Genomic DNA, 110991 nt, shown 5'->3' on the forward strand with positions numbered 1-110991 from the left:
GCTGGGTGACGTCGCTGAAGAACTCGTTCTCGACAACCGGCGGCGCCTGGAACGAGAACACCTCCACCTCAGGGGGAAGATCCGGTTCCTGCTGACTTTCCAGTTCATCAAGATTGACCGGTTCTTCCATCCTCGCCCTCCTCAGCGCGCAGGCAGATACCCGGTCGGATCGACCGCCTTGCCCTGCTTGCGGATCTCGAAATGAAGCTTGGGCCGATCGGCTTCCGAACTGCCGAGCTCGGCGATCTTCTGGCCCTGTGCGACCTGGTCGTCTTCCTTGACCAGGAGCTTGTCGTTATGAGCATACACGGAGTTGTACTCCTGATTATGCTTGATCACGATCAATTTGCCATAACCCCGCAGGCCGCTGCCTGCGTAGACCACCTTGCCGGCCGCTGCCGCATACACCGGCTCGCCGACCGCGCCACCGATGTCGAGCCCCTTGTTGGAAGCCTCGTTGAAGCCGGCGATCACGCTGCCGGAGGCCGGCCAGCGCCATTGGCCGCTCATCGTCGAAGGCGGCGCCTCCGCCGCGGCGGGCGGCGGACTCTCGACCGCAGCGGGCTCGGTCACCGGCGCACGGCCGCCGACCGGCTCCCGCACGGTCGGGACCGTAGCGGAGCCGGTCGAAGGGATCGGCGTCGCGATGGCCCCCCCAGCCCCCGCGATCGCGCCCGTCGAGGCCGACGGCGACACGCGCAGGCTCTGGCCGACGTGGATCTGGTCGGGGTCGGTGATCCGGTTCCACGACACCAGATCGGGCAGGGTGACGCCATATTGGCGTGCGATGCCGAGCAGGGTGTCGCCCGGACGGACGGTGTGATAACCCGAGGCCGGCGCGACCGCAGCGGCCGGTGCGGGCGAAACCCCGCTACCGTCGCGCACCGGCGCCGTCCCCTGCGAGGCGCAGCCGGCAAGCAGCGCGGCGGCGACGAGGGCGATAAGATGAGAAGTGTTCTTGTGCATCCGAAAATACCGTGATTCAGTCAGTACCCGCGATCAGGGGAACGAAGCGCACCGCCTCGCACCAGGTCTCGCGGAAGGTATTGCCCTGGCGCTCGATCAGCAACAGGCGCTGCTCCGCTCCACCGACCGGAATGATCAGCCGCCCGCCCGAGGCGAGCTGCTCCTTCAATGCCGGCGGCAGCCCGACCGCCGCCGCGGCGACGACGATGCTGTCGAAGGGAGCGGCCTCGGGGAGACCAAGACTACCGTCGGCAAGTTTCAGCCGCACGTTGGGCAGGCGCAAGGGGCGCAGGTTCGCGCGCGCGCGATCGAGCAGGCCGCGGATGCGCTCTACGGCATAGACCTCGGTGGCGAGCAGCGACAGCACCGCAGCCTGATAACCGCAGCCCGCGCCGACCTCGAGCGTGCGCCCGAGCTCGCGCCCGTTGCGCAGCAGTTCGAGCATGCGCGCCACCACGAAGGGCTGCGAGATGGTCTGCTGGAAGCCGATCGGCAGCGGCGTGTCGTCGTAGGCGCTGAATGCCAGCCCCTCGTCCACGAAGGCGTGGCGAGGCACCGCCTGCATCGCCGCGAGCACGCGCTCGTCGCGGATGCCTTGGGCGCGCAGCCGCTCGACCATGCGCGCGCGTGCGCGCGAGGCCTGCCCCGGGTCGGATGCGCGCACGCTCACCGCTGCAACCAGTCGAAGACCGGAGCGATCAGGCCGGTATGGGTGAGGTCGATCTGCAGCGGCGTGACCGACACGAAGCCGTTGGCCACCGCATGGAAGTCGGTGCCTTCTCCCGCGTCGGCGGCACCGCCCGCGGCACCGACCCAATAGACCGTCTCGCCGCGCGGCGTCTCGCTGCGCACCACCGGCTCGGCCTTGTGGCGCTTGCCCAGGCGGGTGACGCGGATGCCTTGCAGGCGCTCGTAGGCGACATCGGGCACGTTGACGTTGAGCAGCACCGGACGCGGAAAGGGGTTGCGCATGAAGCGCTCGGCGAGGTCGCGAGCGACGCGTGCGGCGGCGGTGAAATCGGTGGCCGACTTGCTCACCAGTGAGACCGCGATCGAGGGCACGCCAAGCAGAAAGCCCTCGGTGGCGGCCGCGACCGTGCCCGAATACACCGTGTCGTCCCCCATGTTGGCGCCGTGATTGACACCGGAGACAACCATGTCGGGAAGGTGGTCGAGCATCCCGGTGACCGCGAGATGGACGCAGTCGGTGGGGGTGCCATTGACGTGATAGAAGCCGTTGGAGGTCTGGCGAAGCGAGAGCGGACGGTCGAGCGTCAGCGAGTTGCTCGCGCCGCTGCGGTCGCGCTCGGGAGCGACCACGGTCACCTGGCCGATCGTACCGAGCGCCTCGGCGAGCGCCGCGATGCCGGGGGCGAAGTAACCGTCGTCGTTGCTGACCAGGATGCGCATCTTGATTCCGTGCGGGTGGCTGCGAGGGATTGCAAGGGGCGCCGCGAACCGGCGGGAGCGGAGATATTAGCATGGCGTACCAGGCGGCACGCCTGGCGAACGGCACAAACAAAAAAACCGGCCTGGGCCGGTTAGTTTGATTGGTCGGGGCGGCGGGATTCGAACTCGCGACCCCTTGCACCCCATGCAAGTGCGCTACCAGGCTGCGCTACGCCCCGACACAAGCCGCCATTATAGCAGCGGTTTTCAGAAATACCAGTACTTTTGCTGCGCGATGATCAGCCTGCGAATCGTGCCGCGGATCAGGCGCGCAGTTCCTGCAGCGTGGCCGCAATCTCGGCGCGCAGTTGCCGCAGCGTGGACCTGCATTGCTCGAGTTCCACGCCGTTCTCCTGCTCCTGGATCGCCGACTCCCCAAGGCGGTTGCGCGCACCGGAGATGGTGAACCCCTCCTGATACAGCAGCTGGCGGATGCGCCGGATCAGCATGACCTCGTGGTGCTGGTAATAGCGCCGGTTGCCACCGCGCTTGACCGGTTTCAGCTGGGTGAACTCCTGCTCCCAGTAGCGCAGCACGTGCGGCTTCACGCAGCACAGCTCGCTCACCTCGCCGATCGTGAAATAGCGCTTCGCAGGAATCGGCGGCAGTTGCTCGCCACCGGTTTCAGGGCTGCTTGCTTGCATCGCTGAGTTGCTCCACCGCGGCCTTCAGTTTCTGGCTGGCATGGAAGGTGACCACGCGCCGGGCGGTGATCGGGATTTCCTCGCCGGTCTTGGGGTTGCGACCCGGACGCTGCGGCTTGTCGCGCAACTGGAAGTTGCCGAAGCCGGAGAGCTTGACGCTGTCGCCGCGCTCCAGCGCCGTCCGGATCTCCTCGAAGAAGCCCTCCACCATGTCCTTGGCTTCACGCTTGTTGAGCCCGACCTGCTCGAACAGCAGGTCGGCGAGCTCGGCCTTGGTGAGGGTCATGTCAGGCTCCCGCGCCTCGCAGGCGCGCACCCAGCACGGTTTCGGCATGCGTCACGAGCAGCGCGATGGCCGCATCCACTTCGGCGTCTTCGAGGGTGCGTCGAGTATCTTGCATCGATACCTTGAAGGCAAGGCTCTTCTTGTCATGATCGATGCCCTTGCCCTGGTAAAGGTCGAACAGCGCGATCTCGCGTACGAGCGCGGGTGCGGCCTCGCGCAGCACCTCGAGCACGCGCTCGACCGGAACCTCGTTGCCCACCACCAGCGCAAGATCGCGGCGCACCGCCTGCATGCGCGAGATCTCGGCATAGGCCGGCACGCGGGCGGCGAGCGCAGCATCGAGCGCAACCTCGAACACCACCGGCGCGGTGCCGAGCTCGTAGCGCTGCACCCACACCGGATGCAGTTCACCGAGCACGCCGATCATGTGCCCGTCCAGGCGCACGGCGGCCGCGCGCCCCGGATGCAGGGCGGGATGCGAGAGCGGGGCGAACTGCAGCTCGCGCGGCGCGAACAGCGCCTCGAGATCGCCCTTCACGTCGTAAAAGTCGACGCTGCGCGCGCGCTCGCCCCACTGCTCGGGCACCACCTGGCCGGCCGCCAGCGCGGCGATGTTCATCACCTGATGGAAGCCGCGCACCGGATCGCCATCGGCCTTGCGCTCGAACACGCGTGCCACCTCGAAAACGCGCACGCGGTCGATCTGGCGCTTGCGATTGGCGGCGAGCGTGCCGACCAGGCCCGGAATCAGGCTGGAGCGCATCACGCTGAGGTGGCTGGCGATCGGGTTGGCCAGGCGGATCGGGTTCTCGTTGGCGCAGAAGTCGCGCTCCCAGGCCTCCTCGACGAAGGCGAAGTTGACCACCTCCTGGTAGCCGCGCGCGGCGAGCAGGTGACGCAGCGCCCACACCGGGCGTCCGTTCTCGCTGCTCGGCAGCATCATCAGGCTGCCCTGCGGGGCGATCGCCGGGATGTTGTCGTAGCCGTGCAGGCGGGCGATCTCCTCGATCAGGTCTTCCTCGATCTCGATGTCGAAGCGCCACGACGGCGGCGTGACGAGGATGTCGTCACCTGTGCGCTCGACCTGCAGGTGGACGCGACGCAGCAGCGCGAGCATGTCCGCGTCGGCAAGCACGATGCCGAGCACGCGGCGCGCACGCGCCGGACGCAAACGCACCGGCGCGCGCGCGGGCAGCGCGTCGGTGGCGACGGCCTCGACCACCGGACCGGCCTCGCCGCCGCACAGCTCGATCACCAGACGGGTGGCACGCTCGAGGGCGCCGCGCGCAAGCTCCGGATCGACACCACGCTCGAAGCGGTGCGAGGCATCCGAGCCGAAACCGTAGGCGCGCGCGCGGCCCGCGATCGCATCGGGCGCGAAAAAGGCGCTCTCGAGGAAGACTTCGGTGGTGTCGAGGGTGATCCCGCTGTCCTCGCCGCCCATGATGCCCGCGAGCGCGAGCGCGCGCGCCTCGTCGGCGATCAGCAAGGTGTCCGCAGCCGGGGTCACCGTCTGCTCGTTGAGCAGCAGCACCTGCTCGCCCGCACGCGGCAGGCGCACATGGATGGCGCCCTGCAGCTTGGCGTTGTCGAAGGCATGCAGGGGCTGGCCGAGCTCGAGCATGACGTAGTTGGTGATGTCGACCAGCGCGCTGATCGAGCGGATGCCGCTGCGCACCAGGCGGCGCACCATCCAGTCGGGCGTCGCGGCGCGCGCGTCCACGCCGCGCAGGATGCGGCCGCAGTAACGCGGACAGGCTTGCGGCGCATCGAGCACGATGTCGCGGCGGGCCTCGATCGCGGGCGCGACCGGGTCGATCGCGAGCGGACGGAACTCGCCGCCGGTGATCGCCGCGACCTCGCGCGCCACGCCGGTCAGGCTCAGGCAGTCGGCGCGGTTGGGGGTCAGCTTGATGGTGAACAAGGTGTCGTCCAGGCCGAGGTAGGCGCGGATGTCGGTGCCCACCGGGGCATCCTCGGGCAGCGCGTAGAGGCCGGAGTGATCCTCGGAGAACCCGAGCTCGCGCGCAGAGCACAGCATGCCGAAGGACTCGACGCCGCGCAGCTTGGCCTTCTTGATCTCGAACTCGCCGGGCAGGACCGCGCCGACCACCGCGCATGGCACCTTCATGCCGGCGGCAGCGTTGGGCGCGCCGCAGACGATCTGCAGCAATTCGCCGGTGCCGGCGTCGACCTTGCACAGCTTGAGCTTGTCGGCGTTGGGGTGCTTCTCGGCCTCGACGATCTTCGCCACCACGACACCGCGGAAGGCGGGCGCGGCGGGTTCGGCCTCCTCGACCTCGAGGCCGGCCATGGTCAGCAGATGGCCGAGTCCGGCGCTGTCCAGTTGCGGATCGACGAAGGTCCGCAGCCACTGTTCTGAGAATTGCATGATTCGATTACCCGGATTGCGTGGTAGGGCGCAGCTTGTGCGAAGCCGCTCAGCGGAACTGGCCGAGGAAGCGCAGGTCGCCCTCGAAGAACAGGCGCAGGTCGTTCACGCCGTAGCGCAGCATGGTGAGGCGGTCCGGCCCCATGCCGAAGGCGAAGCCGGTGTAGCGCTCGGGGTCGATGCCGCCGAAGCGCAGCACGTTGGGGTGCACCACGCCGCAGCCGGCAATCTCCAGCCAGCGCCCCTCGAGCGCGCCGCTCATGAAGGCGACGTCGATCTCGGCCGAAGGCTCGGTAAAGGGGAAGAAGGACGGGCGGAAGCGCACCTGCAGGTCGTCGGTCTCGAAGAAGCGGCGCAGGAAGTCGGCGATCACGCCCTTGAGGTCGGCGAAGCTCACCGTCTCGCCCACCCACAGGCCCTCGACCTGGTGGAACATCGGCGAGTGGGTGGCATCGGAGTCCACGCGGAAGACACGGCCGGGCGCGATGATGCGCAGGTCGGGCATGGCATCGGCGTCACGGTGGCGCGCGACGTGGGCCTGCATGGCGCGGATCTGCACCGGGCTGGTGTGGGTGCGCAGCAGCACGTCGTCGTGGCCTTCGAGATAGAAGGTGTCGTGCATCGAGCGCGCCGGGTGGTTCTCGGGCGTGTTGAGCGCGGTGAAGTTGTGCCAGTCGGTCTCGATCTCGGGACCGTCGGCGACCACGAAGCCGATCGAGCCGAACAGGCGCTCGACGCGCTCGAGGGTGCGGCTCACCGGATGCAGTCCGCCCTGCACGCCACCGCGCCCGGGCAGGGTGACGTCGAGCGCCTCGGCGGCGAGCTGGGCGAGCAGCGCGGCTTCGCGCAGCGCGTTGCGGCGGCCTTCGAGCGCGGCCTCGATCGCGGTCTTGGCGGCGTTGATCGCGGCGCCCGCCTCGCGGCGCGCCTCGGGCTCGAGCTTGCCGAGCGCCTTCAGGCGCTCGGTGAGCGCGCCGGACTTGCCGAGGTAGCGCGCCTTGGCCTGTTCGAGCTGCGCGCCGTCGACCGCGGCGGCGAATTCGGCGGCGGCCTGTTGTACCAGTTGATCGAGCTGTTCCATGTCCCTGCCCTGGCGGAATGCGGTGTTGCGGGATGAGCGCCGCGGGGCGCGCCGCTCATCGGGAATTCGGGGGTCCGGTCACGGCGCCCGCCGGGCGCCGGCAATCCAGAAAAAAAAAGGAGGCCAGGCCTCCTTTTTTTTGGCTGCGCGCGATTACGCAGCGAGTTTGGCCCGGGCCTGCTCGGCAATCGCGGCGAACGCCGGTTTGTCGAACACGGCCAGGTCGGCCAGCACCTTGCGGTCGATCTCGATCGCGGCCTTCTTGAGGCCGTTCATGAACACGCTGTAGGTCAGACCCAGCTCGCGTGCAGCGGCGTTTATACGCGCGATCCACAGGGTGCGGAACTGGCGCTTGCGCTGACGACGGTCGCGGTAGGCGTACTGACCCGCCTTCATCACCGCCTGCTTGGCGATGCGATAGACGTTCTTGCGGCGGCCACGGTAACCCTTGGCCTGGGAGAGGACTTTCTTGTGACGGGCGCGGGCGGTTACACCACGTTTGACTCGGGGCATTGCGGTCTCCTATCAGGCGTACGGAAGCATGGCGCGGATCAGCTTTTCATCTGCCGCATGCACTTCGGTCATGCCGCGCAGGTGACGCTTCACCTTCGTCGTCTTCTTGGTCAGGATGTGGCGCTTGAACGCCTGGGACCGCTTGATCCCGCCGCTGGAGCGGACCTTGAAGCGCTTCTTCGCTCCGCTCTTGGTCTTCATCTTGGGCATTGCTGAGACTCCATGTTTTTGGATGACGCCAGGTAGCGCCGAAAAGCCCGGCGCGTTTTGTTACCCGGCACCACTTGTTTTCCGCCGGAGGGAAATTCCTTCCCGCGGTCTCGCCCCTCGCGAGGCGATTTCTTCGGGAAGAAGCTCAGTGCTTCTTCTTCGGCGCGATGATCATGATCATCTGGCGCCCTTCCATCTTGGGCATCTGCTCGACCTGGCCGAGTTCCTCGAGGTCCGCCTTCACGCGCTCGAGCTGGCGCAGGCCGAACTCCTGGTGAGCCATCTCGCGACCGCGGAAGCGCAGGGTGACCTTGCACTTGTCGCCTTCTTCCAGGAAGCGCTTGAGGTTGCGCAGCTTGATCTGGTAGTCGTTCTCGTCGGTGCCGGGGCGGAGCTTGACCTCCTTGACCTGCACCTGCTTCTGCTTGAGTCGGGCTTCGTGGGCCTTCTTCTGTTCCTGATACTTGAACTTGCCGAAATCCATCAGCTTGCACACGGGCGGCACGGCCATCGGTGCGATTTCGACCAGATCCAGCCCGGCCTCCTCGGCCATGTTGAGGGATGCATTCAAGGACACGATGCCGAGCTGCTCGCCCTCCTCGCCGACCAGCCGGACCTCAGGCGCAGTGATCTCCCGATTTACGCGCTGCTTCTTATCTTGAGCGATGGTTCAACTCTCCACGAAAACCAAAAATCAGACCGTGCCGGCTTTCGCTTCGACTTCGCGACGCCAGCGTTCGATCAGCGAATCGAGGGACATTTGGCCAAGATCCTGGCCACCCCGGGCACGTACGGCCACCAGGCCTGCCGCCTTCTCCTTCTCGCCGATGACGATCTGGTACGGCAGCTTCTGCACGCTATGTTCGCGAATTTTATAGTTAATCTTCTCGTTGCGCAAATCCGCCTCGACGCGGAAGCCGGCCTTCTTCAGCCTCGCCACCGCCTCTTCGGCATATTCGGCCTGGCCCTCGGAGATGTTCATCACCACCGCCTGCACCGGGGCGAGCCACAGCGGCATGGCGCCGGCGTGATGCTCGATCAGGATGCCGATGAAGCGCTCCAGCGAGCCGAGGATGGCACGATGCAGCATCACCGGGACCTTCTTGGTGTTGTCCTCGTCGACATATTCGGCACCAAGGCGCACCGGCAGGTTGAAATCGAGTTGCAGCGTGCCGCACTGCCACACGCGACCCAGGCAATCCTTGAGCGAGAACTCGATCTTCGGGCCGTAGAAGGCGCCCTCGCCCGGCTGCAGCTCGTACTGCAGGCCCTGCGCATCGAGCGCGGCGGCGAGCGCGGCCTCGGCGGCATCCCACTGCTCGTCGGTGCCGACGCGCTTTTCGGGGCGGGTCGACAGCTTGACCTGCACGTCGGTGAAGCCGAAGTCCTGGTACACCTGCTGCAACAGGCGGATGAACTCGGCCGACTCGGCCTGCACCTGGCTCTCGGCGCAGAAGATGTGCGCGTCGTCCTGCACGAAGTTGCGAACCCGCATGATGCCGTGCAGCGAACCCGAGGGCTCGTTGCGATGGCAGGAGCCGAACTCGGCCATGCGCAGCGGCAGGTCACGGTAGCTCTTGAGGCCCTGGTTGAAGATCTGGATGTGGCAGGGGCAGTTCATCGGCTTGACCGCGTAGTCGCGCTTCTCGGACTGCGTGGTGAACATCAGGTCGGAGTACATGCCCCAGTGACCGGACTTCTCCCACAGCGAGCGGTCGACGATCTGCGGCGTCTTCACTTCCTGGTAGCCATGCTCGCCGATCGTGCGGCGCAGGTACTGCTCGACCTGCTGCCACAGCGTCCAGCCCTTGGCGTGCCAGAACACCATGCCGGGCGCCTCGTCCTGGATGTGGAAGAGGTCGAGCTGGCGGCCGAGCTTGCGGTGGTCGCGCTTCTCGGCCTCCTCGATCATGTGCAGGTAGGCGTCGAGCTCGTCCTTCTTCGTCCACGCCGTGCCATACACGCGCTGCAGCATCTCGTTCTTCGAGTCGCCGCGCCAGTACGCACCGGCCAGCTTCATCAGCTTGAAGACCTTGAGCTTGCCGGTCGAGGGCACGTGCGGGCCGCGGCACAGGTCGATGAAGTCTCCCTGACGGTACAGCGACACGTCCTCGCCCGCCGGGATCGAGGCGATGATCTCGGCCTTGTAGTGCTCGCCGATGCCCTTGAAGAAGTCCACCGCCTTGTCGCGCGGCCACACCTCGCGATGCACGGGGATCTCGCGCTTGGCGATCTCGGCCATGCGCTGCTCGATGGCCTGCAGGTCCTCGGGGGTGAAGGGACGCTTGTACGAGAAGTCGTAGTAGAAGCCGTTGTCGATCACCGGCCCGATCGTCACCTGGGCGTCGGGGAAGAGTTCCTTCACCGCGTGCGCGAGCAGGTGGGCCGTGGAGTGGCGGATGATCTCGAGGCCTTCGGCGTTCTTGTCGGTCACGATGGCCAGATCGGCGTCGGCCTCGAAGCGGTGCGAGAGATCGACCAGCTTCCCGTCGGTGCGACCGGCGATCGCCGCCTTGGCGAGACCGGCACCGATCGAAGCCGCAACCTCGGCGACGGTCACCGGGTGATCGAAGCTGCGCACGGAACCGTCGGGAAGCGTGATGTTGGGCATGGCTGTAGCCTCGGGCTGTTGTCGCCCCGCGAGGCGCAGGACGTACAGGGGAAATCGGGAAAAACGTGGACGAAAAAAAAGCGCGGTTTGGGCGCGCTTTTTTCTCTTAGCAGACAAGCGGAGCCGACCTGTTCAGTTTCCGGCCTGAGTGGTAGTTCGGAACATGACTTTTCGACTCCAGAATCCTGGTAGGCGCGATTGGACTCGAACCAACGACCCCCACCATGTCAAGGTGGTGCTCTAACCAACTGAGCTACGCGCCTGCTGAAGTCCCGCATTATAGACACTGCGAAGAACTTGTCAAAGTTTTTTTGCAGTGTCGCGGAACGGGATCATTTCTTGAGGCGGGTCACCACGAAAAGGATCACCACCGCGCCGATGACCGCACCGAGGAAACCCGCGCCCTCGCCGGCGTGATAGATGCCGAGCGCCTGGCCGCCGTAGGTGGCGACCAGCGAGCCGGCGATGCCGAGCAGCGAGGTCATGATGACCCCGAGGCCGTCCTTGCCGGGGTGCAGCAGGCGCGCGACGAAGCCGACGATCAGGCCGATGAGGATGGTTCCGATGATGCCCATGATGCTCTCCGTAAGAGGATGGGGGATGGAGCCGGCGCCGCGCCGCTCAGCCTTGCGGCCAGGCGGCGAGGAACTGCTTCCAGTGCGGTGCGTCGATGCGGCCGAGCGCCTCGCGCACCGTCTCCACCTCCGCCGCCCACGCGGCGGCGTCGAGATGCCCGCGCATGCGCTCGAAGCGCAGGTAGACGAGGTAGGTGTTGACGACGTCGGTCTCGCAGTAGTCGCGGATCTCGGCGATCCGGCCCTCCTGCCAGGCCTGCCAGACCGCCGAACCGTCCATGCCGAGCTTGCCGGGATAGCCCATGAGCTTGGCGAGGTCGTCGAGCGGCGCGCTCGCGCGCGGCTGGTAGAGCGCCAGCAAGTCCATCAGATCCAGATGACGACTATGGTAGCGGCTGATGTAGTTGTTCCACTTGAAGTCGCGCGAGTCGTGGTAGTCGCCCTCGCCCTGGTCCCAGTAGCGCGGTGCTGCAACGCCGTGCAGCATGCCGCGGTAGTGCAGCACCGGCAGGTCGAAGCCGCCGCCGTTCCACGACACGATCTGCGGCGAGTAGCGCTCGATGCCGTCGAAGAAGCGCTGGATGATCTCGCCCTCGCCGCTCTCGGGCTCGGAGAGCGAGAACACCCGGAAATGCTGCGCGTCGCGCAGCACGCAGGAGATCGCCACCACGCGCTGCAGATGGTGCGGCAGGAAGTCGTTGCCGTGGCTGGCGCGGCGCTGCTGGAACGCCCACTCCGCGACCTCGTAGTCGGACAGGCCCGCGGGCAGGTTCTCGATCGCGCGGATGCCGGCGACGTCGGGAATGGTTTCGATGTCGAAGACGAGGACCGGCATCATTTCCTCGACCACGCAGCGCCCTGCTGCACCCACCAGCCCGGCTGCGCGCGCTCGAGCCAACGCTGCGCGAAGGTGCGGCGCACCTCGGCCTCCCACTCGGGGTGACCGTTGGCGCGCGCGATCTCGCGGTAGAGCGCGGCACGGTCGGCATTTTCGGCGGCAACCGCGGCGTTGGCCTGGGCGCGCTGCGCGAGCGGCACCGCCGCGGCGTCGCGCAGGCTCACGGTACCGTCTGCGGCGATGCCCACCGCACCCGACGCATACAGCGGCGCGAGCTGCGCGTGGCGCTGCTGCATCGTCTTGCGCAGCGCGGAGATCGCCGGGGTGTCGATCTCGAGGTTGCCCTGCGCATGCACCGGGAAGGCGAGCGCGAGGCCGACGAACAGGGCCGCCAGGCGGCCCGCCCAGGAGCCGGACGGCATCGAAGCGGATTTCATTTCGCGTCTCCCGCAGCCGGCGGCGTGGCAGGCGCGCTGCCCGCACCCTCGCGCAGCTGCCAGACCTCGTCGATGATCCGGTCGGCGGCCTTCTCGGCCGCCGCGGCCGGGAAATAGATGTTGATCGTGACGCAGGCCGCGGTGCTCGCAACCAGCGCAGCCGCGAACAGCCAGCGCGCAACAGGGTTCATGCCGTCCTCGCGGGATATGCAGATTCAATCGATCGTGGGAGAGACGCCCTCGGCCACCACGCGCTGCAGGCGGGCCACCAGTTCGTTCCAATCGACGCGCCGATTGTAGCCGATGACGTCGAGTGCCGGGACGCCTCCGCCACGCACGATGGTGAAGCCGCCATCGGCGCGCGCGGCGCCGTCCGGCGCCGCATCCAGCCCGTCCATCTCGCATACGCCCTTGGCAAGCCGGCAGCGCAGGCCGAGCTCGCGATAGCCGAAAGTCTCGAACAGGCGCAGCACGCTGCGCTGCACCGCCGCGAGCGCGCCCCCGCCGCCGAGCGCGCCGAGGTTCTGCACCGCGCGCTGGCTGATGCGGCGGCGCTCGTCGCCGGCGATGCTGGCGATGCGGGCGTCGAAGGCCGTGGGCCGCCAGCTCGACAGCTCCAGGCCGCGCACATCGGCGTCGATATGACCGGTGATGCTGCCGAAGCTGAAGGCCTCGGTAAGCTGGGCGAGATCGATGTGGCGCGCCTCGATCTCGCCCGTCAGGTGCGAAGCGACGCCGAAGGGTTCGTGCACGCGCAGTCCGCTCGCCTGCACCCACCCGCCAAAGACGGACACCGCGAGCGTGCCGTCGAGCACGAGCTCGCCCGGACGCAGGTGCAAGCCCGGCAACGCGGCCGACATCACCCCCGCCATGCGCGGCAGACCGAGCGCCTCGGTGAGCAAGGGCATCGACACCGGCTCGAGGACCGCGCCAGCGCTCCCCTCCCAGCCTGCGACGGACCAGCCGAGGGCGAGATCCCGGAGCACCAGCGCACCGTCGAGCAAGGGGATGCGCGCGCCCGGCAGGCGCAGCCCGGCGGGCCCGAGCACCGCGTCGAGCGCGAAGGCCCCGAGCGCGAGCTTCTCCCAGCGCCCTCCGCCAACCTGCAGGGCGGCCTCGCCCCGGCCGCGCGAGGACCAGCGCACGCGCCCATCCACGGGGCCGAAGGCGAGCACCTCGGCGCGCGCCTCCTCCGCTACGCCGCCTGCGGCGATTCCCTCGCCCTGCGGCGACGCGAGACCGAAGCCCGCCCCATGCAGTTCCACGTCGACCGTCTCCAGCCGATCCCGGCGCAATTCGGCACGCAGGTCCGCCCGCCCCTCGAGGCGCAACCGCTGCGCACTCGCCGGCGCCAGCAGCGGCGCCAGCCAGCGCGGGCCGATGCGGACGAGATCGACATCGGTCAGCTCGACCGCAAGGGTGTCCAGCGTGCCGCCGAAGGTGTCGAACACGCCGCGCGCGGAGGCGGCAGCAACCCCATCGAGCGCCAGCTCGCCGCGCTCGAGCACGATCCGGCGGCCGTCGAAGCGCCCGTGCGCGCGCAGCCGCGGGCCGGCCTCGAAGAGCAGCGGATGCACATAGGCCGCGCCCGCGTCCCAGTCGAGCTGCGCCGCCCAGGACCACGCCGCGCCCGTCCCACGTGCATCGAGCGTGAAACCGGCCTCCACGCCCTCGGCTGCACGCAGACCGTCGCCACTCCCGAAGCCGCCGCCCGCGATCCGGCCGCGCAGGGTTGCGGATGCGTCGCCCACACCCGCGGGCCGGTAATCGAGCTCGGCATCGAGCACGCCGACGGCCTCGAGCTCGCGCAGGCGCGCGGCGAGCTCGGCGAGCCAGGGCTCCAGCAGGGCCGCGGTCGCCGCAGGGCGGATCCGGTGCAGACGGGCGCGCAAGCTGCCATCCGCTTGAATGGCAGCCTCGATGCGGCCGCCTTCGGCCAGGCGCAGCACGATCCGCGCCGGCCCGGGGCCGAGCGTCGCCTCGATGTCGGCCTCGAAGGGCAATCTCCGCCCGCGCAGCTCCAACCGTGCCGCGCTGCACCCGAGCACGCCGTCGTCGAGATGCAGGCGACCGCAACGCAGCGAGAGCGCGCGCCACTCGCGCGCACCGACCCGCAGGCGGCCGACCGCGATCTCCCCGCTTTGCGCATGCGCGTCGAAGCGCACGCTCAGCTCCTCCGCAGCAAGGCCGGGACGGGTGATCTCGGCGATCTGGAGGGCGAGCACCCGAAACACCGTTGCGCCCGCAAGCGGAACGGCGGTCGCCAGCATCAGCAGCAAGAGGGCGCAGGACGCCACGCGCAAGCCGCGACCGCGGCGGGACGACTCCCGTTCGGCACCTGCAGCCTCCACGCGACGCGATCGCCGCGTCACCCGCGGCCCGGCCAGCCGAAGGCGCTCAGGCCGGGAACACACCCGTCGACAGGTAACGGTCGCCGCGGTCGCAGACGATGGAGACAATCACCGCGTTCTCGACCTGAGCGGCGATGCGCAGCGCGACATGCATCGCGCCACCCGAGGAGATGCCCGCGAAGATGCCCTCCTCGCGCGCGAGCCGGCGGGTCATCTCCTCGGCGTCAGCCTGGCTGACGCGCTCGAAGCGATCGACCCGCGGGCGCTCGAAAATCTTCGGCAAGTACGCTTCGGGCCACTTGCGGATGCCGGGGATGGACGAGCCCTCCTCCGGCTCGCAGCCGACGATGCAGATGTCGGGATTGCGCTCCTTGAGGAAGCGCGAGGTGCCCATGATGGTGCCGGTGGTGCCCATCGAGCTGACAAAGTGGGTGATGCGGCCGCCAGTCTGCTCCCACAGCTCGGGGCCGGTACCCTCGTAGTGCGCCACCGGGTTGTCCGGGTTGGCGAACTGGTCGAGGATGATGCCGCGGCCCTCGTCGCGCATCTTCTCGGCGATGTCGCGCGCCATCTCCATGCCGCCCGAACTCGGCACCAACACGAGCTCGGCGCCGAACGCGCGCATGGTCTGACGGCGCTCGACGCTCTGGTTCTCCGGCATCACCAGGATCATGCGGTAGCCGCGGATCGCCGCGGCCATCGCGAGCGCGATCCCGGTGTTGCCGCTGGTGGCCTCGATCAGGGTGTCGCCCGGCTTGATCTGGCCGCGCGCCTCGGCGCGCATCACCATCGACAGCGCCGGGCGATCCTTGACCGAGCCGGCCGGGTTGTTGCCCTCGAGCTTGGCGAGGATCACGTTGTTGCGGCCGGCGTCGATGCGCTTGAGGCGCACCAGCGGCGTGCGGCCGACGTAGTCTTCCAGCGTCCTGAATTCCATTTCTACCCTGTGGAGTGGGGTTCTTCGGGAGGGTTCGTCGGGAGGTGGACTCCCGACCGGCCCGCCGGGTTCGCCGCGCTTCAGGGCGTCAGGTCGAACTCTTCGGTGCGCCGCGGTGGATAGGTCTCCCAGCCGCCGCAGGCCGGGCAGCGCCAGTGGAACTGGCGCGCCTTGAAGCCGCAGGTGTTGCAGCGATAGCGTGCGACGCGTCGGGTGTGACCGTGGATGAGCTGCTTGATGAGGTCGATGTCGGCGCGCTGCTCGGCCGGCGCGTTGAGCGCCGCCGCCTCGAGCAGCTTGTCGAGCCCGAGCAGCGTGGGGTTGCGGCGCAGCTCCTCGCGCACCATCTCGTAGGCCGCCTTGGGCCCCTCGCGCTCGAGCTCCCAGTGGAAGAGCTCGTCGAGCAGGTCGAGCGAGGCGTGCCCGGCGAGCCAGGCGCGCAACAGCTGGTGCCCCTGAGCCACGCGACCGAGGCGCCCGCAGGCGTCCATGACGCGCTCGGCGACGAGGGCGAGGTAATTGGGGTCCTGGTTTTCGATGCGCTGCCAGGCTTCCAGCGCTTCCTCGTCACGGCCCTGGGCGGCATGCAGGTCGCCGAGCAGCAGGCTCGCGCGCACGCAGCGGCGATTGACCTCGAAGGCACGATCGAGATGGCCCCGCGCCTCGTCGTGGCGCGAGTTCGCGAGCGCCGTGGCAGCGAGCTCGCAATGGAAGTTGGCGACCTCGGTGTGCCACATCACGCCTTCATGGCCAGGCAGCGCCTCGGCGACCTCGATCGCCTTGGCCCAGTCCTTCTCCTGCTGGTAGATCTCGAGCAGATAGCGCAGCGCGACATCGTTGGCGCGCGTGCCGCGCAGGCGCAGAAAGGCAGCCTCCGCGCGGTCCAGCAGGCCGGCCTTGAGAAAATCCTGGCCAAGCTCGCCGAGCGCCTGCAGGCGATGCTCGTCACTGATGTCCTCGCGGTCGACGAGCAGCTGGTGGATGCGGATCGCGCGGTCGGTCTCGCCGCGACGGCGAAAAAGGCTGCCGAGCGCGAAGTGCAGCTCGACGGTCTGCGGGTCGATGCGCACCGCCTCGACGAAGGCGTCGATCGCCTTGTCGGGCTGCTCGTTGAGCAGGAAATTGAGCCCGCTCAGGTAGGAGCGCGGAAGCGCGCGCGACTCCTGCACCACCTGGCGGATGTCGATGCGCGCGGCCAGCCAGCCGAGCGCAAAGAACAGCGGCAGCGCGAGCAGCCACCAGTATTCGATTTCCATCGGGGATCAGGGCATCGGCAAGCGGGACTCTGCCGCGGCGAGCGCGGTCTCGGTCGAGGCCTTCTCGCGCTCGACGAGCTCGACCTGGCGGCGCAGGCGCGAGATCTCGCGGCGCTGGCGCATCATCGAGGCAAGCGTCGCGGTGACGCCGATCAGGGCACCGGCGGCGAAGGTGACCAGGATCACGAACACCAGCGGAAGTTGCCACTGGATGCCGAAAAAGAAGTTCAGCGTGACCAGATGGTCGTTCTTGATCGCGAAGCCGAACAAGAGGAAGAACAGCAGCAGGCGGATGATCCAGATGATTGCACGCATGACCGGCATGATTCCCGAACGATGAACAAAAAGAAGGCGACCGCAGTCGCCCTCCATTATTGCCTGTAAACCGATCGCCGCGCGGTCAACTTCCGCCGAGATCCACCCTTTCGCGCAATTCCTTGCCCGCCTTGAAATGCGGGACGTATTTTTCCGGCACCAGCACCTTCTCGCCGGACTTGGGATTGCGCCCGGTACGGGGCGGACGGTAGTTCAGCGCAAAGCTGCCAAACCCGCGGATCTCGATGCGATCACCGCGCGCGAGCGCGTCGGTCATCGCATCGAGAATCATCTTGACCGCGTAATCGGCGTCCTTTGCGACCAGCTGGGGAAAACGCTCCGCCAGCTGGGCGATCAGCTCCGATTTGGTCATGATCGGACAGATTACTGCTTCTGCTCGTTCAGCTTGGCCTTGAGCAGGGCACCCAGGTTGGTGGTACCGGCGGAAGCGGAGCTCTCGGAAGCCAGCTTGCTCATGGCTTCGGACTGCTCGACCTGGTCCTTGGCACGAATCGACAGGCTGATCGAGCGGGTCTTGCGATCCACGTTGATCACCAGCGCCTCGACCTCGTCCCCTTCCTTGAACATGGTGGTGAGGTCGTCGACACGGTGCGGAGCGGCCTCGGACGCGCGCAGGTAGCCTTCGACGTCGTCACCCAGCGAGATCACCGCGCCACGGGCCTCGACCGACTTCACGGTGCCGCGCACGAGGCTGTTCTTCTCGTGGGTGGCGATGAAGTTGGTGTAGGGGTCGCCCTCGAGCTGCTTGATGCCGAGCGAGATGCGCTCGCGCTCGACGTCGATCGCCAGCACCACGGCCTCGACCTCGTCGCCCTTCTTGAAGCGGCGCACGGCATCCTCGCCCGACTCGCTCCACGACAGGTCGGACAGGTGCACCAGGCCGTCGATGCCGCCTTCCAGGCCGATGAACACGCCGAAGTCGGTGATCGACTTGATCTGGCCACGGACCTTGTCGCCCTTCTTGTGGTTGATGGCAAAATCGTCCCACGGGTTGGACATGCACTGCTTCATGCCCAGCGAGATGCGGCGACGGTCTTCGTCGATCTCGAGGATCATGACCTCGACCTCGTCGCCCAGCTGCACGACCTTGGTCGGGTGGATGTTCTTGTTGGTCCAGTCCATCTCGGACACGTGGACCAGGCCCTCGATGCCCTGCTCGACCTCGACGAAGGCGCCGTAGTCGGTGATGTTGGTGACCTTGCCGAACAGACGGGTGCCCTGCGGGTAGCGGCGCGAGATGCCGACCCACGGGTCTTCGCCGAGCTGCTTGAGGCCGAGCGAGACGCGGTTCTTTTCCTGGTCGAACTTGAGCACCTTGGCTTCGATCTCGTCGCCGACCGACAGCACTTCGGACGGGTGACGGACGCGGCGCCAGGCCAGGTCGGTGATGTGCAGCAGGCCGTCGATGCCGCCGAGGTCCACGAACGCACCGTAGTCGGTGATGTTCTTGACCACGCCCTTGATGACGGTGCCTTCCTTGAGGTTGGCGAGCAGCTTTTCGCGCTCTTCGCCCATCGACTCTTCCAGCACGGCGCGACGCGAGACCACGACGTTGTTGCGCTTGCGGTCGAGCTTGATGACCTTGAACTCGTATTCCTTGCCTTCGTACGGCGTGGTGTCCTTGACCGGACGCATGTCGACCAGCGAACCCGGCAGGAAGGCGCGGATGCTGTTGGTCATGACGGTCAGGCCACCCTTGACGCGGCCGGTGATGACGCCCTTGACCAGGGTGCCTTCGTTGAGCGCCTTCTCGAGGTCGTTCCAGGCGGCGATGCGCTTGGCCTTGTCGCGCGACAGGCGGGTCTCGCCGTAGCCGTCTTCGAGGGCGTCGATGGCGACGTGGACGAAGTCGCCGATGTTGGCTTCGAGTTCGCCGCGGTCGTTGCGGAACTCCTCGATGGGCACGTAGCTTTCGGACTTCAGGCCGGCGTTGACGACGACGAAGTTCTGGTCGATGCGCACGACTTCGGCGGTGATGACTTCACCGGCGCGCATTTCCTGGAGGGCGAGGCTTTCCTCGAAGAGGGCGGCAAAGCTTTCTTCGAAGGCAGGGGTGGCGTTGGACATAAAAGGTGGATTCCGGCACCGCCGTGGGACGGCAAACATGGCTGGTTCAAGAAAAAACGCGCCGGAGCCCACGCTCCCGCGCGATTGCGTTCAACCGGACGACTTGCCCCCCCGCCCGACGAGATCGAGAACGAAGGCGACGGCCTCGTCGACGTCCCGTTGAGTGGTGTCGAGCAGGGCCGCATCCGGCAGCTTCACGAGTGGCGCCACAGGCCGGGCGGCATCGCGCGCATCCCGTTCCTGAAGGTCTTTCAGAAGATTTTCCATGTTAGCAGCCAAACCCTTTTCGATCAACTGCTTATGGCGGCGTTCGGCGCGCGCCTCGGCCGAGGCGGTGAGGAAGACCTTGAGCCCTGCATCGGGGAAGATCACCGAGCCCATGTCGCGGCCTTCGGCCACCAGGCCGGGGGCCGCGCGGTAGTCGCGCTGGCGGTCGAGCAGGGCCGCACGCACCGCCGGCAGCACGGCGACCTTCGAGGCGCCGACCGAGCAGGCCTCGGAGCGGATCTCGTCGGTGACGTCGCGGTCCGCGCCCTCTCCCAACAGCACCCGCCCGCCCTCGAAGCGCGCCGGCAGACCCGCGGCGAGCGCGGCCACGCCGGCCTCGTCGTCGAAGGCCACTCCCGCGCGCATCGCGGCCAGCGCCACCAGGCGGTAGAGCGAGCCGCTGTCGAGGTAGTGCCAGCCCAGCGTCTCGGCGACGCGCGCCGCCACCGTGCCCTTGCCCGAGGCCGAGGGACCATCGATGGCCAGCACCGGCACCGGCCGCGCCACCTGCGCAAAGGCCTCGAAATAGCCGGGGAAGGTCTTGTTCACGCACTTCGGGTCGTTGATGCGCACGCGGCAGCCCCCCAGGCTCGCCAGCGAGAAGCACATCGCCATGCGGTGGTCGTCGTAGGTGTCGATCGCCGCCGGCTGCAGGCGCGGCGGGCGCTGCACCACCAGGTAGTCGGCGCCCTCCTCCACCTCGGCGCCGAGCTTGCGCAGCTCGGTCGCCATCGCGGCGATGCGGTCGGTCTCCTTGACCCGCCAGCTCGCGATGTTGCGCAGCCGGCACGGCCCGTCGGCGAACAGCGCCGCCACCGCCAGCGTCATCGCCGCGTCGGGGATGTGGTTGAGGTCGAGGTCGAAGGCCTTCAGCACGCCGCCGGCGGGCGCCGCGGCCTCGATCCAGTTGTCGCCCAGGGTGATGCGCGCGCCGAGTTGCTCCAGCGCCTCGGCGAAGCGCACGTCGCCCTGGATGCTGGTCCGCCCCACGCCTTCCACCCGCACCGGCCCACCACCGATCGCCCCGGCGGCGAGGAAATAGGATGCCGAAGAGGCGTCGCCCTCGACGAACACCGTGCCCGGGCTGCGGTAGCGCGCGCCGCCCGGCACCACGAAGCGCTCCCAGCCCTGCTGCCCGACCTGCACGCCGAAGCGCGCCATCAGCTCGAGGGTGATGCGGATGTAGGGCTTGGAGATGAGCTCGCCCACCACCTCGATCGTGGTCTCCACTCCGGTCAGCGGCAGCGCCATCAGCAGCGCGGTGAGGAACTGGCTGGAGACATCGCCACGCACGCGCACCACGCCACCGGGACGGATCGTGGCGGGCTTGAGATGCAGCGGAGGGTAGCCCTCGTTGGCGGTGCAGGTGATGTCGGCGCCGAGCTGGCGCAGCGCGTCGACGAGGTCGCCGATCGGGCGCTCGTGCATGCGCGGTACGCCCGACAGGCGGTACTCGCCGCCCGACAGCGCGAGCGCCGCGGTGAGCGGCCGGAAGGCGGTGCCGGCGTTGCCGAGGAAGAGATCGCCGGTCTTGACCGGGAAGGGGCCGCCGACGCCGCATACACGGTAGTTCAGGCTGTCGCCCTCGCGCCGCCAGTCCACGCCGAGTGCGCGCAGGGCCTCGAGCATGCGTTCGACGTCGTCCGACAGCAGCAGGTCGCGAATGTCGGTCTCGCCCTCGGCGAGCGCGGCCAGCAGCAGCACGCGGTTGGAGATGCTCTTCGAGCCGGGCAGGCGGACGCTGCCGGCGGCGCCCAGCATCGGGGGCAGATCGAGAAATTCCATCATGACCTCAGAAAACGGGGCCGTCCCCGCGAAACAGGAAAAAGCGCAGGCTCACTCGGCGGTACGGATCGGCAGCCCCTCGGCCCAGGCGTTGCGCGCGTGCCGGGCGCGCTCGAACACCGCCTCCAGGCCGTCGCCATCGCCCTCGACCAGCATCATGCGCAAGCGCGCGAGCTCGCCGAGGTAGGCATCGAGTTCCTCGAGCAGCGCGACCCGGTTGGCGACGCAGATGTCGCGCCACATCTCGGGATGACTGCCGGCGATGCGGGTGAAGTCGCGGAAACCGCTCGCCGCATGCGAGAACAGCAGCGGCGCGTTGCTGCGCCCGGCGAGGTCGTCGACCAGGCCGAAGGCGAGCAGGTGCGGCAGGTGGCTCACCGCGGCGAACACGCGGTCGTGCTCCTGCGGTGTCATGCCGACCACGTTGGCGCCGCAGGCCTCCCACGCGTCGCGCACCTTCTGGACGGCCTCGGGGCGACTCTCGGGCAGCGGCGTCAGCACCACCTTGCGGCCCATGTAGAGCTCGGCGAAGGCGGCCTCGACCCCGCTCTTCTCGGCGCCGGCGATCGGGTGCGCCGGCACCACGTCGGCGAGCGCGCCACCCAGGTGGGTGCGCAACGCGGCGACCACGTCGCGTTTGGTGCTGCCGGCGTCGGTGACGATGGTGCCGGGGCGCAGGTGCGGCGCCATCGCGGCGAGGATCGCGTCGGTCTGCCCCACCGGCGCGGCGAGCAGCACCAGGTCGGCGCCGTCGAGCGCATCCGCCCAGCCCTCGGCGATCTCGTCGATCACGCCGAGCGCGCACGCGCGCTCGAGCACTTCGCGCCGGCGGCCGATGCCGACGATGCGCTCGACCGCGCCCGCGCGCCGCAGCGCGAGCGCGAAGGAGCCGCCGATCAGCCCGACCCCGCAGACGACCAGCTTGCCGATGTGCGCCATCGTCCGCCCCCTGCTCAGGCGAGCGCCTGGCGCAGCGCCTCGATGAAGCGCGCGTTTTCCTCGGGCAGACCGATCGACACGCGCAGCCAGTGCGGCATGCCGTAGGCGGCGATCGGACGCACGATCACGCCCTGGCGCAGCAGCGCCTGGTTCACCCCGATCGCGTCGCCCACCTTGAAGGTGACGAAGTTGCCGGCCGAGGGGATCCATTCGAGGCCGAGTTCGCGGAAAGCGGCGACGAGCTGCGTCATGCCGCGGCGGTTGAGCTCGGCGCTGCGGGCGAGGAATTCGTCGTCGCCGAGCGCCGCCTCGGCCGCGGCGAGCGCCACCGAGGACACGTTGAAGGGCTGGCGCACCCGGTTCATCAGGTCGGCCACCTCGGGGTGGGCGATGCCGTAGCCCACGCGCAGGCCGGCCAGGCCGTAGGCCTTGGAGAAGGTGCGCGACACCAGCAGGTTGGGGAAGCGCGCCAGCCAGGCGATCGAGTCGTAGCGCTGCTCGGGGGCGAGGTATTCGGTGTAGGCCTCGTCGAGCACCACCAGCACGTGGCGCGGGACCTTGGCGAGGAAGGCCTCGAGCTCGGCGCCCGGGACGAAGGTGCCGGTGGGGTTGTTCGGGTTGGCGATGAAGACGACACGGGTCTGCGGCTCGATCGCCGCCGCCATGGCGTCGAGGTCGTGGCCGAAGTTCTTCGCCGCCACCTCGATGCCGCGCGCGCCGCGCGCGTTGGTGGCGAGCGGATAGACCGCGAAGGCGTGACGCGAATACACCGCCGACAGCCCCGGCGCGAGGAAGGCCTGCGAGGCCAGCTCGAGGATGTCGTTCGAGCCGTTGCCGATCACGAGCTGCTCGGGCTTGACGCCGAAGCGTTCGCACAAGGCCTTCTTGAGCGCGAACGCGCCGCCGTCCGGATAGCGCGAGACCTCGCCGATCGCGGCGATCGCGGCATCGCGCGCGCGCGCGCTCATGCCGAGCGGGTTCTCGTTGGAGGCGAGCTTGACGATGCTCTCCTCGGGGATTCCCATCTCGCGGGCGAGCTCCGAGATCGGCTTGCCCGGCTGGTAGGCCATGATCGCGCGGATGTAGTCGGGGGCAAGACTGGCAATGCTCATGGGTCGTCTCCTGCTGCGGCCCGCACTCCCCGCGCGGGCCTGGTGTGCAATCGGGGCCGCGCTCAGATCGCCGCGACCGGATAGGAACCGATGATCTTCACGAAGGCGGCGCGCTCGTCGAGCTCGCGCAGCGCGGCCGCCACCTCGGGGTCTTCGCGGTGGCCGTTGATGTCGGCGTAGAACACGTACTCCCACAGCCCGGAGCGCGCCGGGCGCGACTGCAGCTTGGTCATGTCCACGCCGTGGCGGGCCATCGGCTCGAGCAGGCTGTGGATCGCCCCCGGCCGGTTGGGTGCGGAGAACACCAGCGAGGTGCGGTCCTTGCCCGAGGGCCCGGCGTCGTGGTCGGCGATGACCAGGAAGCGCGTCGTGTTGTTGGGATCGTCCTCGATGTTGGGCGCGAGGATGTTGAGCCCGTAGAGCTGCGCCGCGGCGTCGCCGGCGATGGCGCAGGACTCTGGATCCTCGGAGGCCATGCGCGCGGCCTCGGCGTTGCTCGCCACCGGGATGCGCGGCAGGTGCGGGAGGTTGCGGTTGAGCCACTCGTGGCACTGCGCCAGCGACTGCGCGTGCGAGTAGATGCGGCGGGCGGCGCCGATGCCCTCGGCGCGCGACATCAGCTGCTGGTGGATGCGCAGGCGCACCTCGCCGCAGACCTTGAGCGGGTTGGCCAGCAGCAGATCGAGCGTGCCGCCGACCGCGCCCTCGGTGGAGTTCTCCACCGGCACCACGCCGTAGTCGGCATTGCCGGCTTCCACCGCGCGGAAGACGTCGTCGATCGCCGCCATCGCCAGGAAGTTGGGCGCGGAACCGAAGTGCTTGCGGCTGGCGCTCTCGGAGAAGGTGCCGGCGGGGCCGAGGTAGGCCACGCGCAGCGGCTGCTCCAGCCCGAGGCAGGCCGACATCACCTCGCGGAAGATGGTCTTCACCGCATCGGAAGACAGCGGGCCGGGGTTGAGCTCGGCCAGCCGGCGCAGCACCTGCGCCTCGCGCTCGGGGCGGTAATACATCACCCCGCGCTTGATCTCGCCCACGCGCTGCGCGCAGCGCGCGCGCTCGGCGAGGCGGGCGAGGATTTCCTCGTCGATGCGGTCGATCTCGTTGCGCAGTTTCAGCAGTTCGTCGCTCATGCTCGGCCCGTGGCCCCTCCGGCTTGCGTCCTGATGTTGTCCCGTGTTTCCGTCCCGCCTTGCCCTGCCCCGCGCGGCCTCAGCCGCGGCGGGCGGCGAAGTCGCGCATGAAGTCGACCAGCGCCTGCACGCCCGCGAGCGGCATCGCGTTGTAGATCGACGCGCGCATGCCGCCGACCGACTTGTGGCCCTTCAGCTGCACCAGCCCGGCGGCCTTGGCCTCGGCGAGGAAGGCGTCGTTCAAGGTCTCGTCCTTGAGGAAGAAGGGCACGTTCATGCGCGAACGGCAGGCCGGGTCGATGCGATTCTCGTAGAAATCGCTGGCGTCGAGGAAGTCGTACAGCAGCTTCGCCTTGGCGACGTTCTGCGCCTCGATCGCCGCCACCCCGCCCTGGCGCTTGAGCCACTGGAAGACCAGCCCGGCGATGTAGATGCCGTAGGTGGGCGGCGTGTTGTACATCGAGCCGTTGTCGGCCACGGTCTTGAAGTCGAAGGCGGTGGGGCAGTGCGGCATCGCGCGCCCGAGCAGGTCCTCGCGCACGATCACGATGGTGAGACCCGCCGGGCCGATGTTCTTCTGCGCGCCGCCGAAGATGAGGCCGTACTTCGAGACGTCGATCACCCGCGACAGGATGTGCGAGGACATGTCGGCCACCACCGGCACCTCGCCGCGGCCGATCTGCGCGAGGTCGGGCTCGAAGGGGTACTCGAGGCCGCCGATGGTCTCGTTGGTGCAGGTGAACACGTAGGCCGGGTCGGCCGACAACCTCCACTCCGCCATCGCCGGCACGGTGGTGAAGCCACCCGCCTCGGACGAGGCGGCGATGTTCACCTCGGCGTACTTGCGCGCTTCCTTCTGCGACTTCTGCGACCACGAACCGGTGACCACGTAGTCGGCCACGCGCCTGTCGCCCATCAGGTTCATCGGGATGATCGCGTTCTCGGCGATGGCCCCGCCCTGCATGAAGAGGACGCGGTAGCCGGCCGGCACCGCGAGCAGCTCGCGCAGGTCGGCCTCGGCCTGGGCGGCGATCGCGGTGAATTCCTTGCCGCGATGGCTCATCTCCATGACGCCCATGCCGCTGCCGTGCCAGTCGAGCATCTCGTCGGCGGCCTGGCGCAGCACCTCTTCGGGCAGCACCGCGGGACCGGCGCTGAAGTTCCACACGCGACTCATCAGGCCTCTCCTTCCTCGTCCGCAGCGGGGGCCTCGCCCTCGCCCGGCGCGGCTTGTGCGCCGCCTTCGGCCTCGCCGCCCTCGGCGCCCTCGCCGCTGGCACGCATGCTCTCGTCCGACTCGGACTCGGCCACCTTCTCGATGCTGGCGAGGAAGGTGCCCTCGTCCAGGTTGATCAGGGTCACGCCCTGGGTCGAGCGGCCCATCTCGCGGATGCTCTCGACGCTGGTGCGGATCAGCACGCCGCCGGTGGAGATCAGCATCACCTCGTCGCTCGGCTCGACCAGCACCGCGCCCACCAGCCTGCCGTTGCGGTCGCTGGTCTGGATCGCGATCATGCCCTTGGTGCCGCGGCCGTGGCGGGTGTATTCCGCCACCGGGGTGCGCTTGCCGTAGCCGTTCTCGGTCGCGGTCAGCACCGACTGCGACTCGTCCTTGGCCACCAGCATCGCGATCACCGCCTGACCGTCCTCCAGCGTCATGCCGCGCACGCCGCGCGCGTCGCGCCCCATCGGGCGCACGTCGGTCTCGGCGAAGCGCACCGCCTTGCCGGCGTCGGAGAACAGCATCACGTCGCACTGGCCGTCGGTGATCGCCACCCCGATCAGGTGGTCGCCGTCGTCCAGGTTGACCGCGATGATGCCGGCCTTGCGCGGATTGGAGAACGCGGTGAGCGCGGTCTTCTTGACCGTGCCTTCCGAGGTCGCCATGAACACGAAGTGCTCCTCGTCGAACTCCTTGATCGGCAGCACCGCGGTGATCTTCTCGCCTTCCACCAGCGGGAAGAGGTTCACGATCGGCTTGCCGCGCGAGTTGCGCGTGCCCTCGGGGACCTCGTACACCTTGAGCCAGTAGCAGCGCCCGCGGTTGGAGAAGCACAGCACCGTGTCGTGAGTGTTGGCGACGAAGAGGTGGTCGATGAAGTCCTCGTCCTTCATCGAGGTCGCCTGCTTGCCGCGGCCACCGCGGCGCTGGGCGCGGTAGTCGGCGAGCGGCTGGCGCTTGAAGTAGCCGGTGTGCGACAGGGTCACGACCATGTCTTCCGGCGTGATCAGGTCCTCGATGTTGATCTCGGCGGTGTTCATCACCAGCTCGGAGCGGCGCGGATCGCCGAACTGGTTGCGGATCGCGCCGAGCTCCTCGACGATGATCGCGGTGATGCGCTCGGGGCGGGCGAGGATGTCGAGCAGGTCGGTGATGACGTCCATGACCTCGCGGTATTCGCCGACGATCTTGTCCTGCTCCAGCCCGGTCAGACGCTGCAGGCGCAATTCGAGGATGGCCTGGGCCTGGGCTTCGGACAGGCGGTAACCCTGCGCCTGCAGCCCGTACTGCGGATCCAGCCCTTCCGGCCGGTAGCTGTCGGCCAGGGCGCGCGACAGCATCTCCTCGACCAGCGCCGAGCGCCACTCGCGCGCCATCAGCTCGCGCTTGGCATCGGCCGGCGTGGGCGCGGCCTTGATCAGCGCGATGATCTCGTCGACGTTGGACAGCGCCACCGCCAGGCCTTCGAGGATGTGGCCACGATCGCGCGCCTTGCGCAGCTCGAAGATGGTGCGGCGGGTAACGACCTCGCGGCGGTGCTCGAGGAAGCACACCAGCATCTGCTTGAGGTTGAGCAGGCGCGGCTTGCCGTCGACCAGCGCCACCATGTTCATGCCGAAGCTGTCCTGCAGCTGGGTGTGCTTGAACAGCTTGTTCAGCACCACCTCGGGCATCTCGCCGCGCTTGAGCTCGATCACCAGGCGCATGCCCGACTTGTCCGACTCGTCGCGGATCTCGCTGATGCCCTCGATCTTCTTCTCGTTGACCAGCTCGGCCATGCGCTCCTGCAGGGTGCGCTTGTTCACCTGGTAGGGCAGCTCGTCGACGATGATGGCCTGGCGATCGGTCTTGCCGATCGGCTCGAAGTGCGTGCGCGCGCGCATGATCACGCGGCCGCGGCCGGTGCGGTAGCCCTCGCGCACGCCGGCCAGGCCGTAGATCAGGCCGGCGGTGGGGAAGTCGGGCGCCTGCACGATGTCGATCAGGGCCTCGATGTCGGTGTCGGGCTCGGCGAGCAGCTTCAGGCAGGCGTCGACGATCTCGCCCAGGTTGTGCGGCGGGATGTTGGTCGCCATGCCCACCGCGATGCCGGCCGAGCCGTTGATCAGCAGGTTGGGGATGCGCGCGGGCAGGACCAGCGGCTCCTTCTCCGAGCCGTCGTAGTTCGGCCCGAAGTCCACCGTCTCCTTGTCGATGTCGGCCAGCAGCTCATGGCCGATGCGCGCCATGCGGATCTCGGTGTATCGCATTGCCGCCGCGTTGTCGCCGTCGACCGAGCCGAAGTTGCCCTGGCCATCGACCAGCATGTAGCGCAGCGAGAAGTCCTGCGCCATGCGCACGATGGTGTCGTACACCGCGGTGTCGCCGTGCGGGTGGTACTTGCCGATGACGTCGCCGACGATACGCGCCGACTTCTTGTAGGCGCGGTTCCAGTCGTTGGACAGTTCGTGCATCGCGAACAGCACGCGCCGATGCACCGGCTTGAGGCCGTCGCGCGCATCGGGGAGCGCCCGCCCCACGATCACGCTCATCGCGTAATCGAGGTAGGAGTGGCGCATCTCCTCTTCGAGGCTGATCGGCAGGGTTTCCTTGGCGAACTGGGTCATGCTTCAAGGCGGGCGAGCCGCGAAAACCAAAACATGTGATCTTACCATGCCACCATCGCCGGCCTTCGTTCGCGGGCGCATGCCGCGGACGATGCTAGCCCGTCGGACATTTTTCCGCCGCGCCTCTTGAACTCGCGCAGACCGTCCCCAAGTACCCGGCTGTTTCGCATTCCAACACGGAGCCAACCGACATGCAGGACCCGAACCAGGCCAGCCAGAACCCCACCGACCAGCCGGCGGAACAGGCCGCGCAGGGCGGCGCGCAGCAGCCCGCGCAGCGAGGCCCGGAGCTCGACCTCCAGGCCGCCGCTGCGGCGGCGGACACCGCGCCGGAGAACGGCATCGACAGCATGCCGAGCCTCGAGGAGGCGCTGCGCCAGGCCGAGCTGAAGGCCGCCGAGCACCACGACGCCTGGCTGCGCGCCAAGGCCGAGACCGAAAACCTGCGCCGACGCGCGCAGGACGACATCGCCAAGGCCTCCAAATTCGCCGCCGAGAAGTTCGCCACCGCGATGCTGCCGGTCAAGGACAGCCTGGAGGCCGCGCTCGCCACCGAGAACCAGACCGTCGAGAAGATGCGCGAGGGCGTGGAGCTCACCCTCCGGCAGCTGATCTCCGCGTTCGAGGGCGCCAAGCTCGCCGAGGAGAACCCGCTCGGGCAGAAGTTCGACCCCAACAAGCACCAGGCGATCAGCATGGTCGAGGCCGATGCCGAGCCCAACACCGTCGTCACCGTGCTGCAGAAGGGCTACCTGCTCAGCGAGCGCGTCATCCGCCCGGCGATGGTGATGGTCTCCAAGGGCAAGGCCCAGTAACCCCCGCAGGCAAATTCGCGCGGCGCGCTTGAAAGCGCGTCCGCCCGCCCCATATTCGAACCAGACCGGCGCGCCACAGGCCGCGCCACCCGAATCCAGACGAAAAAGGAACTCTCATGGGCAAGATCATCGGTATCGACCTCGGCACCACCAACAGCTGCGTCTCCGTGATGGAAGGCGGCAAGCCGAAGGTCATCGAGAACTCCGAAGGCGCGCGCACCACCCCCTCGGTGGTCGCCTACGCCGAAGACGGCGAGATCCTGGTCGGCGCGCCGGCCAAGCGCCAGGCGGTCACCAACGCCAAGAACACCCTGTTCGCGATCAAGCGCCTGATCGGCCGTCGCTTCCAGGAGAAGGAAGTGCAGAAGGACATCGACCTGATGCCCTTCACCATCACCAAGGCCGACAACGGCGACGCCTGGGTGGAAGTGCGCGGCAAGAAGATCGCGCCGCCGCAGGTCTCCGCCGAGATCCTGCGCAAGATGAAGAAGACCGCCGAGGACTACCTCGGCGAGGAAGTCACCGAAGCGGTCATCACCGTGCCGGCCTACTTCAACGACAGCCAGCGTCAGGCCACCAAGGACGCCGGCCGCATCGCCGGCCTGGAAGTCAAGCGCATCATCAACGAGCCCACCGCGGCCGCGCTCGCCTTCGGCATGGACAAGAAGCCGGGCGACTCCAAGATCGCGGTGTATGACCTCGGCGGCGGCACCTTCGACATCTCGATCATCGAGATCGCCGACCTCGACGGCGAGCACCAGTTCGAGGTGCTGGCGACCAACGGCGACACCTTCCTGGGTGGCGAGGACTTCGACCAGCGCATCATCGACTACATCGTCACCGAGTTCAAAAAGGAACAGGGCGTCGATCTCAAGAACGACGTGCTCGCACTGCAGCGCCTGAAGGAAGCCGCCGAGAAGGCCAAGATCGAGCTGTCCTCCGGCCAGCAGACCGAGATCAACCTGCCCTACATCACCGCCGACGCCTCGGGCCCAAAGCACCTCGCGATCAAGATCACCCGCGCCAAGTTCGAGTCGCTGGTGGAAGACCTGATCGAGCGCTCGATCGAGCCCTGCCGCATCGCGCTCAAGGACGCCGGCCTCAAGGTCTCGGACATCGACGACGTGATCCTGGTCGGCGGCCAGACCCGCATGCCCAAGGTCATCGACCGCGTGAAGGAGTTCTTCGCCAAGGAGCCGCGCCGTGACGTCAACCCTGATGAGGCCGTGGCGGTGGGCGCCTCCATCCAGGGCGGCGTGCTGCAGGGCGAGGTCAAGGACGTGCTGCTGCTCGACGTCACCCCGCTGTCGCTGGGCATCGAGACCCTGGGCGGCGTGATGACCAAGCTGATCCAGAAGAACACCACGATCCCGACCAAGGCCAGCCAGGTCTTCTCGACCGCCGACGACAACCAGTCGGCCGTGACCATCCACGTCCTGCAGGGCGAGCGCGAGATGGCCTCGGGCAACAAGAGCCTGGGCCAGTTCAACCTCTCCGACATCCCGCCGGCGCCGCGCGGCATGCCGCAGATCGAGGTCACCTTCGACATCGACGCCAACGGCATCCTGCACGTGTCGGCCAAGGACAAGGCGACCGGCAAGGAGAACAAGATCAAGATCCAGGCCAACTCCGGCCTGTCGGACGAGGAAGTCCAGCGCATGGTGCGCGACGCCGAGGCGCACGCCGAGGAAGACAAGAAGGCCCACGAGTTGGTCGACGCGCGCAACCAGTGTGACGCGCTGATCCACTCGACCAAGAAGGCGCTGACCGAGTACGGCGACAAGCTCTCCGACGACGAGAAGTCCAAGATCGAAGCCGCGATGAAGGAGGCCGAAGAGTCGATCAAGAGCGGCGACAAGGACAGCATCGAAGCCAAGAGCCAGGCCCTGGCGATGGCCGCGCAGAAGCTCGGCGAGCACATGTACGCCCAGGCCCAGGCCGAAGGCGGCGCCCAGCCAGGTGCGGGAGCGGGCGGCCAGCAGGCCGGCGGCAAGGCCGACGACGCCGACGTGGTGGATGCCGAATTCACCGAAGTGAAGGACAAGAAGTAATCGTCGTTCTGGCGAATCCTTCGCGGCCGAGCCCCGCCGGAGCCCTGCTCCGGTGCCGGCTCGGCCTTTGCTTGAGACCAGACTGAGCGCAGCACCATGTCCAAACGCGATTACTACGAAGTCCTGGGCGTCAACCGCGACGCCGGCGACGACGAGATCAAGAAGGCCTACCGCAAGCTGGCCATGAAGTTTCATCCGGACCGCAATCCGGACAACAAGGAAGCCGAGGAGAAGTTCAAGGAGGCCAAGGAGGCCTACGAGATGCTCTCCGACCCGCAGAAGAAGGCTGCCTACGACCGCTACGGCCACGCCGGCGTCGATCCGTCGATGGGCGCGGGCCCCGGCGCGCAGGGCTTCGACGGCTTCGCCGACGCCTTCGGCGACATCTTCGGCGACCTCTTCGGGGGCGGCGGACGCGGCGGGCGCTCAAACGTCTATCGCGGCGCCGACCTGCGCTACAACCTCGAGATCACCCTGGAAGAGGCCGCGCGCGGCGCCGAGAAGACGATCCGCATCCCCACCGTCGAGGAGTGCGGCACCTGCCACGGCAGCGGCGCCAAGCCCGGCACCCATCCCAAACCCTGCCCGACCTGCCAGGGCCACGGCCAGGTGCGCGTGCAGCAAGGCTTCTTCTCGATCCAGCAGACCTGCCCGAAGTGCCACGGCAGCGGCAAGATCATCCCCGACCCGTGCCGCGACTGCGGCGGCGCCGGCCGCACCAAGAAGCAGAAGACGCTCGAGGTGAAGATCCCCGCCGGCATCGACGACGGCATGCGCCTGCGCCACGCCGGCCACGGCGAGCCCGGCCTCAACGGCGGCCCGCCGGGCGACCTCTACGTCGAGATCCACATCCGCAAGCACGCGGTGTTCGAGCGCGACCACGACGACCTGCACTGCGAGATGCCGATCAGCATCACCACCGCGGCGCTCGGCGGCGAGATCGAGATCCCGACGCTGGAAGGCATGGCGCGGCTGAAGATCCCCGCGGAGACGCAGAGCGGCAAGGTCTTCCGGCTGCGCGGCAAGGGCATCAAGAACGTGCGCAGCCACGTGCACGGCGACCTGATGTGCCACGTGGTGGTCGAGACCCCGGTGAACCTGACCGAGCGTCAGAAGGAGTTGCTGCGCGAGTTCGAGGAGAGCGCCAGCGGCAACGCCACCCGCCACAACCCCAAGGCGCAGGGGTGGATGGACAAGGTGCGGGACTTCTTCGGCGGCTGACACCTGTTCGCGGGCGCGGGGCGGGCCCGGTTTCAGCCGCCTCGCGCCCGCCGCCGCGCGTCGCGGCTCGTAACGTCGATCGCGACTTGCGTCGCTCCCACGGAAACCGTCACGCCCGCCGCCGCGCGTCGCGGCTCGCGACGTCGATCGCGACTTGCGTCGCTCCCACGGAAACCGTCACGCCCGCCGCCGCGCGTCGCGGCTCGCGACGTCGATCGCGACTTGCGTCGCTCCCACGGAAACCGTCACGCCCGCCGCCGCACGTCGCGGCTCGCAACGTCGATCGCGACTTGCGTCGCTCCCACGGAAACCGTCACGCCGGCCAACGCCCGATGCGTCCCCCGTAGGAGCGACGCAAGTCGCGATTTCAGCCGCCCAACGACCGCCGCGCGACTGAGAGGCTCAGGCCAGCCCTTCGGCCTGGTCGGGCAGCCAGACCTGCTCGCCGTTCGGGCGGTAGGCCAGCAGGTGGGCGACGATGCCGCCCTGGATCGACATGATCATGGTCTCGAGCGCCTTCTGCACCGTATCGTCGCTCGGCTCGCGCCCGCCCTGCCCGCTCAGGCAACCGACGAACATCATGTCCCAGCTCTGCCCGGTGTGGCGCGACTCCTCGACCAGTTCCTCGAAGCTCTGCAGCTCGTCGGGCTTCTTGTCCACATACATCACCGGAACCAGCGCCCCGCCCTCGCCCTGCTCGAACTTGGCGCGCTGCTCGGCGGTGGCCTTCTCCGGCAGCTCGGCGCGGGTGAAGACGAGCAGCAGGCGCTGCGGTTCGGGTTGCTGGCGCGCGGCGTCGAGCAGGCTCTGGAAGCCGGTGATGATCATGTGCGGGGTTCCTTGTACGGGTTCGGATCGTTTGGATTCAACTCGGCCAGCCACGGCAGCGCCTGGCGATACCGCGGTGACCTGCGCCACAGCACAGCGCTGATGCCGACCAGCGCAGTCGCCCCGCTGGCCGCTGCAGGCTCAGGCGCGGCGCCAGGTGGTGCCGCCGGGGCCGTCCTCGAGGATCACGCCGGCCTCGGTCAGCTCTGCGCGGATGCGGTCGGCCTCGGCGAAGTTCTTCGCCTTCTTGGCGGCCGCGCGCTCGGCGATCTTCGCCTCGATCGCGTCGGCGTCCAGCCCGTCCGCGTCGGGCGCACCCGCCTGCAGGAAGGCCTGCGGTTCGCGTCCCAACAGGCCGAGCACGCCGCCGAGCGCCTTCAGTTGCGCGGCGAGCGCCGGCGCGGCGCTGCGGTTGACCTCGTTGGCGAGCTCGAACAGTACCGCCACCGCTTCGGCGGTGTTGAAGTCGTCGTCCATCGCCGCGCGCAGGCGCTGCGCGAAGGGCTCGCTCCAGTCGACCACCGGCTCACCGGCCACCGGCACGTTCTTGAGCGCGGTGTACAGGCGGGTGAGCGCGTTGCGGGCGTCCTCGAGGTGGGCGTCGGAGTAGTTGAGCGCGCTGCGGTAGTGCGCGCGCAGGATGAAGAAGCGCACCACCTCCGGATCGTACTTCTGCAGCACCTCGCGGATGGTGAAGAAGTTGCCGAGCGACTTCGACATCTTCTCGTCGTCGACGCGCACGAAGCCGTTGTGCATCCAATAGTTGACGAAGGCATGGCCGTGCGCGCCTTCGGACTGGGCGATCTCGTTCTCGTGGTGCGGAAACTGCAGGTCCATGCCGCCGCCGTGGATGTCGAAGTGGTCGCCGAGCAGGTCCGAGCTCATCGCCGAGCATTCGATGTGCCAGCCCGGCCGGCCCTCGCCCCAGGGCGAGGCCCACTTCACCTCGCCCGGCTCCTCGACCTTGGCGTGCTTCCACAACACGAAGTCGAGCGGGTCGTTCTTGTCCTGCGCTACATCCACACGCTCGCCGGCGCGCAACTCGTCGAGCGACTTGCCCGACAGCTTGCCGTAGCCGTCGAACTTGCGCACCGCGTAGCACACGTCGCGGTTGCCGGCCACGTAGGCCAGGCCCTTCTGCTCCAGGCGCGAGATCAGCGACTGCATCTGCGCGACGTAGTCGGTGGCGCGCGGCTCGTGGTCGGGGCGCAGCACGCCGAGCGCGTCGGCGTCCTCGTGCATCGCGGCGATGAAGCGGTCGGTGAGCTGGCGGATGCTCTCGCCGTTCTCCTGCGCGCGGCGGATGATCTTGTCGTCGATGTCGGTGATGTTGCGCACGTAGGTCACGTCCAGCCCGCTCGCGCGCAGCCAGCGCGCCACCATGTCGAACACCACCATCACGCGCGCATGGCCGAGGTGGCAGAAGTCGTACACCGTCATGCCGCAGACGTACATGCGGACCTTGCCGGGTTCGATGGGCGTGAAGGCTTCCTTGCTGCGCGACAGGGTGTTGTAGATGGAGAGCATCGGTGCGGGCGGGTCGTTGCTGGAGGCCGGCCGCAGGCGGAACGCGGGCGGCGGCTCGATTGTGAGGGGGGGGGGCTTGTTGCTAGAATCCGGCGCTCGAGGCGGACTTCGGCAGGCCCACGCAAGCGCGCGAGTATAGCACGCCGCCTCCGCCCCCTTCCCCGGGCCCGGCCGCCCGGCGTGCATCGGGAGCGCATGCGGCACGCGCATCGGGCTTGCCCGGAGCGCCCGCGTCCTGCCAGCTCTCCAGCCATCCCGGCGGCCATCCTTCCGCCCCATTCCAGGAGTCCCCATGAAACGACACCTGCTTGCCTTCGCCACCGCGGCCAGCCTAGCCTTCCCGGTGCTCGCCGCCAACCCGACGGTCGAGCTCAAGACCAGCCAGGGCGATATCGTCGTCGAGGTCTTCGCCGACAAGGCGCCCAAGTCCGCCGAGAACTTCGTGCAGTATGTGAAGGACGGCTTCTACGACGGCACCGTGTTCCACCGCGTGATCGACGGCTTCATGGTGCAGGGCGGCGGCTTCGACGCAAGCATGAACCAGAAGGCCACGCGCGCCCCGATCGAGAACGAGGCCAAAAACGGCCTCAAGAACGAGCGCGGCACCCTGGCGATGGCGCGCACCTCCGACCCGCACTCGGCGAGCGCGCAGTTCTTCATCAACCTCGTCCCCAACACCTTCCTCGACTACCCGTCGCGCGACGGCTGGGGCTACGCGGTGTTCGGCAAGGTCGTCAAGGGCATGGAGGTCGTCGACAAGATCGCCAAGCTGCCCACCGCCAACCGCGGCTTCCACCAGAACGTCCCGGTCGAGGCGATCGTCGTCGAGAGCGCGCGCGTGGTCGGCACCGCCGCGCCGGCGAAGAAGCCTGCGAAGTAAGCCCGCGAAGCGAACCCACACCCCCCCTGCCCGGCGACCACGCTGCCGGGCCCACACCGGACCCACCCCAGGAGAACCCCCATGGCAGTCAAGCTGCACACCAACCACGGCGTCATCACCCTCGAACTCGACGCCGAGAAGGCCCCCGTCACCGTGGCCAACTTCCTCGCCTACGTCGAGGCCGGCCACTACGACAACACCGTCTTCCACCGCGTCATCGACGGCTTCATGATCCAGGGCGGCGGCTTCGAGCCCGGCATGAAGCAGAAGGCCACTGGCGAGCAGATCAAGAACGAGGCCGACAACGGCCTCAAGAACGACCGCGGCACCATCGCCATGGCGCGCACCCAGGCCCCGCACTCGGCCACCGCGCAGTTCTTCATCAACGTCGCCGACAACGCCTTCCTCAACCACACCTCGCCCGACCTGCAGGGCTGGGGCTACTGTGTGTTCGGCAAGGTCAGCGAGGGCATGGACGTGGTCGACAGCATCCGCAAGGTCAAGACCGGCTCCAGCGGCTTCCACCAGGACGTGCCGAAGGAAGACGTGATCATCGAGCGCGCCGAAGTCGTCTGATCGTGCCCGCGCGCGACCCTTCGCAAGTCGCCTCCGCCCCGGCCCGGCCGGGCGGGGCCGCCGCCACGATGCCGGAAGCCGCCCGCGCGGCGCTTCCGGCATTGTTCATTTCCGACCTCCACCTGACCGAGGACGAGCCCGCCAACGCCGCCGCCTTCCTCGACTTCCTGCACGGCCCGGCGCGCGCGGCCGCGAGCCTCTTCATCCTCGGCGACCTGTTCGAATACTGGGCCGGCGACGACGACCTCGAGACCCCCTTCAACGCCCGCATCGCCGCGGCGATCCGTCAGCTCGCCGACGCCGGCACCGCGGTCTTCTTCATGACCGGCAACCGCGACCTGCTCGCCGGCCCGGCCTTCGCCGCGGCGATCGGCGCGACCCTGCTCGAGGACCCGGCGCGCGTGCGCTGCGGCGATCGCGACGACGCAGACGCTACCGACGCCCCCGTCCTGCTGCTCGCCCACGGCGACGCGCTATGCACCGACGACCTCGCCTACCAGGCCTTCCGCCGCCAGGTGCGCGACCCCGCCTGGCAGGCCGGCTTCCTCGCCCAGCCGCTGGCCGCGCGCAAGGCCTTCATCGCCGGCCTGCGCCAGAAGAGCGAGGCCGCCAAGGCCGAAAAAGCCATGGAGATCATGGACGTCAACGCCGACGCGGTCGCCGCGCTGCTGCGCGAACACGGCTACCCCACGCTGGTGCACGGCCACACCCACCGCCCCGACACCCACTGCATCCGGGTGGACGGCCACGACTGCATCCGCCGCGTGCTGCCCGACTGGCGCGGCCACGCGGCCTGGCTCGCCTTCGACGGCGCGAATTTCACGCGCATGGACGCCGCTTCCGGACGCTGATCGATCCGCCGCGGCGCGCTCCTGCATCCGGCAAGCCGCAGCATCCTGGTCTATAGAACAGGAAAGGCGCGGCCCGGGGGCTTCCGGGTCCGCCCCTGCGCGGAGCTCAGTCATGAACGGATCCGAGGGCACGATCATGGTGCTGGTGGCGACCCGCAAGGGCGCCTGGTTCTTCCACAGCGACACCGCGCGCCGGACCTGGCGGGTGGAGGGGCCCCAACTGCTCGGCCAGATCGTCAGCCACGCGGTGCTCGACCCGCGCGACGGCCGTACGCTGCTCGCCGCCGCCAGGACCGGCCATCTTGGCCCCACCCTGTTCCGCTCCACCGACCTCGGCCGGCACTGGTCGGAGGCCGTCCAGCCGCCCGCCTTCGCGCGTGCCCCCCAAGGCACTGCAGGGCGCACGGTGGACCACACTTTCTGGCTCACCCCCGCCCCCGCCGGCGAACCCGGCTGCTGGTATGCAGGCACCTCGCCGCAGGGCCTGTTCCGCTCCACCGACGGCGGCGTGCACTGGACGCCGTTCTCCTGCCTCAACGACGACCCGCAGTACATCCGGTGGATGGGCACCGTGCAGGACGGTACGCCGGACGGGCCCAAGCTGCATTCGATCATCATCGACCCGCGCGACCCCGCGCATCTGTACATCGGCATGTCGGGCGGCGGCGTGCACGAGTCCCGCGACGCCGGGCGCAGCTTCGCGCCACTCCTGAACGGGCTCGAGGTGGTCGAGGGCTTCGACCGCGCCGACCCCAGCTTCCACGACCCGCACTGCATCCGGATGTGCCCGAGCGCACCGGACCGGCTCTACCAGCAGAATCACTGCGGCGTGTACCGGCTCGACCGCCCGGGCGACGAGTGGGTGCGGATCGGTCGCAACATGCCTGCGGAGGTCGGCGACATCGGCTTTCCGCTCGTGGTGCATCCGCGCGACGCCGAGCGCGCGTGGATCTTCCCGATGGACGGCACCGACGTCTGGCCGCGCACGAGCCCGGGCGGCCGCCCGGCGGTGTATGGCACCCGCGACGGCGGGGCGAGCTGGCAGCGCCTGGACCGCGGCCTGCCGCCGCAGCAGGCGTGGTGGACGGTCAAGCGCCAGTCGATGTGCGCCGATGGGCTGGACCCGCTGGGGCTCTACTTCGGCACCACCAGCGGCGAGCTGTGGACGAGCGCCGACGAGGGTGAGCACTGGCAGTGCATCGCACGGCACCTGCCGGAGATCCTCGCGGTCGAGACCGGCCATCCGAGCGCCGCCGCGACATGAAGGTGCTGATTCCCACGCCGCTGCTGTCCTACACCGGCGTGCGCGAGGTCGATGCCGAGGGCGCCACCCTGGATGCGGTGCTGACCGACCTCGATCGTCGCTATCCGGGCATCCGCTTCCGCGTCATCGACGAGCAAGGCCGGCTGCGGCGCCACGTCCGCTTCTTCGCCGACGGCGGACAGATCTTCGATCCTGCCCATCCGCTGCGCGCGGACGACACGCTCGTCCTCGTGCAGGCGCTCAGTGGCGGCTGAAGCGTCCGCGCGCCCCTTCGGTCGATCAGCCGATGCGCACCATACGGTCCAGGACACCGATGCAGGCCGAAACGGCGCGTACGTGCACGAGGATCTCGCGCGGCTCCTGGGCGGACACCTGCAAGCGCCTCCACGTGTACCGCTTTCCCCTCCCGCCGACGGCAGCCGATTCGGTCGCGTAGTGGCGTTGCAGCTTGATGGCGCCCGACCCGATGTTGATGTAGAGCGCCCTGACCCCTCCGAACTTCAGCCCGCATCGGTGCGTGATCTCGATAATCGCGTCGATGTACCAGCTTCCACCTTCGCGATAGACGCGCTCGTGGATGATGCTCGCCACCGGCTCGCGCTGGCGCGCGCTGAGGCCTCGGCAACAGCCATCGTGCTCGTCATCCCAGAGCTGCACGGGTGGTAGCGGCTCTGGCTCACCTTCCGGCGGATCGAATGGTCCCGGGATCAGTCCTCCCGGAATCTCTTCCCTCTCGCCGTCGCCAGCCGCTTCACGCGATTCATCGAACTGCTCCAGCAACCAGCGGAAGCGGAGCCATTCGCAGATCTTCGCATCGAAGGTGACGAGGTCGTTGGCCTCCTGGTGGTCGAGTCCGGCCCGGCGTGCCTCGCGGTAACGCTTCCACAGCACGGCGAGAATCGCATCGATGGCGTTTCGGAATGCCTCCGCATAAGCCTTGACGAAGTCGCCCACCGGGCCGGGAAGCCGGTCAGCACCCAGCTCGAGCAAATCAGCCAGCAAGCGGGCAATGACGATATCAGTCGGTTCCCCCCCCTCGAGGGCCTCCAGCAGCCTTTCGAGGCGTTTACGAAGATCGTCGGCCATTTGGACCGTGTCGAGGATCTTCCTCAAGCGCTTGATGAGTTCTTTCATGGCTCACCCTTCCACATTCAGCCGGGGCCACGCTCCGCGGCCACTGCCGACCGACACGGACACCCGTCATCCCCTTGCTTCAGCATAGACGAGCGCCATCGACCTTTACGCGAGATGTAAGGGCAGCGCGCAAAAGCCTTCGGGCCTATCCCCGCGGACGCGGCCGTACGCATTGCCCGCACGTCCCACCGCCCGGGGTTCGCCGGCGCTACAACACGGCGCCCCCCTCCTGCCCCTCCCCGAGCGCCAGCTCCACCGCCGCCGCCGCATGGATCGCGGTGGTGTCGAACAGCGGCACGTTCGCGTCCTGCGCGGACACCAGCATCGAGATCTCGGTGCAGCCGAGGATGATGCCTTGCGCGCCGCGTTCGACCAGGCGGCGCATCACCGCGCGGTAGGCGGCACGCGAGGCGTCTTCGACGCGGCCGAGACAGAGCTCCTCGTAGATCACGCGATGCACGCGCTCGCGGTCGTCCGCTGCGGGGACGAGCACCGCGATGCCGTGGCGCTCCTCCAGCCGGCCGCGGTAGAAGGCCTGCTCCATGGTGAAGCGCGTGCCGAGCAGGCCGACGCGGGACAGGCTGGCGTGGCGGATGGCCGCGGCGGTCGGGTCGGCGATGTGGAGCAGCGGGATGTTCGTCGCGGCCTCGATGGCGGGGGCCACCTTGTGCATGGTGTTGGTGCACAGCACGATGAAGTCGGCACCGGCGCGCTCCAGCGCCTGCGCGGCCGCGGCGAGCACGGCGCCGGCGGCGTCCCAGTCACCGGCGTGCTGCAGGCGCTCGATCTCGGCGAAGTCGACGCTGTACAGCACGATCCTGGCCGAGTGCAGGCCGCCAAGGCGGGCCTTCACCGCTTCGTTGATCTGGCGGTAGTAGGGCACGGTGGATTCCCAGCTCATGCCGCCAAGGAGGCCGATGGTCTTCATGGGGTGCGGGTCCGGGACGATGTGGGGCAGACATGATGCCATGGGGATCGGGGGCGACCGGCGGCCGGAGATCCACGGCCTTGCACGCGTGCGGCGTTGAACCCGCCGCCCTCCTCGCCCACAATGGCGGGACATCGACGGGAGCTTCGCAATGGGACACGCACAGGAAGCCGCGACACTGAATCGGCAGGCCTACCTCGACTGGGAGGCCGCGCAGCCGGACAAGCACGAGTATCTGGCCGGCGAAGTGTTCGCGATGGTGGGGGTGAGGCGAGGGCATGCGCTGGCCGCGGGCGCCATCTACGCCAAGCTGCGCGCGCACCTCAAGGGCTCACGCTGCGACACCTTCGTCTCCGACATGAAGCTCTTCGTCGCCGATGCCGACGCCTATTTCTACCCGGACGTGATGGTCACCTGCGACGAGCGCGACCGCCGCGCCGAGCTCGCGATCGAGCATCCGCGGCTGGTGGTCGAGGTGTTGTCGGACTCCACCGCCGCCTACGACCGCGGGATCAAGTTCGCCGCTTATCGAAAACTGGCGGATCTGCAGGAATACCTGCTGGTCGACGTCGATCAGCGCCGCCTCGAGCTGTACCGCCGCGACGCCGGGCACTGGATCCTGCTCGAGAGCGAAGGCGACGGGCCCGCCCTGCGCCTGGAGAGCGTGGACATGACGCTGTCGCCGGCGGAGGCGTTCGAGGATCTGGACGGCGAGGCCTGAAGGCGACGCAGGCTTGGTCGCGAGTGCGGCAGGCCAGGGATGGTTCCGGTGGCGTTTTCCGGCGCGATGTCTTGCTTGGATGCGCGCTGGATCGCGACTTGCGTCGCTCCTACATACAGGCCCGGGCTGTGGCGGGTTTTCCCGTGGGAGCGACGCAAGTCGCGATCGGGCGCTGAAATGACGGCGATCCGCATCGGCGCCGCGCATCGCGACTTGCGTCGCTCCTACAGGAACCCATACGACTTGCGTCGCGCCTGCAGGAGGCTCGAACGCTTCGGGCAGAGGCCGGTGTGATATCTGCGACGGACGCGCGTCAGCCCGCCAGGCCGCGGGCGAGGTCGGCCTTGAGGTCGTCGACGTCTTCCAGACCGACGGCGATGCGCAGCAGGCCGTCGCCGATGCCGGCGGTGGCGCGCGCCTCGGCGCTGATGCGGCCGTGGGTGGTGGTCGCGGGGTGGGTGATGGTGCTCTTGGTGTCGCCAAGATTGGCGGTGATCGAGATCAGGCGGGTGGCGTCGACCACCTTCCACGCCGCCTCGCGGCCGCCCTTCACGTCGAAGCTGACGATGGCGCCGCCGCTCTTTTGCTGGCGCATGGCCAGCGCGTGCTGGGGGTGGGATTCCAGCCCGGGGTAGTACACCCGCGCCACGCCCGGCTGGGCCTCGAGCCAGCGCGCCAGCTCGAGCGCACTCGCCGACTGCGCCTCCATGCGGATGCGCAGCGTCTCCAGGCCCTTGAGGATCACCCAGGCGTTGAACGGCGACAGGGTCGGCCCGGCGGTGCGCAGGAACTTGAACACTTCGTCGGTGATCGCCTTGCTGCCGACCACCGCGCCGCCGAGCACCCTGCCCTGGCCGTCGAGATACTTGGTGGCCGAATGCACGACGACGTCGGCGCCGAGCTCCAGCGGGCGCTGCAGCGCCGGCGTGCAGAAGCAGTTGTCGACCGCGAAGATCACCCCCGCCGCGCGCGCGATCGCCGCCACGCCGGCAATGTCGATCACCTCGGTGAGCGGGTTGGAGGGCGTCTCGGTGAAGAAGAGCCTGGTGCGCGGCGTGATCGCGGCGCGCCAGGCGTCGAGCTCGGTGGCCGGCACGAAGCTGGTGGCGATGCCGAACTTCGACAGGATGCCGCCGAAGAGCTGCTGGGTGGCGCCGAACAGCCCGTTGGAGGCCACCACGTGGTCGCCCGCCTGCATGGTCGCCATCGCCAGCGACAGGATCGCGGACATGCCGGACGCGGTGGCGATGCAGGCCTCGCCGCCTTCGAGCGCGGCGAGCCGGTTCTGCATCGCGGTCACGGTGGGGTTGGAGAAGCGCGCGTAGACGTAGCCCTCCTCCTCGCCCGAGAAGCAGGCGGCGGCCTGCGCGGCGCTGTCGAAGACGAAGCTCGAGGTGAGGTACATCGCCTCGCCGTGCTCGCGGAACTGCGTGCGCTCGGTGCCGGCGCGCACGGCCAGGGTGTCGGGGTGAAGCTCGGGCGGAAGGGGGCGGTTCATCGTGGTCGTGCTTGGTTTCGTCTTGGGGGCGACTCAGTGCTCGGCGTCGGAGGCGAGGTTCAGGTCGAGCTGGCCATCGTCCCCGTCATCCTGGTCGTTCTTGCCCGGCTTGGCTTCACTGCGCTGGTTCTCGACGCCGTTGAGGTACTCGACGGTGATGTCGCCGGTGATGTAGTGGCCGTCGAAACACGAGGTCTCGAAGAACTGCAGCGAGGGATTGAGCGCACGCACCGAGGCCTTGAGGTCGTCGAGGTCCTGGTAGATGAGGCCGTCGGCGCCGATCTCGCGGCAGATCTCCTCTTCACTGCGGTCGGAGGCGATCAGCTCGCCGCGCGTGGGCATGTCGATGCCGTAGACGTTGGCGTAGCGCACCGGCGGCGCGGCCGAGGCGAGATAGACCTTGGTGGCCCCCGCCTCGCGCGCCATGTTGACGATCTCCTTGCTGGTCGTGCCGCGCACGATGGAGTCGTCGACCAGCAGCACGCTCTTGCCCTTGAACTCCTGATGGATGGTGTTGAGCTTCTGGCGTACCGACTTCCGGCGCGTGGCCTGGCCGGGCATGATGAAGGTGCGGCCGATGTAGCGGTTCTTGACGAAGCCCTCGCGGAAGGGCAGGTCGAGCCGGTCGGCCATCTGCATCGCCGAGGGGCGGCTGGAGTCGGGGATCGGGATCACCACGTCGATGTGCACGTTGGGCATGGTGCGGCGCATCTTGTCGGCGAGGAACTCGCCCATCTTCATGCGCGACTCGTACACCGACACGCCATCGATGATCGAATCCGGCCGTGCCAGGTAGACGAACTCGAACATGCACGGCGCATGCACCGTGCGCGCGGCGCACTGGCGGCTGTGGAAGCGGCCGGCGGTATCGACCAGCACCGCCTCGCCCGGCGCGACGTCGCGCAGCAGGCGGAAGCCGAGCACGTCCACCGCCACCGACTCCGAGGCCACCAGCCACTCGGTGCCGGCCTCGCAGTCGTTGCGGCCGATCACCAGGGGGCGGATGCCGTAAGGGTCGCGGAAGGCGAGCAGACCGTAGCCGGCGATCATCACCACCACCGCGTAGGCGCCGCGGCAGCGCCGATGCACGCCGGCGACCGCGGTGAAGATGGCCTCCTCGTCGATCTTGAGCCCCTTGCAGGCAGCCTGCAGCTCGTGTGCGAAGACGTTGAGCAGCACCTCGGAGTCGCTGCTGGTGTTGATGTGGCGCAGGTCGGACAGGAACATCTCGCGCTTGAGCGCTTCCGAGTTGGTCAGGTTGCCGTTGTGCGCCAGCAACAGGCCGAAGGGCGAGTTGACGTAGAAGGGCTGCGCCTCGGCGGCGTTGTAGGCCGAGCCCGCGGTCGGGTAGCGCACATGGCCGATACCCCAGTTGCCCTGGAGATTGCGCATGTTGCGCGTGCGGAACACGTCGCGCACGAGGCCGGAGCCCTTGTGCATGTGGAAACGCCCGCCCTCCGAGGTGGCGATGCCCGCCGCGTCCTGGCCGCGGTGCTGCAACACCTGGAGGCCGTCATAGAGCAGTTGGTTGACCGGGGAGGTGGCGACGACACCGAGAATTCCGCACATGGATTGAGGCCTATCTGAATCGAATCTTGTCGGCTACCTCTGCAGGCAGCCAGGGTTTGGCGGCGATCACCGCCGACTCCAGCGGCGCCGCGAACAGCGCGTCGCGCCACCACGGCTCCTTGGAAACGCCGGCGAGCCCGCCGATCAGCACCACCACGAAGGCGACCGCCAGCCCGCGCGCGATGCCGAAGAGCGCGCCGAAGAAGCGGTCGGTGGCGCCCAGCCCGGCGGCGCGCAGCAACTCGCGCAACAGGTAACGCAGCAACGCGGCGAGGATCAGCACCCCGACCACGACCAGCGCACCACCCGCGACCTGGCGCCACATCGGCTCGACGATCATGCCGGTGAAGACCCCGGCCGCTTCTTCGTTATAGCGCCACGCGGCGAAGAGCGCTGCCGCCCACGCGAGCACCGCCATGACCTCGCTGACCAGGCCGCGCCACATGCCGATGAGCGCGGAGAAGGCGAGCAGGCCGAGAAAGACGTAGTCGAAGACGGTCATGATCCGGGAAGTCAGCGCGGCTGCAGGACCGCCGGGTGTCCGGCGGCCTTGAGGCGGGCCGCGGTGGCGTCCGCCTCGGCGCGACCGGCCACCGGACCGACACGCACCCGCATCACGTTGCCGGCGCGCTCGGTGTAGGCCGGGAAGCCGCGCGCGCGCAGATCATCGACCAGCCTGGCGGCCTTGACGGCGTCGCTGAAGGCACCGATCTGCAGCACGTAGCTGTCTCCACGCGCGGGCGAGGCCTTGCCCTCGATGAGCGCGCGCAGGCGGGCCTCTTCGTCGGCGGAGGGGCGGCGCGGCTCGGGGGTCGCCACCGGCGCAGGCGGGCGCTGCGGCATCGCCGCGGCGGGCTGCGTGGGTGGCGTGGCGGGCTTTGCGGGCGCGGAGGAAGCGGCAGGAGCGGGCTTGTCCCCCGCCGCCGGTGTCTTCTCGGTCGCAGGCTTCTCGGCCGCGACCACCTCGTCGTCCTCCGGCACCGCGACGGCGACCGGCGCGCTCGCATTCTCGGGCGCGCCGCCGCGGCGCGGACTGGCCGCCTTGTCGCGATCGGGGATCGAGACCCGGATGTCCTCGATCGAGGGGTTCGGCTCCTCTTCCATCATCATCGGCAGCACGATCGCGGCCAGCAGGGCAAGCGCGATCGCGCCGACCAGCCGACGGCGCGCGCGCTTCTTGATCTCGAGGGAATCTGCCTCAGTCACCGCCAAACCTCATCCGCGCCGTGCCGCCTTGATCGCGGCGAGCACATCCGAAACCGTCAGGAAAGAACCGAAAACGACGATTCTATCATCCTCGGCGACCAATTTTTGCGCCGCAGCATAGGCCTCGGCCGGCGTGGCGAAGCAGCGGATGTCGGCGCCCTCCTTCACCGCACGCACCTGCGCGGCGAGCGCTTCGGCGGAAAGGCCACGCGGCCCGGGGAGGTCGGCGAGCAGCCAGTGGTCGACGCGGCCGGCCATGAGCCCCACCACGCCCGCCACGTCCTTGTCGGCGAGCATGCCCAGCACCGCCCAGGTCTCGGGGTAGAAGCCCATGTTGCCGAGGTTGTCGGCGAGCACGCCGGCGGCCTGCGGGTTGTGCGCGACGTCGAGCACCACCGAGGGGCGCCCCGGCTGCACCTGGAAGCGGCCAGGCAGCTCGACCAGCATGAGGCCCTGGCGCACGTGCTGCATCGACACCGGGATGCGCTCGCGCAGGCACTCGAGCACGGTGATCACCGCCGCGGCGTTGAGCAGCTGGTTGGCGCCGCGCAGCGCCGGATAGGCGAGCCCGCCACGGCGCACCAGCGCACCCTCGCGCGCAGGCTGGGCGTAGCGCCAGTAGCCCCACTGCTGACGGTCGCCGCCAAAGCCGAAGTCGCGCCCGCTGATCCACAGCTGCGCGCCGATCGCCGCGGCGTGCTCGACCAGGGTCGCGGGCGGCTGCGGATCGCCGCACACGGCCGGACGGCCGGCGCGGAAAATGCCCGCCTTCTCGAAGCCGATCGCCTCGCGCGTGTCGCCGAGGTAGTCCATGTGGTCCATGGCCACGCTGGTCACCAGCGCGCAGTCGGGCTCGAACACGTTGACCGCGTCGAGCCGGCCGCCGAGGCCGACCTCGAGGATGATCACGTCCAGCCCTGCCGCGGCGAAGACCTGCCAGGCCGCCAGGGTGCCGTGCTCGAAATAGGTCAGCGCGGTGTCGCCGCGGGCGGCCTCGACGGCGGCGAATCCGGCCACCAGGGCCGCGTCGTCGGCGTCCCTGCCGTCGATGCGCACGCGCTCGTTGTAGCGCAGCAGGTGGGGCGAGGTGTAGCAGCCCACGCGGTAGCCCGAGGCGAGCAGGATGCCTTCGAGCATGGCGCAGCACGAGCCCTTGCCGTTGGTGCCGCCGACGGTGATCACCACGGCGTCCGACTCGGCCTGCATGCGCGCACGCACCGCGGCGACGCGCTCGAGCCCGAGCTCGACGCGCTGGCCGTGGCGCTGCTCCAGCAGGGCGAGCCAGCCGTCCAGGCTGGCGGGCGATGCGGCTTGCTCCGCCATCACCCGACGACCACGTCCGCGGGCTGGCGGTTGAGCATGGCGAGCAGCACCGCGAGACGGTCGCGCAGCTCGCGACGGTCGACGATCAGGTCGATCGCGCCCTTCTCGAGCAGGAACTCGGCGCGCTGGAAGCCTTCGGGCAGCTTCTCGCGCACGGTCTGCTCGATCACGCGCGGGCCGGCGAAGCCGATCAGCGCGTTGGGCTCGGCGACGACCACGTCGCCCATGAATGCAAAGCTCGCCGACACGCCGCCCATGGTGGGGTCGGTCAGCAAGGTGATGAAGGGCAGGCGGCGCTCGGCCAGGCGGGTGATCGAGGCGGTGGTCTTGGCCATCTGCATCAGCGAGAGCAGGCCTTCCTGCATGCGCGCGCCGCCCGAGGCGGTGATGCAGATGAAGGGCAGGCGCTCCTCGAAGGCCGCACGCGCACCGCGCACGAAGCGCTCGCCGACCACCGAACCCATCGAGCCGCCGAGGAATTCGAACTCGAAGCAGGCGACCACCACCGGGACGGTCTTGATCGCGCCGCGCATCACCACCATCGCGTCGGCCTCGCCGGTGTCGGCAGCGGCCGCGGACAGGCGATCGGGATACTTGCGCGAGTCCTTGAACTTGAGCGCATCGACCGGCGTGACCTCGGCGCCGATCTCGACGCGGCCCTCGGGGTCGAGCAGCTGGTCGAGGCGACGGCGAGCGCGCAGGCGATGGTGATGGCCGCACTTCGGGCACACGCCGAGGTTGCTGTCGAGGTCGGAGCGGTAGAGCACCGACTCGCAACCCTCGCACTTGCTCCACAGCCCTTCCGGGATCGACTTGCTGCGCGACGAGTCGCCGCGCTTGATGCGCGGCGGGATCAGTTTCTCGAACCAGCTCATGCCTGTACCCCCCTGCCCGTCGCCAGCGCGTCCAGCGCGGCGCGGATCGGGCGCATGAAGTCGCGCACACGCGCCACCTCGTCACCCGGGTTGTTCTCGATCTCCTCGATGATCCGGCTGCCGATCACGACCGCGTCGGCCACCGCGCCGATGCGCTGCGCGCTCTCGGCGTCGCGGATGCCGAAGCCCACGCCCACCGGCATGCCGACCGCGGCGCGGATCTCGGGAATGCGGCGGGCGACCTCGTCGACGTCGAGCTTGGCGCTGCCGGTCACGCCCTTGAGCGAGACGTAGTAGATATAGCCGCTGCCGGCGCGCGCGACATCGGCGAAGCGCTGCTCGCCCGAGGTGGGCGCGAGCAGGAAGATGGGATCGAGGCCGCCGGCCTTGGCGGTAGCGGCGAAGCTCACGCACTCCTCTGGCGGGTAATCGACCACCAGCACGCCATCGACTCCGGCTTCATGCGCGGCAGCGACGAAGCGCTCCTGGCCCATGGCCTCGATCGGGTTGGCGTAGCCCATCAGCACCACCGGGGTATCGGCATTGGCGGCGCGGAAGGCGCGCACGGTCTCGAGCACCTTGCGCAGGCTCATGCCCTGCGCGAGCGCGCGCTCGGAGGCGCGCTGGATGGTGGGGCCGTCGGCCATCGGGTCGGAGAAGGGCACGCCGAGCTCGAGGATGTCGGCGCCGCCCTCGACCAGCGCGTTCATCAGCGGCAGGGTGAGCGCGGGCGCCGGGAAGCCGGCGGTGACGAAGGGAATCAGCGCCTTGCGGCCATCGGCCTGGAGGCGCTGGAAAACGGTCTGGATTCTCGACATGTCTCGATCACACTGCGGGCCGCATCAGCGGCCCGCTTCAGGTTCGGATTCAGGTTCAGAACTGGATGCCGGAGCGCTCGGCGACGGTGTGCATGTCCTTGTCGCCGCGCCCGGAGAGGTTGACCAGCAGGATCTTGTCCTTGGGCAGGGAGGGCGCCAGCTTGGCGGCGTAGGCGAGCGCGTGCGAGGACTCGAGCGCCGGAATGATGCCCTCCAGCCGGCACAGCTTGTGGAAGGCCTCGAGCGCCTCGGCGTCGGTGATGCCGACATACTCGGCGCGTGCGGTGTCCTTCAGCCAGGCGTGCTCGGGACCGACGCCCGGGTAGTCGAGTCCGGCGGAGACCGAGTGCGTCTCGATGATCTGCCCGTCCTCGTCCTGCAGCAGGTAGGTGCGGTTGCCGTGCAGCACACCGGGGCGGCCGGCGGTCAGCGAGGCCGAGTGGCGCCCCGTGTCCAGGCCGTCGCCGGCGGCTTCGACGCCGACAAGCCTGACGCCCGGCACGCCGATGTAGGGATGGAAGATGCCCATCGCGTTGGAGCCGCCGCCCACGCAGGCGATCACGTAGTCGGGCTGGCGGCCCACCATGTCGGGCATCTGCACCAGGCATTCCTTGCCAATCACCGACTGGAAGTCGCGCACCATCATCGGATACGGGTGCGGGCCGGCGACGGTGCCGATGATGTAGAAGGTATCGGCGACGTTGGTCACCCAGTCGCGCATGGCTTCGTTGAGCGCATCCTTGAGCGTCTTCGAGCCGGACTCGACCGGCACCACGGTGGCGCCGAGCAGCTTCATGCGGTAGACGTTGGCGGCCTGGCGCTTGACGTCTTCCGAACCCATGTAGACCACGCACTCCATGCCGTAGCGTGCGGCCACGGTGGCGGTGGCCACACCGTGCTGGCCGGCACCGGTCTCGGCGATCACGCGCGGCTTGCCCATGCGGCGGGCGACCATGGCCTGGCCGATGCAGTTGTTCACCTTGTGCGCGCCGGTGTGGTTGAGATCCTCGCGCTTGAGGTAGATCTGCGCGCCGCCAAGGAGCTCCGACCAGCGCTTGGCATGGTAGATCGGGCTCGGGCGGCCGACGTAGTGCTTGAGCTCGTACTCGAACTCGGCGACGAACGCCGGATCGTTCTGGCAGGCCGCGTAGGCCTCGCGCAGCTCGGCGAGCGCCGGCATCAGGGTTTCGGCGACGAAGATGCCGCCGTAGGGCCCGAAATGCCCGCTCGCGTCGGGAAACTGGTAAGGCGTGTCAGCCATCTGCATGTCGAACTCCGGCGATGAACGCGGCGATCATGTCCGCGTCCTTGATTCCCTTGGCACTCTCGACCCCGCTCGACACATCCACCGCCCACGGGCGGATGCGGCGCACGGCGTCGCCCACGTTGTCCGCGTCGAGTCCGCCCGAAAGCACGAGCGGACGCTTGAAGCCTGCGGGGATCAGCGTCCAGTCGAAGGTCCTGCCCCCGCCGCCATAGCCGTCGACGAAGGCGTCGACCAGGATGCCGCTCGCGCGCGGGTACGAAGCCGCGAATTCTAGCAGATCGACCCCGGGCCGCATTCGCGCCGCCTTGATCCACGCGCGCCCGTGACGGGCACAGTCGGACTCGCTTTCGTCACCGTGGAACTGCAGAAGTTGCAGCGGAACGCGCGCGAGTACCGCCTCGACCTCGCCGGGAGCGGGATTGACGAAGAGGCCGACCGAGACGACGAAGGGGGGCAGCAGCGCGACGAGCTCGGCAGCCTGCTCTATGGAGACCGCACGCGGGCTGGGCGGGTAGAACACGAAGCCGATCGCGTCGGCACCGCTATCGACAGCCGCGCGCACGTCCTGCGGCCGTGTCAGGCCGCAGATCTTGATTCGGGTACGGAACATTCAGACGAGGGGTAGCTGGGGCAGCGCGATGATACGCCCATCACCCGGCAGCGACCAGCGCGGCGGGTAGGCCACGCCGCACAGGTAGAGCCCGTCCGGGGAGAAGGTCGGCGCCGCGCGCGCGCGGTCGCGGGCCTCGAGCAGCTCGCGCATCCACGCCACCGGATAGCGCCCCTTGCCGACGTACACCAGCGCGCCGACCAGGTTGCGGATCATGTGGTGGAGGAAGCCGTTGGCGCGGAAATCGAACAGCAGGTACTCGCCCTGGCGGACCACGCGGGCCTCGTGCATCACCCGCACCGGCGTCTTCGCCTGACAGCCGGCAGCGCGAAAACTTGAGAAGTCGTGGGTGCCGACCAGGCACTGCGCGGCGGCGGCCATGCGCTCGACGTCGAGCGCCGGGTGGTACCAGCCCACCCGCCCGGCCAGCATCGCCGGCCGCGTCGGCGCATTGTGCAGGATGTAGCGGTACTGCCGCTCGCAGGCCAGGAAGCGGGCGTGGAAGTCGTCGCCCACCTCGGTCGACCAGCGCACCACCACGGCCGGCGGCAGCAGCGCGTTGACACCGCGCACCCAGGCCGAGGCCGGGCGCACGGCGCGGGTGTCGAAATGCGCCACCTGCGCGCTCGCATGCACGCCGGTGTCGGTGCGTCCGGCGCAGTGGGTGCGCACCGGCTCGCCCGCGATCTGCGCGAGCGCGCGCTCGAGCACGTCCTGCACGGTGCGGCCATGGGCCTGGCTCTGCCAGCCGCAGAAGGCGTCGCCGGCGTATTCGAGGCCGAGCACGATGCGCCTCATGCCAGGCTCCACCACAGCAGCGCGCCGAAGAGCGCACCCGCCAGCAGCCCCTCGCCCAGTCCGAGGCGCTCGCGCGCCAGCACCACCGGCGCCGCTTCGGCGGCCGCGTCGGACGGAGACTCGTCTGCCAGCCAGTGTCGCCAGTCGGCCGGCCCCTGCCCGCGCGGCGAGGCCTCGACGTAGCGCAGCACCAGCAAGAGGCGCAGGGCGAGGCGTTCGGGCGCCACGCCGACCAGGCGCAGCGGGCGCGACAGCGCGTACAGGCCACCGACCAGGCGCGCGAGCGGCAGGCGCTCGAGCAGGATGCCGACCGCGCACACCACGGCGAGCAGCCGCCCGGCATGCAGCGCCGCGAGCGCAAGCCCCTCGCGTGTCGGCCCCAGGTGCGGCCAGTCGAGCAGCACCGCCTCGCCCGGGGTGAACCAGGCGAAGAGGATGGCGATCGCGATCAGCAGCACGCGGATCCGCCGCACGAGGCGCCAGGTGCGCGCGCGCGCGAAGACGGCGGCCGCGAGCGCACAGGCCGCGACCGCGACGCCGAGCGCAGCGGACGGCAGGAGCTGGACGGCGGCGACCGCCGCGAGCCAGAGGAGCAGGACAAGGCCGGAGTGCATCGGTAAACGGAAAAGGCCGCCGCGAGCCCGCGCTCGTGGCGGCCTGCCGGCGGGGGCGTTCAGCCCAGGCGCGCGATCATATCGCGGGCCGTGGTCTGCTGTCGCGGCGTCCCCTCGGCGACCACTTCCTCGAGCAATTCGAGCGCACCTTCCTTGTCGCCCATCTCCTCGTAGGCGCGGGCCAGTTCGAGCTTGGTCTCGGCCTCCTCGTTCATCGACCCCGGCGCTTCCGCGCCGCCTGCGGCCGGCTGGTCGAACTGGGTGTCGGCCACCGAGAACGGCACCGCATCGAACGCGGCACCGGCTTCGGCGGGCAGCGCCTCGAGGTCGAGATCGATCGAGGTCAGGTCGAGCCCGGCCGGCACCGCGGCCTGGGTCGGGGTCGCCGGTGCGTCGAGCTCGAAGTCGAAGTCGAGCAGGCTGGAGTCGAAGGCGGTCTTCTCGAGGTCGACCACGGCCTCGTCGGCCGTGCCCGCAGGGGCCGCCGGCGGCGGCGCGAGCTCGTCGTCGAGCGTGCCGGTGGCGCTGACCACGGTCGCATCGAGATCGAAGGCCTCGCCGCCCGGAGCCTCCATGCCGGGGAGCTCGAAGTCGAGGTTGCTGATCGTGCCGGAGTCTTCCACCGAGATCGTCGGCGCGGAGGCGAACGCCTCGGGTGCGGGTGCGGCTTCGATCGCGGCGGGGCTGGCCGGCTGCGGCTCGCGCGCCGCGGCGTCGAGGGACTCGTCGGGTTCGCCAAGATCGAGGTCGAAGGTCAGCCCGCCATCAGCGGCCGGCTCGGAAGCGGGAATGAAAGCTGGGGCCGGGGGAGGCGGCTCCTCGTCCGCGGCTTCCAGGGTGAGATCGAACTCGCGACCGAGGCCGGGCGTGGTCGCCGACAGGTCGGGCATCGCGGTGGGCGTGTCATCCGCGAGGTCGAGCTCGAAGTCGAGCGCACCGGTGTCGAAGGGGATCTCGTCGGCCAGGGGCGCAGCCGGCGCCCCCTCTCCGGCCGGCTCGCCTGCCGGACCCTCACGCTCGCCCGAGGCGAACTTGTTCAGCTCTCCCGGCAATGTCCACGTGTCGCGCATCTGCGAGTGGCTGGGCTGCGCAGCGGCCGCCGCGGTGAAATCGAGCGAGGCCAGCTCCGGCCCGGTCGGTGCGGCCTCGGCTGTGGTCGCGGCGGCGCCTGCGACAGCGACGCCCGCTGCCGCAGCGACCGTCGGTGCCACCGCGGGCTCGCCCTGCGGCGCGCGCTGCGCACCCGTGTCGCCACGCTCCGCAGCATAGAGCGGATTCTCCGGATCGAGCCGGCGCCCCAGCGCAGCAGCCTTCTCCCAGTCGCGCCCCTGGCCGCCGGAGCGTGCGAAAAGCTCGCTCGCCACCGTCTCGAACTGGCGCGTGCTGCGGCGCTGGGCATAGATCTCGAGCAGCTTGAGATGGATCGCGGCACGGCCCGGATCGGCCTTGAGGGCATCCTGCAGGATTTCCTCTGCCTGCGCGTCACGGCCGTAGGCCATGTAGACGTCCGCTTCGGCCACCGGGTCCACGCCCTCGTCGGTATCGATCGAGGACAGCCCGGAATGGCTGAAGTCGGTGTGCATGATGCTGGTGGCACCGGTATCGACGCTCTGGCCGCCGGTGCCCGCGAACACGCTCTGGCCGCTGCTGCCCACCGAGGCGGCACCGAGGGCGGCCTCGGCAGCACGGATCTCTTCTTCCTTGCGGCGCTGGCGCGCCTTCAGGCCTGCGTAGGCGAGCAACAGCGCGAGGATGCCACCACCGCCGTAGAGCAGGGTCGGATCCTCCATCAGGGTATCGACGAAGCCGGGTGCGGCTGCGGGCTCGACTGCCGCGGCCGGCGCGGCGGGCGGCTTGGGCGCGGGCGCCGGAGCGGGCGCCGGAGCCGGCACAGGCGCCGACACCGGAGGCGCGGCCGGCGCAGGCGCCGGGGCGGATTCGGCCACAGGGCCCGGCACGGCCGCAGGGGCCGGTAGTGCCTTGGCCGCCTCGACTGGCGGGGTCACGACGGGTGCTTCGGCCGCCGCCACGCTCTGGGCGGGCGCGCCGGACGAGGCCTGCAACTGGCCCATGGTGCCGCTCTGCACCTCGAGCAGGCGCTGCAGGTCGCGAATGCTGCGCTCGAGCCGGACAAGACGCTCGTTGGCCTCCTCGAGCGCCTTCGAACGCGTGGTGAGTTCTTCTTCCAGCACCTGCAGGCGCGCCTCTCCGCCCGCGTCCGCACCGGTGTCGCTGCGCGAGACCGTCACCTTGTCGCCCGCCTCGGTCGCCGCGGCGGGCTCCTGGACGCGCGGCACGATACGTCCGCCGCTCTCCTGTACAGCGGCGGGTTCGGGCGCGCGTGCCGCGACCGAAGTCGCGAGGCCGCGCCGGTAGGCGTCGAAGTCGGCGGCCTGGGCGCGGATCTCGCGGCGCGCCTCGCCGGCGTCGATGGCGCGCACGGCATCGGCGCCGGGGACATTGAGGACCGTTCCGGCGCGCAAACGGTTGATGTTGCCGCCGTCGAAGGCCTGGGGGTTCGCGCGCAGCAGCGCGATCAGCATCTGGTCGAGCGTGGTGCCGGGGTGCGCATTCGCGCTCGCGATGCGGTGCATGGTGTCGCCGCGCCGCACCGTCCAGGTGTCGGCGGGCGCGGGCGCGACGGGCGCGGCACGCATCGGCGCGGGCGCCGCCACGGCGGCGCGTGGCGCGCCGCGCACGGGCCGCGCCGCTGGAGTCTCGATCGCCGCTGCAAGCGGTCGCGGGGCGGAGAGCTCGACCGGATCGAGCAGGAAGGTGTATTCGCGCACCAGATTGCCGCCCGCCCAGTCGAGCTCGACGAGCAGGTCGACGAAGGGATCGTTGATCGGCCGGTCGCTGGTGAGACGGACGACGGGACGCGCGGCGCGCGTATCCACGCTGACGCGGATCGTGCTCACCGCGGAGCCGTAGCTCAGGTTCGCACGCCGGAACGCGTCTGCCGAGGCGATGCGGGCGCTCAGCGACTGCAGTTCCTGCGCGCTGGCGGAGATCTGGATCTCGGCGCGCAGCGGCTGACCCAATCCGCTGAGCACGTTGATCTGACCGAGCCCGGCCGCCTGCACGGACAGCGGAAGCGCGGCGATGGAGAGGGCGAGCAGGGAAGCCCGGACCGATTTTGTCATTTTGGATCTCAAAACTCGTTCCCCCGCAACGGAGCATCACGGTCGATTTCACCGCGTCTGGCCTAGGAATCTAGCATTTCCCGGCTTGCATCGCATTAGCCGGGCCTGATTCGTACCCGTCCGGTGTGAAGAAATACCGCCTTTCGACACGAGTTCGCAACAAAAAGGGGGGCTTTCGCCCCCCTTGCCAGACTGCCGCGAAACGCTCAGCGCTCAAGCAGGATGCGCAGCATGCGGCGCAGCGGCTCGGCCGCCCCCCACAGCAGCTGGTCGCCGACGGTGAAGGCGCCAAGGTACTCGGGACCCATCGCCATCTTGTGCAGGCGGCCGACCGGGACGGTGAGCGTGCCGGTGACGGCGGTCGGCGTGAGCTCGCGCTCGGTGATCTCGCGGTCGTTGGGCACCACCTTCACCCACGGGTTGGCACCGGCGATGATCTCGGTGATCTCGTCGAGCGGTACGTCCTTCTTGAGCTTGATGGTGAGCGCCTGCGAGTGGCAGCGCATCGCCCCGATGCGCACGCACAGGCCGTCGATCGGGATCGAGCCCGGGGTGCGGAAGGCCGGGTTGCCGAGGATCTTGTTGCACTCGGCGCCGCCCTTCCATTCTTCCTTGCTCTGGCCGTGCTCGACCGGGACGTCGATCCACGGGATGAGGCTGCCGGCGAGCGGGGTGTTGCGGAAGTTCTTCTTCGGGAAGGCGTCCGAGCGCATGGTTTCGGCAACCTTGCGGTCGATCTCGAGGATGGCCGAGGCCGGGTCGGCGAGCAGGTCCTTGACCGAGTCGTGGATGGTGCCCATCTGGCTGATGAGTTCGCGCATGTTCTGCGCGCCGGCGCCCGAGGCCGCCTGGTAGGTCATCGCCGAGATCCACTCCACCAGGCCGTGCCTGAACAGGCCGCCCAAGCCCATCAGCATCAGCGACACGGTGCAGTTGCCGCCGATCCAGTTGCGCCCGCCCTTGGCGAGCGCGGCATCGATGACGTTGCGGTTGACCGGGTCGAGGATGATCACCGCGTCGTCGTTCATGCGCAGCGCCGAGGCGGCGTCGATCCAGTGGCCGTTCCAGCCGGTGGCGCGCAGCTTGGGGAAGACTTCCTTGGTGTAGTCGCCGCCTTGGCAGGTGATCACGATATCGCAGGACTTCAGTGCGTCGATGTTGCTGGCGTCCTGCAGCGGCGCGGCCGCTTCCTTGCCGCCGAAGGACGGCGCCTTGCCGCCGGCGTTCGAGGTGGAGAAATACACCGGCTCGATGAAGGCAAAGTCGCCCTCCTCCACCATCCGCTGCATCAGCACGGAACCGACCATGCCACGCCAGCCAACCAGACCGACTCGATTCATGTTCATCACTCTCAACAAAAACGTTCTTCGAAAAAGCCTTGCCAGCGCGCGAGCTTACAGCGCTGCGAGCACGGCGTCGCCCATCTCGCGGGTGCCGACGCGCTTCGTGCCCGGCTCGTAGATGTCGCCGGTACGATAGCCCTGGGCCAGCACCTTCTTGACCGCGCGCTCGATGCGCTGGGCAGCGGCCTCCTGGTTGAAGGTATAGCGCAGCATCATCGCCGCCGACAGGATGGTGGCGAGCGGGTTGGCGAGATCCTTGCCGGCGATGTCGGGCGCGGAGCCGTGCGAGGGCTCGTACATGCCCTTGTTGTCGGCGTTGAGCGAGGCCGAAGGCAGCATGCCGATCGAGCCGGTGAGCATCGAGGCCTCGTCGGACAGGATGTCGCCGAACATGTTGCCGGTGACCATCACGTCGAACTGCTTGGGGTTGCGCACCAACTGCATCGCGGCGTTGTCGACCAGCATGTGGGTGAGCTCGACCTCGGGGAACTCCTTGCTCACCTCGATCGCGATGTCGCGCCACAGCTGGGTGGTCTCGAGCACGTTCATCTTGTCGACCGAGCACAGGCGCTTGCCGCGCTTCATCGCGGCCTCGAAGGCCACGCGCAGGATGCGGCGGATCTCGTACTCGGCATAGATCATGGTGTTCCAGCCGACGCGCTGCGATTCGCCATTGACCTCGCGCAGCTCGATGCCGCGCGGCTGGCCGAAGTAGATGTCGCCGGTCAGTTCGCGCACGATCAGGATGTCCAGGCCGGCGACGATCTCGGGCTTGAGCGTCGAGGCGTTGGCCAGTTCCGGATACAGGATCGCGGGGCGCAGGTTGGCGAACAGGGCCAGCTCCTTGCGGATGCCGAGCAGACCGAGCTCGGGGCGCTGGTTGCGCGGGTGGCTGTCCCACTTCGGGCCGCCGACCGCGCCGAGCAGGATGGCGTCGGCTGCGCGCGCCAGCTGGAGGGTGGCCTCGGGCAGCGGATTGCCGGTGGCATCCACAGCGCAGCCGCCCACCAGGGCCTCTTCCATCTCGAACTGGAGATCGAGCGCGTTCAGCACGCGCACGGCCTGCGCCATGATCTCGGGGCCGATGCCGTCACCCGGCAGCACGCAAATCTTCATCGGATCGTTTTCCTCGGTTCGGTGAGCCAGGCCGGCTCAGGCAAAGTAATAAGGGTGTTGGGCGCGGCGCTGCTCTTCAAAGGCGCGGATCTTGTCGGCGTGGCGCAGCGTGAGGCCGATGTCGTCCCAGCCGTTGAGCAGGCATTCCTTGCGGAAGGGGTCGATGTCGAAGGCGATCGACTTGCCGTCCGGGCGGGTGATCGTCTGCGCGGCGAGGTCGACCTTCAGGCGGTAGCCCGCGCTGGCCTCGCACTGGCGGAACAGCTCGTCGACCTCTGCGGCATCCAGCTTGATCGGCAGCAGGCCGTTCTTGAAGCTGTTGTTGAAGAAGATGTCAGCGAAGCTCGGCCCGATCAGCACGCGAAAGCCGTAGTCCTCGAGCGCCCACGGCGCGTGCTCGCGCGAGCTGCCGCAACCGAAGTTGTCGCGGGTGAGGAGGATCTGCGCGCCCTGGTAGCGCGCCTGGTTGAGCACGAAGTCGGGGTTGAGCGGACGCTTGCTGTTGTCCGCGCCGGGCTGGCCGACGTCGAGGTAGCGCCACTCGTCGAAGGCGTTGGGGCCGAAGCCGCTGCGCTTGATCGACTTGAGGAACTGCTTGGGGATGATCGCGTCGGTATCGACGTTGGCGCGGTCGAGCGGCGCGACCAGCCCGTCGAGCTGGGTAAACGGCTTCATTATTTGACTGCCCTCTGGATGGCCTCGCCACCCCTTTCGATGTCCTTGCCGACGCCCTGCACGGTGTTGCAGGCCATGGAGACGAAGCCGGCGACGAGCGCCGCGGCGATCAGTGCGAGTTTCTTCATTGCCTTCTCCTCTGTCCGGAACGCCCGCTCAGAGCGCGCGCACGTCGGTGAAGCGGCCGGTGACCGCGGCGGCCGCGGCCATCGCCGGGCTGACCAGGTGGGTGCGCCCCCCCGCACCCTGGCGGCCCTCGAAGTTGCGGTTCGAGGTCGAGGCGCAGCGCTCGCCAGGCTCGAGGCGGTCGGCGTTCATCGCCAGGCACATCGAACAGCCCGGCTCGCGCCACTCGAAGCCGGCGGCGAGGAAGATCTCGTGCAGGCCCTCCGCCTCGGCCTGGCGCTTGACCAGGCCGGAGCCCGGCACCACCAGCACGCGCTTGACGCTGGCGGCCTTGCTGCGGCCCTTGGCCACCGCGGCAGCCTCACGCAAATCCTCGATGCGCGAGTTGGTGCACGAGCCGATGAAGACCTGGTCGACCGGGATGTCGGTGATCGGGGTGTTGGCCTCGAGGCCCATATACTTGAGCGCGCGCTCGATGCCCTCGCGGCGCACCGGGTCGGTGACGGCGGCGGGATCGGGCACACGGCCGTCGACCGTGGTGACCATCTCGGGCGAGGTGCCCCAGGTGACCTGCGGCAGGATGTCTTCGGCCTTGAGTTCGATGATCTTGTCGAACTCGGCGCCCTCGTCGCTGTGCAGGCTGCGCCAGTAGTCGACCGCCTGCTCCCACTGCGCGCCCTTGGGCGAGAAGGGGCGATCCTTCAGGTATTCGATGGTGGTCTCGTCCACGCCGACCAGCCCGGCGCGCGCGCCCGCCTCGATCGCCATGTTGCAGATCGTCATGCGGCCTTCCATCGACAGCGCGCGGATGGCGCTGCCGCCGAACTCCATCGCGTAGCCGGTGCCGCCGGCGGTGCCGATCCTGCCGATGATGGCGAGCACCACGTCCTTGGCGGTGACGCCGCGGCCGAGCTGGCCGTCGACGTGGATCAGCAGGGTCCTGGACTTCTTCTGCAGCAGGCATTGGGTGGCGAGCACGTGCTCGACCTCGGAGGTGCCGATGCCGTGCGCAAGGCAGCCGAAGGCGCCGTGCGTGGAGGTGTGGGAGTCGCCGCAGACGACGGTCATGCCCGGCAGCGTGGCGCCGTTCTCCGGCCCGATCACGTGCACGATGCCCTGGCGCGCGTCCTTGAACGGGAAATAGGCGAGCGAGCCGACCTCGCGGATGTTGGCGTCCAGCGTCTCGACCTGCTGGCGCGACACCGGGTCCTGGATGCCCAGGTCCCAGTGGTCGGTGGGCGTGTTGTGGTCGGCGGTGGCGACGATGGAGCCGACGCGCCAGGGCTTGCGCCCGGCGAGCTTGAGGCCTTCGAAGGCCTGCGGGCTGGTCACTTCGTGCACCAGGTGGCGATCGATGTAGATCAGCGCCGTGCCGTCGGCCTCCTCGTGGACCACGTGGCTGGACCAGAGCTTTTCATACAGCGTTTGAGCTTTCATCCCGGAGTGTTCCGCGTCTGAAAAAGGAATCGATTATTTCACAAAGCCTGCAAAACTGTGTAGGCACGCCCCGCCCTCAGCGCCGCGCGCCCTCGTAGAGCGGGATCACGCGTGCGGCGTACTCTGCCAGGTCGCGCTGCCGCGTCGCATGCGAGGGGTGGGTGGACAGCCACTGCGGCGGCGCGCCGGCCGACTGTCCGGCCATCTTGTTCCACAGCGTCACCGCGGCACGCGGATCGTAGCCGGCGCGTGCGGCGAGTTCCACGCCCATGCGGTCCGCCTCGGTCTCGTGCTCGCGCGAGTTGGGCAGCTCGAAGGTCACCTTGGCAACCTGGCCCATGAGGTCCTGGCCGAGCTGGCCGACACCGAGCAGGGCGCCCGCGACCGAGATGCCCAGCCCGGTCGCCATCGACTTCGACACCCGCTCGCGCGCGTGCTCACGCAGCGCATGCGCGATCTCGTGGCCCATCACCGCGGCGATCTCGTCGTCGGTGAGCGCGAGGCGCTCGATCAGCCCCGTGTAGATCGCCATCTTGCCGCCGGCCATGCACCAGGCGTTGAGCTCGCTCGAGCTGAACACATGCACCTCCCAGGACCACGACGGGGCATCGGTGCGGAAGGCGCCGGTCTGCGCGGCGAGCCGCGAGACGATGCGGCGCACGCGCTGCACGGTGGCGGGGTCGCGATCGAGCGCGTTCTTGCTCCGCGCCTCGGCGACCATCTGCTGGTACTGCTGGTTCGAGGCCTGTTCGACCTCCTGCGCCGAGACCATCATCAGCTGCGAGCGCTGCACGCCGACCGCGCCGCCGTGCGTGGTCTGCACGGTCTGGCAGGCGGTGGCGATGGTGCCGGCGAGCAGCACCGGCAGGGCGATCTTGAAGATGGATTGCATGGGTCGATTACCTCCTCGGTTCGTGGAGTGCGTGCGCGGGGCGGGGTTCCCCTTTCCAGCCCAGCAGCAACCAGAGCAGGCCGGCGAGCGCGAAGCCGGAGCCGATCGTATACGTCCACGCCGGCCCGATGCCCTCCCAGGTGTAACCGCTCAGCAAGCCGCCCAGCATGCCGCCGGCCCCGAAGGAGATGCTGCCGTAGAGCGCCTGGCCGCGCGACTGCAGGCGGCCCGGAAACCACTCGTTGACCACCGCGATCGCCGCGGCGTGGTAGGCGCCGAAGGTGGCGCCGTGCAGAACCTGGGCGAGCAGCAGCAGCGCCAGGCTGTGCGCGCCCCAGCCGATCATCAGGAAGCGCGCCACCGCGCAGGCGAAGGAGAACAGCAGGATCGCACGCAGCGAAAAGCGCACCGAGATGCGCGGCATCCACATGAAGACCCCGATCTCGGCGAGCACCCCCAGCGTCCACATCCAGCCCACCACGCCCTTGTCGTAACCCATGCCGACCAGGTGGATCGAATAGAACACGTAGAGCGCGCCGTGTGCCGCCGACATCAGGAAGCAGGCGCCGAGCAGGGCACGCACCTCGGGACGGCGCAGGGTGTCGCCGAAGCTCGCGGCGTCGCGCTGCAGCGGCGGGCGCGGCGCCTCGGGGACGATGAAGCTGCACAGCACGATGCCGACGAGGATGGACATGGTGATCCACAGCACCGCCTCGATCGGCAGGCGGTCGAGCGAATGCCCGAGCGCGAGCACGGCGACGATGAAGCCGACCGAGCCCCATACGCGGATGCGGCCATAGCGGTGCGAAGCCTCGCCGAGGTGGGCGAAGGCGAGACCCTCGATCAGCGGCAGCACCGCGCTCCAGAAGAAGGCCATCAGCGCCATCGCGGCGAACAGCCCGGCGAACTCGGTAGTCAGGAAAAACACCGAGAAGCCCGCCAGGCTGGCGAGCGCCGACAGACGCACGATCGCGATACGCATCCCCAGGCGTTCCGCCAGCCAGCCCCACAGGTTGGGAGCCAGCACGCGCATCAGCTGCATCAGCGACATCAGCAGCGCGATGTCGGTGGCCGACAGCGCGATCGACTGCAGGTAGAGCGTGAAGTAGGGCGAGAACGCGCCGACGAAGGCGAAGTAGAAGAAGTAGTACGCCGACAGGCGCCAGTAGGGAATCATCGCGCCCACTCCGGGTACGCGCGCTCACCCCCTCCAGCCCCTGCGTCCGGGCGGCGCCCCGCACCGCCCCGCCCTGCCCGCATCGCCTCAGCGCGGCGAAGGCAGGCGCTGGCTCCCTGCGGGCGCGAGCGCCGGGATGCGCGGGGTGTCGGTGCGCACGTCGCCGCACTGCGCGCGATGGCGCAGCGCGTGGTCGATCAGCACCAGTGCGAGCATGGATTCGGCGATCGGCGTCGCGCGGATGCCCACGCAGGGGTCGTGGCGACCCTCGGTGGCGACCATGACGGGATTGCCTGCGCGGTCGATCGAGCGACGCTCGAGGCGGATGCTCGAGGTCGGCTTGATCGCGATGCTGGCGAGAATGTCCTGCCCGGTGGAGATGCCACCGAGCACGCCGCCCGCATGATTGGACAGGAAGCCCGCGGGCGTCATCTCGTCGCCGTGCTCGGTGCCGCGCTGCGCGACCGACTTGAACCCGGCGCCGATCTCCACGCCCTTGACCGCGTTGATGCCCATCATCGCATAGGCGATGTCGGCGTCCAGGCGGCCATACACCGGCTCGCCCCAGCCGACCGGGACGCCGCTGGCGACCACGTCGATGCGCGCGCCGATCGAGTCGCCCGACTTGCGCAGCGCGTCCATGAAGGCCTCGAGCTCGGGCACGATCGCGGCGTTGGGCGCGAAGAAGGGGTTGCCGTCGACCTCGTCCCAGGACACGAAGGGAATCTCGATCGGGCCGAGCGCACCCATGCAGGCGCGGATGACGATGCCGTGGCGCTCCTTCAGCCACTTCTTCGCGATCGCGCCGGCCGCCACCCGCACCGCGGTCTCGCGCGCCGACGAGCGCCCGCCGCCACGATGGTCGCGCAGGCCGTACTTCTGCAGGTAGGCGTAGTCGGCGTGGCCGGGGCGGAAGGTGTCGGCGATGTTGCCGTAGTCCTTGCTGCGCTGGTCCTGGTTGCGGATCAGCAGCGAGATCGGGGTGCCGGTGGTGACGCCCTCGAACACGCCGGAGAGGATCTCGACGGTGTCGGGCTCGCGGCGCTGGGTGACGTGGCGCGAGGTGCCCGGCTTGCGGCGGTCGAGCTCGGCCTGGATGTCTGCCTCGCAGATCGCCAGTCCCGGCGGGCAGCCATCGACGATGCAGCCGATCGCCGGGCCGTGGGATTCCCCGAAGGAGGTGACGGTGAAGAGCGTGCCGAGGGTGTTGCCGGACATGGATTTCCTGCCTGATCGCGATGACGGAACGGGGACGGGTCGCGAGTCTAGCACGCGTGCCGTCCCCTTCTGCTTGGGCGCCGGAGCGCCGCCCCTCAGTGGAAGAAGCCCTCCAGGCGCTCGAAGACCTCGTGCTCGGCGCCATGCCGGCGCACATTGAGCACGTCCTCGAGCTTCTCGAGCTGGCGCACCATCTGCTCGAGGCGCTGGTCCTCGAACACCAGCAGCCAGATGCGCGAGCGCTTGCCGTCGGACACCGGCATGCACAGGATGCCCTCGACGTTGAACGCGCGACGCGCGAAGAGGTTGCAGATGTGGCTCATCACCCCGGGGTGGTTGTTCACATCCAGTTCCAGAACGACCTTGGCATAGCCGGCTTGCGGCAGCGGGTCGGAAACCTGTTCGATCATCATCAGCCTCCGATCATCTCGGTGTTGGCGGCACCCGGCGGCACCATGGGGTAGACGAATTGTTCGCGGTCGATCGTCGCGTGGATCAGGCACGGACCGGGGCGGTGCAGCGCCTCGGCGAGCGCGGCGCGCGGATTGTCGGCGAGATCGAGATCCACCGCCGGCACGCCGAAGCCCTCGGCGATCTTCACGAAGTCGGGCTCGGTGCGGTACTTCGAAGCGAACAGGCGCTGACCGTAGAACAGCGTCTGCTGCTGGTACACCAGGCCGAGCGCGTTGTTGTTCATCAGCACGATCTTGACGTTCAGACCCTCCTCGGCCAGCGTCGCAAGCTCCTGGATGTTCATCTTGAAGCTGCCGTCGCCGGTGAAGCAGACCACGGTGCGCCCGGGCTCGGCGAGCGCGGCGCCGAGCGCGCTCGGCAGGCCGAAGCCCATCGTGCCCAGGCCGCCCGAGGTGAGCCACTGGCGCGGCCGGCGGAAGGGATAGGCCTGCGCCACCCACATCTGATGCTGGCCGACGTCGGTGGCGACGATGGCGCGGTCGTCGAGCGCGGCGGCGACCGCCTGGATGAGGCCGTAGTGGGTGCGCGGGTCGTCCTGGCCGGGGAACTGCATCGGGAAGCGCGTCTTCAGGCTGTCGACATGCGACAGCCAGCGCTTGCGCAGCGTCGCCTGCACGCGCGGCAGCAGCGCCTCGAGCGCGCACTTGACGTTGGCGTGGATGGCGACGTGGGCGTTCTTGATCTTGTGCAGCTCGGAGCGGTCGATGTCGATGTGGACGATCTTCGCGTTCGGGCAGAACTGCGCGGCGCGGCCGATCGCGCGGTCGTCGAAGCGTGCGCCCACGCACACCAGCACATCGGCCTCCTCGAGCACGAAGTTGGTGTAGCGCGCGCCGTGCATGCCGAGCATGCCGATCGACAGCGGGTGGTCCATCGGCATCGCACCGAGCGCCATCAGCGTCATCGTGGTGGGCAGGCCGGCCTGTTCGGCCAGCTGCACCGCCAGCGGCGCGGCGCCGGAGGCGACCACCCCGCCACCGAGGTAGAGCACCGGCTGCTCGGCCTCGTTGATCATCTTCGCCGCCAGCTCCACCGCCGCCAGGTCGAGCTGCGGGGCCGGATCGGCGACCGCCGGGGCGGGAAACTCCGCGACCGCGACGAGCTGGTTCTGCACATCCTTGGGCACGTCGATCAGCACCGGGCCGGGACGGCCGGACATGGCGATGCGGAAGGCGTCCGGAATGACCTCGAGCAGCTCCTGCGCCGAGCGCACGAGGAAGTTGTGCTTGGTGATCGGCACCGTGATGCCATAGATGTCGACCTCCTGGAAGGCGTCGGTGCCGATCATCGCCTGCGGCACCTGCCCGGTGATGACGACCATCGGGATGGAATCCAGGCAGGCGTCGGCGATCGCGGTGACCAGGTTGGTCGCGCCCGGACCGCTCGAGGCGATGCACACCTGCGGCACGCCCGAGACGCGCGCCATGCCCTGGGCGATGAAGCCCGCGCCCTGCTCGTGGCGGGCGAGCACGTGGTGGATGTGCTCGCTGCCCGAGAGCGCATCGTAGAAGGGCAGGATCGCGCCGCCGGGAATGCCGGCGACGGTGCGCACGCCCTGGCGCTCGAGAAGGCGCACCATCAGTTGCGCGCCGGTCATTTGCATCATGTTGCTCTCCTTGGCTTCGGGTTCGACGGCCGGACCGGCGGGCACAAAAGCAAGACCCCCGCCGGGCTTGCGCGCCGACGGGGGTCTGGTATTCCTGATTCTCGAGTGTCCGGTCCCGTTACGTCGCGCGCATGCCTACGCCTACTACGCGTACTACAACGACCAGCGACAGGAGCGAGGGACGGCCGGAAACGGACATTGGAACGGATCTGCAAGAAAGCGTAAACAACGTGACGGCGAGTTTAATCACGAAAAGCTGCACTGCACAAGAAAATTTTCGCGTGCCGGACCGCGCGCGCTCACTTCGGCCGCAGCTCGCGGCGCAGGATCTTGCCGACGTTGCTCTTGGGCAGTTCGTCGCGGAACTCGACGTGGTGCGGCACCTTGTAGCCGGTGAGGTTCTCGCGGCAGAAGGCGATCAGGGCCTCGGCCGTCAGCTCCGGATCCTTGCGCACCACGAAGACCTTCACCGCCTCGCCGCTGCGCTCGTCGGGTACGCCGATCGCGGCGACCTCGAGCACGCCCGGATGAGCGGCGACCACGTCCTCGACCTCGTTCGGGTACACGTTGAAGCCGGACACCAGGATCATGTCCTTCTTGCGATCGACCAGGCGCACGAAGCCGCGCTCGTCGACGGTGGCGATGTCGCCCGTGCGCAGGAAACCGTCGTGCGTGAAGATGCGCGCGGTCTCCTCGGGGCGCTGCCAGTAGCCCGGCGTGACCTGCGGACCGCGCACGCAGAGCTCGCCGCGCTGGCCGAGCGGCACCTCATGCCCGGCATCGTCGCGGATGCTGATCTCGGTGGAGGACACCGGCAGGCCGATCGAATGGTTGAACTCGGCGAGATCGAGCGGGTTGATCGTCACCGCCGGCGAGGTCTCGGTGAGGCCGTAGGCCTCGACCAGAGACACCCCGGTGACCTTCTTCCACTTCTCGGCGACCACCTGCTGCACCGCCATGCCGCCGCCCAGGCTCACCCGCAGCGTGGAGAAGTCCAGCTTGGCGAACTCGGGGTTGTTGAGCAGTGCGTTGAACAGCGTGTTGACCCCGGTGATCGCGGTGAAGCGGTGCTGGCCGAGCTCCTTGATGAAGCCCGGGATGTCGCGCGGGTTGGGGATCAGCACGTTCTTGGCGCCGATCTTCAGGAAGGTGAGGCAGTTCGCGGTAAGCGAGAAGATGTGGTAGAGCGGCAGCGCGGTGATGATGATTTCCTTGCCCTCGCCCACGTAGGGGGCGATCCACGCATGCGCCTGCTGCAGGTTGGCGATGACGTTGCGATGAGTGAGCATGGCCCCCTTGGCCACTCCGGTCGTGCCGCCGGTGTATTGCAGGAAGGCGACGTCCTCATGGCCCACCTGCGCCGGCTGCAGCTCGTGGGCAGCGCCGCGCTGCAAGGCCGTGGAAAAGCGCACGTGGCCGTCGAGCCGCCACGGCGGCACCAGCTTGCGCACCTTGCGCACGACGAAGTTCACGATCGCGCCCTTGACCAGGCCGAGCATTTCGCCCAGGCTGGTGACCACGATGTGGCGTATCGGCACCTGCGCCCGCACATGCTCGAGCGTGTGGGCGAAGTTCTCCAGGATCACGATGACCTCGGCGCCGGAGTCCTTCAACTGGTGCTCGAGCTCGCGCGCGGTGTAGAGCGGATTGACGTTGACCACCGTGTAGCCCGCGCGCAGCGTGCCGAAGAGCGCGATCGGGTACTGCAGCACGTTGGGCATCATCAGCGCGACGCGCGCACCGCGGGGCAGCTTCAGCGCGCCCTGCAGCCAGGCGCCGAAGCGCGCACTGAGCGCGTCGAGCTCCGCGTAGGTGATCGACTTGCCCATGCAGTGATAGGCGGTCTTGTCCGCATAGCGCGCCACGCTGCGCTCGAACAGGTCACCCAGGGAACGGAATTCGTCGACGTCGATTTCCGCCGGAATGCCCGGGGGGTAGCTCTTCAGCCAGATTTTTTCCATGGTCTCCTCCTTTTGCTGGAAATACCGCCGGAGCGCCGCGATGGCGCCCCGGCTCCGCCCTCCCAAGGCGTCGGACGGGCAAGCGGCCCTTCCGTTCATTCCAACCATGCCGCACCCGATCTTGGTGTGGGTGTCGACCGAACGGGCGCAGCCCGTTCCTGGAGGTGCGGCGGTTCGACCGCCGCTGCCGGGCGCGGGGCCCGGCGATGCTGCTTATTCCTCGCCCTCGCCCGCGGGCCAGTTGCGGATGTAGTTCTTGAGCATGCGGTTCTCGAAGCTCTGCTCCTCGAGCACCGCCTTGGCGACGTCGTGGAAACTCACCACACCGAGCAGCGTGTTGCCGTCCATCACCGGCAGGTAGCGCTGGTGGTGCTCGACCATCAGCCGGCGCAGCTCGTCCATCTCCATGTCGGGCGCGGCCACGCGCGGCTCGCGCAGCATGACCGCCTCGACCTGCAGCGACTGCCAGTCCGCCCCGCCCTGCTGCACCGCCTGCAACACCTGCCGGAAGGTGAGCATGCCGACCATCTCGCCACGCGAGAACACGACCAGCGAGCCGACGTCCTGCTCGTTCATGATCTCGACCGCCTCGGCGATGGGTCGGTTGGGGCCGATGGTGAATAACACCTTGCCCTTGATCGCGAGAATCTCGCTCACCAGCATGTCGGTCTCCGTGCCGTTGCACTTACAGGTTTGATGACGCTCACCATCTTAGTGCATCGCCGCGTGCGCGCAAAGCCAGCCGCGGCGTGCCTTCAGCGCTTCAGCTCGCCGAGCTTGCCCTTGATGCGGGCCCAGTGGTCGGCATCCGGCAGAGGATCCTTGCGCTCGACGATCGGCTTCCATTGTTTGGCCAGTTCGGCGTTGAGCGCGATGTAACCCTTCTGGTCGTCCGGCACGTCGTCCTCGGAATAGATCGCCTCGACCGGACACTCGGCCACGCACAAGGTGCAGTCGATGCACTCCTCCGGATCGATGACAAGGAAGTTGGGCCCCTCGCGGAAACAGTCGACCGGACAGACGTCCACGCAGTCGGTGTATTTGCAGCGTATGCAGCGCTCGGTAACGACGTAGGTCATCTCGACTCTCCAGGCAGGATCGGCCGCCACCCGCTGCGGCTGGCCGAAGGGGGGACAATATAGACCAGCCCTTGGCTTTTTTGCCACGGCAAGCAGGCGCTTGCCCGTCCGCCAGCAGCGATTTCCTTGACGGCGCCCCCGGCATCGCATAAGTTTCGGAAAAATTTCTTTACGGAAGGCCTCTCCTTCCGCTGGATCGTCGTGCATCGCAGCAGCGCCTCCCGCTCGCGGCGAGATCGCAGGGGGTCCGCCCCTTCCCGCACGCAGCATCCGTTCGCATTACCCCGCAACACCCCATACCCCGCAGCACCCGTTACCCGGCAACGAGGGCTTCCGCCTTCGTCACCACCCCCTGCCAGCCTTAGTGAGGAATCATGAGCGAGCACATCCACCATGTGACCGACGGCAACTTCGACGATGAAGTGCTGCAGTCCCAGACCCCTGTCCTGGTCGATTACTGGGCCGAGTGGTGCGGCCCCTGCAAGATGATCGCGCCGATCCTGGACGACGTCGCCAAGGACTACGCGGGCAAGCTCAAGGTCGCCAAGCTCAACATCGACGACAACCAGGAGACGCCCGCGAAGTACGGCATCCGCGGCATCCCGACGCTGATGCTGTTCAAGGGCGGCAATGTCGAGGCGACCAAAGTGGGCGCCCTTTCCAAATCTCAACTGACCGCCTTCATTGACAGCAACATCTAAGCCGGACCAGGCTCCGGCCCGTTCCCGCGGTTCCTCGCGCGCCCGTCGCCGCGGCGCGCGCAACCGGGACGGCAATTCCCCCCAGAATCCGCAGACCGAAGACGATCTGTTCGACGTCGAGAACGGCGGCGAGGAAGGTTCTTCCACGCCGCGCGACCCCGACGCGCCCGCGCTCCACCTGTCCGAACTCAAGGCCCTGCACGTCAGCCAGCTGCTGCAGATGGCGATGGACGCCGGTGTCGAGGGCGCGAACAGGCTGCGCAAGCAGGAACTCGTCTTCGCGCTGCTGCGCAACCGTGCCCGCAGGGGCGAACCGATCTGTGGCGACGGCGCACTCGAAGTGCTGCCTGACGGCTTCGGCTTCCTGCGCTCTCCCGACACCTCGTATCTCGCGGGGACGGACGACATCTACGTGTCGCCCTCGCAGATCCGGCGCTTCAACCTGCGCACCGGCGACACCATCGAGGGCGAGATCCGCACGCCCAAGGACGGCGAGCGCTACTTCGCGTTGACCAAGCTCGACAAGATCAACGGGCGGCCGCCGGAAGAGTGCAAGACCAAGATCCTCTTCGAGAACCTCACGCCCCTGCATCCGCAGGAGTGCCTGAAGCTCGAGCGCGAGGTCCGTGGCGAGGAGAACGTCACCAGCCGCATCATCGACATGATCGCGCCGATCGGCAAGGGCCAGCGCGGCCTGCTCGTCGCCCCGCCCAAGAGCGGCAAGACGGTCATGCTGCAGCACATCGCGCACGCGATCACGGCCAACCATCCCGACGTCAAGCTGATCGTGCTGCTGATCGACGAGCGCCCGGAGGAAGTGACCGAGATGCTGCGTTCGGTGAAGGGCGAGGTCGTGGCCTCCACCTTCGACGAGCCCGCCACCCGTCACGTGCAGGTCGCCGAGATGGTGATCGAGAAGGCCAAGCGCCTGACCGAGCACAAGTACGACGTGGTGATCCTGCTCGACTCGCTGACCCGTCTGGCGCGCGCCTACAACACCGTGGTGCCGGCCTCCGGCAAGGTGCTCACCGGTGGTGTCGACGCCAACGCGCTGCAGAAGCCCAAGCGCTTCTTCGGTGCGGCGCGCAACATCGAGGAAGGCGGCTCGCTGACCATCATCGCCACCACGCTGGTCGACACCGGCAGCCGCATGGACGACGTGATCTACGAGGAATTCAAGGGCACCGGCAACATGGAGCTCCACCTCGACCGCCGCATGGCGGAGAAGCGCGTGTATCCGGCGATCAACGTCAACCGCTCCGGCACCCGCCGCGAGGAGCTCCTGCTCAAGGCCGACGTGCTGCAGAAGGTGTGGATCCTGCGCAAGCTGCTGTACGGCATGGACGACATCGACGCGATGGAATTCCTCCTCGACAAGGTCAAGGCCACCAAGAGCAACGCCGAGTTCTTCGACGCGATGCGCACCGGCCGCGGCTGATTCCGCGCTCGACAGCAAAACGCCACCTTGGAGGTGGCGTTTTTTCTTGTGCGGCCGCGCCGTGCGCGGCCGACGCTCACTTGTAGTCGTAGAAGCCCTTGCCGCTCTTGCGACCGAGGTAGCCCGCCTCGAGCATCTCGACCAGCAGCGGCGCCGGGCGGTACTTGGGGTCCTTGGTGCCTTCATAGAGGACCTGCATGACCGCGAGCTCGACGTCCAGGCCGATGAGGTCGCACAGCGCGAGCGGGCCGATGGGGTGGTTGCAGCCGAGCTTCATCGCCTCGTCGATCTCGGCTGCGGTCGCCAGGCCCTCGCCGAGCGCGAACACCGCCTCGTTGATCATCGGGCACAGCATGCGGTTGACCACGAAGCCCGGACTGTTCTTGACCTTGATCGGCGTCTTGCCGATCGCCTTCGCGACGTCCTCGACCGCGGAGTAGGTCGCCGCCGAGGTCTGCAGGCCGTTGATCAGCTCGACGAGCGCCATCACCGGCACCGGGTTGAAGAAGTGCATGCCGATCACCTGGCCGGGACGCTGGGTGCCGGCGGCCAGGCGGGTGATGGAGATCGACGAGGTGTTGCTGGCGAGAATCGCCTCCGGCTTCACGATACGGTCGAGGTCGGCGAAGATGCGCAGCTTGAGATCGACATTCTCGGTCGCCGCCTCGATCACCAGGTCGCAGTCGGCGAGCGCATCGAGCGAGCTCACGGTGGTGATGCAGGCCATCGCGGCGTCCTTCTGCGGCGCGCTCATCCTGTCCTTCTTGATGAGGCGGTCGAGGCTGGCCGAGATGGTCGCGAGCCCGCGCTGCACCTGCGCCTCGGCGACGTCCATCATCACCACCTTGCGCCCCGCGACCGCGAACGCCTGGGTGATGCCGTTACCCATCGTGCCCGCACCCACCACTCCGATCTTGCCGATACTCATCGCCTTCGTTCTCCGCACAGGATTTTGGTCGACGCAACGGCCGCCGGACGACGGTCTCCATACCGCTGCGTATGCGCGGGGACTTTAGCGGATTCCGCGGGCGGGTGCCAGCGTCGCGCGGCCGCACAGCGGGAGGATCGAAAGGCGCTCCACCCAAGCGTTTCTCGATGCTCGGCAGCTCGGGCGAAGCGCTGCAAGCAAGCCGGCTTTTCGATCATTTCTCGATATTTTTCTTGTGAGTCCCCCGGGGCAGCGGCTACATTAGAGAGGCCTCCATCCGTCCCCCTTCCTCTCCAAGATCATGCTCCACACCTCGCCTCCCTACGCCGTCCGCCAAGAAACCGAGGTCGCCGAACCGAAGACGCTGGTCGAGGCGGCCTATCGCAGCCTGCGCCGCAACATCATCGAGGGCCGCCTGTCGCCGGGCGAGAAGCTGCGCATCGAGCACATCAAGAACGACTACGGCGTGGGGGGCGCGACGCTGCGCGAGGCCCTCTCGCTGCTCACCTCGGATGCGCTCGTGGTGTCGCAGGGCCAGCGCGGCTTCCGCGTCGCCCCGGTCTCGCTCGAGGACCTCGCCGATATCACCGAGACGCGGGTGATGCTCGAGTGCAGCGCGTTGCGCCAGTCGATCACGCTCGGCGACGAGGCCTGGGAGGCCGAGCTCACCGCCGCCTTCCACCGCCTCACGCGCGCGGAGGAGAAGCTCGCCGAAGGCAACAATCGCGAGCAGTGGGAAGAGCGCAACCGCATCTTCCACGAGGTGCTGATCGCCGCCTGCCCCTCGCGCTGGACCAAGCACTTCCTGTCCATCCTCTATCACCAGGCCGAGCGCTACCGCCACCTCTCGCTGCGTCGCAGCGACGGTACGCGCCGGCTGCACGACGAGCACGCCGCCCTGTTCGAGGCCGCGATGGGGCGTGACGCCGAGACTGCCACCCGCCTGCTCGGCGAACACATCCGCCTGACGCTGCAGTCGGTCAGCCTCGACAAGGCCGCCACCGCCAGCCACTGAGCCGGCCACCCGGGCTTGCCGCCGCACAGCGGCGAACAGTCAAAAAAATGGCCCGCCGAAGCGGGCCAAACCCGAAATCACCTCTGCGCGGGCGCGCAGAAGGCAACCACGACGAACTGCTCGATTTCGGGGAGGGAGAGCCTGGGATGGAGAGGGCCGCGGGGCGCGCGAAGCCTGCGGCCATCTCCGCCGGAGCGTGTGCTCAACCGCCGCCCAGCCCGACCGGCGCCGGGGCGGTGTTGACGATGCGGGTGAACAGCGCCGCGTACTTGCCCGCCGGTCCCTGCCAGGGGTTGTCGTTGGCGAGGAAGGCGGCGTCGATGTGCGCCCAGTCCTCCGCGCTCAGGTGCTTCCGGGCGAGCGGGAAGATCAGGTGCTCCTCGGTGTTCATGTGCTGCCACTCGTGCTCGATGTAGGTCTTGAGCGCGCCCTGGAAGCCCGCCAGGCCGGATTCGCCTTCGCGCCGGTAGGCCTCGAGCGCCGCACGCAAGGTGGCCATGCGCGCATCGCCCTCGCGGTGCTCGGCCTCCAGGCGCTCGATGATCGGCAGCGCCTCCGCGCTGCGCTCGCGCAGGCGGGCGAAGAGGTAGCTGTCCTCCTTGGGGTGGTGCACCTTCTCCGGGACCATCTCGATGTACTCGATCATCGACGCCATCAGCTCGAAATCGGGCTTCAGCCGCCCCGCCTCGATCGAGGCGACGAGCCCGCGCAACCCGCTCAGCATCGCGGCGAGGGCGCGGTGCTCGTCATGGATGATGTCCAGCGACTTGTTGCTCATGCTTGGTTTCCTCCTTGCTCTCAGACGCCGAGATGCTTCTGGATCAGCTCCGGCTGGGCGCGGATCTCGTCGCTGGTGCCGTCGAATACGACCTGCCCCTTGACCAGGATCATCGCGCGGTCGCAGATGCTGGTGACCGCGCCGTGGTTCTTGTCCACGATCACGGTGGCGATGCCGGTCTTGCGGATCTCCTTGACGATGCGCCAGATCTCCATCGCGATCAGCGGCGCGAGGCCCTCGGTGGCCTCGTCGAGGATCAGCAGATCGGGGTTGGTCATCAGCGCACGGCCAATGGTGAGCATCTGCTGCTCGCCGCCCGAGAGCTGCCAGCCGCCGTTGTTGATGCGTTCGCCCAGGCGCGGGAAGGTCTCCATCACGCGGTCGAAGGTCCACTCGCGGCGACCATCGACGCCGGCGCGCGCCGACATCAGCAGGTTCTCGCGCACGCTCAGGCTCTTGAAGATGCCGCGCCCTTCCGGCACGTAGGCGATGCCCTGCTGCGCGGTCTGGAACGTGCGCGCCCTGGTGTAGTCGTCGCCGCGCACTAGCACCCGACCGTGCCTGGGGCGGACGATCCCGAGCATGCTCTTGATCAGCGTGGACTTGCCCATGCCGTTACGGCCCATGAGGGCGATGCCCTCGCCTTCGCGGATGTTGAAGTCGATGCCGTGCAGGATGTGACTCGCACCGTAGTAGGTGTGGATCTCCTTGGCTTCGAGCAGCATGTTAGACATGGAAGCTGTCCTCCGTACCCAGATAGGCCTGCTGGACGGCCACGCTGGCCTTGATCTGCGCGGGCGGCCCGCACTCCAGCAGCTGGCCGTTGACCATCACCGTGATCATGTCGGCGACCGCGAACACCGCATCCATGTCGTGCTCCACGAGCAGGATGCCGCGCGTCTGGCGCAGGCGCTTGAGCACCTCGACCATGCTCGCCGACTCCTCCGAACCCATGCCGGCGAGCGGCTCGTCGAGCAGCAGCACCTGCGCGTCGGTGGCCAGCACCATGGCGATCTCGAGCTGGCGCTGCTCGCCGTGGCTGAGCACGCCCGACACCCAGTCGACGCGCTTGCCCAGGCCGGCCTCCTCGATGCAGGCGCGCGCCTTCTCCAGCGCCCACTTCTGCTCCATCGCCTTGCTGAAGAGGCGCCACGGTTGCTGGCGGCGCGACTGCGCGGCCAGGCGCACGTTCTCGAGCACGGTGAACTGCGGGAAGATGTTGGTGCGCTGGTAGCTGCGCCCGATCCCCACCTGCGAGCGCTGCGCCGCGGTAAGCGCCGTGATGTCCCTGCCGAGGTAGTGGATGCGCCCCTCGGACGGCGGCAGGTCGCCCGAAAGCATGTTGATGCAGGTCGACTTGCCGGCACCATTGGGGCCGAGCAGCACATGGATCATCTGGCGCTCGAGCGTCACGCTGATGTCCTGGTTCGCCACCAGACCGCCGAAGCGGCGGGTCAGCTTGTCCGCCTGCAGCAGGACTTCGTTCTTCGTCGTCACGCTCATTTGGCCTCTCCTCCCTGCAGGGCGCGCTTGATACGGCCCGGAACGCCGGCCAGGCCACCCGGCAGGAACAGCACGACCGCGACGATCACGCCACCCATCAGCAGCTGCCAGTACTTGGTGATGTCGGCGAAGATCTCGCGCATCGCCTCGAAGGCGAAGGCCCCCGCGATCGCGCCGGCGAGATTGCCCATGCCGCCCAGGATCACCATCAGCAGCACGTTGCCCGACTCGTGCCAGGACAGCAGCTCCGGGGTCACGAAGCCGGACAGCACGGCGTACAGAAAGCCCGCCAGCCCGCCGAGCGCGCCGGCCAGCGTGAAGGCGCCGAGCTTGTAGCGGAAGGTGTAGTAGCCGAGCGACTGCATGCGGTGCTCGTTGCTCTTGATGCCCACCAGCACGCGGCCGAAGGGCGACTGCAGCACGCGCGCCAGGAACAGATACACCAGCACCAGCACCGCGAGCACGAAATAGAACATGTGCACTTCGTTGGTGAGGTCGAACGGCTCCCAGCCGAAGATGGACGCAGAGGGCTTGTTGTTGAGGTACTTGCCGTCCGAACCGCCGCCGAGCGGGGTGTCGTGGAAGATGAAGTAGGCCATCTGCGCGAAGGCCAGCGTCACCATGATGAAATAGATGCCCTTGGTGCGCAGCACGAAGAGCCCGATCACGAAGGCGGCGAGCGCGGACAGGCCGACCGAGGCGGGCAGCACGTACCACAGGCTGGCCGCCTCGTACTCGGGGCTCAGGATCGCCACCGCGTAGGCGGCGATGCCGAAGTAGGCCGCATGGCCGAAGCTGACCAGGCCGGTGAAGCCCACCAGCAGGTCCAGGCTCATGGCGAAGATCGCCATCACCAGCACCTTGCCGACCATCTCGATGTAGAAGGACTCGCCCGACAGCGGCACGCAGGCCACGATCGCGAGCGCGACCAGCTTGGGAATCAGGGAAGCATTTGCGTTCATGGTCTCAGCCCTTCTTCAGGATGCCTTCGGGGCGCCACAGCAGGACCACCGCCATGACCACATACACCACGATGCCGGAGAGCTCGGGGACCAGGACCTTGCCGAAGGTGTCGGCGAAGCCCACGATCAGCGCGGCGACGAGCGCGCCCCACACCGAGCCGATGCCGCCGATGACCACGATCACGAAGGAGATGATGAGCACGTGGCTGCCCATGTTCGGGAACACCGACGAGATCGGCGCGGCCAGCATGCCGGCGAGCGCGGCGAGCGCGACGCCGAGCGCGAACACGACCCGGTAGATCATGTTGATGTTGATGCCGAGCGCCTCGACCATGCCGCGGTCGTCGTTGCCGGCGCGGATCATCATGCCCAGGCGGGTGCGCTGGATCAGGTAGTAGAGCGCGACCGCGAGCACGATGCAGATCGCCGAGATGGCCAGCCGGTATACCGGATAGCTCATGACCTCGGTGAGCTGGATCGAGGCGTCGAGGAAGGCGGGAATCGCCACCCCGTGCACATCGTCGCCCACGAGCAGGCTGCGCAGCTGCTCGAAGATGAGAATGAGGCCGTAGGTGAGCAGCACCTGCTCGAGGTGGTCGCGCTTGTACAGGTGGGAGAACAGCGCCCACTCCAGGAAGGCGCCGAAGGCCAGCGCCAGCGGGATGCCGAGCACCACCGCCAGCACCAGGCTGCCGGTCGCGCTGGTGAGCACGAAGGCCAGGTAGGCGCCGATCATGTAGAAACTGCCGTGCGCCAGGTTGATGATGCCCATGATGCCGAACACCAGCGTCAGTCCGCTTGCCACCAGAAAAAGCAGCAATCCGTACTGCAGCGAGTTCAGCGTCTGGATCAGGAAGCTTGCGAAATCCATGACACTCCCCCTCCCGGCAGGCATGCGCCTGTCAGGATCGATCAGGGTTCAAGAAGGAACGGGATTGGGGGGCGGCCCGAGCGGCCGCCCCTGCGAGGCTGAAGGCTTACATCTTGCAGCCGCGGGCGGGATCCTCGAGGCCCTTGGAGACGATCTCGAGCATCACGTTCTGATCACCCTTGACCTGGCGCATGTAGATGTCCTGCACCGGGTTGTGCGCCTTGGACAGCGTGAAGGCGCCACGCGGGCTGTCGATCTTGGCGGACTCCATGCCCTTGATGATCTCTTCCTGCTTCTCCGGATCGCCGCCGGCGGCCTTCAGGCCGGCCTCGTACATCTGCGCGGCGTCGTAGCCCTGCACCGCATAGACGTCGGGCTGGAGCTTGTAGGTCGTCGCGTACTTGGTGCGGAAGGCCGCATCCCTGGCGTGGGTCAGGCCGTCGGCGTAGTGCAGCGTGGTGAGCAGGCCCTCGCCCGCTCCGCCCATCGCACCGAGGTTGCCGTCGGTGAGGAAGCCCGGGCCGTACAGCGGGATGCTGTTCTTGAGACCGGCCGCGGCATAATCGGCGACGAACTTGGCGGCGCCGGCGCCGGCGAAGAAGACGAACACCGCATCGGGCTTGGCCGCGGCAATCTCGGTCAGGAAGGGCTGGAACTCGACGTTGGGGAACGGCAAGGTCATTTCCTTGACGAGCTTGCCGCCCCCCTTCTCGAAGGCTTCCTTGAAGCCGGCGACCGACTCCTCGCCGAAGGAGTACTTCCAGGTCACCGTGGCGACGTTCTTGATGCCCTTCTTCGCAAGCGCCTCGCCCATCGCGTAGGACGGCTGCCAGGCCGAGAAGGACGAGCGGAAGATGTAGGGCGAGCACAGCGGGCCGGTCAGCTCGTTGGCGCCGGCGTTGGGGACGATCATCAGGGTCTTGGTGTCGCGGGCCACCTTGGCCATGGCGAGCGCGACCCCGGAGTGGACGGTACCGACCAGCACGTCGACCTTGTCGCGCGAGACCAGCTTCTTGGCGTTCTCGGTCGCCTTGGCCGGGTTGGACTCGTCGTCGACGGTGAAGTATTCGACCTCGCGGCCGCCGAGCTTGCCGCCGTTCTCGTCGACGAACTGCTTGAAGCCGTTGGTGATCGCGGTGCCGAGCGCGGCGTAGGTGCCGGTGTAGGGCAGCATCAGGCCGACCTTGACCTTGTCGGCCGCGTTCGCGGCGCCGATGCCGGCAGCGGCCAGCGCGAGGGTCAGGGCGAGGTTGCCGGCGAGTTTGAACGTGCTCTTCATGATGTCTCTTCCTTGCAGGTGGGTTGGATTCGTGCGTCTTCTGGACGACGCATCGTCTTGCGGATTCGGTCGGCCCCGTCGCGGCACGGGCTGTGCCGCGACCGGGCTGGAAACGCGGCCGCCGAGGCGGCCGCGCGCCGACGAGGGCGGAGGCCTCAGATGAAACGGGTGCTGACGCTGCCGAGCGACTGGATGCGCAGGTTGACGCTGTCGCCGGCCTGCACCGAGACCGCCTCGGTGACGCCGCCCGACAGGATCATGGTGCCCGCGGGGATCTCCTCGCCGCGCGCGCCGAGGTGGTTGGCCAGGGCCGCGATCGCCGCCGCCGGGTGACCGAGCACCGCGGCGCCGGCACCGACCGCCACCGGCTCGCCGTTCTTCTCGAGGACCACACCCAGGGTGCGCAGATCCAGGCCGGCGACCGGCGCCGCCTGGCCGCCGAGCACGAAGCGGGTCGACGAGCAGTTGTCCGCGATCACGCTCTTGAGGTCGAACTTGAAGTCCTTGTAGCGCGAATCGATGATCTCGATGCCGGGCATGACGAAGTCGGTCGCCGCAAGCACCGCGCCGATGTGGCAGCCGGGGCCCTTGAGCGCGCGCTTGGTGACGAACACGATCTCGGGCTCGACCTTCGGGTGGATCAGCTCGCTGGTCTTGATCTCGCCACCGTCCGGCACGCTGAAGTAGTCGACGAGCCAGCCGAACACCGGGGTGTCGACGCCCATCTGCTTCATCTTGCCGCGCGAGGTCAGGCCCGCCTTGAGGCCGACCACGCGGTTGCCACGCGCCAGCTTGCGGCGCAGGATCTCGGCCTGGATCGCGTAGGCGTCGTCCCAGTCCATGTCGGGATGGGCCTCGGTGATCTTCACCACTTCGAAGGCCTGCAGTTCGGCGTTCTCGAGGTGTTCGGCCAGTTGTTCGATGGTTTGCTGATTCAGTTTCATTGGAAGTTTCCTGTTGGATTGGGGGCGGGTCAGACGAAGCGCACCGAGCAGCCGCCGATGCCGCCGATCGTCATGCGCAGGTTGTCGCCGCGCGCCACCGGGACCATGGCGCCCATGGCACCCGAGAGCACGATGTCGCCGGCCTTGAGCGCGATGCCGAGCGAGCCGAGCATGTTGGCCAGCCACACCATGGCGTTGACCGGATGGGCCATGGTGGCCGCGCCGGCGCCGGTGACGACGATCTCGCCGTTCTTCTCCAGCACCATGCCGGCGAGCGCGAGGTCGAGGTCGGCGATGTCGACCAGCTGGTCGCCGAGCACGAACACGCCGCACGAGGCGTTGTCGGCCACGGTGTCCTGGATCTTGATCTTCCAGTCCTGGATGCGCGAATCGACGATCTCGAAGCAGGCCATCACGCCTTCGGTCGCAGCGAGCACGTCGGCTGCGGTGACGCCCGGACCCTGCAGGTCCTTCTTGAGCAGGAAGGCGATCTCGCCCTCGGCCTTGGGCTGGATGAGCGTGTCCATGTCGACCGACTCGCCCTCGTTGAAGACCATGCTGTCGAGCAGGTAGCCGAAGTCGGGCTGATGCACGCCCAGCATGTTCATCACCGCCTTGCTGGTGACGCCGATCTTCTTGCCGATGACGCGGTCGCCCTTCTCGAGGCGGCGCGCGATCATGCGCTGCTGCACGTGGTAGGCGTCCTCGATCGTCATGTCGGGATGCGCGGCGCTCAGCGGCGCGATCGGCGTGCGCGCGACGAGCGCGTCGTAGAGCGAATCGCCCAGGGCTTCGATGGTTTTCTGGTCCATGTACGATCTTCCTATTACAGCTTGATGCAGACGTTCTTGAGGTCGGTGTAGAACTCGAGCGAGTGCACGCCGCCTTCACGGCCGATGCCCGACTGCTTGGAGCCACCGAAGGGGGTGCGCAGGTCGCGCAGGAACCAGCTGTTCACCCACGAGATGCCCACTTCCATCTTCTGCGCGACGCGGTGGGCGCGCGAGACGTCCTGCGTCCAGATCGCGCAGGCCAGGCCGTACTTGTTGTCGTTGGCCTTCTCCAGCACTTCCTCCTCGGTGTCGAAGGGGGCGATGTGGCAGCACGGCCCGAAGATCTCTTCCTTGATCACGCGGGCGGTTTCCGGCAGGCCGGTCCAGATGGTCGGCTGCACCCAGCAGCCATCGGCGAGTTCGCCCGGCATCTGGGGCACGCCGCCACCGGTCACCACGGTCGCACCTTCTTCCACGGCGACCTTGTAGTAGGACAGCACCTTCTCCTGATGCTTCTTGCTGACCAGCGGGCCGAAGTTGGCGGCCGGATCGTCCGGCACGCCGATCTTCATGCCTTCGGCGCCGGCCTTCAGGGCGGCGACGAACTTGTCGAAGATCGGGCGCTCGACATAGACGCGCTCGGTGCCCAGGCAGACCTGGCCGCAGTTCAGGAAGACGGAGCGCAGGGTGCCTTCGATGGCCTTGTCGAAGTCGCAGTCGGCGAACACGATCGCGGCGTTCTTGCCGCCCATTTCCAGCGACACCGGGCGCGAGCCGTTGGCCGCCGCCTTCATGATGACCTCGCCGGTGCGGGTCTCGCCGGTGAAGGTGAGCGCGTCGACGTCCGGGTGGGCGGTCAGGAAGGCGCCGGCGGAGTTGGCGCCGAAGCCGTTGACCACGTTGTAGACCCCCTTGGGGATGCCGACCTTGTTCATCACCTCGCCGAGCAGCGCGGCGGTGCGCGGGGTGTCTTCCGAGGGCTTGACGACCACGGTGTTGCCGCAGGCCAGCGCCGGGCCGACCTTCCAGGTCATCAGCAGCAGCGGCAGGTTCCACGGGCAGATCACGCCGACCACGCCGACCGGACGGCGATAGCCGTAGTTGATCGCCTTGCCGCCGTCGGGCGTCGTCATCTCGAAGAACTCGGTCGGAACGTTCTTGACCATGTCCGCGAAGACCTTGAAGTTGGCCGCACCGCGCGGGATGTCCACATGCGAGGCCATGCTCTTGGGCTTGCCGGTGTCGGCGCACTCGGCCTCGAGGAAGTCGTCGAAGCGGTTGTTGATCTCGACCACCAGGGCCTCGAGCAACTCGATGCGCTTCTGCAGCGACATCGAACCCCAGGGGCCCTTCAGCGCGGCCTTGGCGGCCTTGACGGCGGCGTCGACTTCCTTCTCGCCGGCTTCGGCGACCATGCCGATCACCTTGTTGTTGATCGGGTTGCGGTTCTCGTACCACTTGTCGGTGGCGACGTATTCGCCGTCGATGAAGTTGAGGATCTTGTCAGCGATCATGATTTCTCCCGTTACGTTTTCGAACGTTGCTGGATTGTGTTGCCGCTTTTCGTCGTGGCCTCGTCGGGCGGGCGGCGTCGGGGATGGGGTCGGGGGGTGCGTCCTGGCGCATGCCCGGCGCGATGCGCCGGGCATGCGGACCAGGTCAGGTCACGACGGTCAGGAAGCGCTCGTTGAGCTTGCGGTCGTGGTAGAAGATGCCGGCGCCGACCTCGTCGAAGGTCCAGGTGATCGGCGCGTGGTCGGGATAGGTCTCGTAGCCGCCGCAGAAGGTCTCGAAGCGGTTGCCCGAGGGGTCGAAGGCGTAGATCGTCGAGCCGCGGGTGATGCCGTGGCGGGTCGGGCCGATGTCGATCGACACCCGGTTCATCGACATGATGTCGGCCGCGCGCAGCACCTTCTCCCAGCTGTCGAGCAGGAAGGACAGGTGGTGCAGCTTGCCCGGCTCGGGGTGGGCGACGAAGGCCAGGTCGTGCGCCTTGTGCGAGCAGGAAATGAAGGTGGCGAGCAGGGACTTGCCGTCTTCGAGCAGCACGCGCTCGACGAGGTGGAAGCCGAGCACCTCGGTGAACAGCTTGAGGTTCTCCTCGAGGTTCGGGCCGTAGAGCAGGCAATGGTCGAAGCGGTGCGGAGCGATGCCGTGCTCGGAGGCGGCGATCCACGGATCCGGGTTGGTGTAGGGCTGGCCGTTGCCGACGTCGGTCTTTTCGGCATACAGCTCCATGACGTGGCCGGTCGGGATGGTGAAGCGCACGCGCTCGCCGGTCTCGAGCAGTTCGCCGGCCGGGATGCGCTCGGTGGCGACGCCGTAGGCCTGCAGGTCCTTGTCGAGTTGCTCGAGCGTCGCCTTGTCCTTGACCTTGAAGCCGATCAGGTCCACGCCGGCACGGTCGGCCTGGCGCAGGATCACGCTATTGTGGTCGCGCTCGTCCCAGGCCTTGAAATACACACGGCCGGCTGCATCGCGGCCGGTCTCGACGAGCCCGAGCACGTCCTTGTAAAAGGCCACGCTTTCATCCAGATCCAGCACGCGCAGCTGGATGTGGCCAGGACGCATCACTCCGGTAGTTGCCATCTTGCATCTCCTCTCAGGGGTCACGGACGGGGTTGCGGGCGCCTCGTGCGACCCGCGCTCCCCGGGTTCTCATGCGGCGGGTCGCGCCCGCCTGTTTCTACGACTGCCTTGCGTCCGCGGCCGCCGCTGACGGCGTCGCGCACACGTTCTTCTTCATCTTGCCGAGCACCGCCAGGCGGAGGTCCGACAGCGGCTTCACGCGGCAGGCGAGGACGATGCCGGCGGCCTCCTCCTCGGCACTGACGTAGGCCCGGCTCATCACGCGCTTGCTGTACTCGCCGGCCTCGACCTGCACCTTGCACACGCCGCAACCGCCGCCGCGACAGCCCACCGGGATGCCGCGCTTGCCAAGCCGCTCCATGCCCGCGAGCAGGGTCTCGTCCTCACGGCAGCGGTAAACCTCGCCGGTCTCGACGATGGTCACCTGGTGGAAGACCTTCGGCGCGGGGGCGTTCATGTCAGGCCACCTGCCGTTCCTGCTGCGCCTCGTTGAAGGCCTTCAGGCGCGCAGCCTGCAGTTCGCGGGCCGCGGCGAGGTTCTTCTCCTTGACGTGGCCGAAACCGCGGATCTCGTCGGGCACGCTCGCCAGCGCCACCGCCGCAGCGTGATTCACCGGGTTGAGCCTGGCGAGGATCTGGTCGAGCAGCTGGATGTACTCCTCGATCAGCTTGCGCTCGGTCTGGCGCTCTTCGGTCTTGCCGAAGACATCGAGCGCGCTGCCACGGAAGCGCTTCAGGCCGGACAAGCGCTTGAAGGCCTTGAACATCCACTCGCCGTACTGCTTCTTCTGCGGGTGGCCGGTGACCGGATCGGTCTTGGAGAGCAGCGGAGGCGCAAGGTTGTACTTCACCGAGTAGCCATGCGGGAACTGCGCATCGAGCTCGGCGAGGAAGGCCGGGTCGGTGTGCAGGCGGGCGACCTCGAACTCGTCCTTGTAGGCCATCAGCTTGTACAGGTAGCGGGCGGCCGCCTCGGCGAGCGCGGAGGAGGAAACCGCCTTCTGCTCGCCCGCAACCACGCGCTTGATCACCTCGGCGTAGCGCCTGGCGTAGGCCTCGTCCTGGAAGGCGATGAGCTCGGGCACGCGGATCTCGACCAGGCGCTTGACCTCGCCGCTGGCGCCGATCGAATCGACGATCGCACGCGCAGCCGGCGACAGCTGCGGCGCCTTGTTCAGCACGACCACCTGGCCACCGGTCTTCTGGCGCGCGACCTCGGCCTCGACGAAGGCGCGATCGACCACCGCCATGCGGCCCCAGCGGAAGGCGGCCAGACTCATGTCCACCGCGACGCCGGACTGGCGGATGGCGTCCTCGATCGACTCGGCCCGGAGCGGGATCGTGCCGGCCTGGAAGGCCACGCCGACCATGAAGTTGTTGGTCGCCATCGCATCGCCGAACAGGCCCGCCGCCAGCGCCTCACCGTCGAGGAACACGTTGTGCTCCTTGCGGGTGACGCGGTCGATGCCGCCGGTGAGGCCGCTGGTGGCCGGGAACAGCGCCTTGCGGTTGGTCACCATCTGACCGGTCGGGGTCTGGGTGGTGGACACGATCGCGATGGTGCGCTCCGGATTGCACTTGTCGAGGTTCTTCGGGTCGGTGGCGTTGAGGATGTCGAAGCCCAGATACAGGTCGGCACGGCCGTCGGAGATCTTGTTCGAACCCTTGAACGGGGCGTGGGTGATCTTGATGTCGGAGATCACCGCGCCGCCCTTCTGCGCCAGACCGGTCTGGTCGAGGCCGATCACGTGCTTGCCTTCGAGGCGGGCGGCACGCGCCAGCGTCGCCACGACGGTCACCGAGCCGGTGCCGCCGATGCCCATGACGTGGATGCCGAAGCCAAGGCTGTCATCGACCTTCTTGACCGGCGGCGGCAGCTCGCGCTCGAGCGCCGGGATGCGACCCTTTTTCTTCTTGGGCGCGCCATCGGCGGCCGGGGCCGGATGCGGGGTGATGGTCAGGAAGGACGGGCAGAAGCCCTTGACGCAGCTGAAGTCCTTGTTGCACGAGGACTGGTGGATGCGGGTCTTGCGACCGAACTCGGTCTGCACCGGCTCGACCGACATGCAGTTCGACTTCTCGCCGCAGTCGCCGCAGCCTTCGCAGACGCGCTCGTTGATGACGGTGACCTCGACCGGCTCGTCGGCCTTGCCGCGGCTGCGCGCACGGCGCAGCTCGGCGGCACACTCCTGGTCGTGCAGCAGCACGGTGCAGCCCGGGGTGGCGGCAAGCTCGCGCTGCGCCTCCTCGATGCGGTCGCGGTGCCAGACCTCGGTGCCACCGGGCAGCTGCACGCCGTTGAAGCGCGAGGGGTCGTCGGTGGTGACGATGATCTTCTTGACGCCGTTGGCGAGGAGGTCGGAGACCATGTTGGTCACCGGGACCTCGCCCTGGATGGCCTGGCCGCCGGTCATCGAGGTGTGCGCGTTGCGCAGCAGCTTGAAGGTGATGTTCACCCCGGTCGAAGCCGCATAGCGGATCGCCAGGCTGCCCGAGTGCGCGTAGGTGCCGTCGCCCATGTTCTGGAAGATGTGCTGCGCCTCGGTGAAGGGCGCCATGCCGATCCACTGCGTGCCCTCGGCGCCCATGTGGGTGCCCATGACCACGTTGCGGCCCATCCACATCGCCATGGTGTGGCAGCCGATGCCGGCCGACACGATGCTGCCGTCGGGGGCCTGGGTCGAGGAGTTGTGCGGACAGCCCGAGCAGAACCAGGCGGTGCGCACCGCGGTCGGCAGCTTGTTGCGCGAGTGGATCTCGTCCAGGCGCTTGAGCCAGTTCTCGGCCGACTCGATGCGGGTCTTGCGCGACAGGCGCTTCAGCAGCGCACGCACGATGACGTCGGACTCGAACTCGCCGTAGTGCGGCAGCAGCTCCTTCTCTTCCTCGTCGAACTTGCCGACGATGCGCGGCGCGTTGGCCATGCCGTAGAGCACCTGCTTGGCGAACATCTCCAGGAAGGGACGCTTTTCCTCGATGACGAAGATCTCTTCCAGTCCCTGCGCGAACTCGCGCACGATGGTCGGCTCCATCGGGAACAGCATGCCCATCTTGAGGATGCGGATGCCGTAGCGGCGCAGCGCGGCATCGTCCAGGCCCATCTCGAGGAAGGCCTGGTTGAGGTCGTTGTAGGTCTTGCCCGCGGTGAGGATGCCGATCCAGGCGTCGGGGTTGGGGAAGACGACGTTGTTGAGGTTGTTGGCGCGGGCGTAGCGCTTCACCACCTCGAGGCGGCGGGTGTACAGCGACTGCTCCATCTCCAGCGCCTCGACGCGCACGTTCATGCCCAGGTTCATGTTGGGCGTGAACAGCTTGCCGTCGAACTCGAGGTCGGGGGTGACGAAGTTCAGGCGCTCGGGCGACACGTTGGCGGTGCCGGTGCCGTCGGCGACGTTGGTGACGATCTTCATGCCCATCCACACGCCCGCCAGACGCGACATCTGGTAGCCGTGCAGGCCGTAGTCGAGGATCTCCTGCACGTTGCCCGGGTACAGCGAGGGGATGCCGACGTGGAACAGCATGGGCTCGGACTGCGAGCACAGCGAGGAGCTCTTGCAGCTCGGGTCGTCGCCCGCGATCGCGAGCACGCCGCCGTTCTTGGCGATGCCGGTGTAGTTGGCGTGCTTGAGCGCGTCGCCCGAGCGGTCCACGCCCGGCGCCTTGCCGTACCACATGCCGGTGACGCCGTCGAACTTCTGCTTGCCGACGGTGTGCAGCATCTGCGTGCCCCACACCGCGGTGGCGGCGAGATCCTCGTTGATGCCGTCCACGAAGTGGATGTGGTTCTGCACCAGCAGCTTCTGCTGCTTGATCAGCGCGGCGTCGAGCATGCCGACGGGAGAGCCGCGGTAGCCGGAGACGAACATGCCCGTCTTGAGCCCGCGACGGGCGTCGGTGCGCACCTGATCGAGGGTCAGACGGACGATCGCGTCGATGCCGCCGAGGTGGATGTCTCCTTCTTCCTGGGTGAACGTGTTGGAGATTTGCTTGCCGGATGACATGAGTGTCCTTCCCCTTTTATCAGCCCGTCTCCGGGCGTTTTGTCCGTCTCGTCCCCCACGCGCCGGGCGGCATGGCGGAACGATCTGGGGCGCAGATTAGGGGGAGCGGCCATACGGCAATATCCACTTCGTGCACAACCGCTATCCGCTTTGTGCAGCCGGGACCACCCTGCAGAGAGTGGATACTGATGTTGCAAGAACTGGATATTTCGCGCCTTTTGACCTCCCTACGATGCGAACTCCGCGCATCAGACAACACAGGAGACTCTGGCGATGATCACCACGGAATATCTGGACTCACTCATCGAAAAGGACAAGGAAAAGGGCCTTTTCCGCTGCAAGCGTGAGATGTTCACCAACAGGGAGCTGTTCGACCTCGAGATGGAACACATCTTCGAGGGCAACTGGATCTACCTCGCCCACGAGAGCCAGCTGCCGAAGATCAACGACTACTACACGACCAAGATCGGTCGTCAGCCGGTGTTCATCACCCGCAACAAGGACAACCAGCTCAACTGTTTCATCAACGCCTGCGCCCACCGCGGCGCCACGCTGGCACGCTTCAAGCACGGCAACAAGGCCACCTACACCTGCCCGTTCCACGGCTGGACCTTCAACAACTCGGGCAAGCTGCTGAAGATCAAGGACCCGTCCGAGACCGGCTACCCCGAGAGCTTCAACTGCGAGGGCTCGCACGATCTCAAGAAGATCGCGCGCTTCGAGTCCTACCGCGGCTTCCTGTTCGGCAGCCTGAAGGCCGACGTGCAGCCGCTGGAAGACTTCCTCGGCGAGTCGAAGAAGATCATCGACATGGTCGTCGACCAGTCGCCCGAGGGCCTGGAAGTGCTGCGCGGCTCCTCGACCTACGTCTATGAAGGCAACTGGAAGCTGCAGGCCGAGAACGGCGCCGACGGCTACCACGTCACCGCCACGCACTGGAACTACGCCGCCACCCAGGCGCAGCGCAAGAGCCGCGACGCCGGCGACGACATCAAGGCCATGAGCGCCGGCGGCTGGGCCAAGAAGGGCGGCGGCTCGTACTCGTTCGAGAACGGCCACCTGCTGCTGTGGACGCGCTGGGACAACCCCGAAGACCGTCCGCTGATGGAACAGCGCGACCGTCTGGTCAAGGAATTCGGCGAAGCCAAGGCCGATTGGATGATCGGCAATTCGCGCAACCTGTGCCTGTACCCGAACGTGTACCTGATGGACCAGTTCAGCTCGCAGATCCGCGTGTTCCGCCCGCTCGACGTCAACCGCACCGAAGTCACCATCTACTGCATCGCGCCCAAGGGCGAGTCGGCCGAGGCGCGTGCCCGCCGCATCCGCCAGTACGAGGACTTCTTCAACGCCTCGGGCATGGCCACGCCGGACGACCTCGAAGAATTCCGCGCCTGCCAGGAAGGCTTCATGGGCCGTGCGCTGGAGTGGAACGACATGTCGCGCGGCGCCACGCACTGGGTCGAAGGCCCGGACGAAGAAGCGGACAAGATCGACCTCAAGCCCATCCTGTCGGGCGTGAAGACCGAGGACGAGGGCCTCTACGTCGCCCAGCACACCTACTGGCTTGAAGAGATTCGCAAGGCTGCCGCGGCCAAGAACGCATAACCGGAGACCCAAGAGATGAGCCTTTCCTACGAGAACCTGTGCGCCTTCCTGTACCGCGAAGCCCGTCACCTCGACGACCGCGAGTGGGACGAGTGGCTGGCGATGTACGACGAGAACTGCACCTTCTGGATGCCCGCCTGGGACGATGACGGCGAGCTGACCGAGGACCCGCAGACCGAGATCTCGCTGATCTGGTACGGCCGCCGCGCCGGCCTGGAAGACCGCGTGTTCCGCATCCGCACCGAGCGCTCGAGCGCGACCATCCCCGACACCCGCACGAACCACCACATCAGCAACGTCGAGGTGGTCGAGCAGAACGACAAGACGGTCAAGCTGCGCTTCAACTGGCACACCATGAGCGTGCGCTACAACCACACCGACCACTTCTGCGGCACCAGCTTCTACACCCTGGACGTGTCCGGTGCGAGCCCGCTGATCAAGGAAAAGAAGGTCGTCCTGAAGACCGACTACATCCGCCACGTCATCGACGTTTACCACGTCTGACAACGAGGGCGGGGCACCGCGCGCCGGCAACGGCGCGGGCGACCCCGCCCCAACCGGGAGAGACAACCATGACATTCAAGATCGCGCTGAACTTCGAGGACGGCGTCACCCGCTTCATCGACTGCAACGCCACCGAGACCGTGGCCGACGCGGCCTACCGCCAGGGCGTGAACGTGCCCATCGATTGCCGCGACGGTGCCTGTGGCGCCTGCAAGTGCAAGGCCGAGTCGGGCAAGTACGAGCTCGGCTTCTACATCGACGACGCCATGAGCGCGGAAGAGGCCAAGCTCGGCTACGTCCTCACCTGCCAGATGCACCCCAAGAGCGACTGCGTCGTGAACGTGCCCGCCTCGTCCGAGGTGTGCAAGATCAAGCACGCCACCCTCACCGCCACCGTGGCCGAGGTGCGCCAGCTCTCGCCGAGCACGCTCTCGCTCGTGCTGCAGGGCGAAGGCATCGGCAAGCTCGCCTTCCTGCCCGGCCAGTACGCCAACCTCACCGTGCCCGGCACCGAGCAGACGCGCGCCTACTCGTTCAGCTCCATGCCCACCGACAGCCAGGTGAGCTTCCTCATCCGCAACGTGCCCAACGGCCTGATGAGCGGCTACCTCACCGGCGCAGCCAAGGCCGGCGACACCATCAAGCTCGCCGGCCCGATCGGCAGCTTCTACCTGCGCGACGTCGCCCGCCCGGTGCTGATGCTCGCCGGCGGCACCGGTCTCGCGCCCTTCCTCGCCATGCTCGACAAGCTCGTCGCGGCCGGTGGAAGCGCGCACCCGGTGCACCTGATCTACGGCGTGAACACCGATGCCGACGTGGTCGAGCTCCAGCGCCTGGACGCCTTCAAGGCCGCACTGCCCAACTTCACCTACGACGTCTGCGTGGTGGCCGACGACAGCAGCTGGCCGAAGAAGGGCTATGTCACCGCCCACATCGAGCCCGCCCACCTCAACGAAGGCAACGTGGACATCTACCTGTGCGGCCCCCCGCCCATGGTCGAGGCCGTCGCCCACGACCTGCGCGAGCGCAAGGTCGAACCGAACAGCTTCCATTACGAGAAGTTCGCCGCCAGCGTCTGAGCGCTGCCCATCCCGTCAGGAGCGACAATGGCAAACCGTTTCAAGAAGAAAGTGGCCGTCATCACCGGCGCCGCGCAGGGCATCGGCAAGCGCGTCGCCGAGAAGATGGCCAAGGAGAAGGGCACCCTGGTGCTGGTCGACCGCTCCGAGCTCGTGCATGAGGTGGCCAAGGAGCTGTCCGGCAAGGTCGAAGTCCTCAGCCTCACCGCCGACCTGGAGAAGTTCGCCGACTGCAAGCGGGTCATGGAGGCCGCGGTCGAGAAGTTCGGCCGCATCGACATCCTGATCAACAACGTCGGCGGCACGATCTGGACCAAGCCCTTCGAGCACTACGAGGAGGACGAGATCGAGGCCGAGGTGCGGCGCTCGCTCTTCCCCACGCTGTGGTGCTGCCGCGCCGCCCTGCCCTACATGCAGGAACAGGGCAAGGGTGCGATCGTGAACGTGTCCTCGATCGCCACCCGCGGCGTCAACCGCGTGCCCTACGGCGCGGCCAAGGGCGGCGTCAATGCGCTCACCGCCTGCCTGGCGTTCGAGAACGCCGAGCGCGGCATCCGCGTCAATGCCACCGCGCCCGGCGCCACCGAGGCCCCGCCGCGTCTGATCCCGCGCAACACCAAGGAACAGAGCGAGCAGGAGAAGCTCTGGTACAAGCAGATCTACACCCAGTCGATCGACAGCAGCCTGATGAAGCGCTACGGCACGCTCGACGAGCAGGCCGACCCGATCCTGTTCCTCGCCTCCGACGACGCCGCCTACATCACCGGCACCATCGTGCCGGTGGGCGGTGGCGACCTGGGCTGATTTTCCCGCGTCCTCTCCCTCCCCTCGGACGCCTCGGCCGCGCTGCAGCGATGCAGCGCGGCTTTTTTTCGTCCCCCTGTCTTGCGGCCTCAGAATTAAAAAACTTTATCCATAGAACCATAGACAGCGCTTTTGCTTCCCAATAAAATCGAGATTCTTAAGTTTCTCGAAGAATGGCCGATCAAGAAGCCGACTTCGTCCGACAGAGAGCGAGACAGCCTGCACGCCAGGCGGAGAGGAGAAGCGCATGAGCAAGGAACGCCGGTTTCAGACGCACGTGAGCAAACCCGAATGGAGGACCGCGTGATGCCCATCCGCTTCCTCAACGGCCAGAGCAATGTCTTCGCCGCCGCCAACCCCTTCGAGGTCTCCGAGTACGTGCGCGCCAACGTGGGTTCGCACAGCCTGCGCCTGCCGCGCGCCAGCGACGCCAGCGCCTCGCTCAGCCACCGCCGCGCCGGCACGCTGGATCTTTGCCGTCTCAGCTACGGCGCGCAGGCCCGCGTGCTGTCCGAGAGCCTCGGCGACATCTACCACGCCCAGTTCATCCTGCAAGGCTATTGCAGCTACACGCTCGCCAACCGCACGCTCGACCTGCCCGCCGGCCACGTGCTGGTGCTCAACCCGGACGAGCCGGTGGACCTCACCTACTCGGACAACTGCGAGAAGTTCATCGTCCGCATCCCCTCGGCGATGCTCGACGACGCCTGCACCGAGCACCGCTGGTTCAAGCCCAACGAGCGCATCAAGTTCAGCCCCGAGCCGCAGCGTTTCGAGGACATCGACAGCCTGCTGCTGCTGTTGCGCCTGCTCTGCGAGGAGGCCGAATCCGAGCTGGCGACGCCGCAGATGCTGCAGCACTACTGTCGCGTGGTCACCACCAAGCTGATGGTGATGCTCAAGCACAACGTCAGCATGGTCGCCCCCACCCGGCACGCGCCCAGCTTCGAGCGCCTGGTGAACTACATCGAGCGCAACATCAAGCTCGATCTCAGCGCCGAGGATCTCGCCCACTACGCCGGGCTGAGCCTGCGCTCGCTCTACCTGCTGTTCGAGAAGAACGTGAAGACGACGCCGAAGAACTTCGTGCGCCAGAAGAAGCTCGAGAAGGTGCATTCGATCCTGAGCGACCCGGGCCAGGCCTGTCCGAACGTCACCGCGGTCGCGCTCGAGTACGGCTTCTCGCACCTGGGCCGCTTCTCCGAACTTTACAAATCCACCTACGGCGTGCTGCCCTCGCAGTCGATCCGCTGCCGCCAGCCCCAGGCCGGGCGCTGAACAGCGACCGGCGCCCGCAGCCGGGCGCCGCATCTTCCGTACCCCACCCTGCCCCGCCCTCCTCCGGGCGGGGCAGGGTCACGACCCCACCTGGAGAAATGCGCCATGGAACGCATCGCGATCAATCCCCCCGAGCTCTTCAGCGGCAAGGCCTTCAGCCAGACCTTCTCGATCAGCACGCCGCAACGGCTGATCTTCGTGTCCGGCCAGGTCGACTGCGACCGCGAGGGCAAGGTGCGCAACCCCGACGACCTCGAGGCGCAACTGAAAGGCACGCTCGACAACCTCGAGATCGCACTGCGCGCGCAAGGCGCGAGCATGCGCGACCTGGTGCAGGTGACGATCTACGTCGTCGGGCTGCGCCCCGAGGACACCACGCGCATCCGCGAGATCCGCTCCGCCTACTTCGACGCCGAGCGCCCGCCGGCGGTCACCCTGCTCGGCATCGAGCGCCTCGCCTTCCCCGGGCTGCGCGTCGAGATCGACATCATCGCGGCGCAGTGACGCAAAGGCCCGGCGCGCCGCGCTCCGGCGCCGCCGGGCAGGCAGGGCACGCGCGTGCCGTCGGCGCGCGATCAGCCCTTGCGCGGCGGATTCAGGAAGCCGCGCATCAGGCGGGTGAGGCGCGGCATCACCACCCAGGTCATCGTCACCACGATCAGCGCAGTGAGCACCGCGGTGCGCGGCAGGAAGGGCAGCGGCTGGATCCACGGCAGCACGAACCACAGGAAGAAGGACACGGTGGGGAAGATCCCCAGCCAGGTCACCACCGCCATGCGCACGCGCGGCGGATGCATCGTCGCGGGCACCACCGCGGGCTCGAACCAGGCTTCGAGCCCGCTCAGCTTGCGGAATTCAGGCTCGCCCTCGGCCACCGCCTTCATGCGCTCGAGCAGCTCGTGTCGTGCCTCGCTCATGTCCCAGGCCTGCAACTCGGCCTCCGAGGCGAAGCGGATCACGAGCTGATACTCCTCGCCCGCCGCCTCGGGCGGAATCAGATCGCCGCCCAGAAAACCCTTGTGCTCGCGCATCTTGGCGAGCATTTCACGCAGCATCACTTCGTACTCGGCCTCATGCCCCGGGCGCGCGCGGCGGCGGGCGATGCGGGTGATGCGGGCGGGAGCGGCGGCAGGTGCATTCATCGAGGACTCTCCTGTTCTGACGGGGCGGTGAAGCCGGATTGCGCATCACCGCGGGTAGAGCTCTACTCTAACGCATAATTCTCGAGATTTTTATAAATAATCGTGATTAATATTTTGCATGGTCACGATCGGCCGCTCCGCGCACACGGCAGACGAAAAACCCCGGCCACCAGGACGGTGTGCCGGGGTTGTGCGCGCAGCTCCGGGAAAGGCCCCGCCGCCTCTTACAGCGGCATGATCAGCTTGAGGATGAACTTGTCGCCCTCGAAGCGGTTCTCCGCGCCCGTTTCACGGTTCCACTGGCCAGTGAAATGCACGCCGCCCTTGGTCGTGTAGCTGACGGTGGGGCCGATGGCGAAGACCTCACCCTTGCGTCCGTCCGACCACGGTCCAAGCGCGGACGAGATCGTCTGTCCATTGAGCTTGTCATTGCCCGTCTGCTTCAGGTAGTAACCGGACAGCCCCACGCCCCACGGCCCGAATCGCTTGCCGACGAGATAGTCGAAGTGGAACTCGTCACCCGACTCATACTTCATCTTGGGCGCGCCGAGGGCGGGACGGAAATCACTGTTCGACGTCTTGATGTTGTACATGATCTTGGACGACACCTCCCAGCCGGTGTCTCCCATGTAGCTGAACGCGAACAGCGGCTCGAAGCTCCAGTAGTTGGCGCCGATGCTCTGGCGCGGCTCACCCGATTTGTAGGCTCCCACCGGCAGATTGATGTCGAGCCCGATCGCCCAGTGCCAGTTCTTGGAATGCCAGGAGACGATGAAGGGGTCGATGGTGATGTCGCCAAGACCGAACTTGGACTCCGAGCCCGCACCCAGCGCCACGTCCTGATGCACCAGCGGCACGATCACGTGCCAACCCCAGTTGCCACCCAGGATCTTGTACTCGCTGGTGTGCACGAAGCGGAAGGCGTTGAACCAGGCATCGACGCCGGCGCCCGCGACCTTGTTGCCGCCACCGTCGACCAGATCCCCGCTGTAATAGCCGAAGTAGTTGATGAATTAGTTCCCCGGCGGCGGCACCGCGCCGGCCAGCCAGGTCTCGGCCCCGTTCGGATACTGGTCACCGCCTTCCTTGGCGTGGGCGCCGCCGATCGCGAGCGCACCGAGCGCGACCGCAGCCGCAATCTTGCTGATGTTCATCCCTTGAATTCCTCCTTGATTGGTCTTGCGACGAGTGTGCTGCTCCTGGACCGGCGCCCTCTGCGGAGCGCTCGGTGAATCTCATTCTCGCGGGTGCACGACCGTCAGCGCCCGAGGTCCTTCGCCGACACCCCGCCGATGCCCCAGTTGGTCTTGGGCACCTCGCGGATGACGACGCGCACGCTCTCGATCGGAGCGCCGACGGCCTCGACGATCGCCTGGGTCACCTTCTGGATCACTGCGCGCTTCTGGTCTTCGGTACGGCCTTCCATCATGGTGATTTCTGCCAGCGGCATGGTCTCTTCCTCCGGTTGTCGAACTATTGCGAGCCGGCGCCCCCGGCGTCCGGCCCGCGGAAAACGACCGGTGCGGCCCGCGCCGCACCGGCGGCGACTCACACCGCCAGGCCGCGCGCCTTGGCGAGGTTGAGCGCGGTGTCCTCGATCATGTCTTCCTGGCCGCCGACCATGCCGCGCTTGCCCATCTCGACCAGGATCTCGCGCGCCGGCACGCCGTACTTCTTCTCGGCGCGCTTGGCGAACAGCAGGAAGGAGCCGTACACCCCGGCGTAGCCGAGCGTGAGCGCATCGCGGTCGATGCGGATCGGGAAGTCCATGATCGGCACCACCAGGTCTTCGGCCACGTCCTGGATCTTGAACACATCCACGCCGGTCTCGATGCCCATCAGGTCGCACACCGCGATGAAGACCTCCAGCGGGGTGTTGCCCGCGCCGGCACCCAGGCCCGCGGCGGCCGCGTCGATGCGGGTGGCACCCACTTCCAGCGCGGCCAGGCTGTTGGCCACGCCCATGGCGAGGTTGTGGTGGCCGTGGAAGCCGAGTTCGGTCTCGGGCTTGAGCGCGTCACGCACCGCGGACAGGCGTGCCTTCACCGTGTCGGGCAGCAGGTGGCCGGCCGAGTCGGTGACGTAGATGCAGTTGGCGCCGTAGCTCTCCATCAGCCTGGCCTGCGTGACCAGGCCTTCGGGGCTGTTCATGTGCGCCATCATCAGGAAGCCGACGGTGTCCATGCCCAGCTTGCGCGCCATGCCGATGTGCTGCTCGGAGACGTCGGCCTCGGTGCAGTGGGTGGCGACGCGGATGGTGGACACGCCGAGCTCGTGCGCCATCTTGAGGTGATCGACGGTGCCGATGCCCGGCAGCAGCAGCGCCGAGACCTTGGCCTGCTTCATCAGCGGGATCACGGTGCCGAGGTATTCCTCGTCGCTGTGCGCCGGGAAGCCGTAATTGACCGAGCTGCCACCGAGGCCGTCGCCGTGGGTGACCTCGATCAGCGGTACGCCCGCCGCATCGAGCCCGGTGGCGATCGATTTCATCTGCTCGAGCGTCATCAGGTGGCGCTTGGGGTGCATGCCGTCCCGCAGGGTCATGTCGTGGACGGTGATCTTCTTGCCGCGAAGTTCCATGTTCATCTCCTTGTGCCGGGGCGCTCAGGCCACCATCGTGGCGCGGTTGGATTCGAGCTGCAGACGCCCGGCGAGGATCTCCTCGGCGAACATCTCGGCGGTGCGCGCGCCGGCCGCAGTCATGATGTCGAGGTTGCCGGCGTACTTGGGCAGGTAGTCGCCCAGGCCTTCGACTTCCAGGAAGACGGAGACGCGGTTGCCGTCGAACACCGGGCCATTGACCAGGCGGTAGCCGGGCACGTACTTCTGCACTTCCTGGATCATGGCGTGGATCGAGGCGGTGATCTTCTCGCGGTCGGGTTCGGTTTCGGTGAGGCAATGCACCGTGTCGCGCATGATCAGCGGCGGTTCGGCCGGATTCAGGATGATGATGGCCTTGCCCTTCCTGGCGCCGCCCACCTTCTCGACCGCGCCGGCAGTGGTGCGGGTGAATTCGTCGATGTTCTTGCGCGTGCCGGGCCCGGCACTCTTGGAGGACACGGTGGCGACGATCTCGCCGTAGGCCACCGGCTGCACGCGCGACACCGCCGCGACCATCGGGATCGTGGCCTGGCCGCCGCAGGTGACCATGTTCACGTTCATCTCACCCTTGCCGACGTGCTCGACGAGGTTCACCGGCGGCACGCAGAAGGGGCCGATCGCGGCCGGGGTGAGGTCGATCATCAGCACGCCGAGCTCGTTGAGCTTGCGGCTGTTCTCGGCATGCACATAGGCCGAGGTGGCGTCGAAGGCGATCTGCACGCCGTCGGCCTTCACATGCGGCAGCAGCCCGTCGACGCCGTCGGCGGTGGTCTTGAGGCCGAGCTCGCGCGCGCGCGCGAGGCCTTCGGAGGTGGCGTCGATGCCCACCATCCACACCGGCTCGAGCACCGGGCTACGCTTCAACTTGTAGAGCAGGTCGGTGCCGATGTTGCCCGGTCCGATCAGCGCACACTTGATCTTGTTCATGCCTGTCTTCCTTTGGGGTTGAGTCGTTTCCAGGAATGCAGGCCGCGCGACGGTCCGGGGAGAGGGGAGAGAGACGGACCGCCGCACGACTGCAACCGGGAGATGCCCGCAGTGCGGACGAAAAAAAGAACTCGCCGCTCAGGGCTCGACGTCGTCGGCGCCGATCGCGAGCAGCCCTGCGCGTGCGCAGATGCCATCCTGGTCCTCGGAGGCACCCGAAACGCCGATGCCGCCGACCAGCTCGCCGCCGACGCGGATCGGCAGGCCGCCGCCGAACACGACCAGCCGCGGCTGTGCCGAGAAGCCCAGCTTCATGCCCTCGTTGCCGGCGCACACGTCCATCCACTTCCCGGTCGGGAAGCCGAAGCCGCCGGCGGTGTAGGCCTTGTCGATGGCGATCGCGATCGACTGCGGGAAGGCGCCGGGCATGCGCAGGAAAGCGACGAGGTTGCCGGAGGCGTCGGCAACACCGACGTTGATCCGCACCCCGAGCGCCTCGGCCTTCTCGACCGCGGCGGCGACGGCGGCATGTGCCGCCTCCCAGCTGATGGTGGCCTGAGGAACAGCGACTTTCATCGGGTGAGCTCCTGTGGTTCAGGTTTGATTTGTAATGTTTTTGAAGATAGGCCAGGGCAATGTCGACGTCAAGGATTTTTCTCGAGATTTATAGAAGAAGCTAATTCCATCCCGCTCGGATAGAATCGGGAACCGGGGTGTTTCCAACATTTTCGCAATCATGAACGAAGCCGTTCCGCAAAGAACACCGGAGGCCGTCGAGCCCAAGACCCTCGTCGAGGGGGCCTACCAGCGCCTGCGCCGGGACATCATCGAGGGCGTTCACCCGCCCGGCGAGAAACTTCGCGTCGAACATCTCAAGGACCGCTACGAGGTCGGCGCCGGCACCCTGCGCGAGGCCCTCCTCCTGCTCGTCACCGACGCCCTGGTGGTCGCCCAGGGACAACGCGGCTTCCGCGTCTCGCCGATTTCCATCGAGGACTTCGAGGACATCACCCGCACCCGCCTGCTGCTCGAGACCGAAGCCCTGCGCCAGTCGCTGCAGCTCGGCGGCGAGGACTGGGAGGCCTCCGTGGTCGCGGCTTTCCACCGCCTCTCTCGCGCCGAGCAAAAGCTCGGCGACCACGACTCGCTGGCCGCCGAGGAGTGGGAGCGGCGCAACCGCGCCTTCCACGAGGCACTGATCGCCGCGTCGCCCTCGCGCTGGATCCGTCATTTCCAGCACATCCTCTACCAGCAGTCCGAGCGCTACCGGCGCCTGAGCCTGTTCAGCCATCCGATCCCGCGCGACATCCACGCCGAGCACCAGGCCTTGTTCAACGCCAGCCTGGCACGCGACACCACGCGCGCGACCTCCATCCTCACCGAGCACGTGCTGCGCACGCTCGACGCGGTGAAGCTGCTTCCGGCGGAGTTCTTCGCCGGCAAGCACAAGTCCTGAGTTCGCCGGACGCACGCCCCGTTCAACCTGCCTGCGCGCCCACCGGCGCCCCTGCCCGATCGGCAGGGAGCGCCGGCGCGGCCGCGGTCAGGACACCACGCTCAGGAAGCGCTCGTTGAGCTTGCGGTCGTGATAGAAGATCCCGGCGCCCACCTCGTCCCAGGTCCACGTGATGGTCTTGTAGTCGGGGTAGGTGTCGTAGCCGCCGCAGAAGGTCTCGAAGCGGTTGCCCGAGGGGTCGAAGGCATAGATCGTGGTGCCGCGGGTGACGCCGTGGCGGGTCGGGCCGATGTCGATCGAGATGCGGTTCATCGACATGATGTCGGCCGCGCGCAGCACCTTCTCCCAGCTGTCGAGCTTGAACGAGATGTGGTGCAGCTTGCCCGGCTCGGGGTGGCGCACGAAGGCGATGCCGTGGGCCTTGGTCGAGCACGACAGCCAGATCGCCAGGTCGGTCTTGCCGTCTTCCATCACCACGTGCTCGACGAGGTAGAAGCCGAGCACCTTCTCGAAGATCTCCTGCACCTTCTCGATGTCCGGCCCGTACAGCAGGCAGTGGTCCATGCGCGAGGGCGCGATGCCACGCTCGGCATCCGGGATCCACGGGTCCGGGTTCACATAGGACTGGCCGTTGCCGATGTCGGTCTTCTCGGCATAGAGCTCGATCAGGTGGCCCGACGGCACCTCGAAGCGCACGCGCTCGCCGGTCTCGAGCATCTCGCCGGCGGGGATGCGCTCGGTCTTCAGGCCGAAGGCCTGCAGGTCGGCGTCGAGCTTGTCGAGCGTCGCCTTGTCGGCGACCTTGAAGGCGAAGAAGTCCACGCCGGCGCTCTCGGCCTCGCGGATCAGTACGCTGTTGTGCTCGCGCTCGTCCCAGGCCTTGAAGTAGACGCGGCCCTGGCCGTCGCGGCCGGTTTCGACCAGGCCGAGGGTGTTCTTGTAGAAGTTGATGCCTTCCTCGAGGTCGAGGACACGCAGGGAGATGTGTCCCGGACGAAGTACGCCTGTCATTGCCATGTTGTCTGCTCCTCTCTTGATATGCCCGGGACGGCACGCCCGCCCGGGTCGGTTTGCTCGATCTTCATCCGTCGTTCGACGGATCCTGCCGTGGCCCGTGCCGCCCTGCGGGCGCGCCACGAAGCCTTCAAGTACCGCCTTCAGCCCGCCCTGCCGCCGGCCAGGCTCGGCGCTCGCCCTCCTCGCAGAGGAAGTCGCCGACCAGACGCACGAAGCGCGTGGAGTGCTCGATCTGCGTCCAGTGCCCGCAGCGGCCGAACACGTGAAGTTGTGCGCGCTCGATCCAGCGTAGCAGGGTCTCCGAGGTCTGCAGCGGAATCACCTGGTCGTCGCGGCCATGGATGATCAGGGTCTCGTGCGGCAGCGCGCGGATGTCCTCCTCGCGACTGGCGAGCGCATCGACCCAGCGCTGGCGCGGCGCGGGGAACATGCTCGCGAAGGACTCCTGGAAGCCCGGGCGGACGCTGGCGCGGTAGCGCAGTTCGGCGAGCTCGTCGTTCACCAGGCTGCGGTCCCAGGCGAAGCAGTCCATGATCCGGCGCATGTTCTCGAACGAGGGTGTGTAGCCCCACACCGCGTCCAGCCCCGGCGTGATCGGAAAGTGCACGCCCACGCTGCCCATCAGCACCAGCCGGCGCACGCGCTGCGGGTGGCGGATCGCCAGCGCCAACGCGAGCGCGCCGCCGAAGGAGTTGCCCACCACGTCTGCCCGCTCCAGCCCGAGCGCATCCATCAGCCCGAGCGCCTGCGCGACCCAGGTGTCGATGTCGTAGCGCAGGTCGGCACGCCGCTCGGTGAAGCCGAAGCCCGCCATGTCGGGCGCGATCACCCGCATGCGCTGCGCGAGCGGCGCCAGCACCAGGCGCCAGTTGGCCCAGGCGGAGACGCCGGGACCCGAGCCGTGGATGAAGAGCGCGGGAAAGCCCTCGCCGAGGTCGTGGTAGTTGGTCAGGATGCCGGCCGCGTGGATGCTGCGGCCGATCTCCGGATCGTCCGCAGCGGTCGCTGGCGCCGCCGGTTGCGCGCTGGACATGATGCTCATCCGTCCGTCCTCGCCCGTCTCAGATCTTCTTGAACAGCGGGCTGCGTACCTGCTGCACGTCCGCCGCGGAGAAGAACTTCTCCATGTAGATGTCGCGCTCGAACAGGCGTCCCTGCATCAGCGCGGTGATGCAGGCGTCGATCATCAGCGGCGGGCCGCACAGGTAGGCCTTGTGGCCGCGGAAGTCGTTGTCGAAGTGTGCCGTCGCCGCCTCGTGCACATAGCCGCGGAAGCCTTCCCAGCCCGAATCCGCGGGCTCGTCGGACAGCGCCGGCACGTAGGTGAAGTTGGAGTGCTTCGCCGCGAGGGCGAGGAATTCGTCGTGGTAGTAGAGCTCGGCGCGGTTGCGCTGGCCGTACACCAGGGTCATCTGCCGTGTGTCGCCGGCCTCGAGCAGGTCGAGGATCATCGAGCGCGGGCTCGACAGACCCGAGCCCCCGGCCATGAACAGCAGCGCCTCGGGCGCCGACTTGCGCACGAAGAAGCGCCCGTAGGGGCCGGACAGGCGCACGCGCTCGCCGACCTGCAGCTGCTCGTGGACCCAGGTGGTGCCGCGGCCGCCAGGCACGATGCGGATGTTGAGCTCGACCTCGCGGCCGGTGGACGGCGGGTTGGCGAGCGAGAAGGCGCGGCTGTATTCCCCGCCCTCGAGGAAGAAGTTGATGTACTGGCCGGCCTGGAAATGCATCGGCTCGTCGGTCTCGATGAACACCGCCTTGATCGTCGGCGTCAGCGCCTCGATGCGGGTCACGGTGCCGGGGAAGTCGCGCACCGGGATCGACTCGGCGTCGGGATCTTCCTCGATCTCGGCCTCGATGGTCACGTCGGACTCGAGCCGGGCGCAGCAGGCCAGGGTCTTGCCCTCGTCGCGCTCAAAGTCCATCAGCGCGAAGCTGGAGGCCTCGCCGTGGTCGATCTCGCCGTCGAGCACCTGCACCTTGCAGGTGGCGCACAGGCCGTGGCAGCAGGCGTGGGGCAGCCAGATCCCCGCGCGCAGCGCGGCGTCGAGGATGGTCTGGCCCTCCTCCACCTCGATCGTCTGGCCGATCGGTTCAATCGTCAGTTCGTAGCTCATGGTGCGCTTCCGTTCTTGTGCGTTCTCTGGCGGGGTGCGCGGGGTGCGGCGCGCGCCGCACCCCGGTGGGGGGGGGGCGATCAGCTGCAGGAGCCCTTGATGCCGGTGAGGCCGGGCGTGCGGAAGCGGATCACGTCCTTGTGCTTGAGCCCGTTCTCGGCCAGCGACTTGTCGAAGTCGGGCGCGAACGGCTTGCCCGACTTGAGCCACTCCGCCTTCGCCCAGTCGATCTGCGCGAAATCGGGGTGGTAGCCGAAGGCGGCCTGCATCGGCCTGGCGACGACGTCGCCGAAGCGCATGGTCGACGGGAAGGGGAAGGCGAAGGGCGCGCAGAACAGCAGGTGATCTTCCCAGCCGATGTACAACAACTGGGCTCCGTGGAACTTGTCCTGCGTGTCAGCGGGGGCGAATTCGTACTTCGAAATTGCGGCAACAGCCATGTCTTGTCTCCTAGCGATCGCTTGATCGCTGCGAGCACCGAGGCGCCCGCAGCGTGCGTGGGTCAGATGTTCTTCGTCGCCTGGCCGCGCCACTCGGCGAAGTTCTTCTTGTCCTCGGAAATGTCGAAGTCGAGGTTGTCGCGGCCGTGCTCCAGCTTGTAGTACTCCAGCACCGCGGCGAGCGGGTCGAAGCCCTCCACCGTCGGGTCGGTGCCCTCGGGGAAGCAGTTGCCCTGGTAGATCTGGTGCACCGGCAGCCAGGCCTGGACGTACTTCTCCGGCTCGTGCTCGAAGATCTCCTTGCAGTGGTCGGAGCAGAAGTGGTACTTGTCGCCCTTGTAATCGACCTCGCGGTAGCAGATCTTGGTCGCGTCGCCCGGCTCGGTGAAGATCATCGGAATCTGGCAGGTCTGGCACAGCATGGGCAGCGTCTTGTTGTAGAAGCGATTGCCCTTGGCGGCTTGCTCGCGCCAGAACTCGTAGCGCGGGCGGTAGTGCTTGTCGAAGCTGTTCGGGTACTTCGCCGACAGCCAGGCCATTTCGTCCTCGTCCGGCATCCAGGTGTGGAAGTTGGTGACGGCACAGTAGTTGTAGAAGGTGCTCCAGGCCTGGTGCGACAGGTGGTCTTTTTCGAGGGCGATCTGGGCCGCGCAGTCGGGCATCTTGATGCCGTAGCGGGCCAGATCCTTGAACAGCGCGCCGCCGTTCTGCTCGAAGTAAACCTCCCAGGCCTCCTTCCAGCTCATCGTGCGCTTGGGCAGCATGTAGTCCATCATCATCGCGACGAGGGTCAGCACGCGGTAGCCGCGCCAGGTCCACTTGTCGATCCAGCGCTGCACGATGGGCACGTTGGCCGGGTCTTGCTGCAGGATGAACTTGATGACTTCGAGGCCCAGGGTCATGTGGCGGGCTTCGTCGGACTGGGCCGAGAAGCCGAAGGTCATGGTGCCCATGTCGCCGTTGTAGGCCGCGCCGGAAACGAAGGGCACGAACAGCAGGTTGGTCAGCACGTACTCGAACGAGAAGCCGATCGACACCATGAACTCGAACGGGCCGGCGGTGATGGCGTCGTCGAAGAAGCTCTTCGGCACCGACAGGAACCACACGCGGTCGTGGGCATGATGGAAGTCATGCATGCCGTTGTAGTACTTGTTGTAGTTCGAGACGGCGTGGACCTGGGTCTGGGCGTGACGGATCTCGTCGAGGGACTGCATCAGGCAGGCGACGCGCGGGCCGGGGCCGGGGAACTGGCGGCCGGCGTGGGCGAAGCCGCGGTGCGCCATATATTCGAGCGGGCTGATGCCGCTGATGAACAGCTTGACCGCGTTGATGTAACGCGCGTCGGTGACGTTCAGATGGCCGTTGTTCTGGTTGAAGGCGTCGATGATCGCGTACAGCTTGCGTTCCTTCTCGGCCTGGTACTTCCAGTAGGCGTCCATGGTCAGGCGGAACGGGTCTTCCCACTTGTCCCAGTCATGGATCTTGATCCCCTCGTAGGCGATGTACGGGTAGATGTCTTCCATCTTCTGGTAGGACGGGGTCCAGTCGAGGCCCCGCGTCATCACGGCATAGCGCTCTTTCAGGCCGAGCTTCTTCTTGGCGACTTGCATGTCCATTTTCGTGTCTCCTCGGGGTCTCAGGATTTCCAGAACAGGGTGATTTCGTCGTCGGTCTGATCGAGGTTGCCCGACATGGTGATCATGTTGACCTGCAGCTCCTGCAGGTCGTAGTCGCGGCCGATGAGCTCCTCGATGGTCTCGCGACGCACGACGAGGCGGCCGTCGGCGTTGATCTTCACCATCGCCGGCTGCTCATCCACGACGGCGCCGGGGTTGTCCTGCAGGATCGCCTCGATGATCGGGCGGGTGTCTTCGTTGGTCTGCAATGCGAGAAATACGGTCGACATTGAATGCTCCGCTCAGAGGGCGACGCCGGCCTTGGCCATGCGCGCGTTGAATTGCTGGACGACTTCGCCGAGGACTTCGTCCGAGCGGTCGCCGAGGGCGATGCGCGCGACCGGCAGCAGCGCTGCGGCCGCGCGATCACGCCACTGGCTCAGCCAGCGCGCCATGACTTCCTTGTTCTCGGGCGACTCGGCCGCGGCGATCTTCACCGTGGCGTCGACCCACTTCCGGGTCTCGGTGAACCAGTCGGTCATGAACTGGGTGAGCATCGCCACCGGCGTGCCCCCCTGGGACGACAGCACGTCGTCGATGATGGTTTCGTACACCAGCGGGTAGAGCAGGCCGTCGAGCGCGACGTTCTGCGCCACGAAGAGCTCCACCGGGTCCTTGATCACGAAGGAATCCTCGACGTAGCGGCGCAGGCCCTGCCAGGCGTCATCGTCCATCCAGGCGCGCTTGGCCTCGTCCAGCGCCTCGACGTCGCCGAGCAGCAGGCCGACGCGGGTGAGGTACTGGGCGATCCCGAGCTGGTCCATCGCCTGGTAGATGTGCGGCTGCGAGAAGCCCGTGCCGTAGCTGTAGGCACAGACGCTCGCGTTGTTCATGTTCGAGCCCCAGGCCACGTGCCGCAGCGGCAGCAGCAGTTCGAGCACGGTCTTGCGCACGGACTCGGGCAGGGTTGCGGCCAGGCCGCGGTTCTCTACGAAGTCGAAGTTGGCCTCGGCGGTGTCCTGCTGCTTGGCGCGCGCCAGGGTGTAGGCGCCGTAGTAGAACTGGCGCGGATCCTTGAAGGCGTACCAGTCGGCCATCTTGATCGCGGTGCGCGAGGCATCGTAGATGTCGTGCTCGGGATCCCAGGTCGGGCGGTAATGGAAGTTCGCCGTCTGCTGCATGTCCAGCGTGCCTTCCTGGTAGCGCGACGCGGGCTTGTCCGCGCCGATGCGCCGGACGATGTTGTCGAACGTCTGCCGCAGCGGCTTGATGGTGACGGTGCGCAAATCGATCTGCGTGGAATCTCCTCCTGTGTACTCGTCTGTCGGCGCTCAGCGGAAGCGCTGGTGGGTGGCTTGATGCAGGTTCCAGTTCCAGTCCCCGGACTCGTCCTCGCCCTTCGTTTCCTCCACGCGGGGCTCCAGGAAGACGACGTGGTTCGACTGGCAAAAGGAGTCGTAGGCGTCGGACGGCAGCAACATCTCCGCGAACAGCTCGGGGTCGCCGATGGCGAACTCGAATTCCACGAAACCGTCCGGACGACGCTCGATCAGACGGACGAACTTCCGGTTCAGGTCCACCGCCGGTTCGCTGTTCTTCATGGCCCACACTCCTTCGGATTGATCAACACGGGCTGGCCGCAGGGAACTACTTAACAAGTTCCGTGCCAATTTCAGAAAACCCACGTTTATAGCCTGATTCAGCCACTTTCTCGATATTCCAAGCCTGTGGCGACGACTACCCGCTTCACCAAATGATCAAATCCAGCGTCTCGTTGATTATTTGATTTAGTCTATTTATTGCCATGCAGCAAGCCGTCTGGCCGGCGAGTCGTCCCACCCCGCTTGCCGGGCAGCGTCACTCCGCGCTCATGCTGAAGAAGGACAGGATCGGCGAGATGGTGAAAAGTCCGGCTCCTTGTCCTACGCCGTTTCTTTTTCTCGAGATTTTCTACATAATCGAAAGGATTTCGTGCCACCCGAAGCCAATCGGCCTGAGGTAATCTGATCGCTTCGCCCGGCCACCACGACGACCCCGGAAACCAACCGCCGCAGAGCGGAAGCGAAACCCGCCTGGAGGAGACCAATTGGCCAGCATCCAATACCCGGAGAACGCCGACCTGCGCAGCCTGCTGCGCTTCGCCGCGGAGGACGGCCTCATCTGGCTCGGCGAGCACCGCATGCTGCTGCTGCACGCCGGCGCAATGGCCGAGCTGCGCAAGGAGCTGATCGAATCGGTCGGCCGCGAGCAGGCGCGCCGCATCCTCACCCGCATGGGCTTCGCCTCGGGGATGCGCGACGCCGAGCTGGCACGCAAGACACGCAGCGGCAGCGACCTGGCCGACGCCTTCGTGATGGGGCCGCAGCTGCACATGCTCGAAGGCTGCGCGCGCGTCGAGCCGGTACGGCTCGAGTTCGGCGGCCCGGGCAACAGCTTCTACGCCGAATTCCTGTGGGAAAACGCCTGGGAGGCGGAGGCGCATGTGCAGGCCTTCGGCGAATCCGCCGAGCCAGTGTGCTGGATGATGATCGGCTATGCCTCCGGCTACACCAGCGCCTTCACCGGGCGTTTCATCCTCTTCCGCGAGACCGAATGCGCGGCGACCGGGCAAGAGCGCTGCCGCATCGTCGGTCGCCCTGCCGAGGACTGGCCCGACGCGGACACGCTGCTGCCCTACTTCCAGGCCGACTCGATCGTCGGCCGCCTGCTCGAGCTGCGTGAGGAGATCGAGGCCATGCGCCGCACGATCTCCTGTCCGCGCCGCACCCCCGACCTCATCGGCAGCTCCGCCGCCTTCCTGCACGCCTACGACCTCATCGGTCGCGCCGCGTCCACGAACGTGTCGGTGTTGCTGCTCGGCGAGACCGGCGTCGGCAAGGAGCGCTTCGCCCGTACCCTGCACGAGATGAGCGCGCGCAAGGACGAGGCCTTCGTCGCGGTCAACTGCGCCGCGCTGCCCGACGAGCTGATCGAATCCGAGCTCTTCGGCGTCGAACGCGGCGCCTTCACCGGCGCGCACACCTCGCGCGCGGGCAAGTTCGAACGCGCGCATGGCGGCACCCTCTTCCTCGACGAGGTCGGCGAGCTGCCGCTGCCCGCGCAGGCCAAATTGCTGCGCGCGCTGCAGGAAGGCGAGATCGAGCGCCTCGGCGACGAGCGCACGCGCAAGGTCAACGTCCGCCTCGTCGCCGCGACCAACGTCGACCTGCAGAAGGCGGTCAATGCCGGCACTTTCCGGCGCGACCTGTACTACCGCCTCAACGTCTATCCGGTCACCATCCCGCCGCTGCGCGAGCGCACCGGCGACATTCCCGCACTGGTCGAGGCCATGGTGCGCCGCTTCGAAACCCTGCACGGCAAGCGCATCGCCGGCCTCAGCGACAAGGCGATGCACGCACTCAAGCTGCACGCCTGGCCGGGCAACGTGCGCGAGCTCGAGAACGTGCTCGAGCGCGGCGTGATCCTCGCGCCCCAGAACGGCCAGATCGAGGTCGAGCACCTCTTCATCGGCACGCTCGACGAGCACGCCCGCGAGCACTCGCTCAGCGCCCAGGGCGGGCTCGAAACCGCGCGACGCGCGCAGCAGGATCTCGCCGCGGCGGTACTCGACTCGGGGATGTCGCTCGACGCCTTCGAGCAGCGCCTGCTGCAGCACGCGGTCGAGCGCGCCAACGGCAACCTGTCGGCGGCGGCGCGACTGCTGGGCATGACGCGGCCGCAGCTGAACTACCGCATCAAGAAGCAGGGGGCGTAAGGCGCGAGGAGGGGCGCATGCGGGCCCCTCCCCTAGGACCAACGGAAGCATGCCCGTTGCGGCCGCAGACGGAAAAAAGCCACCGCACGGAAACCGTACGGTGGCTTTTTTGGTGGCGGAGTGGACGGGACTCGAACCCGCGACCCCCGGCGTGACAGGCCGGTATTCTAACCGACTGAACTACCACTCCGCGCTGACCTGCTCCGGCTTTCGCCGGTTGCGACCCGAGCAACATCGGACCGCCTTTTCTGGCGTCCCCACGGGGATTCGAACCCCGGTTATCGCCGTGAAAGGGCGGTGTCCTAGGCCTCTAGACGATGGGGACTGCAAGCCTATCTACTGCAAAAAACCTTTGGTGGAGGTAAGCGGGATCGAACCGCTGACCTCTTGCATGCCATGCAAGCGCTCTCCCAGCTGAGCTATACCCCCACAACGAGTCGGCGATTATAGCTTCTGAAAAAGCCCACCGCAACTGCCCCGGAGCGTCACTTCCGAAACATCGCAAGGCCGAAGCCCTGCTCTTGAAACTGGCGGAGTGGACGGGACTCGAACCCGCGACCCCCGGCGTGACAGGCCGGTATTCTAACCGACTGAACTACCACTCCGCGCTGACCTGCCCGGCTTTCACCGGCTTGCTTTCCAGCCATTGGCCGGACCGCCTTGTATGGCGTCCCCACGGGGATTCGAACCCCGGTTATCGCCGTGAAAGGGCGGTGTCCTAGGCCTCTAGACGATGGGGACTGCATTCTTCAGTTTGGTGGAGGTAAGCGGGATCGAACCGCTGACCTCTTGCATGCCATGCAAGCGCTCTCCCAGCTGAGCTATACCCCCGGCACCAAAGAGCGCGCATTATAGGTCGCTCCCCGGGACCTGTAAACCCCCTCTCCGAACTTTCTACAGCACCTTGCCCGGATTCATCAAACCGGCCGGATCGAAGGCCTGCTTCACCCGCCGCATCAGCTCCATCTCGAGCGCCGGCTTGTAGCGCAGCACCTCCTCGCGCTTGAGCTGGCCGAGACCGTGCTCGGCAGAGATCGAGCCACCGAGTTCGCAAACCAGGTCGTGCACGATGCCATTGACCTCTGCGGTGCGTGCAATGAAGGTGGCGTTGTCGTCGGCCACCGCCTTGGACAGGTTGTAGTGCAGGTTGCCGTCGCCGATGTGCCCGAAGGCCACCACGCGAATGTCCGGCCAGCGCGCGGCAAGCGCCGCGCCGGCGCGTTCGAGGAACTCGGGGATGCGGCTGACCGGCACCGAGACGTCGTGCTTGATGCTGACGCCCTCGATGCGCTGCGCCTCGGAGATGTCCTCGCGCAGCGCCCACAAGGCCCGCGCCTGCGCCACGCTCGCCGCCACCACGGCGTCGCTGGCCAGGCCCTGCGCGACGGCCTCGCCCAGCACCGCCTCGAGTTGGGCCTCGAGCGGCGCATCGACGGCCGGATCGGAGAGCTCGACCAGCACCGTCCACGCCGGCGCACCGGCGAGCGGATCGCGCGCGCCCGGGATGTGCCGGAGCACGAGCCCGAGCGCCGTGCGGCCGACAATCTCGAACGCGCTCACGCGGTCGCCGCAGGCTGCCCGCAAGAGCCCGAGCAGGCGCACCGCCGCGCGCGGGTCGGCCACCGCCACCCAGGCCGTGGCGCGAGTGCGGATGGCCGGGAAGAGCTTCAGCACCGCGGCGGTGACGATGCCCAGGGTGCCCTCGGCGCCGATGAAGAGCTGCTTGAGGTCGTAGCCGGTGTTGTCCTTGCGCAGAGCACGCAGCCCGTCCCAGACCCGGCCGTCGGGCAGCACCGCCTCGAGCCCGAGCACCAGGTCGCGCGTGTTGCCGTAGCGCAGCACCTGCACGCCGCCGGCGTTGGTCGACAGGTTGCCACCGATCAGGCAGCTGCCCTCCGAGGCGAGCGAGAGCGGGAACAGGCGCCCGGCGGCCTGCGCCGCCTCCTGTACCGCGGCGAGCGTGCAACCGGCCTCGACGGTGAGCGTGTCGTTGTCGGGGTCGAGCGCACGAACACGGTCCAGGCGCGCGAGACTGATCACCACCGCCGCGCCATCGGCGAGCGGGGTCGCGCCGCCGCACAGGCCGGTGTTGCCGCCCTGCGGCACCATCGCCACGCCCGCCTGCGCGCAGGCGGCGACCACCGCGGCCACCTCGGCGGTATCGCGCGGACGCACCACCGCGCGCGCGCGGCCGTGGTAGCGCCCGCGCCAGTCGCTCAGGAAGGGTGCCATGTCGGTTTCGCCGTCGAGCACGTTGGCCGCGCCGACGATCGCGCGCAGGCGCGCATTCAGTTCATCGCTCATCCGATCCTCACTCGTTGGCGCCGCCGAGCAGTTCGCGCAACAACGGGCGCACCCGCGCCACCGCCGCGACGCCCTCGGCGATCGCCTCGTCGGCGCGGTGATAGTCCATCAAGCCGAGCTGGCTCACCCGCGGCGACACCAGCAGGTCCGCGGGCTCGCCGGCGAGGCGGCTGCGCGCGATGCGCACCTGCATGATGTTGATGCTGGAGCTGATCACCGAGACCAGCGAGGGAAGGCTGTCGGCCGCAGCCAGGGGCCGCGAGGGCATGCCGGACTCGGCTTCGGCGGCGAAGCCGAAGCGCGCGAGCAGGCGCTCGGTCCACCCCGCCTCGGTCTCCTCGACCGGCGCAGGCTCGACCGCCGAGCGCCGGAAGGCGCGCCCCACCATGTCCGAGCCGAGATCCACCGCGATCACGACGTCGGCCCCCATCGCGCGGCACAGCGACACCGGCACCGGATTGACCAGGCCGCCATCGACCAACATGCGGCCCTGGTGCAGCACCGGCGTCATCAGCCCGGGGAGCGCGATCGACGCACGCACCGCGGCCGACACGCTGCCCTCGTGCAGCCAGATCTCGCGTCCGGTGGAGAGTTCGGTGGCAACGCAGGCGAAGCGCTGGTCGAGCTCGGTGAAGTCGCGGTCGACGAAGTTGCGCTCGAAGAAGTCGATCAGCTTCTGGCCCTTGATGAGCCCCCCGCGCAGCGACACGTCGAGCAGCGACACCACGTCCTGCCACTTGAGGGTCTCGGCCCAGCGCACCAGCTTGTCGAGGTCACCCGAGGCCGCGGCGGCGCCCACGAAGGCACCGATCGAGCAGCCGGTGATGATCTGCGGCACCACGCCTTCACGCGCAAGTTCGAGCAACACGCCCAAGTGCGCCCAGCCGCGCGCGGCACCGCTGCCGAGCGCCAGGCCGATCACCGGCCCGCCACCCGAGGGCTCGGCGCAGGCCAGCCCGACAGAGCCCGCCCCGCTCAGCACGGCGAGGGCTCCGGCACGGAAATGCCGGCCTTACTCGATGCGCTCGGCGTAGAGGTCGTGCACATCGCAGTCGGTGATGCGCACCCGCACGAAGTCGCCCGGCGCGAGGCCGTCGCCCTCGGGGATGACGACCAGGCCGTCGATCTCGGGCGCGTCGCCCGGCGAGCGCGCGAGCGCGCCCTCCTCGTCGACCTCGTCGACCAGCACGGTCATCTCGCGGTCGATCTTGGCCTCGAGGCGCTGCGTGGAGATGTCCTCCTGGAAGTCCATCAGGCGCGCGCGGCGTTCCTCGCGCACCTCGTCCGGCACCGCGCCGGGCAGCTCGTTGGCGGTCGCGCCCTCGACCGGCGAATAGGCGAAGGCGCCGACGCGGTCGAGCTGGGCCTCTTCGAGGAAGTTCAGCAGCATCTCGAAGTCTTCCTCCGTCTCGCCGGGGAAGCCGGTGATGAAGGTCGAGCGGATGGTCAGCTCGGGGCAGATGCTGCGCCACTTGCGCACGCGCTCGAGCACGTTCTCGGCATTGGCCGGGCGCTTCATGGCCTTGAGGATACGCGGGCTGGCGTGCTGGAAGGGCACGTCGAGGTAGGGCAGGATCTTGCCTTCGGCCATCAGCGGGATGAGATCATCCACGCTCGGATACGGATACACGTAATGCAGCCGGATCCAGATGCCGAGTTCGCCGAGCGCCTTCGCCAGGTCGAGCAGGCGCGTCTTCACCGGGCGCCCGCCCCAGAAGCCGGTGCGGTACTTGACGTCCACGCCATAGGCCGAGGTGTCCTGCGAGATCACCAGCAGTTCCTTGACGCCCGCGTCGGCGAGCGCCTCGGCCTCGCGCATGACCTCGTGGATCGGACGGCTGACGAGGTCGCCGCGCATCGACGGGATGATGCAGAAGCTGCAGCGGTGGTTGCAGCCCTCGGAGATCTTGAGATAGGCGTAATGCTGCGGTGTCAGGCGGATGCCTTGCGGCGGCACGAGGTCGGTGAACGGGTCGTGCGGCTTGGGCAGGTGGCGATGCACCGCGTGCATGACCTCCTCGGTGGCGTGCGGGCCGGTGACCGCGAGCACCTGCGGATGCGCGGCGAGGATCACATCGTCCTTGGCGCCGAGGCAGCCGGTGACGATGACCTTGCCGTTCTCGGCGAGCGCCTCGCCGATCGCGTCGAGCGATTCCTCGACCGCGGCATCGATGAAGCCGCAGGTATTGACGACGACCAGGTCGGCGTCGTCGTAACTGCCCGAGATCGCATAGCCCTCTGCACGCAGCCGGGTAAGGATGTGCTCGGAGTCGACCGTCGCCTTGGGGCAGCCGAGGGAAACGAAGCCGACGCGCGGCAGGTCGGAAGTCTTGAAGGTGGTCATGCAAAGAACCTGTCGGGTCGGGGCGGCGGCGGCCTCAGCGGCGCGCGGCGCCGCTCACTTCTTGCCGTCGCCCTTGAGCGCGGCGGGCGCGGCGGATTCGGCGTCCTCGGGACGGACGTAGCCCGGGAACTGGAAGCCGGTGAACATGTTGCGCGTCTGGCTCTCGAGCTGCGTCTGCATCTGCTCGAACATCTTCTTCGACTGGTCGACGTAGGCGCCCATCATGCTCTGCAGCGCGGGCCCCTGGAAGTTGAGGAACTGCGCCCACAGGTCCTGGCCCACCGGGCTGTTCTCGCCATAGATCGCGCGCGCCTGGTCCTGGAGCTTGACCTGCATCTCGGTGAAGGCCTTGATGTTGCTCTCGAGGTACTTGCCCATCATGCCCTGCATGGCATTGCCGTAGAAGCGGATCATGTGCGCGAGCAGGTCGCTGGTGAACATCGGCGCGCCCCCCGCCTCTTCCTCGAGGATGATCTGGAGCAGGATGCTGCGCGTCAGGTCCTCGCCGGTCTTCGCATCGACCACCTGGAAGTGCTCGTGACCGAGCACCAAGTCCTTGACGTCGGCCAGGGTGATGTAGGAACTGG

At 67.8% G+C, this 110991-nt stretch carries 107 protein-coding genes, 8 tRNA genes and 1 pseudogene (2 of these 116 cut by a window edge); 20 read left to right on the forward strand and 96 right to left on the reverse strand.

The window, feature by feature from the left end; all coding sequences use genetic code 11:
- The 30 genes from rpoS to gyrA all read right to left on the reverse strand — a co-directional run.
- A protein-coding gene (gene rpoS / locus TMZ1T_RS14395; RefSeq protein WP_012585785.1) for an RNA polymerase sigma factor RpoS crosses the window boundary here: on the reverse strand, positions 1-130 show its beginning. The gene continues 809 nt to the left of window position 1, outside the view; only the first 130 of its 939 coding nucleotides appear in the window; it begins with the start codon at positions 128-130; the stop codon falls past the left edge of the window.
- An 11-nt stretch (positions 131-141) separates the two neighbouring features.
- On the reverse strand, positions 142-966 hold the full coding sequence (locus TMZ1T_RS14400) for a peptidoglycan DD-metalloendopeptidase family protein (RefSeq protein ID WP_004299104.1): 825 nt from the start codon (positions 964-966) through the stop codon (positions 142-144).
- A 16-nt stretch (positions 967-982) separates the two neighbouring features.
- Positions 983-1636 (reverse strand): protein-L-isoaspartate(D-aspartate) O-methyltransferase, encoded by a 654-nt coding sequence (locus tag TMZ1T_RS14405; protein ID WP_004299102.1) that lies wholly within the window; start codon positions 1634-1636, stop codon positions 983-985.
- Complete coding sequence (surE, locus tag TMZ1T_RS14410; RefSeq protein WP_004299100.1) at positions 1633-2376, reverse strand: 5'/3'-nucleotidase SurE; 744 nt, start codon at positions 2374-2376, stop codon at positions 1633-1635. The genes TMZ1T_RS14405 and surE overlap by 4 nt, the downstream gene beginning before the upstream one ends.
- 141 nt (positions 2377-2517) lie before the next feature.
- Positions 2518-2594, reverse strand: a tRNA-Pro gene (locus TMZ1T_RS14415).
- Positions 2595-2678: 84 nt separating this feature from the next.
- Positions 2679-3059, reverse strand: a complete 381-nt coding sequence (locus TMZ1T_RS14420; protein ID WP_004299098.1) for a MerR family transcriptional regulator — start codon at positions 3057-3059, stop codon at positions 2679-2681.
- A complete protein-coding gene (locus TMZ1T_RS14425) occupies positions 3040-3345 on the reverse strand; it encodes an integration host factor subunit alpha (protein ID WP_004299096.1) in 306 nt (101 codons plus the stop codon). The genes TMZ1T_RS14420 and TMZ1T_RS14425 overlap by 20 nt, the downstream gene beginning before the upstream one ends.
- A gap of 1 nt (position 3346) precedes the next feature.
- On the reverse strand, positions 3347-5737 hold the full coding sequence (gene pheT, locus TMZ1T_RS14430; protein ID WP_004299094.1) for a phenylalanine--tRNA ligase subunit beta: 2391 nt from the start codon (positions 5735-5737) through the stop codon (positions 3347-3349).
- A 49-nt stretch (positions 5738-5786) separates the two neighbouring features.
- The gene (pheS, locus tag TMZ1T_RS14435) at positions 5787-6818 is read right to left on the reverse strand and encodes a phenylalanine--tRNA ligase subunit alpha (protein WP_004299092.1); all 1032 of its coding nucleotides are present in this window, start codon (positions 6816-6818) and stop codon (positions 5787-5789) included.
- 153 nt (positions 6819-6971) lie between these two features.
- On the reverse strand, positions 6972-7331 hold the full coding sequence (gene rplT, locus TMZ1T_RS14440) for a 50S ribosomal protein L20 (protein ID WP_004299089.1): 360 nt from the start codon (positions 7329-7331) through the stop codon (positions 6972-6974).
- Positions 7332-7343: 12 nt separating this feature from the next.
- Positions 7344-7541: a 50S ribosomal protein L35 gene (gene rpmI / locus TMZ1T_RS14445; protein ID WP_004299086.1), complete on the reverse strand. Its 198-nt coding sequence runs from the start codon at positions 7539-7541 to the stop codon at positions 7344-7346.
- A 145-nt stretch (positions 7542-7686) separates the two neighbouring features.
- Positions 7687-8208, reverse strand: coding sequence for a translation initiation factor IF-3 (gene infC / locus TMZ1T_RS14450; RefSeq protein WP_012585787.1), 522 nt, complete (start codon positions 8206-8208; stop codon positions 7687-7689).
- 27 nt (positions 8209-8235) lie between these two features.
- Positions 8236-10152 carry a threonine--tRNA ligase gene (gene thrS / locus TMZ1T_RS14455; RefSeq protein WP_012585788.1) on the reverse strand — a complete coding sequence of 639 codons (1917 nt, stop codon included), beginning with the start codon at positions 10150-10152 and terminating at the stop codon, positions 8236-8238.
- Between the two features lie 186 nt (positions 10153-10338).
- Positions 10339-10415: transfer RNA gene (locus tag TMZ1T_RS14460), tRNA-Val, on the reverse strand.
- Positions 10416-10484: 69 nt separating this feature from the next.
- On the reverse strand, positions 10485-10727 hold the full coding sequence (locus tag TMZ1T_RS14465) for a GlsB/YeaQ/YmgE family stress response membrane protein (protein WP_012585789.1): 243 nt from the start codon (positions 10725-10727) through the stop codon (positions 10485-10487).
- Positions 10728-10773: 46 nt separating this feature from the next.
- Complete coding sequence (locus tag TMZ1T_RS14470) at positions 10774-11565, reverse strand: 3'-5' exonuclease (RefSeq protein ID WP_041589681.1); 792 nt, start codon at positions 11563-11565, stop codon at positions 10774-10776.
- Positions 11562-12002 carry a DUF1318 domain-containing protein gene (locus TMZ1T_RS14475; RefSeq protein WP_004299072.1) on the reverse strand — a complete coding sequence of 147 codons (441 nt, stop codon included), beginning with the start codon at positions 12000-12002 and terminating at the stop codon, positions 11562-11564. Before TMZ1T_RS14475 ends, TMZ1T_RS14470 begins: the two co-directional genes overlap by 4 nt.
- Positions 11999-12193 (reverse strand): hypothetical protein, encoded by a 195-nt coding sequence (locus TMZ1T_RS14480; RefSeq protein WP_004299068.1) that lies wholly within the window; start codon positions 12191-12193, stop codon positions 11999-12001. Before TMZ1T_RS14480 ends, TMZ1T_RS14475 begins: the two co-directional genes overlap by 4 nt.
- Before the next feature lie 24 nt (positions 12194-12217).
- Complete coding sequence (locus TMZ1T_RS14485) at positions 12218-14299, reverse strand: translocation/assembly module TamB domain-containing protein (RefSeq protein ID WP_144312175.1); 2082 nt, start codon at positions 14297-14299, stop codon at positions 12218-12220.
- A 100-nt stretch (positions 14300-14399) separates the two neighbouring features.
- On the reverse strand, positions 14400-15290 hold the full coding sequence (cysM, locus tag TMZ1T_RS14490) for a cysteine synthase CysM (protein ID WP_004299063.1): 891 nt from the start codon (positions 15288-15290) through the stop codon (positions 14400-14402).
- An 80-nt stretch (positions 15291-15370) separates the two neighbouring features.
- Positions 15371-16546 (reverse strand): lipopolysaccharide assembly protein LapB, encoded by a 1176-nt coding sequence (gene lapB / locus TMZ1T_RS14495; protein ID WP_004299059.1) that lies wholly within the window; start codon positions 16544-16546, stop codon positions 15371-15373.
- A gap of 6 nt (positions 16547-16552) precedes the next feature.
- A complete protein-coding gene (locus TMZ1T_RS14500) occupies positions 16553-16870 on the reverse strand; it encodes a LapA family protein (protein ID WP_004299057.1) in 318 nt (105 codons plus the stop codon).
- Between the two features lie 76 nt (positions 16871-16946).
- The gene (locus tag TMZ1T_RS14505; RefSeq protein ID WP_004299053.1) at positions 16947-17234 is read right to left on the reverse strand and encodes an integration host factor subunit beta; all 288 of its coding nucleotides are present in this window, start codon (positions 17232-17234) and stop codon (positions 16947-16949) included.
- Positions 17235-17245: 11 nt separating this feature from the next.
- Entirely contained in the window at positions 17246-18949 is a 1704-nt protein-coding gene (rpsA, locus tag TMZ1T_RS14510) for a 30S ribosomal protein S1 (RefSeq protein WP_004299050.1), read from the reverse strand.
- A gap of 90 nt (positions 18950-19039) precedes the next feature.
- Entirely contained in the window at positions 19040-21001 is a 1962-nt protein-coding gene (locus tag TMZ1T_RS14515; protein WP_012585793.1) for a bifunctional 3-phosphoshikimate 1-carboxyvinyltransferase/cytidylate kinase, read from the reverse strand.
- A gap of 51 nt (positions 21002-21052) precedes the next feature.
- The gene (locus TMZ1T_RS14520; RefSeq protein ID WP_004299043.1) at positions 21053-21940 is read right to left on the reverse strand and encodes a prephenate dehydrogenase; all 888 of its coding nucleotides are present in this window, start codon (positions 21938-21940) and stop codon (positions 21053-21055) included.
- A 14-nt stretch (positions 21941-21954) separates the two neighbouring features.
- A complete protein-coding gene (gene hisC / locus TMZ1T_RS14525) occupies positions 21955-23052 on the reverse strand; it encodes a histidinol-phosphate transaminase (RefSeq protein ID WP_004299041.1) in 1098 nt (365 codons plus the stop codon).
- A gap of 62 nt (positions 23053-23114) precedes the next feature.
- Complete coding sequence (pheA, locus tag TMZ1T_RS14530; RefSeq protein ID WP_012585794.1) at positions 23115-24182, reverse strand: prephenate dehydratase; 1068 nt, start codon at positions 24180-24182, stop codon at positions 23115-23117.
- Positions 24183-24261: 79 nt separating this feature from the next.
- Complete coding sequence (gene serC / locus TMZ1T_RS14535) at positions 24262-25359, reverse strand: 3-phosphoserine/phosphohydroxythreonine transaminase (protein ID WP_012585795.1); 1098 nt, start codon at positions 25357-25359, stop codon at positions 24262-24264.
- Positions 25359-28010 (reverse strand): DNA gyrase subunit A, encoded by a 2652-nt coding sequence (gyrA, locus tag TMZ1T_RS14540; RefSeq protein WP_012585796.1) that lies wholly within the window; start codon positions 28008-28010, stop codon positions 25359-25361. Before gyrA ends, serC begins: the two co-directional genes overlap by 1 nt.
- 191 nt (positions 28011-28201) lie before the next feature.
- Between gyrA and grpE the strand changes: the two genes are divergently transcribed.
- The 3 genes from grpE to dnaJ all read left to right on the forward strand — a co-directional run bounded on the left by grpE (position 28202) and on the right by dnaJ (position 32097).
- Entirely contained in the window at positions 28202-28825 is a 624-nt protein-coding gene (grpE, locus tag TMZ1T_RS14545) for a nucleotide exchange factor GrpE (RefSeq protein WP_004298995.1), read from the forward strand.
- A gap of 116 nt (positions 28826-28941) precedes the next feature.
- Positions 28942-30876 carry a molecular chaperone DnaK gene (dnaK, locus tag TMZ1T_RS14550; RefSeq protein WP_004298992.1) on the forward strand — a complete coding sequence of 645 codons (1935 nt, stop codon included), beginning with the start codon at positions 28942-28944 and terminating at the stop codon, positions 30874-30876.
- Between the two features lie 96 nt (positions 30877-30972).
- Entirely contained in the window at positions 30973-32097 is a 1125-nt protein-coding gene (gene dnaJ, locus TMZ1T_RS14555) for a molecular chaperone DnaJ (RefSeq protein WP_004298989.1), read from the forward strand.
- Between the two features lie 402 nt (positions 32098-32499).
- On the opposite strand, the gene TMZ1T_RS14560 is transcribed toward dnaJ, so the two are convergent.
- Together TMZ1T_RS14560 and cysS are read right to left on the reverse strand one after the other, a co-directional pair.
- Positions 32500-32925 (reverse strand): hypothetical protein, encoded by a 426-nt coding sequence (locus TMZ1T_RS14560; RefSeq protein WP_004328313.1) that lies wholly within the window; start codon positions 32923-32925, stop codon positions 32500-32502.
- Between the two features lie 141 nt (positions 32926-33066).
- On the reverse strand, positions 33067-34452 hold the full coding sequence (gene cysS, locus TMZ1T_RS14565) for a cysteine--tRNA ligase (protein WP_012585797.1): 1386 nt from the start codon (positions 34450-34452) through the stop codon (positions 33067-33069).
- A gap of 292 nt (positions 34453-34744) precedes the next feature.
- On the opposite strand from cysS, the gene TMZ1T_RS14570 reads away from it, so the two are divergent.
- From TMZ1T_RS14570 to TMZ1T_RS14590, 5 genes are all read left to right on the forward strand, one after another.
- Complete coding sequence (locus TMZ1T_RS14570; RefSeq protein WP_004322221.1) at positions 34745-35332, forward strand: peptidylprolyl isomerase; 588 nt, start codon at positions 34745-34747, stop codon at positions 35330-35332.
- Between the two features lie 81 nt (positions 35333-35413).
- Complete coding sequence (locus TMZ1T_RS14575; protein WP_004322220.1) at positions 35414-35908, forward strand: peptidylprolyl isomerase; 495 nt, start codon at positions 35414-35416, stop codon at positions 35906-35908.
- A 68-nt stretch (positions 35909-35976) separates the two neighbouring features.
- Positions 35977-36759, forward strand: a complete 783-nt coding sequence (locus TMZ1T_RS14580) for a UDP-2,3-diacylglucosamine diphosphatase (RefSeq protein ID WP_004322219.1) — start codon at positions 35977-35979, stop codon at positions 36757-36759.
- Between the two features lie 112 nt (positions 36760-36871).
- Positions 36872-38023: a beta propeller repeat protein gene (locus tag TMZ1T_RS14585; protein ID WP_004322217.1), complete on the forward strand. Its 1152-nt coding sequence runs from the start codon at positions 36872-36874 to the stop codon at positions 38021-38023.
- On the forward strand, positions 38020-38277 hold the full coding sequence (locus TMZ1T_RS14590) for a MoaD/ThiS family protein (protein ID WP_004322216.1): 258 nt from the start codon (positions 38020-38022) through the stop codon (positions 38275-38277). The genes TMZ1T_RS14585 and TMZ1T_RS14590 overlap by 4 nt, the downstream gene beginning before the upstream one ends.
- Before the next feature lie 25 nt (positions 38278-38302).
- On the opposite strand, the gene TMZ1T_RS14595 is transcribed toward TMZ1T_RS14590, so the two are convergent.
- A complete protein-coding gene (locus tag TMZ1T_RS14595; RefSeq protein WP_004322215.1) occupies positions 38303-39157 on the reverse strand; it encodes a hypothetical protein in 855 nt (284 codons plus the stop codon).
- 208 nt (positions 39158-39365) lie between these two features.
- Positions 39366-40085 (reverse strand): aspartate/glutamate racemase family protein, encoded by a 720-nt coding sequence (locus TMZ1T_RS14600; protein ID WP_012585798.1) that lies wholly within the window; start codon positions 40083-40085, stop codon positions 39366-39368.
- A 151-nt stretch (positions 40086-40236) separates the two neighbouring features.
- On the opposite strand from TMZ1T_RS14600, the gene TMZ1T_RS14605 reads away from it, so the two are divergent.
- Entirely contained in the window at positions 40237-40806 is a 570-nt protein-coding gene (locus TMZ1T_RS14605; RefSeq protein WP_012585799.1) for a Uma2 family endonuclease, read from the forward strand.
- Positions 40807-41119: 313 nt separating this feature from the next.
- Here TMZ1T_RS14605 and TMZ1T_RS14610 read toward each other — a convergent pair whose 3' ends face one another.
- From TMZ1T_RS14610 to fdxA, 25 genes are all read right to left on the reverse strand, one after another.
- Entirely contained in the window at positions 41120-42304 is a 1185-nt protein-coding gene (locus TMZ1T_RS14610; protein ID WP_012585800.1) for an O-succinylhomoserine sulfhydrylase, read from the reverse strand.
- A 33-nt stretch (positions 42305-42337) separates the two neighbouring features.
- Positions 42338-43873, reverse strand: a complete 1536-nt coding sequence (purF, locus tag TMZ1T_RS14615; protein ID WP_004322209.1) for an amidophosphoribosyltransferase — start codon at positions 43871-43873, stop codon at positions 42338-42340.
- Positions 43874-43883: 10 nt separating this feature from the next.
- A complete protein-coding gene (locus tag TMZ1T_RS14620; RefSeq protein WP_004322207.1) occupies positions 43884-44375 on the reverse strand; it encodes a CvpA family protein in 492 nt (163 codons plus the stop codon).
- 11 nt (positions 44376-44386) lie between these two features.
- The gene (locus TMZ1T_RS14625) at positions 44387-45079 is read right to left on the reverse strand and encodes an SPOR domain-containing protein (protein ID WP_012585801.1); all 693 of its coding nucleotides are present in this window, start codon (positions 45077-45079) and stop codon (positions 44387-44389) included.
- A gap of 9 nt (positions 45080-45088) precedes the next feature.
- Entirely contained in the window at positions 45089-46402 is a 1314-nt protein-coding gene (gene folC / locus TMZ1T_RS14630; RefSeq protein WP_004323345.1) for a bifunctional tetrahydrofolate synthase/dihydrofolate synthase, read from the reverse strand.
- Positions 46402-47277 carry an acetyl-CoA carboxylase, carboxyltransferase subunit beta gene (accD, locus tag TMZ1T_RS14635; protein WP_004323343.1) on the reverse strand — a complete coding sequence of 292 codons (876 nt, stop codon included), beginning with the start codon at positions 47275-47277 and terminating at the stop codon, positions 46402-46404. Before accD ends, folC begins: the two co-directional genes overlap by 1 nt.
- A complete protein-coding gene (gene trpA, locus TMZ1T_RS14640) occupies positions 47274-48095 on the reverse strand; it encodes a tryptophan synthase subunit alpha (RefSeq protein ID WP_004323341.1) in 822 nt (273 codons plus the stop codon). The genes accD and trpA overlap by 4 nt, the downstream gene beginning before the upstream one ends.
- 55 nt (positions 48096-48150) lie before the next feature.
- On the reverse strand, positions 48151-49362 hold the full coding sequence (gene trpB, locus TMZ1T_RS14645) for a tryptophan synthase subunit beta (RefSeq protein WP_004323339.1): 1212 nt from the start codon (positions 49360-49362) through the stop codon (positions 48151-48153).
- Positions 49349-49972 (reverse strand): phosphoribosylanthranilate isomerase, encoded by a 624-nt coding sequence (locus TMZ1T_RS14650; protein ID WP_004323337.1) that lies wholly within the window; start codon positions 49970-49972, stop codon positions 49349-49351. The genes trpB and TMZ1T_RS14650 overlap by 14 nt, the downstream gene beginning before the upstream one ends.
- The gene (gene truA, locus TMZ1T_RS14655; RefSeq protein WP_004323335.1) at positions 49973-50770 is read right to left on the reverse strand and encodes a tRNA pseudouridine(38-40) synthase TruA; all 798 of its coding nucleotides are present in this window, start codon (positions 50768-50770) and stop codon (positions 49973-49975) included.
- A complete protein-coding gene (locus TMZ1T_RS14660; protein WP_004323333.1) occupies positions 50767-51384 on the reverse strand; it encodes a CbiQ family ECF transporter T component in 618 nt (205 codons plus the stop codon). The genes truA and TMZ1T_RS14660 overlap by 4 nt, the downstream gene beginning before the upstream one ends.
- 59 nt (positions 51385-51443) lie before the next feature.
- Positions 51444-54527 (reverse strand): FimV/HubP family polar landmark protein, encoded by a 3084-nt coding sequence (locus TMZ1T_RS14665; RefSeq protein WP_012585802.1) that lies wholly within the window; start codon positions 54525-54527, stop codon positions 51444-51446.
- Between the two features lie 206 nt (positions 54528-54733).
- Positions 54734-55867, reverse strand: a complete 1134-nt coding sequence (gene asd / locus TMZ1T_RS14670; RefSeq protein ID WP_004265800.1) for an aspartate-semialdehyde dehydrogenase — start codon at positions 55865-55867, stop codon at positions 54734-54736.
- Between the two features lie 54 nt (positions 55868-55921).
- Positions 55922-56986, reverse strand: a complete 1065-nt coding sequence (gene leuB, locus TMZ1T_RS14675) for a 3-isopropylmalate dehydrogenase (RefSeq protein ID WP_004265802.1) — start codon at positions 56984-56986, stop codon at positions 55922-55924.
- A gap of 36 nt (positions 56987-57022) precedes the next feature.
- Positions 57023-57661 carry a 3-isopropylmalate dehydratase small subunit gene (leuD, locus tag TMZ1T_RS14680; RefSeq protein WP_012585803.1) on the reverse strand — a complete coding sequence of 213 codons (639 nt, stop codon included), beginning with the start codon at positions 57659-57661 and terminating at the stop codon, positions 57023-57025.
- Positions 57661-57789: an entericidin A/B family lipoprotein gene (locus tag TMZ1T_RS14685; protein WP_004265808.1), complete on the reverse strand. Its 129-nt coding sequence runs from the start codon at positions 57787-57789 to the stop codon at positions 57661-57663. The genes leuD and TMZ1T_RS14685 overlap by 1 nt, the downstream gene beginning before the upstream one ends.
- Before the next feature lie 28 nt (positions 57790-57817).
- A complete protein-coding gene (gene leuC, locus TMZ1T_RS14690; protein ID WP_012585804.1) occupies positions 57818-59224 on the reverse strand; it encodes a 3-isopropylmalate dehydratase large subunit in 1407 nt (468 codons plus the stop codon).
- Between the two features lie 76 nt (positions 59225-59300).
- A complete protein-coding gene (locus TMZ1T_RS14695) occupies positions 59301-60116 on the reverse strand; it encodes a M48 family metallopeptidase (RefSeq protein ID WP_004265813.1) in 816 nt (271 codons plus the stop codon).
- Between the two features lie 7 nt (positions 60117-60123).
- Positions 60124-61293 carry an MFS transporter gene (locus TMZ1T_RS14700; protein ID WP_004265815.1) on the reverse strand — a complete coding sequence of 390 codons (1170 nt, stop codon included), beginning with the start codon at positions 61291-61293 and terminating at the stop codon, positions 60124-60126.
- An 87-nt stretch (positions 61294-61380) separates the two neighbouring features.
- On the reverse strand, positions 61381-62511 hold the full coding sequence (gene aroC, locus TMZ1T_RS14705; protein ID WP_004265816.1) for a chorismate synthase: 1131 nt from the start codon (positions 62509-62511) through the stop codon (positions 61381-61383).
- A 95-nt stretch (positions 62512-62606) separates the two neighbouring features.
- Complete coding sequence (ilvN, locus tag TMZ1T_RS14710) at positions 62607-62924, reverse strand: acetolactate synthase small subunit (protein ID WP_004265834.1); 318 nt, start codon at positions 62922-62924, stop codon at positions 62607-62609.
- Positions 62924-64591, reverse strand: coding sequence for an acetolactate synthase large subunit (gene ilvB / locus TMZ1T_RS14715; protein ID WP_012585806.1), 1668 nt, complete (start codon positions 64589-64591; stop codon positions 62924-62926). Before ilvB ends, ilvN begins: the two co-directional genes overlap by 1 nt.
- A 299-nt stretch (positions 64592-64890) precedes the next feature.
- A complete protein-coding gene (locus tag TMZ1T_RS14720) occupies positions 64891-66552 on the reverse strand; it encodes a long-chain-fatty-acid--CoA ligase (protein WP_012585807.1) in 1662 nt (553 codons plus the stop codon).
- A gap of 213 nt (positions 66553-66765) precedes the next feature.
- The gene (locus tag TMZ1T_RS14725) at positions 66766-67215 is read right to left on the reverse strand and encodes a CBS domain-containing protein (RefSeq protein WP_004265841.1); all 450 of its coding nucleotides are present in this window, start codon (positions 67213-67215) and stop codon (positions 66766-66768) included.
- A gap of 92 nt (positions 67216-67307) precedes the next feature.
- A complete protein-coding gene (gene fdxA, locus TMZ1T_RS14730; RefSeq protein WP_004265844.1) occupies positions 67308-67631 on the reverse strand; it encodes a ferredoxin FdxA in 324 nt (107 codons plus the stop codon).
- Between the two features lie 374 nt (positions 67632-68005).
- Here fdxA and trxA point away from each other — a divergent pair, with 374 nt between their 5' ends.
- Together trxA and rho are read left to right on the forward strand one after the other, a co-directional pair.
- A complete protein-coding gene (gene trxA / locus TMZ1T_RS14735) occupies positions 68006-68332 on the forward strand; it encodes a thioredoxin TrxA (protein ID WP_004265846.1) in 327 nt (108 codons plus the stop codon).
- 178 nt (positions 68333-68510) lie between these two features.
- Positions 68511-69770 (forward strand): transcription termination factor Rho, encoded by a 1260-nt coding sequence (rho, locus tag TMZ1T_RS14740; protein ID WP_040828237.1) that lies wholly within the window; start codon positions 68511-68513, stop codon positions 69768-69770.
- Positions 69771-69846: 76 nt separating this feature from the next.
- Here the strand turns inward: rho and TMZ1T_RS14745 are convergent, their stop codons facing one another.
- Positions 69847-70698 (reverse strand): 3-hydroxybutyryl-CoA dehydrogenase, encoded by an 852-nt coding sequence (locus tag TMZ1T_RS14745; protein ID WP_004265849.1) that lies wholly within the window; start codon positions 70696-70698, stop codon positions 69847-69849.
- 301 nt (positions 70699-70999) lie between these two features.
- On the opposite strand from TMZ1T_RS14745, the gene TMZ1T_RS14750 reads away from it, so the two are divergent.
- Positions 71000-71713 carry a GntR family transcriptional regulator gene (locus TMZ1T_RS14750; RefSeq protein ID WP_004265851.1) on the forward strand — a complete coding sequence of 238 codons (714 nt, stop codon included), beginning with the start codon at positions 71000-71002 and terminating at the stop codon, positions 71711-71713.
- 202 nt (positions 71714-71915) lie between these two features.
- On the opposite strand, the gene TMZ1T_RS14755 is transcribed toward TMZ1T_RS14750, so the two are convergent.
- From TMZ1T_RS14755 to TMZ1T_RS14810, 12 genes are all read right to left on the reverse strand, one after another.
- The gene (locus TMZ1T_RS14755) at positions 71916-72491 is read right to left on the reverse strand and encodes a hemerythrin domain-containing protein (protein ID WP_004265854.1); all 576 of its coding nucleotides are present in this window, start codon (positions 72489-72491) and stop codon (positions 71916-71918) included.
- Positions 72492-72511: 20 nt separating this feature from the next.
- Positions 72512-73225, reverse strand: coding sequence for an ABC transporter ATP-binding protein (locus tag TMZ1T_RS14760; protein WP_004265867.1), 714 nt, complete (start codon positions 73223-73225; stop codon positions 72512-72514).
- Positions 73218-73994, reverse strand: coding sequence for an ABC transporter ATP-binding protein (locus TMZ1T_RS14765; RefSeq protein ID WP_004265868.1), 777 nt, complete (start codon positions 73992-73994; stop codon positions 73218-73220). The genes TMZ1T_RS14760 and TMZ1T_RS14765 overlap by 8 nt, the downstream gene beginning before the upstream one ends.
- On the reverse strand, positions 73991-74956 hold the full coding sequence (locus TMZ1T_RS14770; RefSeq protein WP_012585808.1) for a branched-chain amino acid ABC transporter permease: 966 nt from the start codon (positions 74954-74956) through the stop codon (positions 73991-73993). Before TMZ1T_RS14770 ends, TMZ1T_RS14765 begins: the two co-directional genes overlap by 4 nt.
- A gap of 4 nt (positions 74957-74960) precedes the next feature.
- On the reverse strand, positions 74961-75827 hold the full coding sequence (locus TMZ1T_RS14775) for a branched-chain amino acid ABC transporter permease (RefSeq protein WP_004265873.1): 867 nt from the start codon (positions 75825-75827) through the stop codon (positions 74961-74963).
- Positions 75828-75933: 106 nt separating this feature from the next.
- Positions 75934-77106, reverse strand: coding sequence for an ABC transporter substrate-binding protein (locus TMZ1T_RS14780; RefSeq protein WP_012585809.1), 1173 nt, complete (start codon positions 77104-77106; stop codon positions 75934-75936).
- A gap of 155 nt (positions 77107-77261) precedes the next feature.
- Positions 77262-78050 carry a 2-oxo-3-hexenedioate decarboxylase gene (dmpH, locus tag TMZ1T_RS14785; protein WP_004265878.1) on the reverse strand — a complete coding sequence of 263 codons (789 nt, stop codon included), beginning with the start codon at positions 78048-78050 and terminating at the stop codon, positions 77262-77264.
- Between the two features lie 29 nt (positions 78051-78079).
- A complete protein-coding gene (gene dmpE, locus TMZ1T_RS14790) occupies positions 78080-78862 on the reverse strand; it encodes a 2-oxopent-4-enoate hydratase (RefSeq protein WP_004265883.1) in 783 nt (260 codons plus the stop codon).
- Positions 78863-78876: 14 nt separating this feature from the next.
- Positions 78877-80337, reverse strand: a complete 1461-nt coding sequence (locus TMZ1T_RS14795; RefSeq protein ID WP_004265886.1) for a 2-hydroxymuconic semialdehyde dehydrogenase — start codon at positions 80335-80337, stop codon at positions 78877-78879.
- A 145-nt stretch (positions 80338-80482) separates the two neighbouring features.
- Positions 80483-81412: a catechol 2,3-dioxygenase gene (locus tag TMZ1T_RS14800; protein ID WP_004265889.1), complete on the reverse strand. Its 930-nt coding sequence runs from the start codon at positions 81410-81412 to the stop codon at positions 80483-80485.
- A gap of 97 nt (positions 81413-81509) precedes the next feature.
- Positions 81510-81869: a 2Fe-2S iron-sulfur cluster-binding protein gene (locus TMZ1T_RS14805; RefSeq protein ID WP_004265891.1), complete on the reverse strand. Its 360-nt coding sequence runs from the start codon at positions 81867-81869 to the stop codon at positions 81510-81512.
- A gap of 1 nt (position 81870) precedes the next feature.
- Positions 81871-85413: an indolepyruvate ferredoxin oxidoreductase family protein gene (locus tag TMZ1T_RS14810; RefSeq protein ID WP_012585810.1), complete on the reverse strand. Its 3543-nt coding sequence runs from the start codon at positions 85411-85413 to the stop codon at positions 81871-81873.
- A 273-nt stretch (positions 85414-85686) separates the two neighbouring features.
- Here TMZ1T_RS14810 and benA point away from each other — a divergent pair, with 273 nt between their 5' ends.
- The 6 genes from benA to TMZ1T_RS14840 all read left to right on the forward strand — a co-directional run bounded on the left by benA (position 85687) and on the right by TMZ1T_RS14840 (position 91190).
- The gene (gene benA / locus TMZ1T_RS14815) at positions 85687-87021 is read left to right on the forward strand and encodes a benzoate 1,2-dioxygenase large subunit (RefSeq protein ID WP_004265895.1); all 1335 of its coding nucleotides are present in this window, start codon (positions 85687-85689) and stop codon (positions 87019-87021) included.
- A 15-nt stretch (positions 87022-87036) separates the two neighbouring features.
- On the forward strand, positions 87037-87525 hold the full coding sequence (gene benB, locus TMZ1T_RS14820; protein ID WP_004265897.1) for a benzoate 1,2-dioxygenase small subunit: 489 nt from the start codon (positions 87037-87039) through the stop codon (positions 87523-87525).
- A gap of 68 nt (positions 87526-87593) precedes the next feature.
- Positions 87594-88604 carry a benzoate 1,2-dioxygenase electron transfer component BenC gene (gene benC / locus TMZ1T_RS14825; protein ID WP_004265907.1) on the forward strand — a complete coding sequence of 337 codons (1011 nt, stop codon included), beginning with the start codon at positions 87594-87596 and terminating at the stop codon, positions 88602-88604.
- A gap of 27 nt (positions 88605-88631) precedes the next feature.
- On the forward strand, positions 88632-89408 hold the full coding sequence (locus tag TMZ1T_RS14830; protein WP_012585811.1) for a 1,6-dihydroxycyclohexa-2,4-diene-1-carboxylate dehydrogenase: 777 nt from the start codon (positions 88632-88634) through the stop codon (positions 89406-89408).
- Positions 89409-89714: 306 nt separating this feature from the next.
- Positions 89715-90686: an AraC family transcriptional regulator gene (locus TMZ1T_RS14835; RefSeq protein ID WP_012585812.1), complete on the forward strand. Its 972-nt coding sequence runs from the start codon at positions 89715-89717 to the stop codon at positions 90684-90686.
- Between the two features lie 105 nt (positions 90687-90791).
- Positions 90792-91190: a RidA family protein gene (locus tag TMZ1T_RS14840; protein ID WP_004265912.1), complete on the forward strand. Its 399-nt coding sequence runs from the start codon at positions 90792-90794 to the stop codon at positions 91188-91190.
- A 71-nt stretch (positions 91191-91261) separates the two neighbouring features.
- On the opposite strand, the gene TMZ1T_RS14845 is transcribed toward TMZ1T_RS14840, so the two are convergent.
- From TMZ1T_RS14845 to TMZ1T_RS14870, 6 genes and pseudogenes are all read right to left on the reverse strand, one after another.
- Positions 91262-91828, reverse strand: coding sequence for an antibiotic biosynthesis monooxygenase (locus TMZ1T_RS14845; protein WP_004265913.1), 567 nt, complete (start codon positions 91826-91828; stop codon positions 91262-91264).
- Between the two features lie 224 nt (positions 91829-92052).
- Positions 92053-92982 (reverse strand): annotated as a pseudogene (locus TMZ1T_RS14850) (SphA family protein).
- 104 nt (positions 92983-93086) lie between these two features.
- The gene (locus TMZ1T_RS14855; protein ID WP_004265915.1) at positions 93087-93278 is read right to left on the reverse strand and encodes a 2-hydroxymuconate tautomerase; all 192 of its coding nucleotides are present in this window, start codon (positions 93276-93278) and stop codon (positions 93087-93089) included.
- A 98-nt stretch (positions 93279-93376) separates the two neighbouring features.
- Positions 93377-94408 (reverse strand): 4-hydroxy-2-oxovalerate aldolase, encoded by a 1032-nt coding sequence (gene dmpG, locus TMZ1T_RS14860; protein WP_004265916.1) that lies wholly within the window; start codon positions 94406-94408, stop codon positions 93377-93379.
- Between the two features lie 24 nt (positions 94409-94432).
- A complete protein-coding gene (locus TMZ1T_RS14865) occupies positions 94433-95356 on the reverse strand; it encodes an acetaldehyde dehydrogenase (acetylating) (protein WP_004265933.1) in 924 nt (307 codons plus the stop codon).
- A 138-nt stretch (positions 95357-95494) separates the two neighbouring features.
- A complete protein-coding gene (locus TMZ1T_RS14870; protein WP_004265936.1) occupies positions 95495-95932 on the reverse strand; it encodes a GlcG/HbpS family heme-binding protein in 438 nt (145 codons plus the stop codon).
- 160 nt (positions 95933-96092) lie between these two features.
- On the opposite strand from TMZ1T_RS14870, the gene TMZ1T_RS14875 reads away from it, so the two are divergent.
- Positions 96093-96812 carry a GntR family transcriptional regulator gene (locus TMZ1T_RS14875; protein WP_004265939.1) on the forward strand — a complete coding sequence of 240 codons (720 nt, stop codon included), beginning with the start codon at positions 96093-96095 and terminating at the stop codon, positions 96810-96812.
- Positions 96813-96899: 87 nt separating this feature from the next.
- On the opposite strand, the gene TMZ1T_RS14880 is transcribed toward TMZ1T_RS14875, so the two are convergent.
- The 8 genes from TMZ1T_RS14880 to TMZ1T_RS14915 all read right to left on the reverse strand — a co-directional run bounded on the left by TMZ1T_RS14880 (position 96900) and on the right by TMZ1T_RS14915 (position 103603).
- Positions 96900-97829, reverse strand: coding sequence for a catechol 2,3-dioxygenase (locus TMZ1T_RS14880; protein WP_012585813.1), 930 nt, complete (start codon positions 97827-97829; stop codon positions 96900-96902).
- Positions 97830-97956: 127 nt separating this feature from the next.
- Positions 97957-98871, reverse strand: a complete 915-nt coding sequence (locus TMZ1T_RS14885; RefSeq protein WP_004265969.1) for an alpha/beta fold hydrolase — start codon at positions 98869-98871, stop codon at positions 97957-97959.
- A gap of 19 nt (positions 98872-98890) precedes the next feature.
- Positions 98891-99946: an NADH:ubiquinone reductase (Na(+)-transporting) subunit F gene (locus TMZ1T_RS14890; RefSeq protein WP_004265972.1), complete on the reverse strand. Its 1056-nt coding sequence runs from the start codon at positions 99944-99946 to the stop codon at positions 98891-98893.
- Positions 99947-100026: 80 nt separating this feature from the next.
- Entirely contained in the window at positions 100027-100386 is a 360-nt protein-coding gene (locus TMZ1T_RS14895) for a phenol hydroxylase subunit P4 (protein WP_012585814.1), read from the reverse strand.
- 62 nt (positions 100387-100448) lie between these two features.
- A complete protein-coding gene (locus TMZ1T_RS14900) occupies positions 100449-102002 on the reverse strand; it encodes an aromatic/alkene/methane monooxygenase hydroxylase/oxygenase subunit alpha (protein WP_012585815.1) in 1554 nt (517 codons plus the stop codon).
- Positions 102003-102022: 20 nt separating this feature from the next.
- A complete protein-coding gene (locus TMZ1T_RS14905; RefSeq protein ID WP_004265988.1) occupies positions 102023-102292 on the reverse strand; it encodes an MmoB/DmpM family protein in 270 nt (89 codons plus the stop codon).
- Positions 102293-102304: 12 nt separating this feature from the next.
- Positions 102305-103288 (reverse strand): aromatic/alkene monooxygenase hydroxylase subunit beta, encoded by a 984-nt coding sequence (locus TMZ1T_RS14910; RefSeq protein WP_012585816.1) that lies wholly within the window; start codon positions 103286-103288, stop codon positions 102305-102307.
- Between the two features lie 45 nt (positions 103289-103333).
- Complete coding sequence (locus TMZ1T_RS14915) at positions 103334-103603, reverse strand: phenol hydroxylase subunit (protein WP_004265992.1); 270 nt, start codon at positions 103601-103603, stop codon at positions 103334-103336.
- A 485-nt stretch (positions 103604-104088) separates the two neighbouring features.
- Between TMZ1T_RS14915 and TMZ1T_RS14920 the strand changes: the two genes are divergently transcribed.
- A complete protein-coding gene (locus TMZ1T_RS14920; protein WP_012585817.1) occupies positions 104089-105756 on the forward strand; it encodes a sigma-54-dependent Fis family transcriptional regulator in 1668 nt (555 codons plus the stop codon).
- A 113-nt stretch (positions 105757-105869) separates the two neighbouring features.
- Here the strand turns inward: TMZ1T_RS14920 and TMZ1T_RS14925 are convergent.
- The 10 genes from TMZ1T_RS14925 to phaR all read right to left on the reverse strand — a co-directional run.
- Positions 105870-105946 (reverse strand) — tRNA-Asp (locus TMZ1T_RS14925).
- A 59-nt stretch (positions 105947-106005) separates the two neighbouring features.
- Positions 106006-106081, reverse strand: a tRNA-Glu gene (locus TMZ1T_RS14930).
- A gap of 28 nt (positions 106082-106109) precedes the next feature.
- Positions 106110-106185 (reverse strand) — tRNA-Ala (locus TMZ1T_RS14935).
- Between the two features lie 99 nt (positions 106186-106284).
- A tRNA-Asp gene (locus TMZ1T_RS14940) sits at positions 106285-106361 on the reverse strand.
- A 60-nt stretch (positions 106362-106421) separates the two neighbouring features.
- Positions 106422-106497: transfer RNA gene (locus TMZ1T_RS14945), tRNA-Glu, on the reverse strand.
- Positions 106498-106511: 14 nt separating this feature from the next.
- Positions 106512-106587 (reverse strand) — tRNA-Ala (locus TMZ1T_RS14950).
- A 63-nt stretch (positions 106588-106650) separates the two neighbouring features.
- The gene (locus TMZ1T_RS14955) at positions 106651-108060 is read right to left on the reverse strand and encodes an FAD-binding oxidoreductase (protein ID WP_012585818.1); all 1410 of its coding nucleotides are present in this window, start codon (positions 108058-108060) and stop codon (positions 106651-106653) included.
- A 7-nt stretch (positions 108061-108067) separates the two neighbouring features.
- A complete protein-coding gene (gene rssA / locus TMZ1T_RS14960; RefSeq protein ID WP_004265997.1) occupies positions 108068-109042 on the reverse strand; it encodes a patatin-like phospholipase RssA in 975 nt (324 codons plus the stop codon).
- A gap of 30 nt (positions 109043-109072) precedes the next feature.
- Positions 109073-110404 carry a 30S ribosomal protein S12 methylthiotransferase RimO gene (gene rimO / locus TMZ1T_RS14965; protein ID WP_004265999.1) on the reverse strand — a complete coding sequence of 444 codons (1332 nt, stop codon included), beginning with the start codon at positions 110402-110404 and terminating at the stop codon, positions 109073-109075.
- 54 nt (positions 110405-110458) lie between these two features.
- A protein-coding gene (phaR, locus tag TMZ1T_RS14970; protein ID WP_004266001.1) for a polyhydroxyalkanoate synthesis repressor PhaR crosses the window boundary here: on the reverse strand, positions 110459-110991 show its 3' portion. 61 nt of this gene lie beyond the right edge of the window; 533 of the gene's 594 nt are visible here — the last part of the coding sequence; the start codon falls outside the window, past its right edge — the gene reads right to left on this strand; it ends in the stop codon at positions 110459-110461.

The organism is Thauera aminoaromatica (assembly GCF_000021765.1).
GTDB classification, from domain to species: domain Bacteria; phylum Pseudomonadota; class Gammaproteobacteria; order Burkholderiales; family Rhodocyclaceae; genus Thauera; species Thauera aminoaromatica.

Excerpts from the sequence above, each read along its gene's own strand:
- TMZ1T_RS14400 (WP_004299104.1), bottom strand. The coding sequence starts at position 966 with ATGCACAAGAACACTTCTCATCTTATCGCCCTCGTCGCCGCCGCGCTG.
- surE (WP_004299100.1), bottom strand. The coding sequence starts at position 2,376 with ATGCGCATCCTGGTCAGCAACGACGACGGTTACTTCGCCCCCGGCATC.
- TMZ1T_RS14420 (WP_004299098.1), bottom strand. The coding sequence starts at position 3,059 with ATGCAAGCAAGCAGCCCTGAAACCGGTGGCGAGCAACTGCCGCCGATT.
- TMZ1T_RS14425 (WP_004299096.1), bottom strand. The coding sequence starts at position 3,345 with ATGACCCTCACCAAGGCCGAGCTCGCCGACCTGCTGTTCGAGCAGGTC.
- pheT (WP_004299094.1), bottom strand. The coding sequence starts at position 5,737 with ATGCAATTCTCAGAACAGTGGCTGCGGACCTTCGTCGATCCGCAACTG.
- pheS (WP_004299092.1), bottom strand. The coding sequence starts at position 6,818 with ATGGAACAGCTCGATCAACTGGTACAACAGGCCGCCGCCGAATTCGCC.
- rplT (WP_004299089.1), bottom strand. The coding sequence starts at position 7,331 with ATGCCCCGAGTCAAACGTGGTGTAACCGCCCGCGCCCGTCACAAGAAA.
- rpmI (WP_004299086.1), bottom strand. The coding sequence starts at position 7,541 with ATGCCCAAGATGAAGACCAAGAGCGGAGCGAAGAAGCGCTTCAAGGTC.
- thrS (WP_012585788.1), bottom strand. The coding sequence starts at position 10,152 with ATGCCCAACATCACGCTTCCCGACGGTTCCGTGCGCAGCTTCGATCAC.
- TMZ1T_RS14465 (WP_012585789.1), bottom strand. The coding sequence starts at position 10,727 with ATGGGCATCATCGGAACCATCCTCATCGGCCTGATCGTCGGCTTCGTC.
- TMZ1T_RS14470 (WP_041589681.1), bottom strand. The coding sequence starts at position 11,565 with ATGATGCCGGTCCTCGTCTTCGACATCGAAACCATTCCCGACGTCGCC.
- TMZ1T_RS14475 (WP_004299072.1), bottom strand. The coding sequence starts at position 12,002 with ATGAAATCCGCTTCGATGCCGTCCGGCTCCTGGGCGGGCCGCCTGGCG.
- TMZ1T_RS14480 (WP_004299068.1), bottom strand. The coding sequence starts at position 12,193 with ATGAACCCTGTTGCGCGCTGGCTGTTCGCGGCTGCGCTGGTTGCGAGC.
- cysM (WP_004299063.1), bottom strand. The coding sequence starts at position 15,290 with ATGGAATTCAGGACGCTGGAAGACTACGTCGGCCGCACGCCGCTGGTG.
- lapB (WP_004299059.1), bottom strand. The coding sequence starts at position 16,546 with ATGGAAATCGAATACTGGTGGCTGCTCGCGCTGCCGCTGTTCTTTGCG.
- TMZ1T_RS14500 (WP_004299057.1), bottom strand. The coding sequence starts at position 16,870 with ATGCCGGTCATGCGTGCAATCATCTGGATCATCCGCCTGCTGCTGTTC.
- TMZ1T_RS14505 (WP_004299053.1), bottom strand. The coding sequence starts at position 17,234 with ATGACCAAATCGGAGCTGATCGCCCAGCTGGCGGAGCGTTTTCCCCAG.
- rpsA (WP_004299050.1), bottom strand. The coding sequence starts at position 18,949 with ATGTCCAACGCCACCCCTGCCTTCGAAGAAAGCTTTGCCGCCCTCTTC.
- TMZ1T_RS14515 (WP_012585793.1), bottom strand. The coding sequence starts at position 21,001 with ATGGAATTTCTCGATCTGCCCCCGATGCTGGGCGCCGCCGGCAGCGTC.
- TMZ1T_RS14520 (WP_004299043.1), bottom strand. The coding sequence starts at position 21,940 with ATGGCGCACATCGGCAAGCTGGTCGTCTGCGGGGTCGGGCTGATCGGC.
- hisC (WP_004299041.1), bottom strand. The coding sequence starts at position 23,052 with ATGAGCATTGCCAGTCTTGCCCCCGACTACATCCGCGCGATCATGGCC.
- pheA (WP_012585794.1), bottom strand. The coding sequence starts at position 24,182 with ATGAGCGACGAACTGCTGAAACTGCGCAACGAGATCGACCGCATCGAC.
- serC (WP_012585795.1), bottom strand. The coding sequence starts at position 25,359 with ATGAGTCGCGTGTGGAACTTCAGCGCCGGTCCCGCGGTGCTGCCCGAA.
- gyrA (WP_012585796.1), bottom strand. The coding sequence starts at position 28,010 with ATGACCCAGTTCGCCAAGGAAACCCTGCCGATCAGCCTCGAAGAGGAG.
- grpE (WP_004298995.1), top strand. The coding sequence starts at position 28,202 with ATGCAGGACCCGAACCAGGCCAGCCAGAACCCCACCGACCAGCCGGCG.
- dnaK (WP_004298992.1), top strand. The coding sequence starts at position 28,942 with ATGGGCAAGATCATCGGTATCGACCTCGGCACCACCAACAGCTGCGTC.
- dnaJ (WP_004298989.1), top strand. The coding sequence starts at position 30,973 with ATGTCCAAACGCGATTACTACGAAGTCCTGGGCGTCAACCGCGACGCC.
- TMZ1T_RS14560 (WP_004328313.1), bottom strand. The coding sequence starts at position 32,925 with ATGATCATCACCGGCTTCCAGAGCCTGCTCGACGCCGCGCGCCAGCAA.
- cysS (WP_012585797.1), bottom strand. The coding sequence starts at position 34,452 with ATGCTCTCCATCTACAACACCCTGTCGCGCAGCAAGGAAGCCTTCACG.
- TMZ1T_RS14570 (WP_004322221.1), top strand. The coding sequence starts at position 34,745 with ATGAAACGACACCTGCTTGCCTTCGCCACCGCGGCCAGCCTAGCCTTC.
- TMZ1T_RS14575 (WP_004322220.1), top strand. The coding sequence starts at position 35,414 with ATGGCAGTCAAGCTGCACACCAACCACGGCGTCATCACCCTCGAACTC.
- TMZ1T_RS14580 (WP_004322219.1), top strand. The coding sequence starts at position 35,977 with ATGCCGGAAGCCGCCCGCGCGGCGCTTCCGGCATTGTTCATTTCCGAC.
- TMZ1T_RS14585 (WP_004322217.1), top strand. The coding sequence starts at position 36,872 with ATGAACGGATCCGAGGGCACGATCATGGTGCTGGTGGCGACCCGCAAG.
- TMZ1T_RS14590 (WP_004322216.1), top strand. The coding sequence starts at position 38,020 with ATGAAGGTGCTGATTCCCACGCCGCTGCTGTCCTACACCGGCGTGCGC.
- TMZ1T_RS14595 (WP_004322215.1), bottom strand. The coding sequence starts at position 39,157 with ATGAAAGAACTCATCAAGCGCTTGAGGAAGATCCTCGACACGGTCCAA.
- TMZ1T_RS14600 (WP_012585798.1), bottom strand. The coding sequence starts at position 40,085 with ATGAAGACCATCGGCCTCCTTGGCGGCATGAGCTGGGAATCCACCGTG.
- TMZ1T_RS14605 (WP_012585799.1), top strand. The coding sequence starts at position 40,237 with ATGGGACACGCACAGGAAGCCGCGACACTGAATCGGCAGGCCTACCTC.
- TMZ1T_RS14610 (WP_012585800.1), bottom strand. The coding sequence starts at position 42,304 with ATGAACCGCCCCCTTCCGCCCGAGCTTCACCCCGACACCCTGGCCGTG.
- purF (WP_004322209.1), bottom strand. The coding sequence starts at position 43,873 with ATGTGCGGAATTCTCGGTGTCGTCGCCACCTCCCCGGTCAACCAACTG.
- TMZ1T_RS14620 (WP_004322207.1), bottom strand. The coding sequence starts at position 44,375 with ATGACCGTCTTCGACTACGTCTTTCTCGGCCTGCTCGCCTTCTCCGCG.
- folC (WP_004323345.1), bottom strand. The coding sequence starts at position 46,402 with ATGGCGGAGCAAGCCGCATCGCCCGCCAGCCTGGACGGCTGGCTCGCC.
- accD (WP_004323343.1), bottom strand. The coding sequence starts at position 47,277 with ATGAGCTGGTTCGAGAAACTGATCCCGCCGCGCATCAAGCGCGGCGAC.
- trpA (WP_004323341.1), bottom strand. The coding sequence starts at position 48,095 with ATGTCGAGAATCCAGACCGTTTTCCAGCGCCTCCAGGCCGATGGCCGC.
- trpB (WP_004323339.1), bottom strand. The coding sequence starts at position 49,362 with ATGCAGATGGCTGACACGCCTTACCAGTTTCCCGACGCGAGCGGGCAT.
- TMZ1T_RS14650 (WP_004323337.1), bottom strand. The coding sequence starts at position 49,972 with ATGTTCCGTACCCGAATCAAGATCTGCGGCCTGACACGGCCGCAGGAC.
- truA (WP_004323335.1), bottom strand. The coding sequence starts at position 50,770 with ATGAGGCGCATCGTGCTCGGCCTCGAATACGCCGGCGACGCCTTCTGC.
- TMZ1T_RS14660 (WP_004323333.1), bottom strand. The coding sequence starts at position 51,384 with ATGCACTCCGGCCTTGTCCTGCTCCTCTGGCTCGCGGCGGTCGCCGCC.
- TMZ1T_RS14665 (WP_012585802.1), bottom strand. The coding sequence starts at position 54,527 with ATGACAAAATCGGTCCGGGCTTCCCTGCTCGCCCTCTCCATCGCCGCG.
- asd (WP_004265800.1), bottom strand. The coding sequence starts at position 55,867 with ATGAATCGAGTCGGTCTGGTTGGCTGGCGTGGCATGGTCGGTTCCGTG.
- leuB (WP_004265802.1), bottom strand. The coding sequence starts at position 56,986 with ATGAAGATTTGCGTGCTGCCGGGTGACGGCATCGGCCCCGAGATCATG.
- leuD (WP_012585803.1), bottom strand. The coding sequence starts at position 57,661 with ATGAAGCCGTTTACCCAGCTCGACGGGCTGGTCGCGCCGCTCGACCGC.
- TMZ1T_RS14685 (WP_004265808.1), bottom strand. The coding sequence starts at position 57,789 with ATGAAGAAACTCGCACTGATCGCCGCGGCGCTCGTCGCCGGCTTCGTC.
- leuC (WP_012585804.1), bottom strand. The coding sequence starts at position 59,224 with ATGAAAGCTCAAACGCTGTATGAAAAGCTCTGGTCCAGCCACGTGGTC.
- TMZ1T_RS14695 (WP_004265813.1), bottom strand. The coding sequence starts at position 60,116 with ATGCAATCCATCTTCAAGATCGCCCTGCCGGTGCTGCTCGCCGGCACC.
- TMZ1T_RS14700 (WP_004265815.1), bottom strand. The coding sequence starts at position 61,293 with ATGATTCCCTACTGGCGCCTGTCGGCGTACTACTTCTTCTACTTCGCC.
- aroC (WP_004265816.1), bottom strand. The coding sequence starts at position 62,511 with ATGTCCGGCAACACCCTCGGCACGCTCTTCACCGTCACCTCCTTCGGG.
- ilvN (WP_004265834.1), bottom strand. The coding sequence starts at position 62,924 with ATGATGATCGAACAGGTTTCCGACCCGCTGCCGCAAGCCGGCTATGCC.
- ilvB (WP_012585806.1), bottom strand. The coding sequence starts at position 64,591 with ATGATGCAAATGACCGGCGCGCAACTGATGGTGCGCCTTCTCGAGCGC.
- TMZ1T_RS14720 (WP_012585807.1), bottom strand. The coding sequence starts at position 66,552 with ATGGAAAAAATCTGGCTGAAGAGCTACCCCCCGGGCATTCCGGCGGAA.
- TMZ1T_RS14725 (WP_004265841.1), bottom strand. The coding sequence starts at position 67,215 with ATGCTGGTGAGCGAGATTCTCGCGATCAAGGGCAAGGTGTTATTCACC.
- fdxA (WP_004265844.1), bottom strand. The coding sequence starts at position 67,631 with ATGACCTACGTCGTTACCGAGCGCTGCATACGCTGCAAATACACCGAC.
- trxA (WP_004265846.1), top strand. The coding sequence starts at position 68,006 with ATGAGCGAGCACATCCACCATGTGACCGACGGCAACTTCGACGATGAA.
- TMZ1T_RS14745 (WP_004265849.1), bottom strand. The coding sequence starts at position 70,698 with ATGAGTATCGGCAAGATCGGAGTGGTGGGTGCGGGCACGATGGGTAAC.
- TMZ1T_RS14750 (WP_004265851.1), top strand. The coding sequence starts at position 71,000 with ATGCTCCACACCTCGCCTCCCTACGCCGTCCGCCAAGAAACCGAGGTC.
- TMZ1T_RS14755 (WP_004265854.1), bottom strand. The coding sequence starts at position 72,491 with ATGAGCAACAAGTCGCTGGACATCATCCATGACGAGCACCGCGCCCTC.
- TMZ1T_RS14760 (WP_004265867.1), bottom strand. The coding sequence starts at position 73,225 with ATGTCTAACATGCTGCTCGAAGCCAAGGAGATCCACACCTACTACGGT.
- TMZ1T_RS14765 (WP_004265868.1), bottom strand. The coding sequence starts at position 73,994 with ATGAGCGTGACGACGAAGAACGAAGTCCTGCTGCAGGCGGACAAGCTG.
- TMZ1T_RS14770 (WP_012585808.1), bottom strand. The coding sequence starts at position 74,956 with ATGAACGCAAATGCTTCCCTGATTCCCAAGCTGGTCGCGCTCGCGATC.
- TMZ1T_RS14775 (WP_004265873.1), bottom strand. The coding sequence starts at position 75,827 with ATGGATTTCGCAAGCTTCCTGATCCAGACGCTGAACTCGCTGCAGTAC.
- TMZ1T_RS14780 (WP_012585809.1), bottom strand. The coding sequence starts at position 77,106 with ATGAAGAGCACGTTCAAACTCGCCGGCAACCTCGCCCTGACCCTCGCG.
- dmpH (WP_004265878.1), bottom strand. The coding sequence starts at position 78,050 with ATGAAACTGAATCAGCAAACCATCGAACAACTGGCCGAACACCTCGAG.
- dmpE (WP_004265883.1), bottom strand. The coding sequence starts at position 78,862 with ATGGACCAGAAAACCATCGAAGCCCTGGGCGATTCGCTCTACGACGCG.
- TMZ1T_RS14795 (WP_004265886.1), bottom strand. The coding sequence starts at position 80,337 with ATGATCGCTGACAAGATCCTCAACTTCATCGACGGCGAATACGTCGCC.
- TMZ1T_RS14800 (WP_004265889.1), bottom strand. The coding sequence starts at position 81,412 with ATGGCAACTACCGGAGTGATGCGTCCTGGCCACATCCAGCTGCGCGTG.
- TMZ1T_RS14805 (WP_004265891.1), bottom strand. The coding sequence starts at position 81,869 with ATGAACGCCCCCGCGCCGAAGGTCTTCCACCAGGTGACCATCGTCGAG.
- TMZ1T_RS14810 (WP_012585810.1), bottom strand. The coding sequence starts at position 85,413 with ATGTCATCCGGCAAGCAAATCTCCAACACGTTCACCCAGGAAGAAGGA.
- benA (WP_004265895.1), top strand. The coding sequence starts at position 85,687 with ATGATCACCACGGAATATCTGGACTCACTCATCGAAAAGGACAAGGAA.
- benB (WP_004265897.1), top strand. The coding sequence starts at position 87,037 with ATGAGCCTTTCCTACGAGAACCTGTGCGCCTTCCTGTACCGCGAAGCC.
- benC (WP_004265907.1), top strand. The coding sequence starts at position 87,594 with ATGACATTCAAGATCGCGCTGAACTTCGAGGACGGCGTCACCCGCTTC.
- TMZ1T_RS14830 (WP_012585811.1), top strand. The coding sequence starts at position 88,632 with ATGGCAAACCGTTTCAAGAAGAAAGTGGCCGTCATCACCGGCGCCGCG.
- TMZ1T_RS14835 (WP_012585812.1), top strand. The coding sequence starts at position 89,715 with ATGCCCATCCGCTTCCTCAACGGCCAGAGCAATGTCTTCGCCGCCGCC.
- TMZ1T_RS14840 (WP_004265912.1), top strand. The coding sequence starts at position 90,792 with ATGGAACGCATCGCGATCAATCCCCCCGAGCTCTTCAGCGGCAAGGCC.
- TMZ1T_RS14845 (WP_004265913.1), bottom strand. The coding sequence starts at position 91,828 with ATGAATGCACCTGCCGCCGCTCCCGCCCGCATCACCCGCATCGCCCGC.
- TMZ1T_RS14855 (WP_004265915.1), bottom strand. The coding sequence starts at position 93,278 with ATGCCGCTGGCAGAAATCACCATGATGGAAGGCCGTACCGAAGACCAG.
- dmpG (WP_004265916.1), bottom strand. The coding sequence starts at position 94,408 with ATGGAACTTCGCGGCAAGAAGATCACCGTCCACGACATGACCCTGCGG.
- TMZ1T_RS14865 (WP_004265933.1), bottom strand. The coding sequence starts at position 95,356 with ATGAACAAGATCAAGTGTGCGCTGATCGGACCGGGCAACATCGGCACC.
- TMZ1T_RS14870 (WP_004265936.1), bottom strand. The coding sequence starts at position 95,932 with ATGAAAGTCGCTGTTCCTCAGGCCACCATCAGCTGGGAGGCGGCACAT.
- TMZ1T_RS14875 (WP_004265939.1), top strand. The coding sequence starts at position 96,093 with ATGAACGAAGCCGTTCCGCAAAGAACACCGGAGGCCGTCGAGCCCAAG.
- TMZ1T_RS14880 (WP_012585813.1), bottom strand. The coding sequence starts at position 97,829 with ATGGCAATGACAGGCGTACTTCGTCCGGGACACATCTCCCTGCGTGTC.
- TMZ1T_RS14885 (WP_004265969.1), bottom strand. The coding sequence starts at position 98,871 with ATGAGCATCATGTCCAGCGCGCAACCGGCGGCGCCAGCGACCGCTGCG.
- TMZ1T_RS14890 (WP_004265972.1), bottom strand. The coding sequence starts at position 99,946 with ATGAGCTACGAACTGACGATTGAACCGATCGGCCAGACGATCGAGGTG.
- TMZ1T_RS14895 (WP_012585814.1), bottom strand. The coding sequence starts at position 100,386 with ATGGCTGTTGCCGCAATTTCGAAGTACGAATTCGCCCCCGCTGACACG.
- TMZ1T_RS14900 (WP_012585815.1), bottom strand. The coding sequence starts at position 102,002 with ATGGACATGCAAGTCGCCAAGAAGAAGCTCGGCCTGAAAGAGCGCTAT.
- TMZ1T_RS14905 (WP_004265988.1), bottom strand. The coding sequence starts at position 102,292 with ATGTCGACCGTATTTCTCGCATTGCAGACCAACGAAGACACCCGCCCG.
- TMZ1T_RS14915 (WP_004265992.1), bottom strand. The coding sequence starts at position 103,603 with ATGAAGAACAGCGAACCGGCGGTGGACCTGAACCGGAAGTTCGTCCGT.
- TMZ1T_RS14955 (WP_012585818.1), bottom strand. The coding sequence starts at position 108,060 with ATGAGCGATGAACTGAATGCGCGCCTGCGCGCGATCGTCGGCGCGGCC.
- rimO (WP_004265999.1), bottom strand. The coding sequence starts at position 110,404 with ATGACCACCTTCAAGACTTCCGACCTGCCGCGCGTCGGCTTCGTTTCC.